Raw genomic sequence first — 115,343 nt, forward strand, 5'->3', positions numbered from 1 at the left:
CTTGGCTGGGCAAATTCAGAAAGCTTGAAATCCGCTACGACTATCACTGGCAGAATTGGGAGGCCTTCTGGCAATTGGGCTGCGCCATGCTCTGCCTTCAGAAAGTTACCGTATGAGTTCTAGCCGTGGTTGAAAAATTACAGCAGCTCTCATACTCCTCTTATCCCAGTATTTCTCAAGTTTTATATAATAAGCAATTGATGGGGTCAGGATATTCAAAAAGTGTTAAAACAAATCAGCCACTGGTAAATAAGATTTCGTCTCAAGATGTTGATAAATTAATCAAGATTTTTGAGAAGCCGTTGGATATTAATAGTGGTAAAAAGTTACTCATAAAAGCACTGGAAAATCCTGAGATTGCAAAGCTGTGTATGTGTCCTGATCTAAGTCAAATAGTAGCAGGGGGTAGACTTTCTAAGGCCATGCGGAGATATAGTTTATCTGCGCAGGATTTAGATGCAAACCCTTTAGTATTGAAAAATCTTATTGTTGTTTACCGTCAAGCTGCTGAGCTAAAGAACCAGTCAAAATTATTTAAACAGGGTCAAAAGAAAACTCTGGCAGGTGATTTGTTATTCGGTGCTGGTTACAACACGAATACCGCAGAAAGACGAAGGCAGGCTTTGGGGGTTGTTACTGCATTCTCAGCTGCTAATGGTACTGTGTGTACATTCGCTCCTCCTGTCTTAGACTTTGCAGCTATTGGGCTTGCCTCAATGGCAATGGGTGCCGCTTTGGCTGACATTTATGGAGCGAAAGGTTCTGGCTTTACTGTCACTGGGCTAACTGATATTGCTGCTGGCCTAGCAGTCCATAATGGCTCAGATTATATTATTAGTAAGACCTCAAGTTGGCTTTTGAGCCACGTTCCATTCATGCAGCCTGTGGCAATGGCCATTGAAGGAGGTGCCTCGGCAGCCTCCCAGGCTGCTATCGGCATTGCAACCATATGTATTTTTGAATCACAAATTAAGCGGGGGCAACAACCAAGATTTCCACAAGGTATGAATGCTCTTGGTATGTTTGCTACTGCAACATATTCTGCTATGTTTGGGATTGGGTTGAAAAATAGTTTAATGATGCTTGTCAATGGACGTGGTAACCAAATTCTAGATAAGGTTTTAGATAACGGTGGTGATGAGCTTATTCAAAGAGCAATAATAGCAGCTTGCGAGCATTTATAAAAACTTTTATTTAGTTCATACTGCTATTTTTGCTGAAAGTGTTGTAGGTAGGCTTCTAGATTATTTTTTCTTAGATTATAGGATTGTTGATGGCCCGTGAAAATATTTCCAAAAAGACTGAATAAGCCAATTCCAACAGTGGTTTTTAATAAATAGTCAAAAAATCTGGGTATGATGGGGAAAATTTTAGGTCTAATTCCTAAGGGTAACAATGCAGCCAAAGAAGTTAGGAGTACAATATCACTGGTATTTTCTGTTTTATAGACTTTTTTACCCAAAGATGTGATTGTCTCAGTAACTTTTTCAGCATTTGTTTTGGCTTGCGTACGAACAGGCACTACAGAGCCTGAAGATAGTTGATAATTTGGATAAGCTAAATTGTAAGACATTGTTCTAATGCTGATTTAAAGTTTCATAACTGAAAAATATAATAAAAAGCAAATCATTTTACAAGATAGATCTTTATTTTTCCATCATTCTAAATAAAGTCAATAGACATCAAAACATGATCTGAAGTTCGAAATTTTACAAATTGGCAGAACGCAATTTGTCACTATGAATGTATTGTTTTGACCCGCCCACTAAACCCCAGGTAAGCGATTAATCCCACTGCCGAAGCCAGGGCCACGGCCATGCGGGCCAAGGGCGGCACCGCCTGATTGAGGGACACCATGCCTTCGATAATGCCCGCAATCACCAGCAGGGGCACACAGCCGGCAATCAGGATAATGGCTTCTTTGGACTTGAGCCGCACCGCCTGCCATCGGGGCAACTCCCCCGGAAAGAGAAGGGCAAAGCCAATCAGCATGCCCGCCCCCCCGGCAATAAAAATGGTGGTCAGTTCAATAACCCCGTGGGCCAGCATAAAATTGAGCAATCGCCAGCCCATGCCGTGGTTAAAACACACTTGCAAGGGGCCGCCAAAGGCAAACAATCCGTTGTGAAACAAGAGCAACAGGGTGCCCACCCCAAACAACACCCCGAAGGTAAAGGCGTTAAAGGCCACCCGAATGTTATTGGTCATCAGGAAGCTGGATTCCGAGGGGTTGGCCTGCATGTTGTCCGTCCATAGTACCCCTTGATCCAGTTGATCAATGACCGGGCGGGGCAAAAAGTAGGTCTCCGTGCGGGGATCCAGATGCACAGTCAGCATGGCCAAAACTGATCCGGCGGCAAACAGGGCAAAGGCCAGGGCGATAAGCCCGGCGTTTTTGCGAAAGCACCGGGGAAACTCCCGCAGAAAAAAATGGGCCACGTCTTTGCCGCTGGCCGGGGGGCGCTCATACACTTTGCCGTGGCAGCGCTGCACCAGGTTATTCAGGTAGGGCTCCAGGTGCTGGGCTTCCGGCTGGCTCTGCGCCCGGGAGAGATCCAGAATCACCCCACGGTACAGCAGGCCCAACTCCCGGATTTCCTCCGGTGGCAGGTTGGCGGTGCTGGGCTGGGCTTTGGATAATAGAACTTCCAGCCTTTGCCAGTGCGGCTCTTGCGCTTGAATCCACCGTTTGTGAGACATAAAACTCCTGTTTTCGTTCGCTTGCCTTCCGGGGCCACATTGCCTACCATCATTATAATGCCCGGCGGAATATCAGGCGCTCGGCGGCATCTGTCATGCCCGGGCCGGGAGAATTCCCGGAAAAATTTAAGGAGGCGCTTTGGACATTCGCTCCATTCACACCATTGAAACGGCTGAAAATATCCACATCAAGGTGGAGTTGGCCGGTCTGGCTTCCCGGGTGTTCGCCTTTCTGATTGACGGGGCCTTGATGGGGTTGCTCAGCGCCCTGGTGGTGGGGCTGTTTGCTCTGTGGGCCTATGTGGCCAAGGTGCCGGAAATCGCCAAAACCGGCATTCCGCTGGGCAGTTTCGCGGTGTTTTTTGGCTACCATTTGTTTCAGGAGTGGCTGTGGAACGGGCGCACGGTGGGTAAGTTCCTGTTGCACATTCGGGTGGTGCGCAACAATGGGCAGGCCATTGGCTTTTGGGAATCACTGGGGCGCAACCTGATGCGGCTGCTGGATGTGTACGTGCTGGGGGTGGGCCTGCTGTGCATGATGTTCAATCGGGGAGAGAAGCGCTTTGGGGATTTCATCGGCGGCACTATTGTCATTAATGACGCCAAAGTGACGAAGCCCACCTACCAGTTGTCTCCGGCATCGGCCTTACTGGATGCCGGAGAATTTGCGGACGTGCGGCTGACCGCTGAAGAGGCCGAATTGCTCAAGACCTACCTAAGGCGTCGCAAGCAGTTTTTAAAGCCTGCCCGGCTGCGTCTGGTGGAACAGTTGTGCGCCTATTTCAGTCAGCGCTGGCACCGTCCCGTGAGTGGGGAGCCGGATCTGGACGCCGCCTTGGCCGCCTATCAGCAAGCGCAATCAACGTCGAGTTAATTTAAGGCAGTATGGCTCAATTTAATCTTCCAGCGTGGAGGTATCCCCTTCCGGCAGGCCCAATTCCCGGGCTTTCAGCAAACGGCGCATGATTTTGCCGCTTCGGGTTTTGGGCAATCCTCCCAGAAACTCAATCTCTCGGGGGTAGGCGTGAGCGGCCAGACGGGTGCGCACGAAATTCTTGATTTCCCGCTCCAGTTGCGGGGAGGGTTCAAAGCCCTTCTTTAGGGAGATAAAGGCCTTTACAATCTCCAGACGTTCCGGGTCGGGCTTGCCGATGACCCCGGCCTCAGCCACTGCCGGATGCTCAATGAGGGCGCTTTCCACTTCAAATGGCCCCACCAGATGCCCTGCGGTGTTGATGACATCATCGGCCCGGCCAATGAACCAGTAATAGCCGTCGGCATCCATGCGGGCCCGATCTCCGGTAATGTACCAGCCGTTTTTAAACTTGGACTGGTACATGTCCGCTTTGCCCCAGTAATTCTGGAAGATGGAGGGGGCTTGCGAGCGAATGGCCAAATGGCCCTCTTCGCCAGCGGGTAGGGGGGTGAATGCGTCATCCAGAATGCCCGCTTCCACCCCGGGGAAGGGCTTGCCCATGGAACCCGGTTTGACCGGCAGGCACGGGTAGTTGCAGATGTGCATGGCCCCGGTTTCGGTTTGCCACCAGGTGTCGTGGAACACATGCCCGAACACTTTCTGGCCCCATACCACCGCTTCCGGGTTCAGGGGTTCGCCCACGCTGCACAAGTGCCGCAGCGATGAAAAATCGTACTGGGCGGCCACGTCTTCCCCGGCTTTCATCAGCATACGAATGGCCGTGGGGGCGGTGTACCATACGCTGACCTTATAATCCTGAATGAGTTGATACCAGGTTTCGGCGTTAAAGGGCCCTTCATACACCAGCAGGGTGGCCCCCAGGGCCCAGGGGCCAAACATCCCGTAGGAAGTACCCGTAACCCAGCCGGGATCGGCGGTACACCAGTAAATGTCTTTTTCCGGCTGCAAATCCAGAATGTACTTGGCCGTGGCCGCCTGAGCAATGACGGCGGCATGGCGATGCACGGCCCCCTTGGGCTTGCCGGTGGTGCCGGAGGTGTAGTGGATGATGGAATAATCATCCGGATCGGTGTAGGGCACCTCAAACGCTTCCGATGCGTTTTGCATGACGGTTTCATACCGCACTTCGTGACTTTTGAGCGGATGATGATACTCTCCGTCGCGATCCACCAGAATCACGTGCCGAATGGCGGGAAGCTCCGGCAGCACGCTGTCCAGACGCTCCTTGAGATCGGGGCTGGTGATGACCACCACCGCGCCGCTGTCCTCCAGGCGATCCTTAATGGCCTCCGGGCCAAAGGCGGAGAACAGAGGGCCGACCACGGCCCCCACTTTCAGGGCCCCGAACAGGGTAATAAAAATTTCCGGGATGCGCTCCAGATACACAAATACCCGATCACCTTTTTGCACCCCCAACGCTTTCAGGGCATTGGCGAACTGATTGGTTTTCCGCTTCAGTTGCTCAAATGTATAGGTTTCTTTATGGCCATTGGTGGCTTGCCACAGCAGGGCGGGGCGTTGCATCACTTCCGGCGGGTGCCCATCCAGGCAGATGGACGCTTTATTCACCCCATTGGCCCGGGGCAGATTCAAGGTGTCCTTGGCAAAGGCTTCCCAACGAAAGCGCTCATACAGATGCTCGTAATTCTGCATATTCACTGTACCGGGAACCACCGATTTCTGGATGGTGGGATAGTGGGATGTTGGCTCTGTGGACTGTGACATCTGCTTTCCCCTCTACTCATCAAATTCGCTACGGGTCCCTGAAGGTATGCCCGGCACGAGCGGAACACTTGCAGGCGGATTCTATACGACGATGATTGTTCCCTGATGCAACCCGGAGTTTCTTCATTTTAGACAATTTCGCTTGATTTGTTGAGTCTTGTCCACAAAAAACTTGATTTTCGATTGGGCTTTATCGATATTGATAGAGATGATTGGCGTCACGATCTGGCGAATAGTCTGGTACTCCAACAGATTGACGTGCGTTCATGGTGATTTTGGGTATTCCGGGTTTATCTCAGTGGGTTGTCCCGGTCGTGATTGAAAAAACGGTTATCCCCCCAACAACGGGATTCGGTGAACGGGTTATGGAAATTTGGGGTGAAAGCCCACTTTAGCGGCACAAGCAGGACTTCAGCATGCAAGTGAATGATTGGTATGGTCAGCAGTTCCTAACCACAACACAGGGGCGGGTGGTCGCTTTTGCCGGACGGGCCAATAAGGGCAAAGCCCCGGTTGTTCAGCAGGTTGCTGGCTCCGACAGTTTCCAGCGCAGTGCCTCGGCGATTGGCCCCCTGACGGTTAGGACAGAACCGCCGGATTCCCCGGACAGCTCAGTGGGGTCATCAGAGCTGAATGACTTGAAGCCCTTTGCCGACGGGGTGTTGCCCGATGCGGACGCGCTGGTGGATCGGCTGGAGACGGTGTCACCGGTTTTGGCCAAATGGTTTCGTCCCCCGCACTATAAACCGGGGGGAACGGTGGCGTTTCTCTCGCTGCCCGATGCCCTGATTAAAGGAATCGAGGCCTCCACGCGGGTCAGCACGCCCCGCAAAAAAGCCGGTCGTCCCCTGTCGGGAGCGGCCTCTCCCAAGCTGGAAGCGTTTTTGCCCGGAGCGGCCACGCTGGATTTTGATCGGGCCCCGGTCATGCAGGTTTTACAGAAAGCCAGGCTGCAATTGCAGCAGTTGGTGGTGTTTGATAATCAGGACGATCCGGTGGCCGCTTCCCGGCTGAGTCGTCAGTTGCTTAGTCGGTTTTTGGACGAGCCCGGGCGTATCGATTTTTCTACGGCGGCCTTCCTGGAAAGTTTGTGTCAGCCGGAGTCAGCACCCGGTGCGGATGGGGCGACCCCACCTGCCCTGATACCCGAAATCCGTGCCGTGGTGGGTGACTTGCGGGCCGCTCTGGAAGGGCAGCGTCGTTTGGCCCTGGATCCGTTTGAAAAAGAGTGTCCCACCCTGTCCCGGTACAGCGATAATCTGATCCGTCGAGCCAAAGAGCGGCAATTACCGGATGTTCTGATGCGCGCGGAGACGGTCGAGCGCTTGTGGGCTCTGATTAACGCCGGAGGGGCGCATAATGCCCACTTAATGCTGCAAGCCCCCAACGGTGAAGGCAAAACCTATACCCTGCTGGGTCTGGCCCAGCGGTTGGCCGGACAAGAAACATCTTCGGCCGCTGAGGGGGTACACTTGTTGCAGTTGGATATACCGGCTTTACAGGCCGAGGGCTCCTGTAAGGGAGAACTGGCGGAAGAGGCCCTGTCGCAGTTGCAGCGTTATCTGCAGGGGCATCCCCGGCAAAAGGTGGTTTTGGTGATTGATGACGCGCAAGCCCTGATGCCTGTGGGGGACGGTGCCCAGAATCTGCCGTTGTTGTTGCGGCAATCGGGGCTGCTCCAGTGCCAGAATTTAACGGTGATAGGCGCCATGACCCCGGAGCATTGGGAACAAACCTCCCGATCGGAGGATCACAATTTCTGGAGGCAGTTTCAGCCCGTGGTATTGCCCCCCTTCCGGGATGCCCGGCAGTTGAGTCTGTTGGGTCAGAGTGCCCTGCCGCTAGAAAAACGCTATGGTGTGCGGATTCCGCCGGACATATTGGAAAAAGCCTTGCGTTTGTCCAGAACTGTCTGGCCGCAAGGTTCATTGGAGCGAGCCACAACGCTGTTACGGGGAGCGGTGGTTGATTTGACCCAGGGACCCGCCTTGCGTCTGGCCACCCTGAATGATGAATTGCAGGAACAGGCCTTGGCGGTGGCTACTCTGGAGCGACAGGAGCCCGGCGGGCTGGCGGATCGTTATCAAAGACAGTTGCAGGCGGCCCGGCAGCAGGTGGTCCGCCTTAAGCGGGAGATTGAATCCCGGCTGTGGCAAAAGGACAGCGCAGGCCCGACCCGGGGTGAGCCACCGATTTTGCAGGAGCAGCACCTGCAAAACGCACTGGCCACCATGACCGGGCGAGCAGCGGAGACCCTGACTCCGGCGGATTTAAAAAAGTTGCGCAATGCGGAAGCGGTCATGGCTCAGCATATCGTGGGGCAACCAGAGGCGTTGCGGTCGATTGCGCAGGGTTTACGGGAAATCGCCATTCGGCATAAAACGGGTGTGGTGGCCAATCGTCCCATCGTCAGTTTGTTGCTACCGGGCCCCACCGGAGTCGGCAAAACCGAGGCCGCCCGGGTCATTGCCCGGGAGTTTATGAACGGACATCTCATTCGTCTGGATATGTCGGATTACATGGAAAAACATGCCGCCAGCCTGCTGACGGGGGCTCCACCCGGATACGTGGGCTATGAGCAGGGTGGATTGGTGGATCAGGTGCGTCGCCATCCCAAATCGGTGGTGGTGTTTGATGAGATCGAAAAGGCTCACCCGGATGTCTTTAACCTGCTGCTTCAAATTCTGGGAGAGGGGGAGCTGAGAAATAACCGGGGCGAGGTGGTCAGCTTTCGGGACACCGTCGTCATCCTGACCAGTAATCTGAACCATGAGGCCCTGACTGAGCTGGTGACCCGGCATCGCCATGGTGCCACGGCCCGAAAAGATCCCGAATTGGCGGCCAATGAACTGGAGAAAAAGGTGCGCGCCCTTTTAACGGCCAATGGCGCTACAGGCGGTGCCGGTTTTAAGCCGGAGCATCTGGGCCGGATTGATTATGTGATTCCGTTCAACCCTCTGACTGCTGAACATGTGCGGGGCATTGTTGATATTCAGCTGCAGCAGCTCAATGCGCAGTCCTTCCTGAAGGAACGCCAGCTGAAAGTGGCCTTGTCCCAGACGGCCTTGAATCGACTGGAAACTCTGGCACGGGGGCATGAGTTGGCTGACGTCAGCGGGGCACGGGAGGGGGGCTCGGTGATTGCTGGCGGGGCCCGGGCCATTGGGGCCCAGTTTGATCGTTATGTGGCCCAGCGGGTTTTATCCGAATTGGCCATGAACCCTGACTGGGACGAACTGGAAAATGCCTGCATTACCGTGGCGTACGATGCCCAGCGTCAGGGATTTTCCTTGCGAGTTTCGTCTGGACCCGCTTTCACAGGTTGAGCCCTGGCACTAGAAAACTCGGTGGGGGACACATGCCAGCGGCGAAGAAAAGTCGCGGAGCGCTGAGAATCGGAGGGCTTTCAGCGGATTCCCTCCCGGTTTGTTTTCGGAAATCGGTTAAAATAGAGCAATGAGCGCACCATCCATTCAATCTGAGCAATCCAGCCCGTCGGTTCCCCCGCAGCCGTTTATCCGGCTTGAGAAAGTGTCCAAGCATTTTCCCATCCACAAGGGGTTTTTCAACCGCAAGGTGGGTGAAGTGCAAGCGGTGACCGAGATTGATCTGGAGATTTACGCCGGGGAAACGCTGGGCGTGGTGGGAGAGTCCGGCTGTGGCAAGTCCACGCTGGGGCGCAGTATTTTGCAGTTACTCCGACCCAGTGGGGGCCGGGTACTTCTGGATGGGATCGATCTGTGTACCCTCAGCAACCGGCAGTTGCAGCCTTTGCGCCGGGAAATGCAGATTGTCTTTCAGAACCCCTATTCCAGCCTGGATCCCCGCATGACCATTGGAGAAACCGTGGCTGAGCCCTTGCAGGTTCACCATCTTTACAAGGGGCCAGCCTTAACCCGGCGAGTGGCTGAGTTATTGGATATGGTGGGCTTGCCTCGGGATGCTTTCCGGCGGTATCCGCATGAATTTTCGGGCGGGCAGCGTCAGCGTGTGGGCATTGCCCGGGCCATTGCCCTGAATCCCCGCTTTATTGTGGCCGATGAGCCGGTCAGTGCCCTGGATGTCTCCGTGCAGGCCCAGATTTTGAATTTGATGGACGATCTGAAAAAAGAATTCAAACTGACTTACCTGTTCATTGCCCACAATCTCAGTGTGGTGGAGTATATCAGCGATCGGGTGGCGGTCATGTATCTGGGTAAAATCGTGGAAATCGCCCCGGCGGCTTCTCTGTATCATCAACCCTTGCACCCGTATACCAAGGCGTTGTTATCGGCCATTCCGGTGCCTGACCCCACCGTGGATTTGAGCAAGCGGGTGTTGCTGCAAGGGGATTTGCCCAGTCCGTCCAATCCGCCTAGTGGTTGTCGCTTCCATACCCGTTGTCCCTATGTGGTGGACAAGTGCAAGACCGAAGTTCCCGCCGGGATTGAGTATTTACCTGGGCATGTGGCTTACTGCCATCGGGTGCTGGAAATCAATGCGTTACCCCCATCTCTATAAGCACCGCTGCCCGAGATAAAGGGTGCAGGATCCCGGGGTGATTGGCTCGTTTTGGGGAAACGGGATTTTGAATTTCTGTAAAAACAAACTGAAAATCATCCATTTGGCACTCAAGTTTCTGCGGGCTTGTCCGATAGCTGGGTTACGGCAAAATTTTGTCGGTAACCATCCCACTTGAACAAGAAGGAGTTCGTGTCTTGAAATCGCAGAATGGAAAATGGGCCGAGCTTTTTAACTTTGATGATGACGTACTGGATGATTCCCTGGGTCTGGGCGATGAAGCCGAAGAGGGTATCCTGTTTTTAGAGGAAGCTCACGAAGCGTTGAACAAGCTGAGCCAAAAGGCCAACACACGGGGCAAATTAATGAGACAACCTCGCAAAGCGGAAAGCTGGCACTGAAACCGTCCATTTTATGTCTATTTCAAGGGGGAGCCGTATGGGGCTCCCTTTTTTGATTCGCCGCCAGGGCATGCAAATACCGAGACTTGGGCTAAAATAAGCGGGTACTGACCTGAAGGTAACGCTTATGCCCTCGATCCTTGGCCATGTGGATGGCGTCAAGAAAAGTCTGGTTCACCGGCTGGAAAAGCTCTATCAGCGTCGGGTGAAGGGGGGCGTCCTTCTTTCCCGCGACCTGGCAGAGGAATTGTGTGAGCTGAGTTTGTTACTCAAACGTGAAATTTCCGTGTTCATGGACTTTCAGGGACGGGTGGAGCTGGTGGTGGTGGGCCCGCTAAATGATCTGGATCAGTTGCCCATTGCCCTGCCTGCCAGTACCGATGGTCTGGCCCGTCGGTACTGTTTGCACACCCGTCTGGGCTGGCAAATCCCTGCCTTGGGAGATCAGGTGATGGTTCTGCAATTTCATCTACCGGTTTTGGGAATCCTGATGGCCGGTTTGTCGCCGCAGCATCCGGGGGGCTTTAGTCGCCAGTTTGGGGAGCAACCGCAGTTTTGCGATGGTTTTTATCTGCTGAGCCCGGCCAGTGAGGCTTTACCGGGTGGGGAGACCCGGCGTTCCTGCGAGGTGGGCGACTTAACCACCGTGGGCAAAGCCGCGGAGGAATCTCTGGAAAAGTGGATTGAGTGGACGGAGCCGGTATTCGCGCGGGGACCGCATCAATTGGCCCAGTCCGGCGAACGGGCCTTGTTAATGGGTATTCATACCGGGGGAGCGCAGGCGGAGAGTGACTTGCAAGACACCCTGGATGAGTTGAGCCAGCTGGCCAAGTCCGCCGGGGCGGTGGTGGTGGATCGGGTCACGCAGGCCCGCAAGCATCCCGATCCGGGAACCTACATCGGTTCGGGCAAAGCCGATGAATTTGCCTTCCTGATTCAGCAACTGCAAATCGATGTGGTGATTGCCGATGACGAGTTGAGTCCGGTTCAGCAGCGCAATTTGGAGCGAATTTTACGCACCAAGGTGATCGATCGCACCGAGTTGATTCTGGATATTTTTGCCCAGCGGGCCCAGTCCCGGGAAGGTAAAATTCAGGTGGAACTGGCCCAGTTGCAGTATGAAATGCCCCGCCTGAAAGGGCGAGGGCGGGCGTTCAGTCAACAGACCGCCGTGGGGGCCAAAGGGGGCATTGCCACCCGGGGGCCGGGTGAAACCCGGCTGGAGACGGATCGGCGGCTGTTGCGGGAACGGGTCACCCAGTTGGAAAAAGAGGCCCAGCAAGTGGTGCGGCATCGCCAATTTCAGCGCCAGTCCCGCAAGCAGTCTCACATGCCACTGATTGCGCTGGTGGGTTACACCAACGCCGGAAAATCAACCCTCATGCGCCGCCTGACGCTAGCCGATGTCTTGGTGGAGGATCGCCTGTTCGCCACGCTGGACCCCACCATTCGCAAGTTGTACTTACCACCCGATGCCCAGGATGTGGACACGTTGGGGCAAGAGGTGCTGCTGTCCGATACGGTCGGTTTTATTCGTAAGCTGCCCACCTTTTTGATCAAGGCCTTTCGGGCCACTTTGGAGGAGGCCGCCTCTGCGGATTTGCTGTGGCACGTGTGGGATATCAGCCACCCGGAGCGTCTCAAGCAGATGGCATCCGTGCAGGAGGTTTTGACTACTTTGTGGGAAGAGTTGGGCATTGAGCCGCCTCCCATGTGGACGGTGTGCAACAAGATGGATCGCTGGCAGGCCCTTTCCGTTGAAGAGCTGGCCATGCTGGAGGCTGCCGCCCAGACTCCCGTTTTTCCCATTTCGGCCAAAGCCGGAGATGGTATTTCGGAACTGTTGCGCGCCACTCGGCACTTTTTACAGGGCCCTGCGTCTTATGCTGATCAACGAACGGATTTTGCAGAACGTCTGGAGCGGTAGCTTAAAATCCCCTCAACGTGCTTACCGCCCCTGATGGGGTGAAAGCGGATTTTTGTGAATGGTAAAGGAGCGACCTACGTGAAACCCTCGCACCCTTCTCTGGAGCGCTTACGGCGTATCGCCAATTTGATGGATTCCGCCGTGACCATTCCGGTACTTCGCAAGAAGATAGGGTTAGACCCCTTGTTGGGTCTGTTCCCCGGGGGGGGAGACGCGCTGGGCTTGCTGTTATCCTCTTATGCGGTATGGGTGGCGTTTGAGCTGGGTTTACCCCGCATCGTGATGATGCGGATTGTGATTAACATTGTGCTGGATTGGCTGATTGGGCTGGTTCCGGTGGTTGGCGATGTGGCTGATATTTTCTGGAAAGCCAACCAGATGAATGTGCGAATTGTGGAAGCGGCTTATCGGGAAATGCTGGTTCAGGGCCATGGTGCCCAAAGCAAAACGGTCACCATTGATGTGACCGTTGAGCCTGTTTAAAACCAGTATTTATGGGAACCGAATGAGCCCCTTGTCAGGGGTTATTCGGTATGACCGATGTGGTAGATCTTCAGCATGTTGTCGGCACCCTTCATTTGGGTGTTACCAGCGCAAAAGACCACACCTTCCCCTTTTTTCAGGAGGTTTTTCTCAAAAATGGCCTTCTCGCCATTTTCCAGCATCACATCGGTCTGTTCGGACTGCGGGATGACCACGGGCACCACGCCCCACAGCAGGGCCATTTTGTTAGCCACTTCGGCCTTGGGGGTCAGGGCGATGATGGGACGAGTGGGCTTGAGCTTGGAAATGCGTTGGGCCATACTCCCCGAGTTAGAGAAAACTACTACCGCCTTGATATTGGCTTTTCGTGCGGCATAGCTGGCCGTTTGGGCAATGGCATGGTAGAAGTTGGGTGAGACCGTGCGGTTCTCTTCCATGGGGCGATCCAGGCTGTTGGCAAAAATGCTTTTTTCCGCTTCGTGGATAATCCGGCCCATCATGGTGACGGTGGCCACCGGATGCTCACCCACGGAGGTTTCGCCAGAGAGCATCAGAGCATCGGCACCATCAAAGACGGCGTTGGCGATGTCGCTGACATCTGAACGGCTGGGCTGCACGGAGCTAATCATGGATTCCAGCATTTGGGTGGCAATAATCACCGGTTTGGCGGCGGCGTTGGCTTTGGCCACCAGCATTTTCTGCGCTACGGGCACTTCTTCAGGACGTAACTCCACGCCCAAGTCGCCTCGTGCAACCATTAAGGCATCCGTTTCCTGAATAATATTGTCGATATCCTTGAGTGCCTGGGGTTTTTCGATTTTAGCCACCACCGGCGGGCAGGTATAACCCAGCGATTCCACGTACTGGCGCAATTCCACGATATCTTTGGCCTGCTGCACGAAGGACAGGGCAATGTAATCCACTTTGGCGGCCACGGCGGCGGCCACATCCTCTTTGTCTTTTTCAGTGAGAGACGGGATAGGCAGCGTTGTACCGGGGATGTTGATGCCTTTGCGGGCCTCCAGCAGTCCGCCCTGAACCACCTGACACTTCAGGGTTTCAGCGTTTACCTTTTCCAGCACTTCCAGACGGATTTTTCCGTCATCCAGCAAAATGAGGGCACCGGGCTCCAAAACCGCGATGAGTTCGCCGTATTTGGTGGCCACCACACCGGGTGAACTTTCCCGGGTGCGGCTGGTAAATTCCACCACGGAAAAATCTTCCAGAGGAATGGGCTGGTTGTCTTTCAGAAAGCCGGTACGGAGTTTGGGACCTTGCAAATCGGCCAAAATGGCCAGCGGTTGATTGAGTTCAGCGGCTACGTTTCGGAGCATTTGCACACGGGCACCCTGTTCATCGGCGTTGCCATGAGACATATTCAGGCGAAAAACACTGACACCGGCTAAAGCCAGTTGCTTGACCATTTCGGGAGAAGCCGTGGCAGGGCCCAGTGTGGCCACAATTTTGGTACGGTGTAAAAGGCTGATGTCTGCGTGTTGGAGGGCAGGGTTATTCTTCTGAGGTTGGGGGGAGGCTTGTTGTGTTGCGATGGTCATTGATGATGGTTGTCCCGGTGACGACTAACGGTGCGGAGACTTTTTCGGGCTCATGTGTAATTTGATACCCGTCAATCTTCGCATTTGAGGGTACCATAAATATAAAATATCGTTCCAGTTCCATGCGGGGGTATAAATTGACGGTGTTGTTTTCCACCAGTTTCTGTTTGAGGACTTCGCCATAGGTGGTTCCAAAGTCGTTGCCAAGCTGGATTTCTAAAGGCTGAGAATAGCGCTCCTCTTCCTTGTCCGTGATGTTTTGCAACACGAATTCCCGGGAGGCCAGCGTCAAAGTTTTATTCGCCTGATTTTTTAAATGCGCTTTTACCACCAGATACTGACCGTCCGGGATCTTTTTACCCAAAGCGTCCAGTTGATCCACTTGCAGGACTTCCATAGAGAAAGCGGTTTGTTTTTTCTCTGCGTTTTCAGTCTTTTTACCAGCGCAACCAGTTAATAGCACCGGGCTGATTGCCAATAAGCCAAAGCAGCTAAGGGCAAACAGCGATTGGGAGAGACAGTTTTTTTTCATAGGGCCCTCTAAAATAAAACATCGGACTAAAACGCGATTAGACTGACAACCTCAGTATCTAGACGTCTCAAAGTGTTCTTTTATTTTACCAATAAACTACTCGCCATGAGCGCAGCCAATCAGCTTATTCAGGCTGTCCAGATTTTCTGTGCGGCAAAATGCCTGCAAGTCCGACTGAATGGTTTTGAAAATGGTGGGTTGCCGAAAGCAAATGGTGCCCACTTGTACCAGGCTGGCCCCTGCCATCAGGAATTCCAGAACATCCTGAGCGTTGCTGATGCCTCCCACCCCGATAATGGGCGTTTCCGGGAAGTGTTTGTGCAGATTCCAGATGGCGTGCAGGGCGATGGGCTTGATGCCGGGGCCGCTGTATCCGGCGGAGACTCGGGGCATTACCGGTTTTTTCTGGTGGATGTCAATGGCCACGCCCAAGACGGTGTTGATGGCGGTCAGTCCGGCCGCTCCCCCCTCAATGGCCGCTGCTCCAATGGAGACAATATCGCTGACGTTGGGGGTCAGTTTGGCGAACACGGGTTTGGGGCAAATGCCGGTGACCGCGCTGAGGGCTTCCTTGACCGAATCGGCGGCGCTGCCAAAATGGATGCCCCCCTTGGCCACGTTCGGGCAAGACAGGTTGAGTTCTATGGCGTCAATCTGGGCGGCGTGAGGATGGCTGAGCGTGGTTTCGATCATCTGGGCAAATTCCGCGCTGCTGTTGGCGGAAATGCTGAGGATCACGGGCAGGCCCATCGCTTTGAGTTCGGGGATTTCGGTTTCCAGACTGTAGGCCAGCCCCGGATTTTGCAGCCCAATGCTGTTCAGCATGCCGATGCCGGGCAACTCGGTGGTGCGGGGTTGCAGGTTCCCGGCCTGCGGGTTTTGGGTCACCGTTTTGGTCACAATGCCGCCCATGACCGCTTTAAGCGGGAAAAGCTGGTTGAACAAGGGGGCGTTAAAGGTGCCGGAGGCGTTCAGCAAGGGGCTGTGAAACGACAGCCCGGCGGCGGAAATACTCAGAGAAGGCATTACTGTGGACATGGGGCCTCCTCACAGAACGCGCTGAGCGGGCGAGGGGGGCCGCCTTGCCAGTCGATCAGGCTGGCCTCAAACACGGGGCCTTCCAGACAGACTTTGGCGGGCAAATAGCGGTCGGTACGTGGGATGACGCAACCGGTGCAGGCGCCTGTGCCACAGGGCATACGCTCTTCCAGAGAAACTTCTACCCGAATGGCCGGATTGATGGACTTGAGCAAAGTGGCGGTGGCCGCCATCATGCGGGTAGGGCCACACACGTAGGCCTCCTGGGCTTGCGACACCAATGCGGTGTGTTGCTCCAGCAACTGGCAAACGTTGCCATGAAAGCCCGCAGAGCCGTTGTCGGTGGCAATGTGCAGATTTTTCCCGAATTGTGCTTCCAGCGCGTTTTGCAGGCCAATTTCCCCGGCGTTACGAACCCCGTAGAAGCAATGGCCTTTTTCTGGCTGGCTTTTGGCCAGAAAATAAGGCGGGGCAATGCCAATGCCGCCGCCAATGTACAAGGCCGACTCTGGCTGGGTGGGCGGGGTGAATCCTTTGCCCAGCGGCCCCAGACAGTTGATGATCTGCCCGGGCTGAAAGTCCCCCATCATGGCGGTACCCACGCCCACCTGCTTGTAATAAATATCCAGCGTTTGGGGATCAGGGGTATCCAGCACACTGAAGGGCCGCCGAAAGTAGAATTGAGAGTCTGGCAGGTCCAGCATGACAAACTGGCCGGGCAAGCACTGGAATGAACCATCCAGCAGCCGAAGGCGCAGCAATTTGAGCTGGTTTCCGCAAATCTGGTTGGAGATCACCTGACAGCGCATATCGGTGAGCAGGCTTGGAAGGGGCGTTTGCAGCGGGGTTTGCATCGAAAAATAGGCCTGTGATGGGTTTAACGAGGGACGGCAATCTTACTGAGGGTTTGCTGCACCATTTGATCGGCGGTCAGCTCATCCAATTCCGCCTCCGCGGTGAGAATCAGTCGGTGGCGGATGATAGGGCCCGCCACGGCTTTGACGTTATCCGGTGTGACAAAGCCCTGCCCCTGAATGGCCGCGTGGGCCCGGCTGGCCGCCAGCAGCGATAATGCGGAGCGAGGGCTGCAACCCAGTTCGATATTGGGGTTTTGCCGGGTGTCCTGAATAATTTGCAGCATATAATCCCGCATACTGTCTTCCACCAGAATGTGCCCCAGCAGTTTACGGCACGCCAACACTTCCTCCCGGCTGACGATGGGGGTGAGTGCTTTTTGATAGAGGTAACGGGTGCCGGCGTGTTTGGCAAATTCGCTTAGCATCTGTTTTTCAGCGGCAGGGGCCGGGTACTTCATCTGAATTTTCATCATGAAGCGATCCAGCTGGGCTTCCGGCAGGGGGAAGGTGCCCTCAAACTCCACCGGGTTGAGAGTGGCAATGACCGTAAACAGGGGAGAGAGCGCATTGCGCTGCCCGTCCATAGTGACCTGTTGCTCTTCCATGGCTTCCAACAAGGCGGATTGGGTTTTGGGCGGGGTGCGGTTAATTTCATCGGCCAGCAACAAGTCGGTGAAAACGGGCCCTTGTTTAAAGCTGAAGGAGCGGCTGTTCATATCGTAAATGCTGGTGCCGGTGATTTCGGCCGGTAACATGTCCGGGGTCAGTTGAACCCGATTGAAAGTGAGTCCCAAAAGCTGGGCCAGACTTTTGACCAGCGTGGTTTTGGCCGTGCCCGGCAGGCCTTCCAGCAACATGTGTCCCTCAGAGAGCAGGCCAATGAGCAGGAGATCAATCACTTCCCCTTGGCCAAAAATGACCGTTTCCAGCTGGTTTTTCAGGGCTTGGGCAATGCCTGAGATGGTGGTGGCGGCTTGCTGGCCGTGGTTGGGATGATGGTCTGTGTTTTTGCCTGTGTTTTTGCCTGTGTCTGTGTCCATTGGGGAGCCTCTCGGTTCTGGGGCTTTTTCAGGTTCAGAATTTCTGGGTGCCTAGAATTTCTTGATGTTGAGAATTTCTTCAATCACGGTAAGCTGTCGGGAGGTTTTGAGCAGGGTTTGCGGTGTCAGGTGCTGCTTTGTTTCCGTGGCCCTGATGGCCAGTTTAACCGCCGCCATCAGCTCATCTGGTGAGCTTGGAATATCCCCTTCTCTATGACTCTGGGTACCACTATAGTGGGCAAAACGGGAGAGAAGCAAGTCATGGACTCGGGCCTCCTCGCTCAGGTTGATGCCATGGCGTTGGTGTAAGGTGGTTTTTAGGCGTTTCAGCTGGGGTGTTAGGGCCAGTGAGGCCGATTTGCTTTTTATGTACAAACCGGCCAGAGAGTCAATATAGGGGCTGTGAGCCCCTTGGTCGGGGGGTGGGTTCTCCTCCCGCAGGGTGGCGAGCGGTTTCCAGCGCACAAAGCCCAGCCACAGCAACAGGCCGAAAAACAGCATCAACTGGGCGAAGATGCCCCCCAAGGGCGTTTTTTTCTGAAAGTAGCTCAGCAAGTCGCCACTTTCGGCGTAGCCATGCACAAACTCATTCACCACAATGGGGTGGTTGGTTTGCCGCAGCAGGTTGGTTAAAAACTGGTAGTTGTCATTGTCCGGCTGGTTCAGGTAGCGGTTTTCTCCCAAATCCGTCACCGTTCCCAGAATCAGCCGACCTTTGCGGTAGGGCAGCCACACCAGCACGGGTTGCTTCTGAACGTCCTGCAAGATGGGCTCGGCGTTCAAAATACCACTGTTTCCGGCCTGAAGTGTGGCGGTGTTTCGGCTGAGCAGGGGGGCTTTGAGGAAAGCGCCCAGGGGAATTCTGGCTTGCGGAGAGAGAGACAGTGAGCGCAGGGCTGGTTTGAGTTTGGACGGCTTGAGTTTGGCGGGCGCGGGCAGGCTGACATTCAGCTGAAAGCGCTCCAGTAAAGCGCCAGAGCCCACCCGCCGGAAATCATCCAGCAGCACCAAGGTGTTGCCTTTGGCCACCCATTGCAGCAGTTTGGCGGTTTCTTTTTGGTCGAAGGCCACACTGTCATTGGTGACCGTGTATGGCTTGACGATCAGCATGGTGGTGGGCGTGGGCAATTCATTGAGGGCGTCAAAGCCGTTTTCCCAGCTGGCAATGGCCAGTCCGCTTTTCTGGCTGGCCAAAAACCAGGCCTTGTAGCCGGAGGGGCCCGCGTTGTGGATGGAGTTTTCCACCAGCGCTTCCGCGCCGGAACGGTTTGAGGGGGGCAACAGGGCGGCCAATCCCACGAAAGTGATGATGCCGGTGATCAGGAAGGTGAGCCACAGGGCCTCTCTGGAAACCGGTTTGTTTCCGTATTTAGCCATGCGGCACCTTCAGGTGGGTCTGCAGGGCCTCAAACCGGGTATGGCTGCTTTGGAACTGCGCCGCTCCGGCGTGCTGTTTTCCGTAGCGGATGCCTTCAAAGGTCTGGGCCATGGCGTGAAAGTCCTGTTTGAGATCCTCTCGGGCCTGTGCGCTCAGTTGGCGCTGGTACTCCAGGTTAGTGCGCGCGGATTCGTAGGGCACAACGGACTTTTCATCCAGCAGGCACAGGCTTGCCATGTACAGTTCCCGGATGGCATTCTGGTAATCGCCATTTTGAGCCGCCTGAAAGGCGTTTCGGTAATGATGCTCCGAGGTGGTGAGCAAGGATTCCTCGAAAAAGCGGTCCGCTGCTTTTTGATTACTGATTTGCCTGCCCTCTTGCCAGCGAATGAGTAGGGTTAGCAGTAAGTAGACGCCGTAAAGCCCTGCCAAAACCAGTATAAAGCTGATAAAAATACTGAACAGATCCCGGATATTCTGGGGGAGATCGGGCATCCAGTGGGGTTGCGCCTTCCCCAGAAAGTTGACAATGCCCTTGAGAGCCGCTTCCAAGGCCTGCCCGGCGGCGTCATAGAGTTTTTGGAACCACGGCTGTTTCAGCAATGCGTCCAGTGGCGAGGGCGGCGGCGGCTGAAATTCGGGCAGTCGCCGGACTTCTTCCAGGGCCGGGTGGATATCCAGGTTGTTCTGGGTAAATTGGTTCAGGGGAAGCCCATGCAGGCGTTCCAGCGGGGAGGTTCCGTTGGCCGCAGGGGCGGCTGGGTGCTGTAACGCGCCAATGGTCATGGGGTAGGAAAATTCCGGGCTTGGGCTATAATGCTAGATAAGAAGGCCTCATTCCTGATTTTACACCATAACCAAGGAGATTTCCCCGAGACCATGGCCGTTTTGAAAGTCATTAACTATGGCGAGCCCGTTTTGAGACAAGAGGCGGAAAAGGTAACCAAGGTTTCCGCCAAAATTCAAAAGCTGGTGGCCGATATGTTTGACACCATGTACGCCTACAATGGCTGTGGTTTGGCGGCGCCGCAGGTGGGGGAACTCAAGCGGATTTTTGTGCTGGATTGCTCTACGGATGAAAACCCGATGCCGCAAATGGTGTTTATCAACCCGGTCATCGTGAAGCGGGACGGGGCCATTATCAGCCGGGAGGGCTGTCTGAGTTTCCCGGGGGTGTACACCGATGTGAAACGCTATGGCTCCGTGACCGTCCGGTACATGGATTTGAAGGGCAAAACCCAGACCATGACCGCTCAGGAAGGCACCCTGTTGTGCCGGGCCATTCAGCACGAGCTGGATCACCTGAATGGGGTGCTGTTTGTGGATCATGTGATCGATCGCTTTAGCACCGATCAATTGCTCTCGGAGCATCAGTTGCCCCCCATTCAGCCGGAAAAAATGATTGAAGAGCCGGAGTTGGATCAGGCTTTGCAGGGCGTGGCTTTATAGCGTTGAAGCAGTCTCACTCAGTCCGTCTGAAAAATGGGCTGAATCGCTTTGTGGGGGGGGACCTGGTTGATAGACCAGCTGGTTTGCGTTTTCAGCCTTTCCAGGGCCGGTAAGCATTCGGTCGCGGATGACTGCTCGGCTTTTGCTGGGGCTTTTTGCGGGCGCTGTTTTTTGTTGTTATGATGGCCGTAGTTTTACCCGTTCCAAGGAAGCATCACCATGACCGCAAACCCCATTCGCATTGTTTTTCTGGGCACACCTGCCTTTTCTATTCCGGCCTTACAAACCTTGAACGCTGATGCGCGTATTGAAATCGCCGCGGTGGTGACTCAGCCGGATCGTCCGGCGGGCCGGGGGCAAAAGCTGACCCCGCCGCCCATCAAGAGCCTGGCCGATGAATTGGGGCTCCCGGTGTTTCAGACCGTCTCCATTAAAAAAGATGAGGCCCTGAAAGCGCATTTGAAATCGTTGGCGCCCGATTTTCTGGTGACCGTAGCCTTTGGGCAAATCTTAACCCAGGAAGTGCTGGACATTCCCAAGGTAGGCACGGTGAACGCCCATGCCTCTCTGCTGCCCGAATTCCGGGGGGCCAACCCCATTCAACAGGCCATCCTGCAAGGAAAGTCCGAAACGGGCATTACCACCATGCTCACCGAATTGGGTGTGGACACGGGCCCCATGTTGCTCAAGCATGGGGTTGCCATCGGCCCGGAGACCACCATGGGGTCTCTGACCGAGCAGTTGTCCGTGGCGGCAGGCCCATTGCTGGTAGACACTTTGGTGGGCATGATGGCAGGCAAAGTCTATCCTGAGGTGCAACCGCACGAGCTGGCCACCCATGCCCCCAAGTGCCAGAAGGAAGACGCTATTTTGAACTGGCAGGAATCGGCCCATCAGTTACAACTGAAAGTGCGGGCCTTTAACCCGGCACCGGGGGCCGCCACATTTTTGGGCAATGAGCGTATTAAATTGCTGAAAGCCCGGGAGTATCAGCTCAACCCGGGTAATCAATCTGAAGAAATCCTTAAATCTGACCAACCGGGCCAAATTTTAGCTATTATTGATACAGGGCTTTTAGTGCGCACCGGGGACGGCATACTGGAAATCCACAGCCTTCAGCCCGCAGGCAAGAAGGAAATGGCCGCTCGCGACTGGGCTCTGGGAGCTTTCAAGGCGATCAATAGCAAACGGGAACTGGGCAGTTTTAATGCCAGTCAAGCGGCCCCGCTTCCCGCCTGAACTGGAACTTTTTGCCCCGAAACTCATCTACTATTCAAGCCGATATTCAAGGCTCAACGAGGTGACTGCACATGTTTTTTCACGACCCCTTGTACATGGTGATTATGTTGGTGGGTGGGGCCCTGGTATTCTTGCCCCAGCTTTGGGTTAAAAATACAGTGGCCCGATTTAGCGAAGTCAGAACGGCCCGTGGCAGTTCCGGGCAATCCGTGGCTCGCCGTATTCTGGATGAACACGGCTTGCGGGATGTGCCCGTGGAAATGGTGGACGGCTTTTTGAGTGATCACTACGATCCGGGCCAGCGGGTGGTGCGTCTCTCCCCGGAGGTGTATCAAGGATCTTCCGTGGCCAGTGTGGCCGTGGCCGCCCACGAATGCGGGCACGCCATTCAGCATGTCAAAGGCTTTTACCCGGTGGTGGTTCGCTCCAGTCTGGTGCCTCTGGCCAATTTGGGCAGTCAAATGGGGCCAATTCTGTTGATGTTGGCCGTGTTTTTGGGGCTGGGTTCCAAAATGGGCGGCATGGGCTTTTATGTGGCGCTGGCGGGCGTGGTCCTTTATGGCTTGGCGGTGGCCTTTCACTTTGTAACGCTTCCCGTGGAGCTGGATGCCAGCGGTCGGGCCCTGAAGGTGCTGCAGGGCAACTACTATCTCAATCAGGATGAGCTGTCCGGGGCCAAAAAAGTGCTGACGGCGGCGGCCTTTACCTACGTGGCCACGGCCCTGTATGCCCTGATGGAACTGCTGTACTGGGTGTTCCGCCTATTGGGCTCCAGGCGTGACTGAGAATAAGACCGAGCATAACAGTGTGGTGAAAACCAGGGACTTGCCCCGCAAACTGGCGTTGGATGTTTTACTCCGTTTTGAAAAGGCCGGGCTGGAAAAATTAAAGGCCGATAGCCTCCTACAGCAAGCGTTTGGCCCGCATCCGCAGTTGATCGATCAGGAGCGCGGCTTTTGTCGGGCCCTGGTCATGGGCACGTTGCGGCGCTGGCTGGTTTACGATGCGTGGATCACGCAGTTGACCGGCCGTCCTTTGAAGAATGTGGTGCCCATGGTGCGCTGTTTACTCCGTCTGGGCCTGCTTCAGCTGGAGGGTGGCGTACAGGTGCCGGACTACGCGGCCATAGACAGCGTGGTGCAACTGGCCAAAGGCTTGAAGCAGTCTCCCAATACCATCCGGTTCCTGAACGGGGTGTTGCGTTCGGCCCAGCGGCGTCTGGCGGATCAGGGATTTGAGTGTCCTCCCCTGGCGTCAGATTTACCCGGTCATTGTCAGGCCCGCTTTGGTTGGCCGTCCTCTTTTACAGAGTCGTTATCGGCGGTCTACACTGCCGGGCAGATCGAGGCGATGGCCCAGGCGGCCCAGCATCCGGCGGTCTTAAGTATCCGGGTGAACACGTTGAGGACCTCCGTAGAGGCTTATCAACAGGCGTTGACGGCGGGTCAAATCGTGTTTGAGGCACTGCCCGATCTGCCGGAAGGTTTTCTTTTGCCGGAATTTTCAGGCTCTCCCCGCCAGTTGCCGGGATACGATGAGGGCTGGTTTTACGTGCAGGATGCCGCCTCCATGTGGGTTTCCAGATTACTGAATCCGCAGCCGGGTCAGCAGGTGCTGGATTTGTGTGCCGCGCCCGGTTCTAAAACCACCCATATGGCGGCCTTAATGGACAATCAGGGTGCTATTGTGGCCGTGGAGCCCAAGGAGGCTCGCATCCACTTGTTAAACGAGAACCTGCAAAGGCTGGGCGTGACATGTGTGACGGTGCAGCAAGGCGATGGCCTCCAGCTCGATTTGGCGGATTCCCCGCGTTTTGATGCCGTGCTGGTGGACGCCCCCTGCTCTGGTTCGGGCACCTTGCGCCGTCATCCGGAGCAGTTGCTGCAGTGGAAGCGGGTGGATTTAGGGGCCTTGAACGAGATTCAGTTGGCCTTACTCAAGCAGGGCTTTGCGGCTTTAAAGCCCGGCGGCAGACTGGTGTATAGCACTTGTAGTCTCTTGCCCCAGGAAAATGTTCAGCTGGTTCAGCGCTTTTTGGCGGAAACGCCTGAAGCTGAACTGGCGCAGGACTCTCAACGTTTGATAGACAAAAAAACGGACGGTTTTTACGCCGCCCGCTTTTTGAAAAAATAGTTGGGATTTAGAAATCAGACCCGGTTGGCCTTGATGTCCACCACCTGGCTGGAAGGCTTGCTGGGGTTCTGCGCGGCCTTGCGGTCTTCGCTGAAGTTCACCCACAGGGTTTGAATGAGCATCAGGGCGGTGGTGACCACCAGATAAATCAGCGCCCCGGCGGGAATGGGGAAGAAGAACATGATCACCACAAACATCAGGGGCATGAACTTCATGATCGGAGACTGCATGGCCGCAGCGGCAGGGTCATTTTTATCCGCTTTGGGCTGTTTGGCCGTCATGATTTGCTGATAGAGCAGGGTCAGTACGCCGTAAATGATGATCAGGGCCAGCACATCCAGATTCATTTTGCTTTCGCCGGGCAGGGTGGGCACTTCCTTGGTCAATACGCCGTTCACATTGGTAAAAGTAACTTTTTCCAGTTCCCGGCTTTTTTCATTGACCACCAGCACATCGGCGGATTTGACCAGGGTTTTGTAATCGTCGCTCAGGCCCATTTGCTTGAAGTCCAGCACCATGGTGATGGGCGAGCCGGGCAAAAGCGGCTTGGGGGAGATGGTAATCAGCTTGTGCTGATCGGTTACTTCCTGCTCCTGGGTTTTGCCGCTCAGCATGTGCAGGGTGACGGTCTTGTCGCTGGAAAAGGCGTCGCTTTTTTCCACGTTGAAGGTGCCATCCAACGATTGACCGGCATGACTTTGCAGGGTGTGAGACAGGTTTTTGAGGAACAGGAACTTCTCATGGACGGTATCTACCAGGAAGTGGGGACTGCTGAGGGCCCCGTACAGGCCGATGAAAATAGGCAATTGCACCAGCATGGGCAAGCATCCGGCCAGCGGGTTGAAGGAGTTCTCGCTGTAGAACTTCATCATGGCTTCCTGCATTTTCTGAGGCTCGTTTTTGTACTTCTCTTGCAGGGCTTTGAGCTTGGGTTGCAGTTCTTGCATTTTGCGCATGGAGCGGGTCTGGGCTGAGTTCAAGGGCCATAAAACCAAGCGGATGGCCACGGTCAGCAGCACAATGGCCAGGCCATAGTTGCCGACCCACTCATGAAGCTGATGCAAGAGGTAAAACATGGCCTGGGTGATAATGTTCACAGGGGAGTCTCCTGATTAACTAGTTTGGCATATTGGGGGTTGGCACGGGGTCCAAGCCACCGGGGTGCAATGGATGACATTTGAGTAAGCGTTTGAGGCCCAGCCACAGTCCTGATTTGACGCCGTATGTTTCAACCGCTTCCTGCGTATACAAGGAACAAGTGGGGTGGAATCGGCAGACCGGGGGTAAAATCCAACGCCGAAACCGGGCTGTCATTCTATAGCCCTTTATTAAACCAAGAACAAAGGATTTCAGCATTGTTTTCTAGGGACTGCCATCAACAGGGGGTAGCGAATGGACGGGAGGAACCCGCTTACCCAAAGGACGCACACCTTGCAGGCAGCGTTCCATCTTATCTTGTAAGTCAGTAAAACTGGCGCTAAGGGCATCCGGACGGGCGATGAAAACCATAGCCCGATATGGAGAAACCCCAGACAGGGTCCCTTGCTTCAGGGAAAGTCGAACCAGCTCTCGCAGTCGTCTTCGGATGCGATTGCGCTTGGTGGCCCGCTTGTGGATTTTTTTGCTCACAATAAAGCCAAAGCGCGTGGGATGAACAACGCTTTGAGTCGCGGCTGGCACTGAGCTTACCGGGTTGCGCTCCAGCCCATAAAGCACGAAAAAAGGGCAACCAAACAAACGCTTGCCTGACAAAGTTCGCTTAAACTCACCCTTGGCTTTCAGGCGGTTTGATTTTGGTAACACAAAAATCGGCTTCGCTTAACGCAAAAACTAGATGGCGATTTTGTGGCGGCCTTTGGCACGACGACGGTTCAGGGTTTTTTGTCCACCGGGGGTGGCCATCCGGGCACGGAAGCCGCTAACCCGCAATCTTTTACGCTTTGTTCCTTCCAGAGTGCGTTTCATGAGGAGATCTCCTTAAAAATTAGAGCGCTTTCATACTTGAGTGAGATGTATTATCCATGAAAAATCACAGATTGCACGGCCAATTTCCACAAAAAAGAAGGAGCCGCTGGTACACTTGTGCAGTGAGGCGGTTTGGGGCTTTCCCAGCGTCTCGGCAACAGCACGACACGGCGTTAAAACCTGCAAACGGGATCTGATCATAGCGCAAAAAATCTTTATGTAAACGCTTTGATACGCAGGGCCAATCCGGCTGATGACTATGCTAGACTAACGATCTCAAGTCAGGGTTTTCTCGTGAGAGAGTCGAGAGGCCCCCACTCACTGGAAAGATAAGAGGCTTGCGCCAATTTCGGTGCTGGTTTTTGCTTTTTCGTTGCTTGAGTTCGACCTGGCTGGGGGTACCGGCCCGAAGCCACTCACAGTCAATGGTCTGCTCTCTGGTTTACTTTAGAAAGAAGGGTTAGGGTTCCGCGATTATGGCTCCATCGGTTCTGACCTCTGGCTCCAATGAAAGTGCCCTGCACGCAGACCTTGATCTGGCGGTGCTGTGGCAAAAAGTACAAGCCGATCTCAAGGGCAAAATGAGCCAGCCCAGCTTTGAGACCTGGATTTCTCCTCTGGAGATTGAAAAACTGACTGACAAGTCCGTCACTTTAAAGGCGGAAAGCGAGTTTAACCGGGAATTGATCCTGAAGCGATATCGTACTGAACTCAAGGCGGCTTTCAGCGAGGTGATTGGCACCCCTATGGAGGTAGCTGTGGTGGTGGCCGAACCCAAGGAAGAGGAGCCCCTCAGCGAGGAGGCATTTGCCGCCCGGGAGTTGCCCAATCGTCCCTGGACGCCCCGGGTGACCCGCAGTAACCTGAATCCCCGTTACACCTTTGAATCGTTCGTGGTGGGCCAGCACAACCGCTTTTGTCACGCGGCGGCCTTAGCCGTAGCCGAAACCCCGGCTCAAAGTTACAATCCCTTCTTTATTTACGGTGGGGTGGGTCTGGGAAAAACCCACCTGATGCAGGCCATTGGGCACTTTGCCTTGCAGCATCACACCGATCTGAAGGTGCGCTACGTCACGGCGGAGCAATTTACCAATGACATGATCAACGCCCTGGGGCAGAAGGATATGAAGGGCTTTCAGGATCGTTACCGTCGCAATGACATCCTGATTATTGACGATGTGCAGTTTCTGGAAGGGAAGACCCGCACCCAGGAAGAGGTGTTCCATACCTTTAACGCCCTGCACGAATCGGGCAAGCAAATTATTCTCTCCAGCGATCGTTCGCCCAAGAATTTGTCCCGTCTGGAAGATCGTCTGCGCAGCCGCTTCGAATGGGGGCTGATTGCCGATGTGCAGGTTCCTGATCTGGAAACCCGTGTGGCCATTTTGCAGAAAAAGGCCGAGCGGGAGCATTTTCAGGTGGGCATGGATGTGCTGAACTTTATTGCCGAAAGCTACCCCAATAACATTCGGGAATTAGAAGGCGCACTGAACAAAGTGGCCGCTTACGGCATGCTGACCCGAACCAGCATTGACCTGGTGGTGGCCCAAACGGTGCTGGGCACCCCGGTGGACAATCGGCGGGTTTCTCTGGAAGACATTCTGGAGACGGTGGCCGGATATTACCATATGCGCTCCTCAGACTTAAAAAGCCCTTCCCGTGCCAAAGACTTGTCTCACGCCCGTCAGGTGGCCATTTACGTGATTCGGGAGATGACCGAGGCCAGTTTTCCTAAAATCGGGGAATTGATTGGTGGTCGCAAGCACACCACCATTTTGTACGCCTACGAAAAAATCAAGGAAGAGCTGGAAAGCCACCCGGTGCTAAAGCAGCAAATCGAGGAAATCCGGGGTCGGGTGAAACCCCGATAAAGATACCGGTAGAGGCCTTGGTAAACGGGGCAGGGTAGTTAGTCTTTTGATTCTCAACCCGTGGTCGTTCTATGGGGTTGGTCCGTTAAAACCAGCACTGGAGAGCCCCGCTCGTCGTAGTTTGTGGGCCTGTTTTTGCTAGAAGCAATTGTGGGTACGGGTCAGTCCGCACTAAAATGCTAGTCCAGCCGCTCCAGAATAGACTGAAGGGCCAGCCGGGTATGGGCGTAGGTCAGTCCCCCTTGCAGGTACACGGCATAGGGCGGGCGCAGGGGGCCATCGGCGGAAAGCTCAATGGTGGAACCATCAATAAACGTGCCGCCGGCCATCACCACTTCATCGGCGTAACCGGGCGGATTGGCCGGAATGGGCAGGATATGGCTGTTAACGGGGCTGAGGCTTTGCAGCACCTGACAGAATTTGACCAGTTTATCCGCTTCCCGCAGGGTCAAAATCTGGATGATATCGCTACGGCTGTCCTGCCAATGGGGGGCCGTGTCATAGCCTGCCTGCTCAAACAGTTTGGCCGCCAGACTCATGCCTTTCAGAGCCTCTTTCACCACGCCGGGGGCCAGGTACAAACCTTGTAGCAGCAGGCGTGTGAGATTAAAGGTATAGCCACCATCGGCACCCACGCCGGGACAGGTTAAAAAGTCGGCGCAGGCTTCCACCAAATCGGCCCGTCCGGCTATGTAGCCACCGGCGGGCACAATGCCGCCCCCGGCGTTTTTAATCAGGGAACCCGCAATCAGGTCAGCACCCACGGCAGTGGGCTCCTGGGTCTGGGTGAATTCCCCGTAACAGTTGTCCACCATCACAATGACTTGCGGATGGATGGCTTTGACGGCCTGAATCAGCGCTGACAGTTGCGGAATGGTGAGGGAGGGGCGCAAACTGTACCCTCGAGAACGTTGGATGAACACCAGCTTGGCCGCTTTGATTTGCTCCGCTTCCGCTTCGGTAAAGGTGGTCCGCACGCTATAGCCCACAGCGGTTTCCGCTCCCGTTTCCGTTTGGGGGGGCGGGTTGAAGATGGAGAGTTCGTGATATTGCACCTGCTTGGCGGCCAGAGAGTGCTTGCTGTGGCCGCGCAAGCCGATCACCTCTTCCAGCGTATCGTAGGGGCGTCCGGTGATGGACAACAGGGTATCGCCCGGTTGCAGGCAGCCGTTGAGTCCCACGGACAGGGCATGGGTGCCGGATACGATTTGCACCCGTACCAGGGCCGCTTCCGCTTGCAAGGCGTGGGCAAACACGGCATCCGTGACTTCCCGCCCCAAGTCATCGTGGCCGTAGCCGCTGACCGATAAAAAATGCTCTTCGCCCACCTTGTTCTGGACAAAACCGGTTAAAACCCGCTGGAAGGTTTCATGGTAAACGGCCTCTTGCTGGGGCCAAATGCTTGCCTGAAGCTCGGCTTCAGCGGATAGAAGCTGTGAGTGGATGGCAGAGGGGGAGGAAAGGCAGTGCGTGTTCATCATGCCATCACCTTAGCAGAAAAGTGGATGATTTCTAATTTGTTTTTGGTTTTGGTCTTTAACTTGAAGGTTGAATGGGAGGCCCCAAGATCGCTCAAACCCCTTCGATCCGAAAGAACGAAGGGGTCGTAAACGGTTTAAAAATCAGGGGGCTTACTTGACGCTGACCAGGTGTGGGGTAACCCCCAGCTCGTTTTGAAGGATCTTGGCTTTGGCGTAGGCCATGGTGCGACGTTTTTCAGCACCCTTGATGATAAAATGCACTGAAAAAGCGGTATTTTTTTGCGGTTTGCGAGGTTGTGGGGTCATCAGCGTCGTAGCCTCCACCGTAGCGAATCTATAGTGATTCCTATCGGCGCATTGCCATAAACCTTTAGGATTTTTGGGAATCCCGTCCAAATGGTTTAACATTTTGTAATATATAAAGGTGACAGTACCAGGGTTGATCGCTTGTAAAAAGTGTAGGAAACCTATCATATATAATGGTAAGGGCCGTTAAAAGGGTATGGCGTATATCTGCCCCAAATTGGTTCCCCAAAGTTTGATTTCTACTTGCCCGAGGTAAAATGCAGGAATTTTTTCAAAAAAGTGCCCGTTGGATCGCATTGCTGATGTTGGTATCCTTGCTGGTGACCAGCTACGTATTCTTGTTTTGATAGTCACTATGCGCTTTCAGCATTGCTTCTCCCGTTTTAAAGCCCTGTTTTCAGCACTGTTACTGGGCTGCATTCTGCTGTCTGGTTTTTCTACCGATGTTTTTGCGGATAATCGCCAGAAAATCCAGGAACTCCAGGGGCAAACCAGTTCTTTAAAATCGCAGGCTGCTTTAATGCGCAAAAAAAAGCTGGAGAAAATGCGGGCGGCTCAGGTGCTGACCCAAAACCTGGCTGCCAATCAACGTCGTCTGGAGTTGGAACGTCGCTCACTGGAGTTTCATCAGCAGCGCTTGAATGAGACTCGGGATAAGCTGGTTTATTTGAATGGCCGTCTGGATGCGGTCATGGGAGAGGCGGTTCGGCTGGGACAAAACGCGGGGCGTCGCCTGAGAAACCTGTATATGGGCGAACGCCTGAGCATGATTCAGATGATTCTGGAGGCCAACGATCTTTCCACCTTGCTGGACCGTATTTACTACAAGAAAAAAATCATGGCCCAGGATAAAAAACTGCTGGAGGATTTTCGGGTCAAAATTTCGGAACTGAACTCTTTGAAGGCGGAGTTTGCCCAGCAAAAAACGGTGATCGGCCAGGCCATCGCTACCATTCGGGTGAAAAACGTGGAAATCCAGCGCTCCATCGAGATTGATCGGAACTTGCGAGAGCGTTACCGTAACGATGCCGCCTTTTACCAGCGGGCTGAGCAGGAACTGTTAGCGGAATCCAACAGCATTACCGCGCAAATCCGCTCTTTAATGTCGGCGCGCCGGAAAACCTTTACCGTGGTGCGCAATAGCACGGGCAGCTTTATGTGGCCCATCAGCGGGCGGGTCAGCTCCGGCTTTGGCTCCCGATTCCACCCCATTCATCGCCGGGTCATCACCCACACCGGGCTGGACATTGCCGGGCCCAACGGCGGGGCCATTCACGCCGCCGATGGGGGTGAGGTTATTTTTGCCGGCTGGAAAGGCGGCTACGGCAAGGCCATCATGATCAACCATGGCAACCGCAACGGCCAGAACCTGGTGACCCTGTACGGGCACTTGTCCGCCATTTCGGTTTCGACCGGGCAGTCTGTGTCCAAGGGGCAGGTCATTGGGGCGGAAGGTTCTACCGGTTATTCCACCGGGCCCCACTTGCATTTTGAAGTGCGGGTGAATGGGGCGCCGGTCAACCCACTGGGTTATTTGTAGTTTCTTTGAGGCAATTTGAATTCGGCACGACACTTTATCCAATTACCTCAAACTCTGGTAAAATGTTGGGGCAATGTTAAGAAAATATTAAAGGTTAAGAAAATACTAAAGGCTCAGAAAGTATTAAAGCGCTGGAAAGTCGTGAGAACAATTTTGTATTCAGCACTTCATTATGGGTTCGACCCGCCGGGTTGCTCAGGTGAGTCGCCCAAATACTGAACAGTAGCCCTTACAGCTTTTTTTTGTCCATTGGGCAGGCCAGGCCCCTCCACAGAAGGAATTTCATTTATGACTCAACCGGTAGACGGTTTGCGGATTTCACTCACCACCCAAAGGACTTGCTCCAAAGCAGGCGCGGCGTGTCTGGCCAAATCTGTGTTGATTGGGTTGGGACTGCTGGCCTGTGCGTCTGACTTCGGGGTGACCCCGGTTCAGGCCCAGATGATTAACGATCCGGCGGCCAGTGTGTTGATGATGAGTGCCAACTCCCGTTTTCAGCCGGTGAAAGAGGGTGAGTCAGAGGCGACTAAGCCCGAAGGAACGAAAAAGAGGCAGAAAGCATCCGATGTGACTTCCTCGGCAACGCAGCCGGCGCCTGTGGCGGATGCTAATGCAAAAAACACGGATGTGACGGCTCTTCCCGCCATTTTGGAGTCGGACGCCCCAGAAGGAAAGGCAGATGCGGATAGTGACGCCGGGAGTGTGGGCGCTTCCGGAGAGCCCATTAAGGCCCGTGCGGTCATGGTGGATATCAACAGCAACAACCTCAATTATGACCGGGATCATGACGTCTATGTGGCCACGGGCTCGGTCCACATGGTTATTTCGGATCAAAACTCCGAGTTGTACGCCGATAAGCTGATCTACGACCAGAATCAGGAGCTGGCTATCGCCGAAGGCAACGTGGTCATTGTTAAAGACGGTCAGCGGACGGAAGGCACTTACGCCAAGATTGACCTGACCCGTCGTTCCGCCCTGATTAACGACCCGGTAACCACGATTTCCGCCGTGCGGGTCAAGGCCAAGGAAGCCATGGTGAACAAGAACGAGATCATCATGGAGCATGGCCGCTTCATCATCAGCGGTATTGTTTATCAGCAGCTGGCCTCCCAGGGGGGGATTGGCAGTTTGGGGCAAAATACGGGTAAAGGCTCCCAGCAGGCCAAGTTGCGCCGGGAATTTTCTAAAAAAGCCTATGAAAACCGCATTATGCGAACCAACACCCTCACCTATGATCAGCAAAAGCAATACGAGGATTTGGAGAACCTGAAACAGGGCAAGCAAAACTTTGATGACTCGCCCAACAAGGTTTCCCGCTTCAGCATTAAGGCTAAGGAAATTGAGGTGGTTCGTCACGAGGACGGGTATGACGATGTCATGCTGAAGCGTCCCAGCCTGTATATGGGTAAGTACAAGCTGTTCACCTTCCCCAATACTGACTTGTCCTACGATGGTCCCACCAAAAACATTCAGTATCTGGGCCCTGATGTTGGCTCTTACCGGGCGTACGGTGGCGCTTACGCCGGGCCCGGCTGGGATTTCCACGTGGGGAAAGGCTCCCTGCGGGTGTCGCCCTTTGTGAGTTACGGCTCACCCGGTTTCTGGTCTTCCGATGGAAAATCCGGCAAGCAGATCGACGCGGGCTTTGGTTTGGGCGGACTGGTTCACTATCGGGACGCCAGCACCACCGTGGATTTGGGCTACAACAGCCGGGTGGGCTCTCCGGTTATGTTCGCCGATCGGCGCATTACCGACAATACGCACTTTATGGCCGCTTACAACGATGGCTACGTCAACGGGTTGCTGGGACAAACGGAACGTCCCAACTATATTGCCCAATTGACGGACTACCGGGTGTTAAAAGATTTCAAGAAGTTCCAGCTGACCTCGTTTGAAAGTATCGGGTACGCCCGGGATAACTTCTATCCCAACTTCCGGGAAACCTACTTCGTGGAGGCGGATAAAGGAAAATCGCCGCAAATGCTGGGCCGGGCCCAGTTACAGTTGCAACTGCAAAACACGGCGCCCCTACTGACCCTGGGTAAGTATGCCTCCATGGGCATGCGGGCCCAGCTGATCACCTCAGCTTATTCCTCTGCGGATTTTGTGGCCCTGGGCCGGGTTGGCCCCACCTTGAACCTGAACCTGTTTGACAGCCGCTTGCAGACCAGTATGGGTTATACGGTCAGCCAGTCCATCGGCAAATCGCCGTTTGTGTTCGACAGTTACTACGGCGGGGCTCAAAACGTGTCCATGAACAACCTGGTTCGCATCAACAAGTTTTTGAGTCTGGGAAACAGCGGCAGCTTCAGTTTGAACCGGGATAACGCCCGGAACGCTCTGGCTGTGGGCAATACGTTTTACATGATGGTAGGGCCCACCGATGTGAAGGCCACCATTGGCTACGATTTCATCAACCGTCGCTCTTACTTTGGCTTCAATTACTTCCCCGGTGCCAATAACTCGGTGGTCAACTTCGATAAAATGCGCATTATGCAGCCCGCCAATTTTACCCAACAGGCTTCCACTGCCAGATTTTAACCGATTTGTCTGACTGGAAACACTTGGGGCACGTGAGCTAGGCAGCAACCATCCCTGACTCTCATGGGATTCTTTTGGAAGCTGACCCAAATTATGCTACACTCTGAACCATTCGCTATCAGAATAAAGCATTGCTCTTCTGCCCTTGCTCATGGGTACAGAGCCTGAGTTGATCCCGTTTCAAGTACTTGCAGGAAAGCGCGTATGTCTCTCAGAGATTGGTTTGCCTCCAAACGAGATAAGTCCACCCGGCTGGATGTGGCCGCTATGAACAATCGCCTCACCGATGAGGAAATTTGCAAGTTGTGGACGCAGTGCTTCAACTGCCAAGAAAATTTACCCACCAAGGAACTGGAAAAGAATTTAAACGTTTGTACCCAATGTGGCTATCACTTCCGAATTGGCGCTTATGCTCGCATTGAGCAACTGTGCGAAGCGTTTGAGGAGCTGGATGCCGACCTCTCTCCCGCCGATCCCCTGAGCTTTACCGATACCGAGCCTTACTTAAAGCGCCAAAAGGATGCCCACAAAAAAACCGGCCTGAATGACGCCGTCATTACCGGCGTCGGTCAGATTGAGGGCGAGTCGGTGGCCCTGGCGGTGATGGATTTCACGTATCTGGGCGGTAGTATGGGCAGCGTGGTGGGCGAAAAGATTACCCGGGTCATTGAACGGGCTTTGGCTGACTGTTTGCCGGTGGTGATTTTCTCCTCGTCCGGTGGGGCCCGCATGCAGGAGGGGACCTTCTCCCTGATGCAGATGGTGAAAACCGGGGCGGCTCTGGCCCGCTTACACGAAGCTGGCCTGCTGTACGTATCCGTGTTGACCGAGCCTACCTTTGGGGGCGTGACGGCCAGTTTCGGTACCCTGGGCGATATTAACATCGCCGAAGAAGGGGCCCGGATCGGCTTTGCCGGTCGCCGGGTCATTGAGCAAACCATTCGTCAAAAGCTGCCCGCCGACTTCCAGACGGCCAACTACCTGTTGAATTACGGTCAGGTGGATATGGTGCTGCCGCGTCGGGAGCTGGGACCCATGTTGGCCAATCTTATTCGTTTGCACCGGCAATCCTCCGGTTTGAATCCAGCGGCCCAAACGTTCGCCAGCTCGGCGTCCGGGGCAGTTTGATAAGGAAACGCAAGCCATGTCCGACAAGATCCTTCCCCTGGAGTTTGAAAAGCCCATAATGGCAATGGAAGAAAAGATTGAGGAACTGATGCGGTTAAGCCAGGACAGTAAGATCGACTTCTCTGAAGAGATTGATAAACTTCGCGCACAGGCCGATGAGGTCAAAAGTAAGCTGTATCAAAAGCTGACCCCCGCCCAGAAGCTGCAAATCGCCCGTCATCCCCAGCGGCCCAACTTGCTGGAGACGGTCAAGATGCTTTCTCCCAATATGTGGATTGAAATGCGGGGCGACCGGGCCGGGACTGATGATCGGGCCATTATTGGTGGCATTATCGAGCTTTCCTCCGGACCAGTGATGGTGGTAGGCACCCAAAAGGGCCGAGGCATGAAGGAAAACCTGACCCACAATTTTGGCATGGCCAACCCGGAAGGCTATCGCAAAGCCCTGCGTCTGTTCGCTCACGCCGAGAAGTTCAAGATGCCCGTTCTGACAATCATTGATACCCCTGGTGCTTATCCGGGCATTGATGGGGAGCAGCACGGCATTGGTCAGGCCATTGCCTACAACATTCGGGAAATGGCTCGCCTGAGAACCCCCATTATTTCTGTGGTCAGCGGAGAGGGTGCCTCTGGGGGCGCGTTGGGGATTGGGGTGGCCAACCGCATTTATATGCTGGAGCATGCCCTGTACACCGTCATTTCCCCGGAAGGCTGCGCTTCCATTTTGTGGCGCAGCGCCGAGTACGCTTCCAAAGCCGCTGAAGCCCTGAAAATTACCGCTCAGGATCTGCTGGCCTTCGATATTGTGGATGGCATTATTCCAGAGCCCCAAGGGGGTGCCCATCAGGAGCCTGCTACTATGGCCCAGCGCATTCTGGAAACCGTGGAATCCGCCATTGCCGAGCTGAAGGGCTATGACGCCGAGAAGCTGCTGGTGGATCGCTACGATCGTTTCCGTAAAATCGGGGCTTTCTGTGAGGCCAAATCCCCGGCCCTGAAGTCCTAAAGCACGCTCCAATACAGGGCGCGCTGAGGACTTATTCTATTGGCGTTCTTCGTGCTGTTTGAGGCTACATTGCGCTGCCTTACTTAAAATTATTAACTTTTGTTACGGTTTGGGCGTTTTATTTTCTCTGACTAGCATCACTTTCCATTGACTTCGTTCATATAGACAACCCGAATGCAATGAAAGCCACCGACCGGCTGGGACCGACCGCCGGAAGGAGATGATGAGGAAGTTGATTCTTTATGTCCACCGTTTACGACACCATGAACACGCAGTTTGATGTGTTGGCTATGCCGGATTATGAGGCGGTGAGTCGACGATTTTTACAAGGGTTTCAGCCGTTTGTGACCGCGAAAAAATATCAGGCCGTGCGGGCGGTATTGCGGGAAGATGTGCGCCACGAGACTCTGGTGAAAAATCCTGACTTTATTGACGCCATTGTGAAGCAGATGGATGATGAAGCGGTTCTGGAGAAACGCTATATTTTTCTGTCGGTGAAGCCTCAGTCTGCGGTTTAATTTTTTTCAGCCAACTATCAACGTAGAATGATCCATCCTTCGTGTTTTAGTGAACTTTTGTTTTTGAAAAGGGTTTCAACCAAACATTTTAATCACGCATAAACGATGTACGCCTTGCTTTTCTCCGAAAGCGCGCTGTGGTCAGTCTTTCGTAATGAAATCAACCAGACCGGGTTGCCAAATTTGGGCAGCCCGGTTTTTTAATGATGTAAAAAATTGTGAATTTTGCATATCTCCAGGATGTGATCGGACTGAAGTTTAAGACGAGTCTGCCGAGGGTACTGTACAGATGGTGTTAATTGTACGGTGCGACCGATGAGCAGTCTTCCGCCTCTCATTTTTTATCCCCTGTACCCGGGAGGTCCCCAGGTCAGGGCTACCAACGCCTGGCTGAATGCCAACAGTTCTTTTCGCACCCAGGCCAACCAGTTTGTACCGGCTTACGGGGTCAATTTACCCACCGATTTAAGGGCTGATGAGGCTGATACTTACTATACGCTGAGCGGTAACCGAACCATTTCTCGCCGTCCGGTCAGTCAGGCCAGTCCATTGAGTGCGCCCCTCGGGTTTGACGCCACCGTGGTGGGCGGCTTAAAACGGGCTGCCGTTCCGGCGGTGGCCCCGGTAATTCCCAATGTGTTCAAGGCCGCTGAGCGGTTGCTGGCGGTCAGTGAGTTAAACATGACGGAATTGCTTGCCTTACCGGAGTTTCGCCTGCCCAATATTGGGCTGGGTTTAAAGGTGACCACCGATGGGCAAGGCGGTGTGGATACCGTGGGCATTTCTCCCGGTGTGTATGGCAGCCGTCTTCCGCTGGATGCCACCAATCCGGATTTCGGCGGGCTGAATCGGGCGGAAATTACCACGGGCGCTACTTTCAAGGTGACCGATCTTTCCATTGACCCCGGCCCGGCCATGGCGAGCCCCATGAATGCCAGTAAGCCCAGCCCGGCACCGAACTTGCCCATCGGGGCTGAGGCCTTGAATGTCAATCCCCGGGAGCGCACTGCCGGTATTTTCAAGCTGCAAGAACAGGCCTTACAGGCCTTACAGTCCCTTGACCCGGAGGCCGCCAACCTGAACGCCCTGTTGCAGCGTTTGGAGCAGCTGGACCAATTGGCCTCCGTGGACCCTTTGCCGAAGCAAACGGAACAAGCTCTGGGTAGCGCCACGGAAGGTCAGCAACTGGCCGCCAACCGGGCCGGCTTGGGGGTGAAGCCCAGTCAGGACTTTCAATCAACCGTGGCGGGACTGATTAACGCTAATAAACAGTCGGAAAGCTATGCCAGCGCTTTTGCCCCCCGTATGGATCAGGTTATGAACGGAAAAATAGCGGGTTCCCCCTGGATGGGCGGGCAATCGGCCAATGCCGGAAGCGGTGGTCTGGGCAATGCCGGTGGTTTTGAAATGGGCGCTGCCGTGGCAGATGCCATGAGCCGCAAGGGCAAGGGCGGCAGTTACGTTCCGTTTCAGCGCTCTAGTGGCGGAGAATCGGGCTTTGCCAACGCTAACCCCTTCATGGGCTCCGGCGGAGGTCTTGGAGCGGGCTCGGGCTTTAGCGCCTTTGGGGGACAAGCCGATCCCAACGCCTATCGTCCCCGCAAGCCCTTGGCTTTTACGGCCTAGAGAGCGTTAGCATCCACACGCTACAGGACGTTCAGCATTTTATGGGTTTGAGGAATGACCCGCACGTCATCGAAGTACTGGGTCAGGTAGTTTTCGGCGGCAAACACCTGACTGGGCAGGATGGACACGGTGCGGTCGGTCAGGCTGGTTTCCGGTTGCAGAATAATGGGGGTTTGCCGGTTGGTGACAATTCCCCGAACCTCGGCCAGCTCTGCTAAGGTGGTGTGCTGGTTGAAGACCAGCTTGATGAAGCATTCCGCGGCTGGGTTGCCTTGGGCTTGGGCGTAAAACTGGGCATGATTGTCAAATTGGGGGGCTTCCCCGGTGGCCGAGGGCAGCTTGATGTCCATGGCGATGATGTCCGTCCAGGGCAGCACGCTCTCCAGAAAATCGGCCTGGGTGCCGCTGGTTTCCAGGTAGGTTTTGCAGCGTTTCTGGATTTCAGGGAACACCCGTTGCAAAAACTGGTGATAGAGCAGGGGCTCCCCGCCGGTAAAGCTGACGCTGTGGTGCTTCGCGGTTATCAGCAAAGACTGGATAATTTCCACCAGCGTTTCTGGGGGCAAAGGGTTGTTATGATATTCAATGTTGCCGCTGCCCGGCGGGGTTTCCACATGGCATTGTCCGGTGGGTGAGGTCATGGGGGTGTCGCAGTAGGCGCATTTTAAGTGGCAATGGGCAAACCGCACGAACACCTGCCGCTTGCCCACGTAAACGCCTTCGCCCTGAATGGAGGAAAAAACTTCCTGCACTGGGGCGGTTTTCAGGCTTTCCGGGGTGAGTATGGGATCGGTTGGGGAGTGAAGGGCCATGGCGATTATTCTGGATTGCGACAGTGTTCGTAGATATTGTAATACGGTCGCCCTGATTCTGGGAGATCGGAAACGCAAATGAACATTTCAGGGCGGTCGATTGGCTGCCGGATGAATTGCGCTTTCCGCTGAAACAAGTCGTCAGGAAACGCGTCAGTCTGGTATAGTCAAAGTATGGATAGACTTTAGTGGTTTAAAGGAGACTGTGGTGCAGCGCTGGAAAAAAATGCAGGTCTTTGCCTTGGCGTCCGTGGGAATTCTGGGTAGTTTATGGCTGACGTCCGCCTGGGCCCAGCGTGCTTTGCAAGTGATTGGCCCGGATGGGCAGCCGCAGGATATTACGGCCCGGAACGCCGCCAGAGAAGCGGACTCCCTGATTCTCTACGATCCGGCCTTTGGCCCTTCCACCCGCACCAATGGCTTTGGGGTGGAAGTGATTGCCAAGCCCCTGTCCGTCAATCGGGTTCAGGGACAAGAGGTCAAAACCTATCAGGTGTCCGATGTGATTAGCGTGTGGGATTGCCAGTCCAACCCCTCGCTCAGTTGCGGCAATGCCGCCATTCCTCAAAACGGGGTGGTGCTATCGGCCATTGGTAGCAAGCGGGACTGGCTGAAAAATCTGAAACCCGGTGATCTGCTCAAGATTGAAGAGGCCTGGTTCCAGCAGCGGCAAACCCGGCTGGATGTGGTCAACCCGTCGGCCTCTAACAACCCCAATGGCTCAGGTTTTCCGGGCTTTCGGGCCTCTAACCAGATTGTGCTGTACGATGCCCGCTATCCCAAGCCCAACACTGGCACCAACGAATTTGGCTTTGAGGTGACCGTGCGCAACGGGATCGTGGTGGCTCAGGAAGGCTCTGATTCAACCATTCCGGCGGACGGCTATGTCCTGAGCGGTCATGGCAAAGGGCGTAGCTGGTTAATCGCCAACGCCCCGCTGGGTGCCCACGTGGAAGTAGACCCGGTCGCCGGCACTGTGAGAGCCTACACCGACTTCAACACCTACGTGTACCAGTTTGATCAGGAGTGGGCCAAGAGTCCTTGCGCCGATCAGGCCTGGAGCGCTACCGGGAAACTGGACGCCGCCTGCAAGGCCATTCGAGATCAAAAAGAGGAGGCCCTGCGCCTGAATGCGGAAGGCAAAACCGAGCAGGCCGCCCAGAATATCGCTCAGGCTCTGGAAAGCACCCACCGACGCTTGTGGGCCAGCTACAAGGCCTTTCCCGCCGATACCATCCGGGGGGCCTGGCATCGTCCCATTGAAAAGACCCCGGCTGCCATTGGTGAAACGCTGGACCGTCTGAAAGCCGCCGGGATCAATGCCGTCTTTCTGGAAACCTTTTTCCACGGCTACACCATTTTTCCCTCCCAAACCTATCAGGCTTATGGGCTTCCCGCTGAAAACCCCAAGTTTCAGGGGGTGGATTTGCTGCAGAACTGGGTGCAGCAGGCCCATCAGCGCAACATGAAAGTACATGTATGGTTCCAGACCTTTTACGGGGGAACCAACGCCTACCTGCCACCGGGGCCCATCCTCAGCCGTTATCCTTCATGGGCCAACGTGCAGTTCGCGGCGCTCAGTCCGCAGAAACTCCCCGGAACCACCCCGGTGGTGGGGCAACCTGCGGTGAACGGGGTGAGTCGGGTTTACAGCGCCCCCGCTGGTTCCAGCGCTTCACCTGTCCCCGCTTCAGCGGTTACACCCACCCCCACCGTGATTTTGAAAACCCCGGAAAAGCCGGTGGCTTCCAATCTGGAGCTGGGCGCTTATTTCCTGGATCCGGCCAACCCGGAGGTGCAAGGGTTTTTGCTGAAACTGGTGGATGAAATCGTCACGCGTTACGATGTGGACGGTTTCCAGCTGGATTATATCCGCTATCCGGCCAGCTTCCCCTCGGACCGCTTCAGCTACCGCAAGACCACCTGGGGTTACTCGGAAGTGGCCCGGAAGGCCTTCAAGGCCCAGTATGGCATTGATCCAGCAGAGATTGACCCTAAAAATCCTGAGTTTGAGAATTTGTGGAAGGCCTGGAATGCCTATAAAGTCGCTCAGGTCAACCAGTTTGTGCAAAAAGCCACTGAGTTGGTTCACCAGAAGAAGCCTGCCGTGAAGATTTCAGCGGCGGTATTCCCCGACGCGGACAGCGCTTTGGCGGTGAAGCATCAGGATTGGGCCGCCTGGGCCCAGAACGGCTGGATTGACTTTTTTGCTCCCATGACCCTGACTAGTGCCACCAAGGTGGTGGAACGGGATACCCGCACCATGATTGGCCGCACGGCAGGCAAAGTGCCCGTGTACTCCGGGATTTTTGGACCGTTTAACAACAACGCCGCCGAGCTGGTGCTGAGCCAGATTGACACGGCCAAGCAGGCGGGTGCCAGTGGTTATGTGCTGTTTGATACGGCTCATTTAACCAGTCGCATGCTGGAGGCGTTGACGGCGGTGCAGGTGCCCCAGCAAACCGTGGTGCCCACCACGCCGACGGTTACTCCCGTTACGGAAGAAGTTCCTGCCAAGCCCAAAAAGCGGCGCTTTTTATGGTGGCGGAAATAGAGGCTTCTTTTCAGGCGTGACGATGAAGGTGGCTTGCGAGGCAGGTCGCCTTCCGAGTCTTCAAAATTCCGCACTGACCACGATTTGTTTTTTAATACTATACAAACGTGGATGGAGTTGCGTATAATACGCAAATGCGTTAGCTCTTGTGTTTGCGTACTAAATGCTGGTTCAAAGGATAGAGAGATTGTGAGTTATCAGCCTTGCCGATGGTATGACCCGTATCCACGGTTGGCCTTTGCCCTGAAATTGCTATATCTGGCCCCCGGCGCCATGCGCTTGACCGTGGCCCGTCAGATTCAGCGGTTTTTGGTAGAGCAGTGGGACACCCCTCAGGTGCGCAAGGTGTTGCAGGAGATTCGGGTAAAGGCCAACGGCAATCGTTGGTACGATCAGGATCAGGAAACGGCTCAAACCGTGGAGCTGCTCAAAAACAGCCCGGACTTTTTAAAAAGCCGAGTGGCGGAAAACATGCTGCAGCTCTTAATGGTGGAGTCGGCCTGATAGGCGGTACTCTTTGGCAAGTGGGATGCTGGGATGAGTGCTTAAGAGGCTAGGCCCCAAGTGCTATGAATGTAAAATTTTCTTCAAGCATGCCTGTTTTCGCATGACATTTTCCAGTCTGCGATCATAGAATAATCCAAACTCTAACTCTCTATCCTTTGTGCCTTTGCATGTTTCGACTTGCACAGGCTTTTTTTTCGCCGTAAAACAGCCCTGAAAACGAGGTCAAAGCAGAACCCGCCATCACCTTTTTCGGTGCTTTTTGGCCTAGTGCTTGGGTTTCAGGGTGGGGAAGGCAATCACATCCCGAATATTGGGCGAATTGGTCAGGATCATAATCAGGCGATCAATGCCAATGCCCAAGCCGCCACAGGGTGGCATCCCGTATTCCAGGGCCGTAATGTAGTCTTCATCCATCTGGTGGGCTTCATCGTTGCCGGAATCTCGTTGGGCCATCTGGCTTTCAAACCGCTGGCGCTGATCCAGTGGATCACTGAGTTCTGAAAAGGCGTTGGCGATCTCCCAGCCATACACACGGGTTTCAAAGCGCTCCACCAGCCGTGGGTTATCCCGGTGTTCCTTGGCCAGGGGAGAGATTTCACGGGGGTAATCAGTAATGTGGATGGGCTGAATCAGTTTATGCTCAACCTTATCTTCAAATACCTTTTCCAGTGCGTAGCCCCAGGTGTCGTATTCTTCCACGAATACCCCTAGCCCTTTGGCGGCGGTGCGAGCGGCCTCATCGGTATCGATGGCAGCGAAGTCCACGCCGGTTTCTTCTTTCACGCAGTCAATCATGGACTTGCGGGGCCACGGGCCAGAGAGATCAATTTCTGTGCCCTGAAATTCGATTTTGGTGGTGCCCAGCACGTTTTGGGCCACGGTGGTCACAATTTCCTCGGTCAGATCCATCATGTCGTTGTAGTCGGCGTAGGCTTGATACAGCTCGATCATGGTGAATTCCGGGTTGTGCTTGGGGGAAATCCCTTCGTTGCGGAAGTTCCGGTTCAGCTCAAACACCTTTTCGGAGATGCCACCCACGATCAGCCGCTTCAGAAATAGTTCCGGGGCGATCCGCAGGTACATGTCAATTTCCAGCGTGTTATGGTGCGTCACAAAGGGACGGGCCGCTGCTCCCCCGGCCAGCGTTTGCAGCATGGGGGTTTCTACTTCCAAAAAGTCTTTGTCCAACAGCAGTTTACGAATTTCAGCGATGATTTTGCTGCGCTTGACCAGCGTGTCCCGGCTCTCCGGGTTCATAATGAGATCCAGATAGCGCTGCCGGTAGCGGGTTTCCACATCGGTCAGCCCATGATATTTTTCGGGCAGGGGCAGCAGGGATTTGCCCAGAATTTGCAACTGCCGGGTTTTGACACTCAGCTCGCCCCGGGGGGTGCGCCGAATGGTGCCGGTGGCCCCGATGACATCGCCTACATCCACCAGTTTCAGGGCGTCCATCATCTCGGGCGATAAATTTTCTTTATGGCAAAACACCTGAATTTTGCCGCTGGGGTCTTGCAGGTCAATAAACAGGCCGCTATTGCGCAAGGCCATAACCCGACCGGCCACGCAGACCACATCTTCGGTTTCCACGCCATTTTCCAGAGCGGCGTATTTGGCTTGCAGGGTGGCGTTGTCGCTGGTTTTTTCAAAGTGGTAGGGAAAAGGATTCTGCCCCAGTTTGCGCCAGCTTTCCAGCTTATCAATACGGCCCTGACGGATTTGGGCGGCATGTTCACTGGTGTGCGGGGTGTTCTCCGTTGGGGTGGTGGATTGGGCGGCTGGCGTTTTGCTCATGGGGCTTGATCTCTTTGAATCACAATTCGTTTTGAGTTTTTTGATTTTGGAGACTCTATAATAACCGAAAAGGTTTGTCCGTCGTGGGGTCAATTATGTCAAAACCCATTTTACAAGAGAGTGACATCGATCTTCAGCCGATTCTGGATCGGCGGGTGGTCATTGTGGGCTATGGAAATCAGGGGCGGCCTCACGCCTTGAATCTACGAGATTCTGGGGTGTCCGTGAAAATCGGGGTTCGCCCGGAGAGCCAGAAACGAACCGTGGCCCTGGAAGATGGCTTTGAAGTCTTGCCCTTGCCGGAAGCGCTGGCTTGGGCCGATGTGGTGATGCTGGCCCTGCCGGATGAGGTGATGGGCTCCGTCTATCCCCAAAGCATAGCGCCGCACCTGTCCGCCGGAAAAGCGCTGGGCTTTGTGCATGGGCTGGTCATTCACGAAGGCTGGGTAAAGCCCCAATCGGATTTAGACGTGTTCATGGTGGCCCCTAAAGCTCAGGGGCTGGGGGTGCGAAACAAGTTTTTGGCGGGTGGCGGTGTGCCCGGTTTGTACGCCGTGCATCAAAACGCCACCGGGAATGCTGAAAAAATAGCCCTGGCTTACGCCAAAGCCATTGGTTGTGCCCGGGTGGGGGTGATGGAAACTACCTTTGCTGAAGAGGCCATTTGCGATTTGTTTTCGGAGCAAGCCGTGCTGTGTGGCGGGCTGACCGGCCTGATTAAAGCGGCCTTTGATACCTTGGTGGAGCGCGGCTTTTCTCCGGAAGTGGCCTATTTTGAGTGCTTGTATGAAGTGAAGCTCATTGCCGACCTGCTGCACGAGCGGGGCATCACCGGGATGCGCCAGGGCATCAGCTCCACGGCCCTGTATGGGGATATCAGCCAAGGCGAGCGGGTCATTGACGCGCATGTGCGAGAAACCATGCGGCAGGTGCTGGATGAGATTGTGACTGGCCGCTTCAGTCAGGCCATGCAGGCTGAATTTGCGGAAGGCAAGCCCCGTATTCAGCAGGCGGTGCTTCAGGATGAGCAGCATTTGATTGAAAGAACCCATCGGGACCTGCGGGCCCGTCTGAAGTTTTAGGCAGGTTCAAAATAAAAAAGAACGCACTCTACTTTTCCGTAGACTCCCCACAACGGGGCGCTCTCGGTTATGATGAGTAGGTGAGTTTTCAAATGTAAAGCTGCACTGTTTGAGGAACCGCAATTTTTTGGATGGATTGTCTTTAATAGAGAGTGAACCGGAAAGTTTTAAAAACCGTGAGTTAGGGAATTATAGTCAGGAGTCATTGTTCTATGAGCTATCTGTCCATCCTTGAAAGGAAATCTGCCTGCATGAAACGGACTGAGAATGACGAGATTTTGCAAATTTTAGACCGATTGGAAAAGCTGAGTGTCCGTCCGGAAAATCCGGGTCTGGGCTATCGCAACCTGGAAACCATCAACGCGTTGGTCAACACCCTGCGTGAAAAGCTGGAATCCAAAGCCCACACAGGCACTTAGTACCTTCCTGCTCGAAGCGCTTTATCAAATAAGCCCCGGCCATTAGACACGGGGCTTATTCATTTGATTGGCGTTGTAAAAGCTAGGCGGGAACCAGTGCTTTTAAAGAATCCACCAGCTCTTGCACGGCGTTGGCGGACTTGCGCAGCTCTTGCAATTCGGCTTCGCTGAGTTTCAGCTCGACGACTTGCTCAATGCCGTTTTTGCCCAATTTGACCGGCACACCCACGTACAGGTCTTTAATGCCGTATTGACCGGTTAAATACACGGCGCAAGGCAGAATTTTCTTTTTATCCTTGGCGATGGACTCGATCATTTCCAGCACCGAGGCGCTGGGGGCGTAGAAGGCGGAACCGGTCTTCAGGTAGCCCACGATCTCGGCGCCACCGTTGCGAGCCCGATCCACGATTTTATCGATGGTAGCGGCGTCCAGGAAATCCGACAGCGGAATGCCAGCCACGGTGGTATAGCGGGGCAGGGGCACCATGGTGTCGCCGTGGCCACCCAGTACAAAGCCTTGCACATCTTCCACGGACACATCCAGCGCTTCGGCAATAAAGGTTTTGTAGCGGGCGGAATCCAGAACGCCAGCCATACCGAAGACCCGGTTGGAGGGGAAGCCGCAGGCTTGCAGGGCCACGTGGCACATCACATCCAAGGGGTTGGACACCACGATGACCAAAGCATTGGGAGCGAATTTTTTGATGTTGTTGCACACATCGGTGACGATTTTGGCGTTGGTGGCCAGCAAATCATCCCGACTCATGCCCGGTTTGCGGGCGATACCGGCGGTAACCACCACGATATCGGAATCAGAGATGATATCGTACGTGTTGCTGCCCACCACGCGGGTGTCGTAGCCATAAATGGGGGAAGATTCCAGAATGTCCAGGGCTTTGCCTTGGGGGATGCCTTCCAGAATGTCCACCACGGCCACGTGCTTGGACAATTCGGCCTCGGCCAGACGCTGAACCAGCGTAGCGCCTACGTTACCGGCCCCAATGACGGAGATTTTATGAAGCATGCGATCTCTCCTTGAAAAAACGAAACAGCCTCGATGCTGGTATGCTAACACAACCGCCGCAGGAACCACAAAAGCCCTGTGCCGCTTAACCTGCGCCGCTTAAATTGGGGACAAGTGGGGCCATTTTTGCTAAGATGCGTTCCATGAGTACGGTGCGAGTTGATAGTGAGCGGCTGCTTCAAACCTTTTTGGAGATGGTTCGCATTGATAGCCCCAGCGGGGATGAGGCCGCTTTTCGGGCTTATCTGGTTGACCGGTTGGCCGCTGAAGGGATTAGCGGAGTGATCGATGCCGGGGGAAACCTGATTGTCGATCTGCCCGCCCAGCAGTGTAGCCATGATCGTATCTTGGTGTTGTCCGGGCACATGGACGTGGTGCCGCCCTGTCATAACATTCAGCCCATCGTGCAGGACGTGGACGGCGATCGCATTATTACCTCCGATAACACCACCGTGCTAGGGGCCGATGACAAAGCCGGGCTGGCTCCCATGCTGGAAACCGTCTTTTTGTGTCGGAAACACCAGTTACCCATGCCTCAGCTGCGCCTGATCTTCACCACCCGTGAGGAGACGTCGCTGGGTGGGGCCAAGGATTTATCCGATGAGAGCTTGGGGGCTGATTTTGCCATCACCCTGGATCACACCGGGCGGCAGGGGGTCATTATCAATCAGGCCCCCACTTACATCCAGTTTGAGATCACTTGCCGGGGCAAAAGTGTGCATGCGGGTATTATGCCGGAGCAAGGGGTGAACGCCATTGTGTTTGCCAGCAAAGTCATTGAGCGCCTGCCTCTGGGGCGGGTGGATGAGCAGACCACTTGCAACATCGGCTTTTTGAACGGTGGCAAGGCCACCAACATCGTGCCGGACTTGGCCACCCTTAAAGGAGAACTGCGGGGCCACAATCCCCAGACCTTAGAAGCGGCGTTGGCCCACCTTGAACAGACTTTGGCTGAGGTCTCGGCGGGGATGCCCGGCACCAGCTATGCGTTTACTCACTTCACCCAGTTTGAAGGGTATCATGTGGATGAGCAGCATCCCGGGGTGAAAAATCTCTTAAGCGCTGCCCGCAACACCGGGCTGGAGCCCCACTTTATCCGCACCAACGGGGGCAGCGATAACAATATCTTCGTCCAGCGGGGCTTGCCCGGCGTGGTGCTGAGCGCAGGCTATATCGAGCCGCATTCCCTGAAGGAGCGGGTGCGCCTGAGCGAGATGACCCTGTGCTGCCAGTTTTTACAAAACATATTGGAAACCTTTGCCCATGAGCCTTTCTGAATTTTCCAAGCCGGACTCCTCGCAACCGGTGACACTTGAGGAGAAAACCCTCAGTTCCCGGGTCATCCACACCGGTCGGGTGGCCAAGTTGCGCATCGATCAGGCCTTACACCCCAGCGGAGCCACCGTGGAGCGGGAAGTGGTGGAGCATCCGGGTGGGGTGGTGGTCTGTCCCATCCTGGATGATGGTCGTCTGGTGTTTGTGGAGCAATGGCGTTACCCCTTGGGACGCACCTTGCTGGAATTGCCCGCCGGTAAGCTGGATTGGCACGATGGTATCCCTGAGGACCCGGCGGAGGCCATTCAACGGGAACTGTGGGAAGAGACGGGGTATCAGGCCCATCAATGGGAAGAACTGACCTATTTGTTTACCGCCCCCGGTTTTTGCGACGAAAAACTTTGGCTGTACAAAGCCACCGGCTTGTACAACGGGCACAAGGCCCATCAGCCCAGCGAGCATGAGTGGCTGGATGTAATTCTGCTGACCCCCGAGGAGGCCATGCGGAAAATCCGCGCTCGGGAAATCGTGGACGCCAAGACGGTCTCTCTACTTTGCCTGTGCTTTCCCGGTTTGTTGTGAGGGCGTTTGTGAGGGCTTGAATCCCTTCCCCGGATTCTCGTAGCCTTCAATGGCTTGCGTTATTCCTCCCCAGGCGGCAAAGGTGCAAAACAGGCTGGGGATCAGAAGCAATTGAGAACCGGGCAGCCAGCAAGTGGCCAGACAGAGACCGCCGCTGAGTAATGCCTTGAATTGAAAGTTATCGCGAAATCCGGATATGATTCCTTGCTTCAGCCCTTTCCAGGCGGCGTTGCGCCTGTCTTTACTGCGCCACTGCTTTTGTTTGGGTGTTTGGGTAGCAGGTTTTTTTGGGGCGTTGGCAGCCGGCTTTTCTGGAAAGTCCTGATAATGTTGGTGCCCCCGCATGGCGGAGAATAGAACATCCATGCCCAGCCACAGGGGAATGGTAAACAGTTGAGAGCCCGGTAGCCAACAGGTGGCCAGCGTGACCGCAGTGGCGATGGCCCCGTTTTTGAGCCACCAGTCCTTGCTGGTTAAATCGTGTTTCACGGAGCGCCAGGCCCCGGTCAAGCGCTCCTTGCTGAAAAAGCCCGCTTCGGGGGAGGGCTTGGCCCCAGATGTTTTCTGTGCTGCTGTCATGGTATGTCGAATGGCGTCGCTAGTTGACTGGGAGCGCCGGAGTTCAGTTGTCCGAGCGTTAGTGCCCAAGCGGACGCGCGAGCCGGTGCTTGGGGTGCGGGCTGGGTTGTGCGTTGCAATACTCATAATGACAAGCAGCGTTCAAGTTTGAAGGCGTAGTAAAAGTAGGCCAAGACCATGGGATTAAACAATACGGCATTAAATAATACCGAACTATGGGAGAAAACCCGCTGCGCCGATTTTGTTGCGCCTGTTTCTGGTGGGCAATCTGCTTGGCAATGCGTGCGGAATATGCCTGCACCATTGGACGGGGTAAAATAGAATGTGACTTTTTATTATCCAGCGATGGCCCAGCGACTGTTTGGTGTTTTGGGCCGGCGAATGGCTGGGGAGGGTTGTTGCAGGTGTTCAGTCGGAGGGCTTATGTATGTCCAGTTTGCCAAAAACAATATCAACAATATCAAAAGGGACGCAGACCCCCTTATCCGTGGAGGAACGGCTGTTTGTGGCCCTCGATTACCCCGACGCGGCCAGCGCCTTGGCCATGGCGGAGCAGTTGGCCCCGCTGGGCGTCAGCTATAAAATTGGCTTGCAACTGTTTTACGCCGAAGGGATGGCCGTGGTGCGTCAATTGCGGCAGTTTGGCAAAACGGTGTTTGTGGATCTCAAGCTGCACGATATCCCTAATACAGTGGCCGGGGCGGTGGATTCTCTAGTGAGCCAGGGGGTGGACTTTTTAAACCTGCACACTCAGGGCGGCCCAGAGATGATGCGGGCTGCGGTCGCTTCCGCCCAGCAAGCGGCCACCCGGTTGGGGCAAATGCCGCCCAAGCTGATTGGAGTGACCCTCTTGACCAGTCTTTCCGAGCAGGCCCTGAATGAATTCCTCTTTGTGGCAGGGGTGTCCCTCGGCGAATATGTTCAGCATCTGGCCTTGCAGGCCCAAAAGGCGGGTCTGGATGGCGTGGTTTGCTCGGCGCAGGAAGCCCCCCTGATTCGGGCGGCTTGCGGCTCCGACTTTTTACTGGTGACCCCCGGCATTCGTCCGGCTGGGGCAGGCGATCAGGATCAGGCCCGGGTTATTACCCCCGCTCAGGCGTTCAAAAACGGCACGGATTATCTGGTGATTGGCCGTCCCATTACCGGGGCCAGCGATCCGGTAGTCGCCACTCAGGCCATTCTGGATGAAATGCGTGGGGCCTTGGCGTGACTTCCAGATCCGCCACCGCCACCCAGATTCAGGTGGTCTACCCCCACCCGGAGCATGTGGTGTTCGAGGACAGCACCTTCCTGATGGGCTCGGTGCGGTCTGCGCCTGCTGGGGCCAAGCTGTACTTTAACGGGCAGCCGGTGCCCCTGTCTCCCAAAGGCTTTTTCGCCTGGAAAATTCCCATTCACGCCGGGATGAATCCCATTCAGCTGGAAGTGCGTGTTAATACGGCCACGCCGCCCCTGGCGCAGGCCATTTTTGCCTTAAGGGGGGAGCCGTCGCTGCCGGTTTTGCCCAAGTCCCCTTTGGCCGTGAATGCGGAAACCTTGCAACCGGCCAATGATCTCTGGCTGATGCCCACGGATACTCTCACGGTGGCTTGTCTGGCCAGCGAAGGGGCTCAGGTGAGCTTTACCATCCCCGGCTGGGTGGATACCCCCGTTTCGGTACCGCCCTATCTCCACCATGCGCTGTATCTGGATACCCGAGAAGTTATCTTCTCCCAAAAACACTGGACGGCCCCCCGCATTCCCACCCGTGGCTATTATCAGGCCCGGGTGCCGGTGAAGACTTTGCTGCCAAGCCATCCCGAGAGTTTTCCGCAACAGGCGGCCATCGTGCTTCAGGTTCAATCCGGGACGCAGAGCCTGAAAAAGACGGTGCCGGGTCGCCTGACGGTGTTGACCTCTGCTAAAGCCGCTGTACTGAAAACGGATCGGGTGGTCACTCGCAAGGTTCCCCCCAACGGCGATCGCTTGACCCCCCAGCGGGCCAACACCGCAGTGTGGGTGGATGGCTTGCAATCGGCGTGGGCTCGAGTGGTTTTGAGTCCAGAAGAGTACTGTTACGTTCCGCTGGACTCCCTGACTTTTACACCAGCAACCACTGTGCCGGAGCCGATGGCACTGGATAGTATCCAAATCGACTCCCTGAGTCCTGTCGACTCCCGGGTGCGGTTACAGTTTCAGCAAAAACCGGCGCAGGCTTGCCCCATTCAGCTGGAAAGCATCCCCTCCGAGCGCATGGATCGCTTGCAGGTAAGGCTGTACGGGGTATGCGGGCCGTGCGATTTTATCCAGTCTCCGCCGGATGATGCGGTGGTGCGGCAAATTCACTGGCGCGCGGTGGCCGACACGGTTCTGGAACTGTGGATTGACTTGAAGCGGCCCTTGATTGGCTACGATTACACTTGGCAGGCTGGGGAATGGCGCATTCAGGTGCGCACGCTGCCCAGTCGCATTGCGGAAGTGCAAATCCTGATCGACCCCGGCCATGGCGGGGCGGAATGGGGTTCTACCGGACTGAATGGTCTGCCGGAGAAACAGTTGAACCTGACCGTGAGTCGTTTGTTGCGGGATGCCTTGTTGCAGGCAGGTTTTCAGGCCTCACTCACCCGCAATAGCGATCAGGCCCTCTCCTTGCAAGAGCGTGGGGATCAAGTGATCCACATGCAGCCGCATATGGTGCTGAGCCTCCATCACAACGCCCTGCCCGATGGACGGGATCCCTTAAAGGCGGAAGGGGCCTGCTGCTTTTACTACCACGCTTTTTCCAGACCTCTGGCCGAAAAATTACTGCAAGGCCTCACCGAGCCGGTGACTGGCTATCAGGCCATTCCCAATTACGGGTTGTTTGATGACAGCCTGTACATGACCCGTATTCATCAGGCGCTGGCCGTGCTGATTGAAGTGGGCTTTTTTACCAATCCCACCGAATTTGAACGCTTGATCGATCCGGCTTTCCACAAGCAGGTGGTGGCTCGGCTGGTTTCGGCGCTGAGAGCTTACTGTTTACCGGCTTAGGGCCATGGCGGGTTCTGCGGCGATGTCCCGGCGGTAGTATTTGCCTTCAAAGCGGATTTTTCCGGCGATTTCATAGGCTTTACGCCGGGCTTCCTCTAGGTTTTCAGCGATTCCAGTCACGTTCAGCACCCGTCCCCCTGCGGTGACCTTGCTTTGATCCGGTAGCACCCTGGTACCGGCGTGGAAGATATGCACATCGTTGTTCAGGTACTGGGGAAAGAAAATAGGGGTGCCGGTGGGGTAGTCTCCGGGGTAGCCACCTGCGGTCAACACCACAGTCATAGCCCATTGACCGGGCTTAAAGCGAATGCCGGTAGGAGCGTAGCGGTGTAATTCGCCGTTTACGGTGGCCAGCATCAACTCCACCAGATCATCTGCCAGCAGGGGAAGCACCACCTGGGTTTCCGGGTCGCCAAAGCGGGCGTTGAATTCAACGACCTTGGCTGCTCCGTCCGGGGTAATCATCAGTCCGGCGTATAGGATGCCCTTGTAATCAATGCCTTCCGCTTTCAGGGCCTTCAGGGCCGGTTCCAGCACGGTTTGCTGAACCGTGGCGATCAGCGCAGGGGTGGCTAGCGGCACCGGAGCGTAGGCGCCCATGCCCCCGGTGTTGGGGCCGGTGTTGTTTTCGCCCACTTTTTTATAATCCTGCGCGGCGATGCAGGGCAAAATGGTTTGCCCATCGCAAAAAGCCAGAATCGAGAGTTCCTGCCCCTGCATGAACTCCTCAATGACCACCGGCATTTCCTTTTGGAAGGCCTGCGCAATGGCCTGCTCCGCCTCGGCCCGGGCTTGGGCGATAGTCACCCCTTTACCCGCCGCCAAGCCGTCTTCTTTAATCACATACGGGGCGGTAAACTCTTGCAGGGCTTGCAGCGCTTCGGGCTGGGTCTGGCAAAAGCGATATCCGGCAGTGGGGATGTTGGCTTTGGCCATCAGCGCTTTGGCAAAGGCCTTGCTGGATTCTAGTTGGGCCCCGGCCTGGGTGGGCCCAAAAATGGCCAGTCCTTTTTCCTGAAAGCGATCCACGATGCCCAGAGAAAGCGGCAATTCGGGGCCCACAATGGTGAGATCGATGCCTTCCCGTTCGGCGAAAATCAGCAGGCCCTGAATGTCGGTGGGCTCAATGTCCAGTCGTTGCCCCAGTTCCTGCATGCCGGGGTTGCCCTGGGCAAAATACAGTTGGGGTTGGTGTGGGCTTTGGGACAGGGTCCAGGCGATGGCGTGTTCTCGTCCGCCGTTGCCGATGAGGAGAATTTTCATGGGCGCTTGCACCTTGTGGATTAATAGGGCTATGCCCCCAATAATAGGGCAAACACGGGGGATGCGACAGTTTGACTCTGCAGGCCAGCTTGAACGATTGCACTTGAATGTCTTGGGGCGTGGAATCGTTCGATAGTTCTGATCTATTGTGCCCAGTGATCGCGCTGTTTCCGATATCGAATGATGGCCATCCCGTATTTTTTGTTTTTTTGAACAACTGTGTTAATGCTTCTAAATATTCGGGGGTTGCTGGCAATTTTGCGGGTTCAGGTCATTAAATATTAGTTAGGTATCAAGAGCATTGATGCGGACATGACCTCGAATATACCGTTTTCGACTTTTTGCATCGCTTAACCCTCCCGAATAAACCTCCCGAAGCCCCCTTGTCCAGGAGTTTTACCCAATATGTCTATTTTGAGAGTTTTCAGACCTGGTAATTTATTTCGTAATATAAATACACCTGCCAGCCGTGAGGCCGTGGCTGCGGCAGCCACACCGGTAACCCCAACGGTAGAGAAAGTCTCAAAAAGGGCGTTTGGTCATATTCATTTGACCGGCTCGTCTGTTCGGAAGTTGAGGCTGGATAAATACGAGGGCTACACTCAGGCCGCCCGGGAATTAACCGATTCCGGGAAGTTGCAAGGCCTTGAGAACGTGGAAATCAAGCTGAAAGCTGGCCTGAAACGCGAATACGCACAAATTGCCATTCAGATTCAAAATCAATTTGAAAAAGTGCAATTTCGCCGTCGGAACAAGGACGAAGGCTTTAAAGAGTATCTGGAGCAGGCGATTGAGACGGCTAGAGAGGAGCTTGCCAAAGCCAGCAGTAGAAAAGCATACCTGGACGCCCGACCTGGCGCTCAGGGCCTGGCCGGTTCGGAGGGCTCCCTGCTTCACAAGAGTGTGAAGAACAGCAGAAATGACACCATTGGCGCTTACCATGAATTAATGGGTAGAACTCAAGAACGTGTAACGCTTCCAGAGGGGGCAAAGATTCAGTTAAAACGGGCCTTAACCGGCCAGAAAGCCATTCAATTTGACTTGCCCGCTTTGCAGCCAGGTCGCACACACTATCAATTGACGATCACTAAAAACGCCGGTGAAGAGAGAGAGGCGTTTGTGAACAGGGCTTTCAGGCAGGCTCAGGCTGTGGGTCGGAATGATGCGCGTCAGTTCAGTGACATTGCCACCGTTCCTGCCGCCACTCGTGAAGCAGAAGTCACTGCCGCTCAGCTTCCCGCTGCTGCTCGTCGTGAAGGAACTGCCCCTGCCGCTCAGGCTTCCGTTGCTCAGCCTGCCGCACCTGCTGTTGTTGAAACTGTGGCCGCTGATGGTTTAGAAGGCTTGATGCCCAGGCGGCCCGTTCCGCCTCCGCCTGTTGCTTCCACTGGCGCATCTTCAGCCGCTGGTACGAATGCAGCGATGCCCGCTGCCGCTCAACCTGCCACTGCCGCTCAGCCTGCCACTGTCGCTCAGCCTGCCACTGTCGCTCAACCTGCCGCTGCCGGTATCATTCCTGGTGTCGCGCGTGGTGCTTTCCCGCTTGCTGCGGCAGGCGGACTGGGTGCTTTTGGTCTCTCAGGTCGCTAGGAAGCCTTCAAGACCTTTATTCAAAGCCCGGTGGAACCCGCCGGGCTTTTGCCTTTTGGGCGTTCCGGATGTCTTCCTTACGGCCTTAGCCGCTCTTGTAGGGCTTGTTCCAAGCCGGCTACCGAGCCATTGTTGACCAGTATCCAGTCCCAGTCCGTAATGCCGTCCAGTTCATTTTCCGTAGGGTCATCCTCACTCACAATCTGCCCCCGCTGGGCACGGACATCTCGGCTGGCCTCTAATCGAATCAAAAAGGCTCCGTAGGCTTTCAGCAACTCATACTCTCGCTTCAAGCGAACATCGGAAATCAACTTTTTGCCCGGCTGGTTCAAGACCTGCTTTAGCCAGTAATCGGCGTCCTGGGCCCGGCCCCAGTTGCCCAGTTCAATCAGCCCCGGACGGTACTGGGCTTTGTTCGCTTCCACTTCTTCCACCGTTAACCCATGCTGTTGGGCAAAGGCCATTTTAATGGCCTGAGCGATGGGCACTTGCCGAAAGGCGGGCAGGCGAGCCAGCAGCAACTTGGCCAAGGTGTCCTTGCCGGAATATTGCTTTCCGGCGATGGCGATAATGTCGCATTGCCCCAAGTCTTGGGGGGGATGTCCAGTTTTAGGCATCTTTCCATTATCATAGAGAAGTCGTTTGTTTTACCAGCCAATCTGTTGGGGAGTGGAAGTGTTTATGTTTCTGTCGGATGAGCAACTCAGCATTCGGGACTTGGCCCGGGACTTTGTGGAGCGGGAATTAAAACCGGTGGTCAAGCAGCTGGAAACCGGCGATCTGCAAATTTTAAAGGCCTTATGGGCCAAAATGGCCGAAACCGGTCTGACCAGCCTGCCCTTTGCCGAGGAATTTGGCGGGGCGGCTGTGGATAGCCTTTCCTACTTTTTGGTGCTGGAAGAAATCGCCAAGGTCTCCGCAGCGCTGGCTACGTCTTTATCCGTGCATGTCTCTTTGGCTGGGCTGCCCATTCAGTATTACGGTACGACGACCCAAAAAGAGCAGTACTTGCCGGATCTCGTCAGTGGGCGGAAAATCGGGGCCTTTGCCCTGACCGAGCCGAACGCCGGCAGCGATGCCGGAGCGGGATTGACCACGGCTGATAAAGATGGGGAATCATATATCCTCAACGGTTCCAAGTTGTTTATTACCAACGCCCTGATTGGGCATGTGTTTATCGCCACGGCCCGTACCGATGCCAAAACCCCCGGTCCTAAGGGTTTGTCGGCCTTTATTATCGATCGGGACACGCCGGGCCTGACCATCACCAAGGGCGATGAGAAAATGGGCCTATTGGGCGGCGATTGGGGTGAATTGCACTTTGATAATTGCCGGATTGCCGCCTCGCAACGCTTATCCGATGAGGGGCAGGGCTTTAAATTGTTTATGCGCAGCCTGAACATCGGGCGCATCAGCATTGGGGCTATTTCGCTGGGGCTGGCTCAGGCCTGTCTGGAGGCCTCCCTGCAATACGCCAGGGAGCGCCAGCAGTTTGGCAAGCCCATTGCCGACTTTCAGGCCATCCAGTTCAAGCTGGCCGACATGGCCCTCAAGATTGAAGCGGCCCGAAATCTGGTGTACAATGCCGCTCGGCTGAAGGAAGCTGGGAAGGACTTTGCCCTGGAGGCTTCCATGGCCAAGCTGTATGCTTCTGAAATTTGTAACCAGTGCGCCAGTGAAGCGGTTCAGATTTTCGGCGGGTATGGCTACACCAAGGATTTTCCGGTGGAGCGCTATTTCCGGGATGCTCGGGTGATGTCGCTGTTTGAAGGCACCAGCGAGATTCAGCGCACCATTATCGCCAAACAGTTACTGGCCTAGCCGCTTTTTGGTTGCTTCTATCACTCATTCCTCAACTTGAAACGAACACTGCATAACCCAACGCAAGGATTTTAGACGTGGAAACCACTCAGAGTCATCTCCGGCAAGAACTGGAAACGGTTCGTCAAGAGGCCCAGGCTGCTTTGGAAGCCGCCAACACCAAGGATGCCCTTGAGGCGGTTCGGGTGGAGTATTTGGGGCGTAAGGGCCGCATTACCGGCATGATGCGGGGATTGAAGGATGTTTCCCCGGAAGAGCGCCCCTTGGTAGGCGCCTTGGCCAACGAGATTCAGGAAGTGCTGGGGCAGGCGCTGGATGCCAAGCTGAACACCTACCTGCAAGCTGAAATCGCCGAGAAGCTGAAGGCCGAAACCATTGATGTGACCATGCCGGGGGCTTATCGTCCGTCCGGTAGCCAGCATCCCCTGACCCGCACCATTGAAGAGATTTGCCAGATTTTTGCGGGCATGGGCTTTGAAACCATTGACGACGACTTTTGCCCGGAGATTGAGACCGATTTTTACAATTTTGACGCCCTGAACTTCCCGGAAAACCACCCGGCCCGGGATATGCAGGACACCTATTACACCGATGTGGCCAATCATGTGCTGCTGCGCTCCCAAACCTCCAACGCCCAGATTCGTTATATGGAAAACCATCCCTTGCCGATTCGGGTGGTCTCTCCGGGGCGGGTGTACCGGAATGAAGAGGTTAACAGCCGTAAATTCGTGCTGTTTCATCAGTTGGAAGGCTTGTTGGTGGATGATAACGTGCGCTTTTCTGATCTAAAAGGCATTTTGCACGAATTTACCCGCCAGTTCTTCGGGGCAGAGCGTCCCACTCGCTTTCGGGCCAGCTTTTTCCCCTTCACCGAGCCCAGCGCCGAGGTGGATGTGCAGTGCATCTTCTGCGAAGGCCATGGCTGCCACGTGTGCAGTCAGGCCGGTTGGCTTGAAATTCTGGGGGCGGGCATGGTAGACCCCAACGTATTGCGTAACGTGAATATCGATCCCGAAAAATACAACGGCTTCGCCTTTGGTATGGGCATCGAGCGGTTGGCCATGCTCAAGTATTCCATCAACGATATCCGCTTGTTCTTCAACAACGACCTGCGGTTTCTGAACCAGTTTAAAGGGCTTTAATCATGCGTATTTCTCTGGAATGGTTGAAAGATTATGTGGATATCAGCGGGCTGGCCCCGGAAGCAATCGCCAGCGCCCTCACCAATTCTGGTCTGGAAGTGGAAGGCATTGAATACAGCGGCCCCAAGTTCAACGGAGTCGTTGTGGGTAAAGTGCTGGCCCTGGCTCCACACCCCAACGCCGATAAATTGCGTCTGGTGACCGTGGATTTGGGAGCGTCTCAAACCCAGGTGGTCTGCGGGGCTCCCAACGTGCGGGAAGGCATTTTGATTGCCTTCGCTCAAGAAGGGGCCACTGTCCTCAGCCGCAAGGATAACACCCTGTTTACACTGGGACGGGCTAAAATTCGGGGCGTGGAATCCGCCGGGATGGTCTGCTCTCTGGATGAGTTGGGCTTAGAGACCCAGTACACCAAGAGCGAAGACGGTATTTGGCCTTTAGACGGTATTGCCACCGAGGCCCAGTTGGGTCAGGATCTCAAGCAGGTCTTGGGCTTGCAAGGCGATGTGATTCTGGAGATTGCCCCTACGGCCAACCGGGGCGATCAACTGTCCATGCTGGGGGTGGCCCGCGAAGTGGCTGCCCTGTTCGATCGGGCCTTGTGCTTCCCCTCGGTGAGTGGGTTGCAACCCAGTGGGCAAACCGAACTCTTGGTTCAATTGAGCGATCCGTCGGTTTGTCGGTACTATGCCGGTGCTGTCTTGGCCAATGTCAAAGTGGGCCCCTCCCCCGACTGGATGGCCCGTCGCTTGCTGGCCGCTGGGGTACGCTCCATCAGCAACGTGGTGGATATTACCAACTACGTCATGCTGGAAATGGGCCAGCCCTTGCACGCCTTTGATCAGCAGAAACTGGGCACTCAGGGCACCGTGGATGTGCGTCGGGCCAAGGCGGGGGAAACCCTGACCACGCTGGATGACGTCTCTCGCCCCTTGACCACGGAGTCTCTGGTGATTGCTCTGAACGATCAGCCGGTGGCCATGGCGGGCTTAATGGGCGGTGCCAGCACGGAAATGGATGATCAGTCCATCCGTATTTTCCTGGAATCCGCCTGGTTTGAGCCTGCGGCGGTGCGTAAAAGCGCAAAATCGGTGGGCTTACGCTCGGAGGCCTCGGCTCGTTTTGAGCGAGGCGTGGATATTGAAAACTGCCGAAACGCCATGTTGCGGGCCATTGAGTTATTGCAGCAGCATGCCGGGGCCGAGTGGGTGGCTGTTACTGAATCGCCCCTGCCCGTGCCGCAAGAGCAGAAGATTTCGCTGGATTACGAGCGTATTGAAAAAGTGCTGGGCCTGACTATTCCCTTAGAAGCAATTCACAGCATCCTTGGAAACCTGGGCTTTATGGTTGTATCCCATGAAAAATCTTCCAGTACCATTGTTTCCGTTCCCTCTTTCCGTCAGACCGATGTGACCCGTGAAATTGACCTGATTGAGGAAATCGTGCGGATTTACGGCTACGATAAAGTGCCGTACACCTTGCCGCAAAAAACCGGGACGGCCACGCCCACCTTCCGGGCTCGTACGCTGAAGCAGATTGCCGACTCTCTGCGTGGGCAGGGCTTGCAGGAGGTCATGACCACCTCCCTGATTGGTCAAAGCCTGCTGGATAAAACCGGTTTCAGCGTGAATACCGATCAACTGGTGTCGGTGCTGAATTCGCACTCCTCTGATCACACCATGATGCGACAGTCTCTGTTGCCCAACATTCTGGAAGTGGCCAAGTTCAATCAGGCCCAAGGCAATGAGGATGTGTGGATTTACGAGCTGGGTCGTACCTACTTTAAGCTGGGCAAAGCCAATCAGAAAAATTCGGGCGTGGCTGAGCGCTTGTGTCTGGGCGGGCTGGTGACCGGTTCCGCCGCGGTGGGTGAATGGCACCGCAAGGAGCCCGCTGATTTCTACTTGCTGAAAGGCATTTTGGAGAATCTGTTTGGTACCTTGAGTTTGAGCCCCTTGCTCAGTTTTGCCCCCGCTCAGGAGGTGCGCTATCTGCATCCGGGTAAGGCTGCCAGTATTTTATTGGGCGAAAAACCCAAGGAAATTGGCCTGATTGGGGAGTTGCACCCGGAAGTCCGCAAAACGCTGAAGTTCCGCCACCCGGTGTACGTGTTTGAACTGAATGTGGAAGCCATTTACAAGGTTCTCAAACAAACCCGGCAAGTGACCAAGGCCACCGAAATTTCCCATTTCCCGGCCATGCGTCGGGATATGGCCTTCCTGGCTCCCAACACGCTTAGCCATCAGCAGATTTTATCGGTATTGCGCGGGGCTCAAGAACCCTTGCTGCGTCAGGTGGAGCTGTTTGATGAGTACCGTTCCGAGCAATTGGGGGCGGAAAATCGCAGTTTGGCCTATCGCCTGACCTTCCAGTCGAATGAGGCTACTATGACCGATGCCGAGATTGATCAGCGCCTGAATCAGCTGAAAGAACGGCTCAGTCAGCAGTTGCCCGTCCAGTTCCGTTAAGCGAAACCGCGCTTTTAAAAAGCCTGTTCAGAGGATTGAACCGGGACGGGCACGGCCTGAAATTGGAAGGCCTGCTGCAGGTTAAAGCCTGCCGCCTTGGAGACCAGTTCTTTGACACTGCGAAAATCCGCTGCTGCTTCCGAGCAACGGAGTTGATCCTGCAAAAAATACCGGCTGGTGCGATAGCGTCGGTCACTGGGCAGGGTAATCTTTTCGGTGAGATGTTCAGATGATTCGCTCATGGCGGTCGCAGCCCCCTCCGTTTCGCAAAAGTATGGATATTTATATAAAGGGGCTCGGCGGGCCGCTTGGCGCTAGTTTGTAAGGAAATTGTAATAAATCGGCCCGCATTCTCCCAATGCGCAGTTGCCGCCGTCTTTTTGCTAAGATTGTCGAATGAGTACGTTTTTTTCCTATCAAGTACACGCCACCCAGAATAACGCCCGGGCCGGTTTGCTGCAAACCCCGCACGGGCCGGTACATACCCCCGTGTTTATGCCGGTGGGCACTCATTCAGCCGTGCGCACCCTGACCTGGCCGCAAGTGGCCGACACCGGGGCGGAAATCGTGCTGTCCAACTCTTACCACCTGTACCTGCGCCCGGGGCACGAGCTGGTGGAAAAAGCAGGCGGCCTGCACCACTGGATGAATTGGCATAAGCCTATCTTGACCGATTCCGGCGGCTTTCAGGTGTTCAGTCTGGCCAAGCACCGGGATATTACCCCGGAGGGCGTCTATTTTAAAGACGTGGTGGACGGCAAGAAGCATTTTATGGGCCCCAAGGAGTCCATGCGCATTCAAAACGCCCTGGGTGCCGATATTATTATGGCCTTTGACGAGTGTCCGCCCGGGGCTGCGGATTACGACTACGCCAAAAAATCTCTGGAGATGACCAACCGTTGGCTGGAAATCTGTTTCGAGCATCATGCCCGGCCCGATCAGGCGCTTTTCCCCATCGTACAAGGCTCCATTTACGAGGATTTACGGATTCAAAGTCTGGACTTTGTCTCTCAATTCAATGCGGTGGGCTATGCCATTGGCGGGGTCAGCGTGGGCGAAACCAAAATGCAGATGAATCAGGTGGTTTCCTTCACGGCGCCCAAGATGCCCGCGGACAAACCCCGATACCTGATGGGGGTGGGGACTCCAGAGGATTTGTTGGAGGGTATTCGCCACGGCATTGATATGTTTGACTGCGTGATGCCTACCCGGGTGGCCCGCCATGGGTCTTACTTTACGCCCACCGGAAAAAAAATTATCCGCAACGCCGAGCATCAAGAGGCCTTCAGTCCCCTGGTGGAAGGCTGTGCCTGCTACGCCTGCCAGAATCATACCCGGGCCTACCTGCGCCATATCTTCCGCATGGGGGAAACCACGGCAGCCACTTTGCTCAGTATTCATAATATTTACACGCTGGTGCAACTGGCCAAAGAGGCCCGAGCGCACATTGTGGCTGGCACCTTCGAGGACTTTTACCAGCAGCGCATGGCCTTGATGGGCTTGACACCCAGCCTGCTCTCGGCCCATTGATATAATAGAATTACCCGAAGGAGTCAGCCGGATTACAGCCATGCGGGACCAAGACCCAGTGGAACTCAACCCGTTAATCGCCCCCTTTTGCGAATTGCCCCCCATTGCCGGGGATCGTCGCCGGGAGCAGGATCGACGCTCTGCGGAGCGTCAGGGGAAGTTCGATCGGCGGCGCAACCGCTGCATGCACTGCCTGCATTTTCAGGAACCTTCGGAGGGGGATAAGGGCTTATGCTTATTGCATCAGGCTGCCGTGGCTTCTGACGCTTTTGCCTGCCCCAATTTCGATCCGCATTTATCCGGGGAGGCCCGCAAGCCGATCCGTTCCTGATTTCCTGGCTGGTGGATTCCATCGCAGACAGTCCACTTTTGTTGAGGCCTTGACTGCGATACAACTACAAGCAACAGGTTGATAGATAGTAACAACAGAAATGGGGGAACCGTGACAGACGTTTTTATCGTGGACAGTGCCCGTACGCCCATCGGCAGTTTTTTGGGCAGTTTGTCTTCTGTATCCGCGCCGGACTTGGGCGCTGTGGCTCTGCAAGCCGCGCTCAAGCGTAGCGGGGTGCCTGCGGAAGCCATTGAGGAAGTGATTTTGGGGTGTGTCTTGGCCGCTGGGGTGGGTCAGGCGCCAGCTCGACAAGCCCTGCGAAAAGCGGGCTTGTCCGATTCCGTGGGGGCTTTGACCATCAACAAAGTGTGCGGTTCCGGGATGAAAGCGGTCATGTTGGCCGCCAGCGCTATTAAAGCGGCGGAAGCCCAGTTGGTGCTGGCCGGTGGTATGGAATCCATGTCCAACGCCCCTCACTACCTGAACGGTCTGCGTAACGGGGTCAAAATGGGCCATCAGCAGATGATTGACGGCATGATCCACGATGGCTTGTGGGACCCTTACAACAATTTGCACATGGGCAATTGCGCCGAGCAATGCGTCAGCAAATACCAGCTCACTCGGCAGGCTCAGGACGAGTTTGCCAGGCAGAGCTATCTGAAGGCCCAGCAGGCGGTGCAAAGCGGGGCTTTCAAGGCGGAAATCGAGCCGGTCAGTATTCCCCAGCGCAAAGGTGATCCCAAAGTGGTGGATGCCGATGAGGAACCCTTCAAGGGCGATCCCGAGAAGCTGGCGGGCTTGCGTCCGGCGTTTGATAAGAGTGGGGCCATTACCGCAGGCAACGCCTCCACCCTGAATGACGGGGCGGCTGCCTTGTTATTGGCTTCTGCGGAAGCTGTCAAAACGCATGGGCTCAAGCCGGTAGCAAAAATTGTGGCCTCGGCCACCCACAGTCAGGAGCCGGTCTGGTTTACCACCGCTCCGGTGGGGGCCATGCAAAAGGCCCTGAACAAGGCCAGCTTGTTGGTGGGCGATATTGATTTGTTCGAGGTGAATGAGGCCTTTGCCGCCGTGGCCATGGTGGCCCAGCAGGAATTAGCCATTCCGGCGGATCGCCTGAATATTCACGGCGGGGCGGTGGCCTTGGGGCATCCCATTGGGGCCAGCGGAGCCCGCATTCTGGTCACACTGCTGCATGCCTTGCAGCAGCAGGGCAAAAAGCGGGGCATGGCTTCCCTGTGTATTGGCGGCGGCGAAGCCACGGCCATGATTGTGGAATTGGTTTAGGAGAGGCTTTGTGATGCTAGATACATGCCAAGTGACGGAATCGGCCACTGTAGCCGGAAAATCGGCTTCCCTGCAAACCGTTGGCGTGGTGGGCGCCGGACAAATGGGCAACGGCATCGCCCAGGTCATGGCCCATCATGCCGGGCTTTCGGTGGTGGTGCAGGATGTCAACACCGCAGCGCTGGAAAAGGCCTTGGCGATCATTGAAAAAAGCCTGTCCAAGTTCGTGGAGAAGGCGCAAATTAGTGGCGAGCAAAAAGCGGAGATTCTGGGCCGGATTCGCTTTGAAACCGCTTTAGAGGCGTTGAAAGACGCCGACTTGGTGGTGGAAGCCATCGTGGAGAAGGAGGCCATCAAGCGGGAGATTTTCCTAACGCTGGACAGCCTCACCAAACCGACCGCCATTCTGGCCAGTAACACATCCAGCATTTCCATTACCCGCTTGGCGGCGGCCACCCAGCGCCCTGCACAGGTCATTGGCATGCACTTTATGAACCCGGTGCCGCTGATGAAGCTGGTGGAAATCATTCGGGGGGCCCAAACCAGCGATGCTACCTATGCCGTGGTGGCCGATTTAACCGCTCGACTGAACAAAACCGGGGTGGTTAGCCGGGATTTTCCGGGCTTCATCTCCAACCGGGTGCTGATGCCGCTGATTAATGAGGCCATTTTTACCTTATACGAGGGTATTGCCTCCGCTGAGGACATTGATACGGTGCTGAAATTGGGGATGAATCACCCCATGGGACCGCTGACCCTTGCCGATTTCATTGGGCTGGATACCTGTCTGGCCATTATGAATGTACTGCATGATGGCTTTCAAGACCCCCGCTTCCGCCCCTGTCCCCTGCTGAAACAGTATGTGGATGCCGGGTATCTGGGACGCAAGAGTGGCCGTGGCTTTTTTAGCTACAGTTGATTGAGACGAGGCGGTCGGGTATGCGGTTTCGCTTCCGGGTGAATGAAAAATGGCTGGGCATTGGCTTGACCGTGTTGGGCGTGGCTGGTTTGGCTCTGGGCTTATGGTTGCCCCGCAGGCCCGAAGGGCCTGCTGGATGGTCGCGGTCCGCAGTGCCAGTGGCCGCCGCTTTAGCCGGTGCCCCTGCCTCAGTTGCTGCTGCCACTTCCTCGTCGGGCCATCGCTTGCCCTGTCGGGTGCTGACCGTGTTTGATGGAGACACGCTGGGCTGTGATTTGAACGGTGACGGGCGTTTGCAAAAGCCACGGGAACAGGTGCGTTTGCTGGGCATTGATTCCCCGGAAATGCACTACTCCCGCAAAAACGCTACGTACGGTAGCGAGCATCCAGAAGATGAGCCATTCGCCACCGAGGCCAGCCACTGGTTGACGAAGCAGGCCAGCGGAAAAACGGTGTATCTGGAGTTCGACGCCAGACGGCAAGACAAGTACGAGCGCACCCTGGCCTACGTCTTCGCCACGGCCAAGGCCCAGCAATCGCTGAATCAAAAACTGTTGGAACAAGGCTATGCCACGGTGCTGTTTTTGGGTAAAAACCGGCGCTATCAAGCGGAATTTGAAGCGACAGAGGCGCAAGCCCGCACTGCGCAACGGGGCTTGTGGGCCACGTCCCGCTAGCTCTATAGCTTGCCAACCTTGCCGCAAGCGCTTTCTATTGGTTTGAGCGGCACGCAGTTTTAGAAACGCGTGGGAAGGGCATGCCTCACCTGATTTTAAGGCAGGAGTAGCGATTGCCCCAATTGACCAAACAGCCGGTCTAACAGGTAGAGGGAAAGGCCCACCACGTTGAAGTAGCAGCCGTCCACCCGTTCAATCAGGGTGCTGCCGTAGCCTTGAATGGCGTAGGCCCCGGCTTTGTCCATGGGCTCTCCGGTTTCAATGTAGGCGTGGATTTCCGCATCACTCAGCGGGCGCATGCACACGGTGGTGGTCAGGGCCTCACAAACCATGGGAGGGAGTGTTTCGGCGGGCGGGGTGTTTACTGGCTGGGTATCGGGGCTAAAGATGGCAATGCCGGTATGCACCTGATGGGCGTTGCCTTGTAGGGCTTTCAGCATGCGGAAGGCGTCTTCCTTACTTTTGGGCTTGCCAAAAATTTCACCCTGAATGGCCACCAGCGTATCAGAGCCAATGACATACGACTGATTGTGGTGCTTATACACTTCCTGAGCTTTGGTTCGGGCCAAAAACTTGACCACCTCCGCTGGGGAAAGGTGATCCAGATGAAAGCCCTCTTCATCCACGTTGGGCACGATGACTTCAAAGGCCAGCCCCAACGATTCCAGTAGCTCGCGTCGTCGGGGGGAGCCGGAGGCCAGAATGACCGGGTGGCTGAGGGTAATGCGGTTGTTGGGGGTGGTTTGGGTTTCCAGCATGAGGGGTTTATCCTATGGGCGGGTGCGTCGCGTGGTATCCGGGAATTTCAGGAATCTACCGAAGTTTGGCTGCGGGCCTTCCCCACCCGTTGACCCGGCTGGGGTGTGACATACCGTTTTTCAGCCAATTCTGCCGGCAAAAATACTTGTGGGGTCTCGGGATGATCGTGGGTATACACATACCCCACCCCATGCCCGTAGGCTTGCGCTCCGCTGTAATGGGGGTCCCGAAGGTGGGTGGGCACGGGGTAATTGTGCCCATGGCGGGTGATATCGGCCATGGCGGCGTCAATGGCGCTAATGGCCGCATTGCTTTTGGGTGCGTTGGCCGTGTAAATGGTGGCCATTGCCAAGGGAATGCGCCCTTCCGGCAAGCCCAGCCTTTCCACGGCCTGGGCGGCGGCCACGGCCAACTGGAACGCTTTGGGGTCGGCCAAGCCCACATCCTCACTGGCGGTAATCATTAACCTGCGGGCGATAAAACGGGGATCTTCCCCGCCGGCCAGCATTTTACCCAGCCAGTAAATGGCCGCGTCGGCGTCCCCGCCCCGCATGCTTTTCTGGTAGGCGGAAGCGTGATCGAAATGTTCATCGCCTTGTCGGTCGTAGTTGAGCCGGTTTTGCTGGGCCAGTTGCTCCAGCAGGGTCATTTCAATCAGGCGGGTGTCATCGCCTTTTTCGTCTTTCCAAATGGGAGCGCACTTAAAGGCCGTTTCCAGCAAATTCAGGGCGCTACGGCCGTCGCCGTTGGCATAATCGGCAATAAAGCCCATGGCCTCCAGTGAAATGGTCAGTTTTTGGCGGGTTTTCCCCAGAAAGACCACCCCCCGCTTGATGAGCGTCTTCATATGCTCCCGGTTTAAGGCGTTCAGGCGCACAATCAACACTCGGGATAAAAGGGCCGGAATCACCTGAAAGGAGGGATTCTCCGTGGTGGCCCCCATTAAAATAATGGTGCCGTTTTCCACAAAGGGCAAAATGGCGTCTTGCTGGGTCTTGCTGTAGCGGTGAATTTCATCGATGAATACCACGGTCGCCGCCCCAGAGAGCTTCAGGGTCTCTTCAGCCTGAGCCACCGCTTCCCGCAACTCCTTAATGCCGGAGTTTACCGCGCTGAGTTCGATAAATTCCGCCCCGGAGCCTTTGGCGATGATGCGGGCCAGGGTGGTTTTACCCACACCGGGCAAGCCCCAGAAAATGAGCGAGATAAGCTGCCGGGTTTCAATCAGGTTGCGCAACGGTGTGCCCGTGCCCAGAACCTCTTCCTGCCCCAGGTAGTCATCCAGCGTTTTGGGACGCATCAGTTCGGGTAGGGGCGTCTGCCGATTCTGCTCCGCCAGTATATTCAGGAGGTTATTGCTTTGCATGGTCGCCGCTCAAAAGGGTGTTTGTTGCGTGTTGTGTAGCGAATGGCTTCATTTTAAGCCAAAGACAGGTAAAATAAGAAACATAGAATGAGAAGCAGTCGCTTTTGGTTCCTGAGTTCAGAGCGATTTCAATATATGGAAGAGGCTGGGGCGTTTTTGTCCATTCAGATTTTTCCTTACAAGCTGACACAAGGCGCTTTAGAGGCCCGATTGGCAACCGGCGAGACCGTTTTGCCGGGTCAGTTGTTGCGCTTTGATGAATTGCCCTTTACCTTTGGCGAAGTCAGTGAGGTGCAGGCCCTGCCCGATAGCGTGGCTGGCTTGCCAGAGGGGCACAATGTCAAAATCACGCTCCTGAGAGGGACGCCCTCCTTAAAGCCCACCCGGGTGACGCCTCTGAACTCTCAAGAGATGGTGGCAGAAGTCGTGCAGCTCTTGCCTGCGCCGGAATATCCGGTGGATTTTGGCACCTTTCGCTCCGATTATTTGCGGCTGGGGCCTTTTACGCTGGTGGAGGGGCCTAATTTTCTGTTGAAATACCAGGCCCTGCTGGCCATGATGGAGGCGGTGCGGCCTTATCAAAAAATGCTGATTCTGGACCCGCTGGGGGTATTTGAGTCGGTGGGTGATATTGCCTGCTATCAGGCTGGGGAAACGGTTCGGCTGAGCTTGCAGGAGGTCAGCATCCGGCGCTTTCTGGATGCCTTTGGCTCCATGTTTCCTGAAGGGGTGCGCAAGCCGGTCACCGAGGCGGTGGCCTCCCACTGGCCTGCCAGTGGCGCATTCAGCGGCTTTAGCCCGTTATTGGTCAGCGGCATGATTACCGAATCGTTGCTGAAAAATATTATTTTGCAGAACTGCGCCCATGTCATTCGCAACAAGTTATTCGCCGAGGCGCCGACGCAGGTGCTTGACCTCCGGGTGTTGGCGAAAAATCCTGTGTCCGTGCTGGATTTGTCGTTGCTACAGGAGCCCTGGAAAAGTTTCTTCTATCAGGAGGTTCTGGCGCAGGTGTTTTCAGCGCCGGAACTGGGTCTGACACCGGTTTTGATTTACCCTGAGAATTATCTGCCCGATTTGCCCGACTGGATTCAGCGGGCTGATGAAACCGATCGGCATATGCTGGCCGTGGCCTCCAATTACGGCCCTCCGGCGGCCCGGCAATGGGCCAGCAATCTGGTTAGTGTTCGACCCTCCCAGTTGCCCGCCATTCGGGGGGAGTTGACCTTGGGCTTGCCTGTGGCTTTTGGGGAGGCCAAAGACTGGCTGGAGCCCCTGCCCGTGCCGCAACCGGTATCCGAATCGTCGCCAGTGGCTCCAGTAATAGCCCCGCCCCCTGAGGCTGAAATGGTTCTTGAAGCGCCCCTGGAATCCAGTCTTGAGCGCCTTTCTGAGGCCCCGCCAGTTAGTCTGCCTGAGGTGGAACTCGGTCTGGAGTCGCCTGTGGAGGTGCCCTTGGATTTGCCTTACAAGGGGTCTGCTGCTACGGTGTCTACTCTTGTAACCCCTGACGCCGAGCCGCCATACCCGCCACCGGTGGCGTCGTCTCCATCCAGTCCTTTGCCGATGGTTTCCCCGCCAGAGTTGGCTGAAGTGGTTCCGGTTTCCCCGTTGGCGGCTGAAGCTCACGCTGATTTCCTCGTTGAGCCCCAAGTAGAGGCCTCTTTGGGGCTTTCTCCCGAGGTCTTTTCTGTGGCCTCCCCTGAGTCTCTTCCTGAGTCCTTTCCTGCGCCTGCGATGGAGTCCCTTGAACCGGCCAGTCAGACGACGGCAGGGTTTTCAGAAACCATTGTTTTTTCCACGGAGCTTTCTGGAGAGCCCCCAGAGCCGCTGGTGGGTGGCCTGTTTAATTCCTGGCAACAGGAAGGCCTGTTTGCCCCAGAGTCTCAGCCCATGGAGACCCCGTTTCCATCCAGTCAGTCTCCAGACAGCCCGTTTCCGGTTGAGGGGCACATCCCGGTGGATGCCTCTCCTGCTGACGCTCCAGCGATTCTCTCCAGTGCGTCCGTGCCTCCGCCAGTGACTTCCCCCCCGGCTATGCCAGTGGTCGATTTGTCCGGAACGGTATTGGAGGAAACTCCCGGATTCTTGAGTCTGGAGCAGTTGAATGAGCTGCTGAACGCAACACCGGAGCCAGAGGGTGCGTCCGGGCAGTATTCCCTCGCTGAATCTCCTGAAGACCCGCTGGATTATCCGGATGCGGAGGAGGGGGCGATCCCGGATGCAATGGGAGACGCCTCCAACTTCCCACAGCCGACGCTTGCGATGCAGGCCGATCGCACGGCACAGGCCTCAGTGACGGTTCCTGCGCCCATGGTTCGGGATACGGTTCCCCCGGCCTTCCCGGAGCCGGAGGCCTATGCCCCGGATGAGTTTGATTTTGATCTGAACCTGGACCAGAAAGTGGACCAGTTGCCCGAGTCGGTTTTACCGGTTCAGCCAAGCGCTTCCGGGTCAAGTCTGGGTTCCCGTATCGCTCGAAGCCTGGATCGGTTTGAGGAATCGCCCCCACCTCTGGCGTCGGGCCCGTCCGTTTCGATGACGGAAGCCATTCATCGTCCGCAAGCGCCGGTTGCAGAAGTGGCTCCCGAATCGGCCAGCTTGCCCGTACCAATACCCGAGGCGCAACCCGAGGCGCAAAGTGCTTATCAGCAAGCGATGCAGCAGCAAGCCTTACAAGAGAATCTGGATCTGCTCTATCCCCCTGTGACACCCGCTGAGGTTCAAGCTGAGGCTCAGGTTGAGATTCAAGGCACAGAGACGCTGGCGTTCAGTGCTGAAGCCGACAGGTTCATGGAAAGCAGGGAATTCATTGATGGCTCTGGTGATGGTTCTGGGACAGTGCCGGTTTTGCCGGTGACGCCCAAGGCGGCTGCTTCAGGTGCCGAGCAGGCGCCGGTTGCCGTAACCCCGGTTGAGGCTTCCTCGATGGCAGCCCGCCCCTTTCAGGTGGGGGACAAGGTGCGTCACGCCCAATATGGGTTGGGGATTGTGCAAAAGGTCATTCCGGTGGAGCAGTCCCTGATTTTAAATATTACCTTTGAAGCCGTGGGCAAGCGTTTGCTGGACCCGGCGTTGACCCAGCTGACCCTGGCCTCCAACGCCTAGGGACGCCGCAAACTCGCTGAATGGAACGGGGGCTTGGGATTCTGGATTAAACCGCACGATTGGTGTGTGTCCTGAGCAGAGGGTTTTACGGTGGGTTGGGGCGGCCAAAGGCCCTTGGGACTGTGTTAGAATCTAGAGTTCAGGCCTAAAATTCATGTTTGAATCAGCAGACAGGGTTGCAGTTTAAAAGGCCCGTTCTGGAAACTTGAGTCTCCCTGGCTTTTCCAGCACCCGCCCTGTCCATCGTTATCACCCCTTCAGCCCAATGAAAGGTTCGCCCCCATGCAGGAACCGTCCGTGCAGGAAGCCAGCGCTATCAACTATAAAGAGACTTTAAACTTGCCCCAGACCGCTTTCAAGATGAAAGCCGGTGCCGCCACTCGTGAAGTGGAGATAGAGACGCACTGGGAAGAGGCTAAAGTTTATGAAACCCTGATGGCTAGCCGGAACAAGGCGAACAAGTTTGTGCTGCACGATGGCCCGCCTTACCTCAGCTCCGATAAAATCCACATTGGCACGGCCCTGAACAAGATTTTGAAGGACATTGTGACCCGTTACAAGTCCCAGCAAGGCTTTTATACTCCCTATGTGCCCGGGTACGACGGTCATGGCTTGCCCATTGAAAACGCCGTGGTCAAAAACATCAAGGGCGGCCGTCATGCCATTTCGGAAGTGGAATTGCGCAAGCGCTGCCGGGAATTTGCCCTGGCCAACCTCAAGGGGCAGGAAACCAACTTCAAGCGCTTGGGCGTGTGGGGCCACTGGGAAAAGCCGTACATCACCATCAATGCCGAGTTTGAGGCCACCCAGATCAAGGTGTTCGGCAACCTTTATGAAAAAGGTTTTGTCTACAAAGGCTTAAAGCCGGTCTACTGGTGTCCCACCTGCGAAACCGCCTTGGCGGACGCGGAAGTGGAGTACGGCGATCATGTCAGCCACAGCATTTACGTGAAGTTCCCCGTGAAAAACGTGGAAAATACTCCGCTAGAGGCTCAGTTCAAAACCCTGCTAGCCGATGCCGCTTTGGTCATCTGGACCACTACCCCCTGGACCTTGCCTGCCAACCTGGCTTTGGCCGTTAATCCCGAATTTACTTACCATTTGGTGAAAAGCCGCTGGGGTAAGCTGCTGGTGGCGGAAAAACTGCTGCCCGCCTTTGCCAAAGTCATCATGACCCCGGAAGCGCTGGCTGAGTATGAGTTGATCGGCTCCACCGATGATTTTGAGGCCATTGCCGAGTTTGAAGGCCGGGAGCTGGAAGGCCTGATCACCCGCCATCCCTTTATCGATCGGGAAAGCCCGGTCCTGATGGGCGAGCATGTGACCCTGGATGCCGGTACCGGTATTGTGCATACCGCCCCGGGTCACGGGATGGAAGACTATCTGGTGGTGCAGCAGTACAACCGGGAACAGTTCAAGGATAAGCCCCTGCCCATTTTGTCGCCCCTGGATAACAGCGGTAAATTTACCGAAGAGGCCCTGGTACCGGAGTTGTTGGGCGTGCCCTATCACTTGGGGAATCCCATTGTGCTGGAGATTTTACGGGCGCAGCAGGCCCTGTTGCACGACAGCAAGTTTACCCACAGCTACCCGCATTGCTGGCGTTGCCACAAGCCGGTCATTTACCGGGCCAACGAGCAGTGGTTTATTGATATTGAAAAATTCCGGCCCGACTCGCTGAAGGCCATCGATACCGTTCAGTGGCTGCCGGAACGGGGCCGTAACCGTATTTTTAACATGGTGGAAGGTCGGGGCGATTGGTGTCTCAGTCGTCAACGGGTGTGGGGCGTGCCCATTCCGATTTTCTACTATGAAGACAACCGGGAAGTGTTGATCACCCCGGAAATCATTGCGCATTTGTATGAGCTGTTTAAAGTCCACAGCTCCGATATCTGGTGGGCCCAATCCGCCGAGGAATTGCTGGCCGGTTTCCCAGAGAATCTCAAGGCCCAATACGGCCTGGGTCACCGCAAGCTGGTGAAAGAAATGGACATTATGGACGTGTGGTTTGACAGCGGCATTACCCACACCGCCGTGGTGGATGCCCGCAAGGACGAACTGGGCGAACTGCCGGTGGAATTGTATCTGGAAGGTTCTGATCAGCACCGGGGCTGGTTCCAGTCCTCTTTGCTGACCAGCGTGATGCTGTACGACAAAGCGCCATACAAAAGCGTCCTCACTCACGGCTTTGTGCTGGATGAGGCCGGGCGCAAGATGAGTAAGTCTCTGGGTAACGTGGTGGACCCCAACTCGGTGATTAAAGAGTACGGCGCTGACGTGTTGCGTCTGTGGGTGGCCAGCGTGGACTACACCAACGACGTGCGCATTGGCAAAAACACCTTGCACCAGATGGCGGAAGTCTACAAAAAAGTGCGCAACACGCTGCGCTTTATTCTGGGCAACCTGTACGACTTTGATCCGGCCCAGCACAGCGTGCCTTACGCCCAGTTGTCCATGCTGGATCGCTATACCCTGCACCGATTGCAGCACATTTTGGGTAACATCACCGAAGCCTTTGAGCAGTGGGAGTTCAACCGTTACTGTCACGAGATTCAGTACCTGTGCATGGCCGATTTATCGGCGCTGTACTTCGATGTGACCAAGGACATTTTGTACTGCGACGCCGCCAATGCCCACCGTCGTCGGGCCGTACAAACGGTGTTGTATGCCTTGTTGCAAACCATTCTGCCGGTGCTGGTGCCGGTGACCCCCCACTTGGCCGAGGACATTTGGCTCAGCCTGCCAGATAGCCAGAAAACCAAAGTGGATGGCGTGGCCCCGGTCAGTGCCACTTTGCTGCCCTGGCCGCAGGCTAATGCGCAGTATCTCAATGCCGAACTGGCCCAACAGTTTGAGCAGTTGTTGAGCGTCAAAGAGGCCGTCAATCAGGTATTGGAAGGCCCTCGTTCCGAAGGGCGGATTGGCAAATCGCTGGAGGCCCAGGTGATTTTACTCCCTGAAGCCGAAGCTGTTTCTGGCCTGCTCGGTCAGTTGACGGCCAGTGAGCAGGAAGTGCTATTCAATGTGTCTGCGGTTTCAGTGGCCACAGCCCCGCCGGATGTAACCGTCTTTGACTGGCACACCCAGGTGGCCGCAAATGGGGTGGTCGTTTACGCCATGCCCGCCACCCATGCCAAATGTGTGCGTTGCTGGAAGTCCGATGCGGCAGTGGGCAAGATGCCCGGCCACCCGAACATTTGCGAACGCTGTCATCAGGCAGTTGGCTAGCCTTCTCTTCATTTTTTGGATCAATTTGTTTCAAACATGCGATTCGTGAGGAACATAATTCACGGAACGCATTCCTGTGTAATATGGAAGAGATCCCGTTTTAGGCGTTGGTATTGTTTTTCCATAAAAAAATCGATTTGAAAATGAAGGAGTTTCGATGAATTACAAGAAAATCGTCCCCGCCGTGGCCCTGACGGTGGGCGTTGCCGCCTCTATTACCGCTGCTCAGGCAGAATCCCTGTTTCAGCTTAGCGAAGTTTCCAGCAAGGGGACTTTGATTGCCGAAGCGGAGCATCATTGTGGCGCCAAGGGCGAGAATCACAAAGCCTGTGAACACAAGGATGGCGACAAGCATAAAGACGCTGAGCATCACAAAGATGGCAAGCATCAATGTGGCGCCCACAAAAAGCAGAGCAAAAATTCGGATCGTAAATGCGGGGCCAATAAAAAGCAGGCTAAAGAGGCCGCTCCCCAAAGCGCCAGTGAAAAAAGTCAGGCTGAAAATAGCCAGACCAAGGACGCGGATCATAAATGCGCCGCCGGTGCTTGCGGTTCTGATAAGTAATTAGCAGTCGCTCTTTATGCAAGTGTTGAATTCAGGAGAGGGTAGCGCAGTGCCCAACACGCTGGAGCCAATTGGGGCTTTGACGGGTTTTCAGCAATGCCCCGTGCTGGGCGTTGGCTTGGGATTGCGCAGGCCTCTCCTGGAATCAACCCTGACCGCCACGGATTTGATCGACTGGCTGGAATTTACCCCGGAGAATTACATGGGCCGGGGGGGCAAGGCCATTCGGATGTTACAGCGGGCCCAGGCGCAATTTCGGCTGGTGAGTCACGGGGTCAGTCTTTCCGTGGGTACTGTGGATCCTCTCTCGGAGGGCTATCTGCGTGATCTGGCGGCCCTGTTTGACTGGACCCAACCGGCCTGGTTCAGCGATCATCTGTGCTTTAGCAGCGTGGACGGTCTTTACTTTAACGACCTGATGCCCTTGCCCCGCACCCGGGAAACGGTGCGGCAGGTGGTGTCCCGCATTCATCAGGTGCAGGATGGCATTCAGCGGGTGTTCCTGCTTGAAAATATCTCTCAGTATTTAAATACCCCCTTTGATGAGCTGGCGGACTCCGATTTTATCAGCGATATTGTGACCCGGGCGGGTTGTGGCCTGCTGCTGGATGTGAACAATGTCTATGTCAATTCGGTGAATCACGGTTTTGACCCGCTGACCTTTCTGGAAAATATTCCGCTGGAGCGGGTGGTACAGATTCACGTGGCCGGGCATCATCAGTTTCCGGAAGGCTTGGTGGATACCCACGGCGCGCCGGTCATCGGCCCGGTGTGGGATTTGCTGGAATGGGTCTTGCAACGCAGCCGCCCCTGCGGGGTGATGCTGGAGCGGGACACCCACTTACCCCCGTTTGCGGAACTGGTGCCTGAGTTGAAAAAAATTAGGCAGTTGTGGGAGCAAACTGGTCAGCCTGTCATACGGTCTGGCTCTCAGCTCCCGGCTCAGGCTTCGGCTGAGCCCTCTGTTTCTCTGTCGGCGCCTTCTGCATCGGCGGTTCCTTTTCAGGAGGCGCTGGCGCATGTCCCTGCGTGAGTGGCAAGCGCAGTTGGGAACCGTACTCTTGCGGCCCAATCCAGAAAAGGCGCTCTCCAGTGCCAAGGTGCCCCATACCGGTGCGCTGGCTTTGTATCAGGAACTGCTGTTTAACACGGTGTGCGGCACCGTGGAAAGCATTTACCCTTTCACCCATCAGGTTCTCACTTACAATCAACCGGATGATAGCCAGTGGCAGGGCTGGGTGGACGCTTACCGGCGGGCTTACCCCAACCGTTCCTATAGCCTGATCGGGGCCATCTGCGATTTCCCGGAGTTTCTGGAGAGACAACCGGCCTTGATGGTCGAGTTTCCCTTTATAGCAGATTTGGCCCGTTACGAATGGCTGGAAATGGCCGTATTGAATGACCCTGAACCGGATTTTTCCGCTGACTTAGAGCCGATGGTGCCTGAAATCGCTTTATTTGGTCAGTATCAGCCCGTTTGGAATCCGATCCGGCGCTTGCAGACCTTTTCTTACCAGATACCGACCCTGCTGGATGCCTGGAAGGCCTCGCCCCAATCCGTGCTGGAATCCCCGGCCTTGTTTCAGGGTGAATTGGATGTCCTCATTTACCGAGACTTTCGCACTTTGGACGCCCGATTTTTTGTGGTCAATGCCCTGACTGCCACCCTGCTGCGCCTGAGTGCCAGCGGTGCTTCTTACGAGGCGGGCTTAACGGCCCTGCAAGCGGGAATTCCGGCCCTGTCCCAACTTCCCACGGATGTTTTGAAGGAGCATGCCCGGGGCTTGTTGGAAAATTGCCTGGATCAAGGCATTCTGTGGGGCTCTGTGCCTGTTTCATCCCCAGTTTGATATCGTTAAACCCAGTAAAGCAACAGTAGAAAATCAGTGTTCAGTAATCGTGTTTAGTGTTATGGGAGTGTCAATTCATGTTCAATCGTTTCGGAGTCCGGCTGGTGTCCGCCTTGATGACGGTCGGACTCTGTACCTCGGTCAGTCTGGCCAAGCCGCTACATTTCAAGGTGCATGGCGATAATAAGGATCAGATTTCTTTTAATTCGGATGCCCCGGTGGAGGTCATTACCGGCAATACGCAGGCGGTTCAAGGGGATATCAAGCTGGATGACAGTTTTAAACTGGATGCCAAGCACCCTTTTGCCATTGCCTTTACTGTGGATTTGGCCAGCATTGATACGGGGATTCCTCTGCGGAACGAGCATATGCGGGATAATTTTCTGGAGACCAAGCAGTATCCGCAGGCCAAGTTTGTGACCCAGCGGGTACAATTCCGCCAGAAGCCGGATCTGTCCAAGGCGCAAAGCATTAAGCTGGATGCCATTGGGGATTTAACCGTTCACGGGGTTACCGTGCGCAAGACCATTCCGCTAACGGTGGACTATACCCCGGGTAAGTCAAAACAACCGGCTACGGTGCGGGTACGGGGCAAATTCCCGGTCACGTTGGCCCAACATAAAATCAAGCGACCCGAGGCTATTTTTGTGAAATTGGCTGAAACCGTCTACGTGTCGGTGGATGTTACGGGCAAGGCCATCACTCAGTAAAAATACGTCAGCGATTGGCGCAACAGACTATCTTTGGATTCAACAGGTTCTGTTAATTGGCAGAGCCTGTTGGTTGTCCGATAGCCTCTAAGCGGCTACTTGTGTTCAAGTCAGGGCTCAATCTGTCATTCCCGCGCAGGCGGGAATCCAGGACAAAATTGCACGGTTTTAGCTGGATTAACAGTCAAAAAAATCGACTAGAAGCCGAAGTAGTGACCCAACACAAAGGACACCACGTAGAAAACGCCAGCTGTGTATGCGGTAATCTTGTTCAGGGCCGCTTCAGCGCCTTTTTGGCTGGAGAAAATCTGGGCGGTTCCGCCCATGCCGCCAATGCCATCCCCCTTGGGAGAGTGAATCAGGACCAGCACAATCAGCAATACCGCGGAAATGATTTGGCAGCCTTGTAAAAATATACGAATAAAGGGAATTAAGCTTTCCATGGCCTGAATACTCGTTTCCAATTCATTGGTTATGGATTTCAGTCATTGAACCATATCCCTTTGCGGATGTGAAGGCTTTCTGTACAATACAGGTAACCGAAACGAGGAATCCCCCCGATGCGCAGCCTGGTTTTACGTTTAACCGCCACTGTTACCTTTTTATCGCTGAGTCTGTTGTTTGCCATGGGGCCTGCCTTGCAGTCCGCCTGCGCGGAACCGTATAAAAGCCGCTTAAACAGCTTGCTGCTGCGCAAGAATGAGGTGTACCTGCCCACCCGCTTGCTGTTAGGGCAGGAGGCCCGCTTTGTGGTTAAGGCCCAGTCGGGCAGTTTGATTAAGGTTTTCATTTCCCCTGCCTCCGAAGGCAAGGTCTTATCCAACGATGTGGCGCTGCGGGTGGGCACTGACGCCCAGGAGTTGAGCGGTACGGTGCCCGATACCGGTGTGCTGGAGCTGAAGATGGCAGTGCCTGCCGATCCGGAGCTGGATGGACATCTGGTGTACGTGGACGCTGTGGCTGGCTCGTCGGAAGAGACGCTGGTGCCCATTGACCTGGTAGACCCCACCGGGCGACGCACCGATCAGAACGCCATTCCCATCATGAAGCAGGTGGATGGCGGCAATGGGGCCATGATCATGCCCTCCATGCCGGGTTTATCGCCCCAAGTATTCAACCAGTTGACCACCATGGGCGGTATTTATTCCGGCGGGGACAGCGAAAAGAAAAAACTGCTGGATGATGGCACCATCAACCGGGATCGGGAGATCGACCGGAATCCCTTCATCAACCGTGGCATGCAGCAAGGCATTGGGCGTTAAACCCAGATCTGCGGAGGCTTGAGCTCCTTCGCCCGAGTGTTCCAGGTGAGCCCGCCTACCAAATAGGGTTGTCCCTTTTTTTAAGCTGCCAGTTTTTAAGCGGCCGGTGCCACCCGCAGTCCGGGTAGAGTGCCCTGAATCTGCTGAAAGGGATTGGGGTAGTTGGGATTGAAGGCTTGTGCCGGGAAGGGCGCTGGCTGAATTGGCTGAAATGGGTTGATGGGGGCACTGACCGGTGGCGTCTCGGTGGGCTCCAGAGGCATGGGACCGGTTTCCCGGGCCAGCAGCTTGAAGTTCATTTGATCCCGCTGATCGGGCACCAGGTAGCCAGCGTTGGTCTGTATTTCCCGGTTGATTTGGCGAGCCAGGGCGACGGGCAGCCCGGCGTGGTGAATGGTGGGAATCAGTTCCCGGGCGTTTTTGATGACCGGGCCCGCCACATCATCGTCGCTATCGGCCACCACAAACTTGAGCTGGCTATCTTTGGGGTCGGTATAGGCGCCGGTAATGGTGATCTCGTGTCCCGCCACAATGGCCCCGGTCTCATCGGTATCGGTGGTGCCGATAATCACCGGTTCGTTCATTTGTAAGGCCTGCAAAATGTCCTGAATGGTTTTTTCAAAGGGGCGGTTGTAGCCGAACAGGTAGGAATTGTTTTCTTCCCCCGGCGCCGGGTTGGCCTTGCTGCCAACGGCCTGATAGGTAACCGATTGGAAGCTGCCGTTGTCTTTGACGATGGCTTCCATCAGGGTTTTTTCCGCTTCGGTCAGGCCTTTGCTGGTTTCGCCGGGCACATCAGAGTCTCTGAGATCGGTAGCCGGGTTGTAGGAGTGTGTGGCCAGATAGGTCAGGGCGGACTGGTAGGCGGCCCCAATGGCGTTTCGATAATTTTTGGAGCCCGGATTCCCCTGGCTGGTAATGGCCCGCACCACGCCGGTGGGAGGATTTTCCACCTTGACCAGCACTTCTCCCGGGCCAGAGAGGCTGTAGCTGATTTGGTGGCTATTTAAGAGATTCAGAGCGTCTGCCGGGTTGTCCGGGGAAATTTCCTCGAAGCGGGCTTTTTCGAAAAAGGCGTTCAGGGGGCTGGTCAACTCGTTGATGTGTCGGGCCAGATCCGCCGGTTCCTTGTCCGCCATGTAGTACATAACGCTGGAGGCCACGCAGGTGGCGCTGTTTTCCACGTGTAAATCCTGTGGATTAATCGCGGGGGAAAGCGTGCCGCCGTACAGCGCGGAGGAGTGATGAGCGCCGAGCAAGGCCTGAGCCGCTTGGGGCGTGGTGGGGGCAAAGCGTTGGGAAATGCTGTAGGGCTTGGCCAGCACCTGAAGGGTTTCTTGCAGAATGGCCCGGTTATCGTAGCCCGGGGCGCGGGGAGTGGTTAAAATGCCGTACAACTGGTACAGGGCGGAGTGACCGTCATCGGCTTTCTGTTGGGTTAGCACGCCTTGTTGCAGCAACGTGTGTAAGTGTTGCTGGCTGGTTGGGCCCATGTTTTTGCTGATTTGGGTGAACATTTTTACCCCTAGAACGGGCCCTTCTGGAATTTGTAGTTGGGCAAATCGCTGGTACAGGCTGGGATTCAGGGTGAGGGCGTTGAGGCGATCCTGCTGGGTTTCAACCAGTTGTGGCTTGCAGGGCAAACCGAGTAAGCGGCTGGGGGGGGGGCTCTGGCTTTGGAAGACATCCTGAGACGGTGGCAGGACAGGGAACATCGGTAAGGGATTCGGGGGCAAGGGGTTCGGCCTGGCCATGGTAATGGGTGCATACGGAGGTTGCCCGATGGTTCGGGGTTGAAAGGTGCCGTATGCAAATGGGTAAGAGGGGATTGGAATGCTCATTGCCAGTGGAGTGCCTGCGGGTGAAAAGTGCGGTAACCGTGTCGGAAATTGCTTTGTATCGCCGACGTGTTGACCTATTAAAACCACTCAACCCGGAATGTTGTTAGCAGAGCCCATCCGTTTGGGGCAGGGGCTCAGGGTTCGGTTTTGGCCAGTTCCACCAGCTCGGCAATGGCTTTCTCGGTTTTCTGGGCCATGCTGTCCATATCCCCGTCACAGGGAATCATTTTGCCAACCCGAACTTCCATGTGTTTTTTGCCGTTGCGTTCTACTTGGGCAATGCCGATTGGTAAAATAGGCACTTTGGCCTGACAGGCAAAGAAGGCCACCCCGCGCTTGGCCTGCTTTTCCTCGCCCTCTTTGGCCCGGGTGCCTTCCGGAAAAATACCCAACGCCCAGGTGCCGGTTTTGAGGATTTTAAGGGCGGATTTGACCGTGGATAAGTCCATTTTGGCCCGGTTCACGGCGATGGAGGACATGCCCCAGTTGTACAGGCGCATCCAGAAGTGTTCATAAAGCTCTATTTTGGCCAAAAAGGAAATGGGCTGGTAGTTCAGGGCCAGTGAAACCAGTGGGGGGTCTAGCGATGAAATGTGATTGCAGGCCACCACATAGCTATGGAAGCCTTTGGGCTTGTTTTCTTTGCCCTTAATGCGTAGTTTGTATTTGGTTAAAATGTACAGCTCAATCAGGTGGATGCAAAGCCACTGATACAGCATGTGAGGCCATTTTAACTGGCTATCCTGAAGTTGGGTGTAATTCCACTGGGGGTCAAACTTGAACATGCAACGACTCTCAAAAGCCTAATTCAAACAAGGGGACAGGCCTGTACCAGCATTCTCTGGCGGTCAGGGCAGTTTGGTGAAAGGCCAACGTTATCAACGGGATGATACCACGGACAAAGGGGGTTTTTTTCCCCAGGACAAACGGTATGATAATGGAACGATGTCCAACTTTTTCAGACACGCTCCCCCGCTAGATACCGAGCAGCGGCGATTTTTAGAGGCTATGACCCAGCGCCGCAATGTGATTGCCACGTTTCCGCTTGGCTATTCGCCGGTTTCCCTTTATGCCCTGGCCAGCATGATGGGCAGTGGTCTGGTGGTGGCCGTTTGCCCCGGAAGTCGACAAATTCGGCGGAATCTGGAGCATTTCAAGCAGGCCGAGTTGCGTTTTCCGGACGTGGCCTTTCTGGATGGCACCCAAATGCCCCACGAGGAACGAGCGGTTCATGCGGAGATCAACCGAAACCGGGTTAAATTGCTGTATATTACCCCGGAACGCTTTGCCAGCCTGACTTTTCTGGAAGTGCTGGTGCATGCCACGGTCAATTTTATGGTGGTGGAGGAAGGTGATCGGCTGCTTCCCCAAATTACGGGCCATGCGGCCTACCAGCGATTTTTTGAAGGGGGCTTGCAGCAGTTGGCCCAACTCCCCCCGCTGGCCTTGATGGTACCGCCCTTGCCCAAACCACGCCTGAAAGAGTTGGCAGACCGTTTGGGCTGGGCGGATTATGAAGTGATTCAGGGGCCGCCGGTTTTGGAAGCGGCCACCGTGCAAGTGGCCCCCTTGTTTACTGAGTATCAGAAATTTACCCATCTGGTGAATCAGTTGTCGGGTTCGCCGGGCAGGGGCAGGCTGGGTCGATTGCACCAACCCGGCGTCAGCTGGATTCAGACGGCCTACCCGGCGCAGGCGGAGAAACTGGGCGCTTCGTTGCTGGATTATGGCTTTGAATCGGTGGGCATTACCCACTACAAAAAAACACCCCGAGAACAGGCCCGTGTTCTGGAGCGGGCCAACACAGACCCCAATACCGTTGTGGTCAGTGCCGGATCGGATTTGCGCTACTGGACGCCGGATTCGGCATTGAAACCCCGGCTGGTGTTCTGGACACCGCCGGTGAGTGTGGATGAAATCCTGGCGCAGGTGTTTCGGTACCCGGTGTGGGGGCGTACGGACAGTGCCCGGCAGGGACAGTCCACCATGCACGGTTTGGTCTACCATACCAAGGAGGATTATCTGGCCGGGTTGAAGCGTTTACAGTACAGTCACAGCCTGTCGGCGGAAGAAGTTTACGCCAAGACGCAGTCGCTGAAGCAGTATCGCCGATGGGTGCTTTCCAAAGGGTGCCGGTTGTTGAGCCTGATTGCCTATCTTCAGGGTGCCAGCCGGGTTCAGGGAGCGCCCTGCGGTCGGTGCGATCAGTGTCTGGCCAGCACCCGAGGATGGCAGGGTGGCTGGCATCGATTGCCCCGCTGGATTCAGCAGTGGATTTTCTAGGCCCTTGTTAGGTCGAACCTGCTTTGGGGCGCTTGTTTTGTTCAACAGGTCTTGTTGAGCATGGGCTCGAACCGGCAGCGGGGAACGGGCTTAAAATCTCCTACAGGCACATGATATTGCGGCTTATTATTTGTTTATAGATATTCAAAAAACATATAATGGCCTGGTAGTGCAATAAATTATCGGTGGTTCAGCGACTGTGGAAATCACATCGATTATTGGATTAGCCCTGGGCTTGGCCGCTGTTTTCGGCGGTGCCATCCTGGAAGGTTTGCCTCTTTCCGCTATTGTGCAGCCCACTGCTTTTATTATCGTGTTTGGGGGCATGTTGGGCGCTATTTTGCTGCAATCGCCCCAGGTGGACTTGATCAACGCGGTGAAAGATTTACCCATTATTTTTTTAGGGGTGAAGGAAAAACCGGGAGAAGTTGCTGAACTGATTGTGAACATGGCTCTTAAGGCCCGTAAAGAGGGGATTTTGGCCCTGCAAAACGAGATCGCTTCCATTGAAGATCCGTTTTTGAAAAAAGGCCTGGAGCTGATGACCGATGGTACCGACCCCCAGCTCTTGCGGGAGTTATTGGAAACCGAATTGCACCATTATGAGGAATCGGTGGGGCACGCCTCCAAGGTGTGGGAAGGCTGCGGGGCTTACGCGCCCACGGTAGGGATTATCGGGGCGGTGTTGGGCCTGATTCACGTCATGCAGAACCTGAACGATCCCAGCAAGTTGGGCGGTGGGATTGCCGTGGCTTTCGTGGCCACCGTGTACGGGGTAGCGGGGGCCAACCTGCTGTTTATTCCGTTGGGTGGCAAATTAAAGGGCAACCGCCGACAAACCATTATGACCCGGGCCATGATGCTGGAAGGTATTTTGTCCATTCAGGCCGGGGAAAGTCCCAGTTTTATCTCCGAAAAGCTCAAGGTCTTTATGCACGGGCATGAGGGAAGCCACAAAGACGCTGCCGGTCATGACGGCTAGGCGATTTTCGGCTGCGCAAAGATAGGTTTTTAATTTGGCATGGCAAAAAAGCACAAGCATCCTGAGCATGAAAACCTGGAGCGGTGGCTGGTTTCCTACGCCGATTTTATGACCCTGCTGTTCGCCACGTTTACCGCCTTGTACGCCATGGCGCAGACGGACGCGGCCAAGCTCAAGGACATCAGCGCGGCCATTCGGGAAGGGTTTGAGGAGCAAAGCATCATGAGTGGGATTAAAAGCGTGTTGCAGGGGCAAAGCCCCCCCAGCAAAAATCCGGATCCGCTTAGTCAGGAAAAGGGCGCGGGGCCGGGGGTCATCGGCAAGTTTGACAGCATGACCTACCAGCCGGGCGAGGTGCGCTCCACCCAAAAGCTGGTGGACGATTTGACCAGCGATTTGAAGGACGCCAACCACGAGATTAAAAGCCTGACCGTGGGGGCCGGTGGTAACCAGAATGAGCCCGGTGGGCAAGGACAGAATGGCGCAGGCGGGCCGGGTCAGGCATCCAAACCCATGGAGGCAGGGCCACCGGGCACGGAAGAGGGGCAGGTGCCCATGCGCCAGATTGAGGTTTCCGTGCAGGAGCGGGGCATTCGTATCAGTTTTGACAGCCGCTTGCTGTTTGGGCCGGGAGAGTCCAGCCTGCGTCCCTTTGCCTACAAATTTCTGGACAAGGTGGCCGCTCGGCTCAAAAAATTTGATAGCCATCGCATCCACATCGAAGGGCATACGGATAAGCAGCCCATTGCCAGTTCCCAGTTCCCCTCCAACTGGGAGTTATCCTGTGCCCGCTCCAGCAGCGTGGTTCGCTTTTTTATTGGCAGGCATCAATTTAACCCTTCCTCTCTGGTGGCGGTGGGTTACGGCGATACGCAACCCATCTCTAACAACGCTACGGCGGAAGGTCGGGCCCGTAACCGGCGGGTGGATATTATTGTGTACAACGAGAAAATGAGCAGCGTTCTGAATCCCCGAACGCAATTCATGGGCGAGCAACAGATTGTCAAAAGTGTGTCCGATGGCCCGGAAAACCCCCAGGCGGTGCTGCCGGTTCTGCCTGCGCCCGATGCTGGCGGCACCACGTCTGGGCCGGTGAAAATTATTATCAAGGAAGCGGATGGGACCGAAAAAATTCTGGTGCCTAAAACCAGGCCCGCTAAAGCGGAGTCAAAACCGGTGCCGGTTCTGGTGGATGTTCAGTCCGCGCCGGGGAAGGCTGGGACGCCCAAAGCGGTGAAAGCGGACTAAAGCCACCCGGTGTAAAAATCTGCTATGGACAAAAAGCCCCTGAAGGTCACAAGGACTGCATCAGAGGCTTTTCGTTTTGTAATCAGGACGATTTAATTTAAATCAGTCTTCTTTCGCTCCTCCGTTCAATTTGCGCTTGCTAATCTGTGACCTCTGTCTTGTCTCTATCTCTACCCGACTCTCCTTTCTCTGATTGCTTGATGACCGACGGAGGACACACCGAAGGTTATGGCGGCGATCATCGCTCGGGCCGAAACACCACCCATACGGGGACAGTGTTTGATGCTGTTGAAGCTCCTCTCTTCATTGGTACCGGCAATCGATCGTTACGCCCGTAGTGATTATAAGAAAATAAAAACAAATAAATGGCGGCGATTGTCTTTCCGTATGGTAAAAATGATTTTACAAAGGGAAAAGGCCCACCTGGAGTGCGTTTTACGTCAAGGCAATCGTTTATAAATGGAAATATATGCCGATGGAAGTAAGGGCGCTATGTACGGCCTATCGCGCTTTTCGCTATTGTGGAAGGCAGGGGCTAGCGAGCTTTTTTCTCAATGCGGGCGTAGTTTTTGGCAAAACCCTGAGAACTCATCAGGCCCGGACTGAGCTGAGTGGCTTTGTCATAGGCGGCTTTGGCCTCCGGCCATTTTTTCAGTTTCTCGTATGTGTCGCCCAGTTTCAGGTAAATATTGTCCCATTGCTGATAGATGCGGGCGGCCTCCTGGTACTTCAAACTGGCCTCTTCATAGTTTTTTTCATTAAAGGCCAAAGTGCCTTCATCGGCTTTTTGGGCCGCCAAGGACTGTTTGCTCTGGATGCGCTTGAGGGCCATTTGATAGCCCGCCGCCGAATTCAGTTGGCTGGCTCGTTGGTAAAACACTTTGGAAAATTGCAACTCCTGCACTAGCAACAGGCGATCGGCCAGCCGGGCGTATTCGGCTTCGGATAAGCCATCCACCCCCTCCAGCCGTTCATGGGCCGTTTTCAACTCGCCCACCAAAAAGGCGGCCTCTCCGGCCACGGCGTCGTCATTAACCTTGCTCATCACCAGCAGATCCTGGCGACGATCCTCACTCAGCGTTCCTTGTCGGGCGATGAGCAACTTCAGCCGATCCAGTTGCCGGTTGGGCTGGTCCGGATTCTGTGCCAGGGCCTCTTCCACCCGCCGGAGATCGTTTTCGGTGTCGGCATCCGGTTGATTGGGCCGGTAAAAGTAATTCAGGTAATGCAAACTGGCCAGCGCACTCAGTCCCTCTTCCACGGTGGCTGGGTCGCTGCCCCTGATATTGAGTAGGCGTCGCCATTGTTTGCAGGCCACCTCGATTTTTTCCAGACGGGTATTTTGTCGGGCCTCCTCATACAAGCTGCTGAGAATATCCGGTTTGAGGGTCAGGGCCTTCTGGAAAGCAGTCAGGCTTTGCTGATTTTGTTGGGTGAGTTCATACAGTTCCCCCAGCTTGAGCCACACCTGCGCGTCACGGGGCGTGTAGCGGGTCAGGGTTTCGTAATACTGTAGGGCGTTGGGCGTTTCTCCCAGTTTTTCATACTGGGTGGCCAGTAAATAATCCCGTGCTGGCAGGCGCCCGTAGTCCAGCTGCTCCGATTTGGCGGCGTATTTCACGGCTTCCGCCGGGCGGTTGGCGGTGGCGAGTAATTGGGCGGTCAGAAAGTAGTTCATGGCGTCCAGCGGGTCCAGTTCAGTGGCGTGCAGAATGGTATCCCGGGCTCTGGGAATGTCTCGCACTTTCATGTAAAACCGGGCCAGCCCTTGAAAGGCCGGGATAAACGTGGGGCGAATCCGCAAGGCCTTTTGCAAATTCTGCTCCGCAGTGATGAGATCGTTTTTCTGCAGACTCCATTCCGCCGCGTAGCTCAGCACCAGGGGGCTTTCCGGGTTCAGGCCCAGGGCCTGTTTAAAATGCTCCTCGGCCAGGGCCTGATAATCTCGGGTATTGTCGGCCAGTTTTCCGTTGGGAGCGTTTTGCCAAAGCTGAAATAAATGGCCCAGCGTGGCTGCCGTTTCCGCCGAATCGGGGTGTTGGGCCAGGGCTTGCTCCAGAACGGACTTGGCCTTGGGGTAATCGAATTGACGAATGGCGATGTTGGCCATGGCAAGCTGGGCGTTCAGGTCTTTGGGGTGAACTTTCAGATATTCCTTGTAAATGGCCGCCGCCGATGTGGCGCGTCCGTCTTGTAAAAGCTGCGCCGCTTTGTCCAGAGCGCTCTCGCCGTAGGCTGGCAAGAGCGTCAGTGCGCTCAGGCCCACTCCGGAAATGAGCAAGGTTGCGCTAGATGTGGCAAAGATTGCGGGAATTATAGAAAATCGGCCTCCCCGCTTGGCGAAAAATGGTGGTATCATCAAGATGTCCAAAATCTGTCATTAAACTTTGACTTGTTCCACAGTTTATTTTTAAATGATACTGGTTTATGGATTGTAAATCAGCCGGGTGAGCCAAATTCCTTATCAGTCATTGTCTGAGTCAAGCCCCACCCCCTCTCACTGAGCGCTTTGCCCATAGTTTGGACCGTATTTATATAGAAGAGACGAACGAGACAAGGCCATGCATTTAACCGGTTACTCCATGTTGCTCTTGCTGCTGTTGCTGGCGGCTATCACTCCTTTTCTGATGATGGGAATTTCCCAGATCGTTCAGGTGAAATACCCCACCCGCCTGAAGTACACCACGTACGAGTCCGGGATGACGCCGTTTGGCGATTCGCATATTCAGTTCGACGTCAAATTTTATATGTACGCCCTGCTGTTCATCCTGTTTGATATTGAAACGGTCTTTTTGTTCCCCTGGGCGGTCGCTTTTGAACGCTTGACGCAGAGTCTGGGCTTGTTCCCCATTGTTGAAATGTTTATTTTTATCGGAATCCTGATGCTGGGCCTGGTTTACGCCTGGAAGCGTGACGCCCTCAGGTGGCAGTAAGAAGGACGGAGGTTATTTCTGTATGTCTTTAACAGAAACCGTTGTAACTGGACTTCAGGACCTGCTGGAAAGCTCTGGCATTATGGTGACAACCATTGACACGGTCTACAACTGGGCCCGTTCCAACTCGGTCTGGCCCATGACGTTTGCCACTTCCTGCTGTGGTATCGAAATGATGACCGTCGGGGCCTCCAAGCACGATATTTCTCGCTTCGGGTCTGAAGTGTTCCGGGCCACCCCCCGGCAGTCCGACCTGATTATTACCGCGGGCACCATTACCCACAAAATGGCACCCGCCCTGGTGCGTTTGTATGAGCAAATGCCAGAGCCCAAGTATGTGATTGCTATGGGTGCTTGCACCGTTACCGGCGGGATGTATGAGAACGACTCTTATTCGGTGGTGCGTGGCGTGGATCGTCTGATTCCGGTGAATGTGTATGTGCCGGGCTGTCCTCCTCGTCCGGAAGCCCTGCTGGACGCCCTGATTCAGCTGCAAAAGCAAATTCGCACCGAGTCCATCGTGGATCGTAAAAAGCGGGCCGCCGAGCATGTGCCTCGGGTGGAAATTGGCCCGGGTGAAGTCTTATTGCCCAAGGCTGGCCAACCCAATGTGAAATGGGGTGTCCAGAAGTACGCTTATCCGGTGGATGAGCTGCAAGCCGAAGGCAAAATACCGTTAGTCAGAGGAAATGTGAAGTACCGCCATGAGCGAAGAGCAGAAAGAGAACAGCAAAGAGCCGGTCGCTAAGGTTACCGCTCCCGCAGAAGCAGAGCCTGCACCCGTTCCTGCGGGTAAGATTGGTCAGCTCCTCGAAAAATTAAACATTCCGGTTAAGCACCTGGGCAACGACGCCATGGGCACTGAAATGATTGACGTGTCTTGCGCGAATTTGCTGAAGGCCGCCGAAATCATTCGTGATCACGGGCAGTTTGATTTGCTTCTTTCCTGTGCCGGTGTGGATTGGAAGGATCGGCTGGAATCTGTTTATCACCTCTACTCCACCAAAACGTTTGAATATCTGTGCCTGAAAGTCACTGCCGAGAATGAGCATTCTCCCAGCTTGATGCCGATCTGGCATGCCGCTGACTGGCATGAGCGGGAGTCCTATGATTTGTTGGGGATTCATTACGACGGGCACACCAACCTGACCCGTATTTTAATGCCCAATGACTGGTTGGGGCACCCGCTCCGCAAGGATTATAAAGTGAACGACCCTCGTCTGGTCTGGAATGAACGGTAAGGACAGCTGACGATATGACAATTTCAGAAATTCCAGGGGTGCATACCGAGCAGGGTCTGAAGACTGAAGACCTTGTGATCAATATTGGCCCCCAGCACCCTAGTACTCACGGTGTATTGCGGTTGGTCACCACACTGAACGGCGAAGTGGTGAAGGATATGGAGCCCATCATTGGCTACCTGCACCGCAGCAAAGAGAAAATGGCCGAATCGCGTTCCTACTTTCAGTATCAGCCCACTTTAGACCGGGTAGAGTATCTTTCTTCTTTCTACGATCACTTTGTGTTTGTGACTGCCATTGAGCGCATTGCCAACCTCAAAGTACCCAAGCGGGTTCACTACATCCGCATGATCACCATGGAGTTGAACCGCATTACCTCGCACTTGTTGTGGTTTGGTACGTTCCTGCTGGATTTGGGGGCGACCAGTCCGCTGTTTTACGCTTTTCGGGAGCGTGAAGAAGTCTTCAAGCTGTTTGAAGACCTGACGGGCGCTCGTATGATGTACAACTACTACCGCTTTGGCGGGGTCAATGCCGATCTGCCGCCCGGCTGGATTGCTCACTGCCGTGATTTCGTGCGGAAAATGCCTGCCATCATTGATGAGTATGAATCCATCGTCACCCAAAACCCCATCATTCTGGATAGAACCGTGGGCATTGGCAAAATGGATATGGAAACCTGCCTGAAGTACGGCGTGACTGGTCCCAGTATGCGGGCTGCCGGTGTTTCGCAGGATTTGCGGAAAACCAATCCATACGCTTGCTACGACGAAGTGGAATTTGATGTGCCGTTGGGCAAGCATGGGGACGTTTATGATCGTTACTTGGTGCGTATGGCCGAGATGCGTGAATCCTGCCGAATTATCGAGCAGTGTCTGGATAAAATCCCCGGCGGCGACACCCAGAACATCCTGAATAAGCAGGCCGAGATCGAAGCGGCCCGTCAAGCGGCCAAAGAGAAGGGTGAAGATCCCAAAGCCATCCCTGACATTGATTTTGACTGGCAGACCCAGGGCCAGAAGATCAACTTGATGACTTACAAGCCACCGGCTGGAGAAGCCTTTGTGGCCTGTGAATCTCCCCGTGGCATGCTGGGATGTTATATCATCAGTGATGGTACGCCCAAGGCTTACCGGATGAAGTGGCGTGGGGCCTCTTTTTCCAACTTGTCTGTCCTGCCGGAGCTGATGATTGGTAATTTGTACCCAGATTTGATGGCTATCTTTGGTAGCCTGGATGTTATTTTGCCGGAGGTTGATCGCTAAATGTTCCAGACTCCCCCCGATTATCCAGCCTGGCTGCCCCAGTTTCTGAATGAGCTGACCCGGTTATTGGGTCTGAAAATGAACTGGAATGACTTTGGCCCGGTGCTATTAATTTTGTGGACAGTGGTTATTTTCACCCTGATCGCCACTGCTGCCATCACTTCTGTGACCTTCCTGGTCTTGATGGAACGTAAGGTTCTGGCCTGGATGACCCAGCGGAAAGGCCCCAACCGGGTCGGCCCCTGGGGGACCCTGCAAACCTTCGCCGACGCGTTCAAGCTGCTGTTTAAAGAAGACATCATGGTGGATGGACAGGACAAGTTTCTGTTTACCATTGCCCCTGCCATTTTCTTTTTACCGGCCTTTGTGTTCTTCGGCCTGATTCCGTTCACGGATCAGTTGCTGGCGGTGGCGCTGCCCGCGGGTGCCCTGTTTGTCTTTGCCATCTCTTCCATCTCGGTGGTGGGGATTGTTCTGGCCGGTTGGGCCTCCAACAACAAGTATTCCCTGTTGGGCGGCATGCGGAGTGCCGCGCAGGCCATCAGCTATGAAATTCCTCTGGTGATGGCCGTGTTGGCGGTGGTTCTGTTTACCGGAACCATGAACATCGGCCAAATTGTTCAGGCCCAGCAAGGTGGATTCTGGAACTGGTACGGTATCTTGCTAACGCCGCTCAGTCTGGTGATTTTCTTTGTGGCCGCTCTGGCGGAAGTGAACCGGATTCCCTTTGACTTGCCGGAAGCCGAAAGCGAGTTGGTCAGCGGTTACAACACCGAATATTCCGGGATGAAGTTCGCCCTGTTCTTTCTGGCCGAGTACGCCTCACTGTTTGCCATGAGCGCCTTTACCGCGGCCTTCTTTATGGGTGGCTACTACAGTCCTTTTGGCCCTTTTGTGATGTCTCTCATTTCTGGTCAGGAGCCTGCCCAAATGACCGGGCTGCTCCAGTTGGCGTTGCAAATCGAGATGCTGTTCTGGTTCATTCTGAAAACCTATGCCTTCATCTTCCTGGCCATGTGGATTCGGGGTACCCTGCCTCGCCTGAAGCCGGATCAGTTGATGGGCTTTAGCTGGAAGTTCCTGATTCCGCTCTCTCTGATCAACATTTTTGCCATCGCCATTGAAAAATACGTGATGCTGCCGCCCGCCAACGGTAAAACCGTTCTGCAAAGCCTGCCCATCCTCAATGCCCAGACCGTGATGCCTTGGGCCGGTTGGCTGGTGGCTGTCAGTGTCGTTTTCTGGCTCTTCTTTGTGCTGATGAGCCGTCTCCTGAGTGAAAAATTAGAAGCGAGGTTAGCCCGCCGATGAGTGCCAAACACAATGATATTCAACAAAATCGGGTCATCGATGGTCTAAAAGCCATTGGCCAAGGGATGGCAACGGTGTTCAGCCACTATTTCCGCCCGCCCATTACCCTGGAATACCCTGAAGTGATGCCGGATCTCAGTACCCGCTTTCACGGGCGGCTCTGTCTGCTCAGTAAATCCGACGGGACCGATTTGTGTGTGGGCTGTCAGGCTTGTGCCCGGGTTTGCCCCTGCACCGACTTGATTCAGATTGAAATGCATCGGGACGTCAACAAGAAGCCAGTCATTGATATGTTCACCATTGACATGGGACGTTGCATTTTCTGTGGCAATTGCACGGAAGTCTGTCCGGTGGATTGCATCAAAATGTTGCCGGACTTTGAATTGGCCGACTACTCCCGTGAGGCCTTGGTGCTGGATAAGAAGGATCTGACCTTGTCGGGTGAAGATTCCGATCACTGGCGCTTGGTTCATGGCATGGAGCCATTGGTGCAATAGCCCCGGTTTTTACCTGGAGCCTCTTTTCCTTTAAGATTGTGTAAAGCCGTTTGAGTATCGTAGTTAGTGCAAGAATCAGCAGCCCAACCAGCCGTTGGGCAGGGTAGAAGGAATCAATGATCAATGCTAGATAGCGCCATCTTCTGGATATTTGCCGTTGTTTCGGTGGTTGCCGCATTGGGTGCCGTCTTGAATCGCAGTAATATTTACGCCGCCTTGTGCCTGATTGCTGTATTCATGTCCATTGCCGGCTTTTATTTGCTCAATAACGCCGACTTTTTGGCCATCGCCCAGATTATTATTTACGCGGTGGGCCTGACCATTATTATGCTGTTTGCCATCATGTTCACCGGTGATAAGCCCCTGCAGGCCAAAAAGGCCAGTCAAGCGGGCAAAGTGGCTTACGGAATCATCATCGCCTACGTGTTTGCCCTGTTGTTGCGAGGCTCCCTGATTGGGCCGGGGGCCAACTTAAGTACAGTGAACCCTGCCCTGGCTGCCGCCTTCACCATCGAGGGCAGTACCAGCATGCTGGGTGCGTTGCTCTTCAGCAAATATGCCTTGCCCTTCGAGTTGGCCTCCATCTTGTTGTTGGCCGCCATGATTGGGGCTATTGTCATTGCCAAGAAGCGCTTCTACGAGTCGGATGAAACGCTGCTGGGCGATGTCCGCCTGCCAGTGGATACCAATAGCGCCCCACCGGAGATCGCCATTGAGGCTCTGCGGCAGAAACGAGAGGCCGAGCTGGCTGAGCGCCAAGCGGCCTTGAAGAACGCCGAATCCGGCACAAGCGGTCTATCCCAACAGTAAGTTTTGGAGTTAATTTGAGCTATGCCTGATTTTATAACCCACATCGGATTAACCCACTATGTAGTGATTGCCACTATCCTCTTCACCATTGGTCTGGCCGGTGTGCTGACCGGACGTAACGTGGTCCGTGTCTTGATGGCCGTTGAGTTGATGCTCAGCGCGGTGAATATCAACCTGGTGGCTTTCAATAATTTTTCCCCCTTTGGGGATGCCCTGTTGGGTCAGGTTTTCGCAATTTTTGTACTGACCGTATCCGCTGCTGAAGCGAGCGTGGGCCTGGCCATTGTGATTGCCTTGTATCGGGCTCGGGCCACGGCGGATATGGAAGATTTTAACCTGTTGAAATGGTAAGAGTTTGGAGCTGACAACAATGGATTGGTTTGCAAACGTTGAGAATATATGGGCGGTTCCCCTCTACCCGCTGGCTGCTTTTATTTTGATTGTGCTGCTTCGCACTTTTGCCCCGAACACTCGCAAAGAGCTTTGTTCGGGTTTGACCATTTTCGCCACTTTTTTGGGGCTGCTGCACACGGCTGGCGCCTTGCAGTGGTTGTTTCACCAGCCCGCTGATGCGGTGAAGGCCCTGGAGCGTAATATGACCTGGCTACAGGCCGGAGACTTCAAACTCTCTCTTGGCTATTTGGTGGACTCCATGTCGGTCATGATGCTGTTTGTGGTTACGTTTATCAGCATCCTCATTCAATGCTATACGCACGGTTACATGAATCACGACAAAGGGTACGCCAAGTTTTTTGGCTATTTGGCCTTGTTTAACTTTTCCATGCTGGGTCTGGTACTGAGTACCAACCTGTTCCAGATTTACATTTTCTGGGAATTGGTGGGGGTTAGCAGCTACTTGCTGATTGGTTTCTGGTTCCACAAGCCTTCCGCCGCCGCCGCCTGTATGAAGGCCTTTTTAATGAACCGGGTGGGAGACTTTGGTTTCTTGTTCGGCATTTTGGGGCTGCTGTATTTCAGCTTCCCCCTGTGGAACAGCTACCTGCTGGCGCATCCTGATGCGGCGTTCCTGTCTTTCAGTGCCCTGCCTGCCTTTGTGGGTCAAATCGCTACTTTTGCTGGGCCTACTACGTTTACGGTTATTGCCATTTTGCTCTTTATGGGGCCTATGGCCAAAAGCGCCCAGTTGCCCTTGCATACCTGGCTGCCCGACGCTATGGAGGGTCCTACGCCCATTAGCGCCCTGATCCACGCCGCGACCATGGTGGCTGCCGGTGTGTATCTGGTGGGTCGTGCCTATCCTGTTTTTCAGGCCTCAGACACCGCCATGTTGTTCATCACCTTGATTGGCACTACCTCTGCGGTGGTGGCGGCCACAATCGCCCTGACCCAGTACGACATCAAGAAAGCCCTGGCCTATTCCACCATGTCCCAGTTGGGTTTCATGATGGCGGGGATGGGCGTGGGCGCTTTTACCGCCGGATTGTTCCACCTGTTTACCCACGCATTCTTCAAGGCCATGCTGTTCTTGTGTTCCGGTAGCGTGATTCACGCCTGCGAGGACGAGCAGGATATGCGCAAGATGGGTGGCTTGGCCAAAAAATTGCCCATCACTCACATTGCTTATCTCATTGGCACGTTGGCGATTTCCGGTTTGTTCTGGACCAGTGGTTTCTGGTCTAAAGATGAAATCCTGTTGGGGGCCAAGGAATACGCACCGGGCATTTACTGGAACTTGGCCATTACCGCCGGTCTGACTTCCTTTTACATGTTCCGGACTTACTTCCTGACCTTCTGGGGCAAGTACCGGGGCGAAGCCCATGTGCATCACGAAGATACCGCTATGAAGTGGCCGCTGGCGGTTTTGGCGGTTCCTTCCGCCCTGATTGGTATCGCTATGGCTGGTTTGAAAGACGTGAACTGGCTGCCTGCCTTTGGCGCTTACATTCACTCCGGGGCGCACCACGCCGTCGAACACGCCCATACTTTCGCTCAGGCGGCCTTTTCCGAAGTCGGTATCATGTCCTTGGTGATTGGACTCGTTGGCGCAGGCTTGGCTTTCATCTTCTACGTGGTGGCCCCTGCTATCCCTGAGGCCGTCAAGAAGGCACCCTTGGCCGCCACTGCCTTTAGTCTGTTCTCGAACAAGTGGTACTTCGACGACATTTACCAGGCTTTCGTTGACCGCATTTACCTTGCTTTCGCCCGCGGATCCTCTACCTTTGACAAGGGCGGCATTGATGGCGCGGTCAACGTTACCGGCCGTAGCGTGATGGGGGCGGGTTTCGCCCTGCGTCAGTTGCAGTCCGGTAAGGTGCAAACATACATTGCCGTGATGTTCTTTGCGGTGGTTTGTCTTTCCCTGTTGTTGTTCTACTGGTTGATGTAGGACGCTTTGAAGGAGCTTATGGCTGTGAATTTTTTAACAGAGCATTATTTTTCGATTCTGATCTTTCTCCCCATCCTTTTGATTGCGCCCATTTTGATCCTGCCGGAGGGTAAAGAGGGGCGGACCACTCATACTTTGGGTATTGCGGGCGCCGCTCTGGTCTTTCTGTTTTCCTCGCTGTCCTGGCTGGGCTGGGTGAAGCCCGTGGCGGAGAGCGTCCCCTGGATTTCCAGTCTGGGCATTACTTATGCCCTGGGTACGGATGGTTTGACCATGACGCTGGTGTATCTGACCACCTTTTTGCTGTTGATGGCCGCTATTGCCAGTTTTTCCTCCATCCATAAGCGTTTGAAACTCTATTACGCCATGTTGTTTGTCCTGACCACCTCGGTGATGGGCGTGTTTTTGGCCCGGGACATGTTCCTGTACTTCCTGTTCTGGGAGCTGGAACTCATTCCCATGTACTTGCTGATCGCCATCTGGGGTGGCCCACGGCGGGATTACGCTTCCATAAAGTTTGTGTTGTACACCTTGTTTGGTTCGGTGTTTCTGGTGGCCGGTACATTGGCCCTTTACTTCCACGCTCGCTCCTTGCCGGGCGCGGACATGGCTGTTTTGTTCCAGTACCAGACCATTCAGCACGCCATTGGTCAAAACCTGCCCTTGGCTTCCCAAATCCTTATTTTTATTGCTTTGTTTATTACCTTTGCCGTCAAGCTCCCTGTGGTTCCGGTACACACCTGGTTGCCGGACGCTCACGTTGAAGCACCCACGCCCATCAGTATGATGCTGGCTGGTATCCTTCTCAAGATGGGGGCCTACGGGATGCTGCGCTTCTGTTTTGAGTTCCTGCCCGATGCGGCCCGTGTGTTGGCTCCCTACATCGCGGTTCTGGCCGTTATCAACATTGTCTATACGGCTGGGGTGGCCTTGGTGCAGTCGGATCTCAAAAAGTTGATCGCCTACAGCAGTGTTAGTCACATGGGCTTTGTCTTGCTGGGCTTGTCCGCGCTGAATGCCATTGGCTTCAACGGTGCCGTGTTTGTGATGTTCGCCCATGGTTTGGTCAGTGCCGCCCTGTTTATGTGCGTGGGCACGCTTTACAACCGTACCCATACCCGGGCCATTGCTGATTACGGCGGATTTGCCACCCAAACCCCCATTATTTTCTACTTTTTTCTCTTTATGTCCATGGCAAGTCTGGGCTTGCCGCTTTTGGTCAGTTTCGCCAGTGAGACCCTGGTTTTCTATGGGGCCTTTGTTTCAAAAGCGTTTCAAACCATTCCCTTCTTTGGCAGCCAGATTAATCTCTCCATTCAGGGACTTACCTTTGTGGCAGGCCTTGGGGTGATCATCGGGGCGGCCTACCTGCTGTGGATGCTGAAACGGGTGTTTTTCGGCCCCATTCAGCAACGCTGGACGCAATTGCCAGATGCCACCTCCAGCGAGGTCTTTGTGCTGGCCACCCTGACCTTACTTGTCATCGCCTTCGGGGTTTATCCCAAGCTGATCACCATTGAGTTTGAGCCCGATGTCAGCGCCATTGCTACCAAACATTACGCTGATCTGGATGCGCAACATGTTGCGGCGCAGAAACCGGCGCTGAAGTCCCTGTTGACCGCCCGTAGTGCAGGAGCCAATTAGAACCATGCTATTCAACAATGATTTGATGCGATTTATGCAAGAAAACAACATGCCTTTAATCGCTCCTGAAATTATTTTGGTACTCTTTATTCTGGTTTCTGTGTACCGGTTGGCTGTCAGCAAGACGCTGGCCGAACGACAGGAGATCTGGGGGTATGCCTTGCTGGGTCTGGTGATGACCCTGGTGATGCTGGGCATCCATTGGAATCTGGGCTACGTGACTGACCCCCGTTATCTCAGCTTTGATGTGTTCGGAGGTCTGTTTTCCGGGGATCTGTTCAGCTTGCTGATTCGGACCCTGCTGGTGGTGGGCACCTTGATGGTGCTTTTGTTCACCCGCACCTATGTGGACAAAAAGGCGGAAGTCCCCGGTGAGTATTATGTTTTGCTGTTGTCTGCCCTTCTGGGAGGCATGATGCTCAGTGGGGCCAAGGATCTGATCATGGTCTTTGTCTCTCTGGAAACACTGAGTATTTCTTCTTATATCCTGGTGGGTTATCTGCGGGGTAACGTACTCAGTGCGGAAGCCGGTCTCAAGTATCTGCTTTACGGTGGTATGGCCACTGCGATTCTTTTGTTTGGCTTTTCCATGCTCTACGGTTTGACCGGCAGTCTGGATTTCTCCGTGATGGCCAGCCATTTTGGGGCAGCGGCCAGTCAGGTGAATCCGATTGTCATTGCCATCATGCTGGCCACCATTGTGGGTGGCATCAGTTTCAAGTTGTCCGCCGCGCCTTTCCACATGTGGGCGCCTGATACCTACGAAGGTGCGCCCACCCCGGTTGTGGCTTTTCTCTCGGTGGTATCCAAAATTGCCGCATTCGCCTTTGCCATGCGGCTTTTTTCGACCGTGTTTGCCCACTTGCCCGCCTTGTCCGGCCTGATGATTGTCTTATCGGTGGTGTCCATGGTGATTGGTAACGTGGTTGCCTTGACCCAGAAAGACATCAAGCGCCTGCTCGCCTACAGTACAGTGGCTCACGTCGGTTACCTGCTGCTGGGCTTTGTGGTAATGAGTCCCGCCGGTTTATCCAGTATCGTTTACTACCTGATTACCTACTTGTTCATGAATCTGGGTGCCTTTGCCGTGGTTACCCATTTTGAGAACGAAACGGGTCGGGTGGACATTGGCGCTTACGCTGGTCTGGTTCGCAAGCGCCCGGCAATGACCTTTATTCTCAGCATTATGCTGTTATCGCTGGCGGGTATTCCCATTACCGCCGGATTTTTTGGCAAATTCTTCCTCTTTCAGGCCGTGGCCAACGCGGGTAGTCAGTACCTGTGGCTGGTGGTGGTGGCCCTGTTAACCAGTACGATCTCCCTGTACTACTACCTGAACGTGATTCGCCTGATGGTCATTGCCGAGCCCTCCGACGCGGTGGAGGCCTTGCCTGCCGAGGAGGCGGACAAGCGTTCCTTCAGTCAGGTGTCTTTTGTTTTCGCCCTCTGTCTGGCGGCTACCTTGGGTCTGGGTGTCTTTGCTGAGCCCATGATGGCATTCTCCGGGATGGCCATTCAGGCCATGACCGAAAATTCCGCATTGAACGCCAATGCCAGCGCTCAGCCGGTGAAAGTCATGATGATTCGTCCCGGCGGTCGTTAAGAAGATCTCTTGGATTGAAATGCTCAATGGAAAGAAGTCGGTGGTTCAGCCGACTTCTTTTTTTGATGCAACCGTTTGAGGCAACCGTAAGTGGTGCTGGCTGTCGTTTTTTCTAGTCCAGCGCTTCCTGCCGCCAGTTTTGAACTGCTGCCATGCTGCGCTGAACATAGAGCTGGTTTCTGGCTTTTTTGTTTTTCCGGGGAAAGGAACCCTCTGGTAATTCCGGGAGGATGCCCCAGTTGCTGTTAATGGGTTGAAAGTTCTGGTGAATGGCTTCCGGACGGGTGATATAGCGCAGCAATGCGCCCAGCATAGTCTCCGCGGGGGGAATAACGGCTTGCTGTCCCTGGTGCAGGCGGGCAATGTTTATTGCGGCAAACATGCCTGTGGCCACGGATTCCGTGTATCCTTCCGTGCCTGTGAGCTGGCCGGCAAATAAAATGTGCGGATGTTCCCTGAGCTGGAGCGTGGGCAGCAGCACTTCGGGGCTGTGGATGTAGGTATTACGGTGCATTACACCGTAGCGCACCACGTTGGCTTCGGCCAACCCGGGGATCATCTGTATCATTTGCTTTTGGGTGCCCCATTTCAAATTGGTCTGGAAACCCACCATGTTGTACAAGGTGCCCTCGGCGTTGTCCTGTCGCAGTTGCACCACGGCATAAGGCCAGCGTCCGGTGCGGGGATTGGTGATACCCACGGGTTTCATGGGCCCGTAGCGGAGTGTTTGCGGACCACGGGCGGCCATGATCTCTACCGGCATACAGCTTTCAAAAAAGCAGGCGGATTCTTTCTCAAAGGTTTTCAGTTCTGTTTTCTCACCGTTCAGCAAAATATCTACCAGGGCTTCATAATCCGCTTTCTCCAGGGGACAGTTGATGTAGCTGCCCGGGTCCTCGGTTTTGCCTTCCGCACCGGCGTTGTATCGGTCCTGAAAGAAGGCGATGTCAAAGTCGATAGAGTCCTTGGTGAGAATGGGCGCGGCGGCATCAAAGAAGTACAGTTGGTCTCGTTTGAGCCGCTTGGCAACGGCTTCCGCCAGTTCCGGTGAGGTCATGGGGCCGGTGGCAATCAGTACCCAGCCCTCATCCGGAATTTCCGTAACGTTCTGGCAGATGAAGTGAATCCGGGGATGGGCTTTGACGGTCTCGGTCACTTTCTGGGTAAAGGCTTCCCGATCCACGGCCAGGGCCTTGCCCGCCGGTACCGCCACAGCACGGGCGATTTTTAGCAATTCGCAATCCAGGGCGCTCATTTCATCTTTTAACAGGCCGCTCGCTGAGGCGCTTTCCTCATTATTGACCGAGCCAAAGCTGTTACTGCATACGATTTCCGCCAACGTTTTGCTGTGATGAGCGGGGGAACAATGTTCGGGCTTTTGGTCGTATAAAAAGACCTCGAATCCACGTTTGGCCAGTTGCAGAGCGGCTTCGCAACCTGCCAGTCCGGCGCCGATGATGTGTATGGGTTTTGTGGATGACACGGTGGCACTTTCTTTCTAGAGGATGTTAAAAAACGTTACTGTCATTGCGATAAAGATTTGTGAGAAGGCTGTGTCCTAATTATTTCAGTCATCAATATCGGTTATATGTTGAAGCTATTTTTTGGAACTCATTTTGGGAGGGGACGGGGTGAAGGGCGGTTTCACGGCTAAAACGCCGAGCAATCAGCATTAAAAGATTGTTTTTATTATTTTAGTGAATGTTTTGTTTTTGGATGTGGCTAACGATTCCTAGGAGAGAGATAAAAATGTTCACTGACAGTTTAGCAAAGGCGTGCCTGAGCTAGATACCCACTATTCTACTGGTAACAGGAGGAGAGAAAATCAATGGGGTTTGCAGCAAGTCAAGCAAGATATATGATGCTCACCGCTCGAAAGAGCGATCTGGAGCTTCAGGGCCAATTTATCAACCAGGCCAGAATGCAGCTGGCCAACGTGACGGGTGCTTTGTTTACCATCAGTTCCAATCTGGAGCCGGAGGGACCCGAGGCTCAGCAGATCCAGGCTCGTGTGGCGGCCATTCAGGCGATTGACAAGTCCCTGGAATTGCAGCTGCGTCGGGTGGATACCCAGCGGGAAGCCGTGCAGACGGAGATTGACGCGGTTCGTAAGGTGATCGGGAAAAACATCGAATCGACCTTCAAAACCTTCGGTTAAGACCCGTATTCTAAAGTCGGTTTACTTTTTTGGACGGCTGATAATCAGGCTGGAACAGATTTTCTACTGTCGCGTTTTACGCAAACATTATGCGTAAGGCCTCTAGTAATCACGATCAATTACGACCTTGCGATTAGCCGGGGCGGATAACACAGTTTGCAGTGCAGCAGGGTGCTTTTAACCCTGATTATGCTCGTTTGTGCGGATGCTGGCTGGTGGATTGCAATCCCATCATTTGCGGCCAGGCTTACCGGATGACGCACCGGGCGCCACTGGCGTGGGTTTTACGATTGATAATACGCTGGGCGCCGAGAATACCATTTTTGCCACCCGCTGTATGTCTTGCGGGGTCACCTGTTCAATAAGCGCTGGATAGGTTTTATCGAATTCATACCCGGCACCGACCACCTCGTAAAAGCCCAGATAATAGGCCTGGTTGATGTTGGTGTTGTGGGCCAGAGAGAAGCTGCCTCTTAGTTTGCTTTTGGCTTCGGCCAGTTCCTTGTCCGGCACCAGTTCGTTTTGCAGACGTGTAATCTCGTGGTTAAAGCCGTTTTGCACCCTGCTCAAATTGGCCGGATCGGTGCCAATGTAGGCCACAAATCGGCTTTTCTCTTCCCGGGATGGCAACATACTGCCCACCACGTAGGCCAGCCCCTGTTTTTCCCGTAAATCCACGAACAGGCGGGAACTCATCCCGGTGCCCAGCAGAGAGTTCAGCACCTTGAGGGCCACGTAGTCCTTTTGGGCCCGAATGGGAGGCACTAACCAGCTCTGGGCCAGCCAGGTGGCGGAGAGTTGCGGTTTTTCCTCAGTCACCGTCCGGCTTTCCGTAAGGGCTGGAACCGGCGCGGTACTGACCAGGCTGCGCTGGCAGCTGGTGCAGCTCTCATATAAAGAGGTCAGATAATTCTGCAGGGTGGCCTGATCAAAATTCCCCACCACGGAGGCCACCATGTTCTGCGGCACAAAGTACAAGTGGTAATAGTCCAGCAAATCCTGCCGGGAGATGGCATCCAGACTATCCTCCACCCGCTTGCCCTCGTTACCGTAGGGGTGATGAGGGTAGAGGGTCGTGGTCAGGTTTTCAAAGGCCAATGAGGAAGGGGTGTCCCGGCTGGCCGCCAGAGCCTGATGAATTTGCTCTTTCTTTTTGCTGATTTCATCCTGAGCAAACAAGGGGTTGCGCAGCACGTCTTTCAGCACGGCGAACAACTCGCCCAGATCCTCCCGGATGGCGCTGCCGGTAATTTCAATAAAATCGTCATCGGCGGATACGGTCAAGCTCATGCCCTTGCTCTCCAGTTCCCGGCTAATGGCCTCGGCGGTGCGAGAAGGGGTTCCCTGCATCATCAGGGCGCTGACCAGACTGGCGGTGCCGGGAGTGGTTTCGACCCCCTGTCCTCCTTTAATGAACAGTTTAATGGCCACCGTGGCGGAGCTTTTGCGGGGTTTGCTAATCAGGGTCATGCCGTTGGGCAGGGTTTTCTTTTCGATGGCGCTGTCGGCTTCAGCGGTTTCAATGGTTTCCGTCGCCTTGGGGGTCAATGCGCTGGGCACAATGGGGAAGCTCTCGGCGGTTTGCAACAAGGCCACATCCGCGCTGCTTTCCGCCTTTAAATTGGCTTTCAGGCTACTGGGCAGGAGTTCCACCATCACCGCCTGATTGAAATTCAGATAGCGGTTCAGGGCATCCTTCACCTGATCCAGGGTTACTTTTTCCACATTGCTGACGTGATCCAGATAATCCTGCAGGCTGCCAATGGTCACGTTGTAGCCAATGCTGGAGGCGGTGCCGTCGGTGCTTTCATTCTCGAATACAAAGTCCTTTATATACTGGTTTTTGGCCTTGGCCAGCTCTGCCTGAGTAATGCCGTTGGCTTTCAGTTGCTTGAGCTGTTTGAGGATCTCCTGTTTGACCACGGTTCGGTTTTCCGGCTTGGCCTCCGCGTTGATGACGATGAGGCCCGAATACTTTTGCGTGTAATTACCCGCGGAAACGCTGTTGGCCAGTGGCTTGCTCTCTCTTAACGCCTGGTACAGGCGGGAACTCTTGCCATTTCCCAGAGCCAGCAGGGCGATATCCAGGGCGTACACATCGTCCGGCTTTTGTTGGGCGGGGCCTAAAAAGCCTAGGGCAAAATAGGTTTGGGTGATACTGGGGTTTTCCAGCACCTTGGCCTGAGGGGCGCTGGGCGGCTGAACCAGACCAATCTGCGGGGCCTGATAATTTTTGGGGGCCAGAAAGGGCGGCTTGGGGAAGGCCTCCGTGACCAGTTTTTTGGCCTCTTCCGGGTTCACATCGCCCACAATAATGGTGTTAAAGTTTTGGGGCTGGTACCAGTAGTGGTAATACTCCAGAATGTTCTCCCGAGGGATAGTGGCGATGTTTTCCTTGGGGCCCAGGGTATCGTAGGCGTAGCCGTGCTGGCCGTACATGAGTTTGGCCAACTCGGTGTAGAGCTGGCGATCCGGGTTATCGTTGGCCCGGTTGATCTCTTCCTGTACCACCTTGCGCTCCTGCGGCAGCTCACTGGCCGGAATGGCCGCGTTCAGCAGCATATCCGCGTGTAGTTTCAGGGTTTCCTGAAAGTAAGGGGTGGCCGTGGTGATGTAATAATGGGTAAAGTCGTCGCTGGTGGCGGCGTTAAACTGGGAGCCCCGGGACTCCAGCATGCGATCGATGACGCCCGGCTTGTATTGCGCGGTGCCCTTGAAGAGCAGGTGTTCCAAAAAGTGGGACACCCCGTTGATTTTGTCATTTTCATTGACCGAACCGGTTTTCACCCAGGTGTCGATGGTGACGATGGGCTGACTGTGATCTTCCTTGATATACAGGGTTTGCCCGGTGGGCAGGGTGTAGGTTTCCACTTTGGGAATGACGCTATTGGCCAGGGCCGGGTTGAGCCACCAGCCACCGGATGCTGAAATAAGCAGGGTACAGGCCAGGGCCTTGATTTGTTGGCTGGAAAAGTGACGGGGGTGGATAGGGCCAAAAGAAATGGGGCTCATAAGTATTGATATTCCCTTTCCGCAACTGGTTGTATAACCACGCTGTATGTAAAAACTGGGCTCTCTTGAAATCTCGATATATGCTGCTGACGCTGAACTGATAAAAATGCTCCGGGCCTCAGCAAAACCTGTCCTGCCTGCGATTATAATACGGTGCCCCGCTTTCAGCGAGAGGGCAGCGGCACGGCGCGCCTTGACGTTTCAAGTCAAAACCCCGGCACTGGTTGATGGCCGGGGCTTTGTCAGTCTTTTAAGGCTGGATTTCAGGCGGGAAAGGGTGGATTAAACCCTTAAGTAGGCCTTAATCCCCTGAAACATGGCGTTCAGCAAGCCGATATTGGACATGGCGTCAATGCCGCCAGTGGTCAGGTGTTGTTGCAGGCGGGCTTGCCAGTAGGGGTAAATGTCCTCTTTGCCCAATTCCAGCACGTTGGCAATGGCAAACAGTTTGGCCCAATCCAAAGGCATGGGTAAAGCGCCCCGCCACATATCCACAATCTCCAGGCGCTGGCTGCGCGGGAACCGTTTGAGGAACTGCACGTTGCTCAGGCCTTGCTGGCGCTGGACGGACTTTAAAAACTCAATGCCCGCATCCACCAGACGGGGCTCTTCCGGGCGCTTGTATTCCGGGTAGGTTTCCGGTTCGGTTTCCATCACCACGGCAATCCGCTCCAGGGTGGTGGTGCGGGTGGAGAAGGCGATGTTTTCATCAATCAGGCTGTACACGTAAGACAGTGTCACCCCGATCATCTCGGCGAAATCTTTTTTATGCAGGTTGGTTTTTTCCAGAAAGGCCACCAGCCGCTGACTGCTGTTATTGGCATTGACGGTGGGCTGCTTGGGCTCCTGAAGCTCCAGTGTGGTGGTTACCATGTGTTGTTCCCCTCTTGCTCTGCTGATTCAACTCTAACCAAACCGTGAAACCGGGAATCACTTGTTGCTGGATGTTTTATTACCGGGTGCTTGCCAATCGGGCTTGTCGGATGCGAGGACATGCTTCAACTCATTCGGCTTCATCACAAAAAATTTTTATCTATTCTAGCAAAAACTTTTAATAGTCATATCAAAGTTGAAAGATTTTTATACAAAGCATTTTGTAAAAGATTGCTTTGAGACGGGGAAATAGTTGTCTATAGTTGCAAATAAATGTAAAGATTGTGCTGGTGGAGGAGAGCGTTTTTTCAGGCCATGGGCTAAACTGAAGATCGTTTTGAGGTGAAAACCTTGGACAGTAGCAACTGAAGGTTTTATTCATGACGGAAACCGAAGTCACACTAAACCAGCTTCAGAAAAATATCGCCCATCTGGCCGAATTTTCTGATGATGGGTGGGTCCTGAAGTGGGGGGATTCTCCCCAGACCGCTTTTGAGATTGTCTGTCGCAAGGCCAGCGCCCTGCAGGTTCAAAAACTGGAATCGACGCTGGATAGTGGCTACCAAAAAGCGGCCCACTTGTTCAACTCAGCCTTGTAGTACCAGCGACTTTGCCCATTCAAACGGCAATCAGGCTTCTGTTCTGAAGTCTCAGTCGGTGTGTTCTGGGCGTTGGGGTTGGGTTGCTGTAAAATAGCGACAGTCCAAACCATCGTTTGAAGGAAAACGCATGCGACTGTTGGCCTTGCCTTCGGGCATCCAGACCGGCATTTATAATATGGCCCTGGACGAGGCCTTGCTGGAATGGGTTCGGGTTCAGCCAAAGCCGGTTTTGTGGGTGCGCACCTATCGCTGGGACGTGCCCACCTTGTCCCTGGGGGTGAACCAAAAGGTGCGTGATCTCGATTTTCTGTTGCGCTACTATGGCCAAGGGCAGAATGTCGGGGCCATCGTACGCCGCCCCACTGGGGGACGGGCCATTTTACACGGGCAGGATATTTCTTTTTCATTCATCACCAATCACCCCCCCATTTTGCAACAAAGCCTGAAGGAGGCGTATGCCATTCTTTCGGGGATAGTGCGTCAGGCGCTGGAAACATTAGGGCTGCAAACCCGGTTGGCTGCGGATGCGGGCACCCGGGATTATCTACGTTCCCCGGTCTGCTTTCAGACTCACACCCCTTCGGACTTGCTGGCCCGGGATGGGAAAAAGCTCTCTGGCAGCGCCCAGTTGCGTCGCTCTGGCGGGTTGTTGCAGCATGGGGCCGCCTTTTTAGCGCCCTGGGAGATTCAGGAAAAAGCCTTTTTTGAGGCCTTGTGTCAGGTTGGCGCATCCACCTTTGGCGAGCCGTGCAAGGTTTTGTCCTCGCTACAGGCCGAAGCCCTCATCGCCGATTGGCCCCAGTGGCTGGAGGTTTACGCCAGAGCTTCCAACGAAATTTTGGACAAGGTGTCCACCACCAGCGGATCCCATTTACTGCCCGCTTCCCGCTGAAGGGTTTGCAGGGCTTCATCGTGCGACAGTGGTTCTCCCCGGTAGGGGCGTTCCTGGGTCATGGCGTAATAGGCGTTGGCTACGGCCAGAATGCGACTACCCAGCGGAATACTTCTGCCTTTCAGCTTTTCCGGGCCGCCAGAGCCGTCCCAGCGCTCATTCTGGGAGTGCAGGAAGGGTACCACTTCCGAGAGAAAGTTGATTTTGACCAGCAAACTGACGCCCACGTTGGGGTGATCCCGCAGGTGTTCCCACTCTTGGGGGGTCAGGCTCTCTTTTTTGTGCAGAATTTCATCCGGTATGTGTACCTTGCCCACCGAGCCCAGGAGGCCCGCCATATAGGTCAGGTCTACGGTCTTTTCATTCAGGCTTAAGCCTTCGGCAATGGCCCTGGCCAGCAGCCCTACCTGCTTGGAGTGGCCTTTGGTGAAATTCTGACGGGCGTCTACCGCTTTGGACAGGGCTTCCACAAACTCCTGCTGATGGATGCCCAAATCGGCAATGCTTTCTGTGATTTGGGCTCGCATATTCAACAGTTTGTTGAGGTTTTTGGCCGCTTGTGGGCCGGACTGAGCGATACATTCCTGCGCTTCGGCCACCAGTTGCTGTAAGCGCATGCCGGTGACAAACACTTCGGCGGCCACCTCGGCCAGCGCCACCATCTCTTCAGAGAATTCGGCGGGCTGGTAACTTTCAAACAACAGCAGACCCATGGATTTGCCGCCTTCCCGCAGGGGCGTGATCATCAGGCTTTGGGTTTTGCCCTGGGCCAGCCGGTCATTGGGCAGCCAGTTGGGCACGGTGTCCAGCCGGGCAAAGGTCTGGGTTTTGTGGTTCTGGTACACATCGCTGAGCAGGTTATTGCTTCTGGCCGGGATGGTTACCTCCCAGCGTTGCTGGCGATCCAGTTCCAGTGAGGTGCCGGTCAGGCTGAGGTACTGTTCGCTGGTATCCTTGGTGGCGGTCTGGAACAAGTGGCAGGCGTCCACCTGAAACATCTGGGCCAGGGTGGCGGCAATGGAGTCGTAAATCAAAAAGCCGGATTGGGCGTCCAGTCCCAGCACGCCCAGGGTTTTATCGATGGAGTAAATCTGGATCAGCTCTTCCAGCTGCGCCTTGAGCTTGGCCGGGTTATCGGCCAGACGCTCGTTAATTTTGGTCAGCAGATCATCGGAAATAAAGTTTTCCGTCACGAAGTCGCCGATGTTGAGGGCATAAATGGCTTCCAGAGGATCGCGCCCGGACTCATCCAGCGGGGAATGAGGAAGATTTGGCTGTGTTTTGGCAGTCTGTTTGTCCAAGGGGCTCGCTCTCCTGGCGGGTTTAACGGCTCAGGCCAAACCGGGAAGGGGTGGTTTTGCGGCCTGTTTCTTTCTTATCGGCGGTTTCTCTCAACTCTTTAGAAAATTTTATGAGTCGGTTACAACATTTTACCCATTTTTTGAGGGGATGGGCATTCGGACGGCGCGGCGCGCCTTGGCAAGCTCCTCAAAAGAAAAAGCCCAGCCATTGGCCGGGCCTTGTTAATTTTACCCCTCAAGTAAAAAACAGAATGTCTCGCATCCAATCAACAGACTCCATCAAGGGCTGTTTCTCTGACAAACGCAATATTTTTTGTATCAGCTCTAACCGTTCTTCTCTTCTTTTGTATCAGACTGTATAAGACCAGGTTTTAATCCGATGCTTCCCCTAACCGTTTTTTGGACTCGCAGGTCCAATCACGATCGTGGTTTTAATGTGTGTGTGCGATTGTGGTTCCCCGCCTTGTTCCTAACGATTGTCCCAAGCTAAAAATTGGTTTTGGCGCTTTGCTTGTTGGCATAAACGCAGCCGTTTGAGGGTTTGTGCTAGTGGTTTTTGGATTGTTTATAAAATGAATGCTCTGAATCATGAGGCGTTTGGGTTTTTGAGTGTTAAGAAATTGCAATGTTTGAATTCGGAGGAGCAGCAACCGGGAGGTCAGGACTTGTCAGCGGGCCAGAGAGTGGATACCCTAGTGCTAGAGAGAACGGCGCAAGCCAGTAATAAGAGAGAGTATTCAATCGTGGACAGTCCCCCAGACACCCAGTCGGTTGCCTCCACTTCGGAATCCTCTGGTTCCGGGGCGGCGGTGGCCATTCGGGTGGATCACCTGACCAAGCGCTTTCACAGTCCGCAAGGAATGGTAAATGCCCTGAAGGGAGTCACGTTTGAGGTTCCCCGGGACAAGGTTTTCGCCATACTGGGCCCCAATGGGGCTGGTAAAACCACCTTGTTGCGCATTTTAACTTCTATTATGCGGCCCAGCAGTGGAACCGCCCTGATTGAGGGCTTTGAGCTGGGGCGGCAAAACACCGATATTCGACAACTGATTGGCATTGTGGCCCAGGACAACCACTTCGATCGCTATCTGACCGTATGGCAGAATTTGACCCTGCATGCCCGCTTGCACGGTATGGAAAAGCCGGTTTATGAAAAGCGCATACAGGCCCTGTTGGAGCAAGTGGGTCTGTATGAGCGGCGGAACGATTACCTGGATCACTTTTCTGGAGGGATGCAGCGGCGGGTGGCTCTCATTCGGGCCCTGATTCATCGCCCCCGGCTGTTGTTTCTGGATGAACCATCCACCGGGCTGGATCCGGCGGCCCGGCTGGAGATTTGGGAGACTATTCAGGTCCTGAAGCAGGAAACCACCGTGATCCTGACTACGCACTACATGGAAGAGGCCGATCGCCTGAGTGATCTGGTCATGATTTTGAACTACGGGGAGGTCATGATGATTGGCACCCCGCAAGAGCTGAAGGCCCGCATTTCCCCGCCCAATATGTACGAACTGACCCTGACGGAGCCGTTGGCCGAGCGGTATCAAGAGCAATTGGCCCCCTGGATTTCTCAGGTCACCGTGCTGGACCGGGATGCCTTGCACTTCCGTTTAAATCACCGAGAAGATTTGAGCGCCTTAATGGCCCGCATTGAACCGGCCCATTTAAAGTCGCTGGGCTTGGCTCAGGCGGACATGGAAACGGTGTATCTGACCGTGGCCGGAAAGTCCATGGCCACTTTCAAGGCGGGATCGGGAGACTGGAAAGACAGTGAGGCCGCAGCCGGATGAAGTTGATTTATTTTCGTCGGGGGGTGTGGCCCATTGCCCATAAGGTGCTGTTGCAGGAGGCTCAGGGCTGGCTGAATGAATCCATCAACACCATTGCCATTCCCTTTACCTTCTTTTTGGCCTTTGGATTGGGCCTGAAGGGCTATATCGCCGAGGTGGAGGGCGTTTCCTACATGGCCTTCCTCACCCCGGGGCTGATCACCATGACCATCCTGCTGGAAGCCTATCGCACCGGGGCCTGGGGCCTGTGGATGGATCGCTGGCATCAGAAAATGCTGGATGAATATCGCATCAAGCCCATCCACACCACCGACATTATTATGGGCGAAATTCTGGGTGGCTTTATGGTGGCCCTGATCAAAGGGGCCATCGTGGCGGCCATCTTGCTGCTGTTCTCCCCGGTGGTCATCCGCTGGGATGCCTTGCCCCTGTACTTCTTACTGGTCTTTCCGGGCTGTATATTTTTCACCTGCGTGGGTAGCATGGTGGGCACCTCCTTTCCCAAGCCGGATCATATCGCCCAGTCTCAAACCATTTTCATCACCCCGCTTTTGTATTTGGGCGGTCTGTTTTTTCCCATTACCGCCCTGCCGGGCTGGATAGGCCCTGTCATTCAGTGGCTCCCCACCACGGCGGCCTTCGAGGGCGGTCGGGATATTCTGCTCAATCATCATATCGAGTGGCGCTACCTTCTGGTGATTTGGGCCTTCGCCCTGTTTAGCTTTGTGGGCGCCACCTGGTTTTTCCGGGAGAAGCTCTCGGAATAGCCCGCCTGCCTTGCCTTCAGCGCACAGGGCTTTCGGGCAGTTCTTTTAAAAACTGGCGAATGGCGGGCACTGAATGTCCGGTATCGATGTTGTGCCCCTGATCCCGAAAGGTAATCAGCTTCTTGAGGGGGAGTGGGGTTCCAGCCCGCTCCCAGAGCTGATGGGCGAAATGCCGGGGCATGAGGGTGTCTTTGTCTCCGTGCAAGACCAGCAACGGGGCTTTGATGGTGGGCATTTTTTCAATGGACTGCATTTGGCTGAAGGTCAGCTTGTGCAGCGGGGCCAGCCAGGCGGGCGCATAGTTTTCCACCTTGCGCTTGGCCACATCCGGGAAGCTGGTCATGGTGGATTCCAGTATTACCGCCTTGTTCCGCCCCACCCGGTGGGCCAATTCGGCGGTGACTGCCCCGCCCAGCGAAATGCCATGGAACACCTGCTCTTCGGCAGGAATGTGCTTATCCTGTTGTAAAAACTCGCTGGCCATAAAGGCGGATTGATACAGCCCCAATTCACTGGGCTTGCCGGGGGTGCTTCCGTAGCCAGGGTATTCATAGGCCATAAAGCCATACCCATCCTCAATTAGGGGATGGTAGCGCAAAATACTGACCAAGGAGGATTTGTTGCCCATGGCATGCAGGATGGTGGGCTTGCCCGCCCTGGGCGGAATAAACCATCCGTAGTTGCGGATATCCGGGTAATGAGAGGACTGAAAGGACACCTCTTCAATCTGGTTCAGCATCTCCTTTAAATGCGGATGCTGCTTTTTGACTTCAGGCAGCGATACTTTCAGATCCGGCATGTAGTGCCCGGCAAACAGATTTTTGTGTTCCAGGGCATGCAGGGCACGGGGCGGCAGGAGGCCAATCAGGCTGGTCATCAGGGTCTGGATCTGGCCAAGTACGGTTTGTGGGCCCTGATTCCCGTTTTTTTCCGGTTTTCCATCGTCGGGCGCCTCAGCCGGTTCTTCCTCTCGCCAGTTTAGCAAGCGACCCTGAAATCTGGGTGAAGTGGCGGCCAGTGCTTGCAGGCCGGGTTGATGACGCAGGGCGCTTTTGCTGGTGGATGCGTAAAGTACGGGCTTTAAGCCCGGCTGAATGGCAGGCATTGGTTTTCCTCCCCTAATGAAATGATTTGACGGCTTTCCCGGTGGGAAAAGCCATATTGACCCCAATCAATTAGAAACCCCTGAAATGGATATGACAATATCTGATTTTGATAGGTATTATTCAGCGGATTATAGCGCTTTTGTATCCGCTTGTCATAAAAAAAATTGGATTTTAAGAAAAAAGCGGAAATTAAAGTAAAGTTTTGTAACCGACTGCCGAATCCCTATCTATGGACGCTCTATGGACAGAGCCAGTGGCATACGGACTGCCTGCCAGGTAATGGGTGAGGAGGATATTTCTCCGCAACCCATGCCCCAACCACTCCCTCGTGGCCTGCAGGCCGAGTGGGACCGTTGTTCTGATCGTAGTTAGCGAGAAGGTGCAGAGTGAAGTTATGAGTCAACCGCATCCCGAGTCCAAGTGGCAGTCGTTTTCCTTGTCCCGTTTGCCGGAACTCAGTTCAACCCGGCAAGTGTCCGCGGAGCATTTTTTATCGCTCGGGAACCGACACTATAACGATTATTTAACGCGCAGTGCCAAACGCGATCTGGATGTGGCCATTACCAATTATCGGCAGGCCCTGGATATGAACCCGGCCCTGCCGGAAGCGCATGTGAAGCTGGCGGCGGCCCTGTGGGACCGGGGGGGCATTTCTCTGGAGTTGGCCATGGAATATTGCGACACCGGTTTGGCCCTGAATCCCGATTTTAGTGAAGCCCACCTGTTTAAAGGCTACTTCTTGCGGCAATCGGGTCGGTTGGAAGAGGCCATTTATCACTTCCGTCAGGCGGCCACCAAGGCGCAAAAGGGCCAAAGCCCGGCTCGGGCTCATCTGGCTCTGGGCAAAACCCTGATTCAAAAATCACAGTTCGCTTATGAAATGCCGCTCATCAGCCGAGCGATGCTTTGGGCTCAGGGATTTCAGCGGATGACCGTGGGGGCGCTCCAGTTACCTACCGATCAGGCTGCTTGCAGGGTCATACTGAAAGCCTTTACTGCCGATTTCCAGATTTTCGGGTTACTGGGCGGGGCCCGGCTCCTGAAAACCCTGGGTCTGGCGCCGCTGGCCGGCAGCCTCTACCAGTGGGCGACCCGCACCATGCCGCAGGAAGGCATCTTCTATCACCTGCTGGGGGATTTTCATGCCGAACGGGACAATCGGGATGGGGCCCTGTATTACTACACCCGGGCTCAGGAGCTGGAGCCGGACAATCTTGTCCTGCATAAAAAGCTGGGCCATGTGTACAACGCCTGCAACGACCGGGATAATGCCGTGCGTAGTCTGGAAAAAGTGGTGGAGGCCGAGGCTGCGGATTTTGATACCTATTACACCCTGGCCCAGGTCTACTGTGATCAGGCCCAGTACATGCGCTCTCTCTACTATTATAAAGAGTTGCTCAACCAGCAGCCGGACAACGCCTACGTGCATAGCAACATGGCCTATGTGCTGTTCAAGCTGAACGACTTTGACGGGGCCATTCAGGAGTATCAAACGGCCATCAAGCTGGGTAAGGATGCGGTTTGGACGGCCACGGTGGCCCAAACGCTGGGAACCATTCAGTATCAGGTCCGAGGCGATCTGGAAGCGGCGGTCAGTATGTTTCAGTTGGCCTCCCAGTTGGACCCCGCTGATCTGGAGTGCCTGAGCATGCTGGGTGATATCTACACGGAGCAAGGCAATTTTGAGGCCGCCATTGAGACTTATCGCTATATTTTGAGCGTGGCCCCGGACAATGCCGAATGCCACAACTACATGGGTTACCTGCTATGGCAAATGGATAAGAATGATGAGGCCATTGTGGCTTATAAGCAGGCCTTGGCCCTGAATCCGGACAACCCCATTGCCTATAACAATCTGGGGGTTATTTATCTGGATGAAAAATGTCAGTTGCCAATGGCATTGGAAATGTTCCAGACCGCCTTTGAGCAAAAGCCGGATTACACGCTGGCCTGCTTCAATGTGGCCCGGGTGTACGAGGCCATGGGCGAAACGGCTCTGGCGGCCAAGGGCTATGCCCAGGCACTGACCCTGAACGCCGACAATCAGGAAATGCAGTCTGCTGAAATTCAGGAGCGGCTGGACAACCTGTTTATGACCTAATTGAAAGCGTTTTGGACGAAAACTCGGTGACTGGCTGCTTGTCCAGGGTCAGACCCAACCGCATGGCTTGCAGCACCCCCGCCGCTTCCTCATAGGAGTGTACGGACCGGAGCAGCTGTCTACGAGCGGGTGGTAGGGCCTCAAACAGATTGGCAGTCATGGATAACACGCTTTGATTGCTTTCCACGGCCAACACGGGAACGCCTTGGCTGAGGGCGGCCAACACGGGCTGTCCGCCCAGGGCGTTGGCCGGTACCACCAGCGCCGAAAGGTCGTTGAGCGTCAAGTCCCCCGCTTGGGCTTGCGCAATGGGCCGCAGAGCGGGGGCTTGGGTCAGTCCGGTCAGCACACAGGGCAAAAAGGTGGGAGCAATAAATTCTGCGGCCGTGCGAGGGTCCAGCACTTCATCCAGCACGGGCTTGGCCTTTTCCCACACAAAAACGGGGGCATTGGCGCAGGGGATGCCCAGTTCGGCAACCACCAGATGCGACAGGATGCCTTCAATTCCCCCGATGGGGTCCACACCGCCGCCCTGGCGGTAGGTGCTTTCCAGCAATGCCTCATCCTCTTCCAGTTCCGGCAGTAGCATGCACAAGGCAATGGCGGTGGCCCCTTGCGCTTGCAGGCGTTGGCAAGCGTTCAGCAGTACGTCCGGGTTCCTTAAATAGCCGGAGGAACAGCCAGAAGCGGTCATCTCGCAGCCGGTGTGTATGGGCTCATCGGTCAGGATAAAACCCATAATGTCCACCCCGTAAACGCTTTTAACGGCGTTGATGGTGTTAATGTGCAATACACGCATGTCTTCGGGCATCCCCGCATCCAGCACCACCCCGATGCGCTGATGTTGTGCGGCTCGCAAGGCCCATTGCCCTCTCAGGAATTGATCCAGTCCGTAGCCCTCCACGTACAGGGCATTGGCTGGCAGTTTCTGAAAAACAGCGGCATTGGCCACGTTGGGATGGGTAAGCAGCACATCGCACACGCTGGCCAGCAGGTTTAAATAGGGGGTGGCGTCTCCGGCAAAGCCCCCTTGGGACGCGCCGATGCCTGTGGGGATAATCATCCCGGCCACAAAGGGCCGCTGTCGCATCGGGAGCATGTTAGCCTTCAGTGAATTGGCCTGCGTCCCGAACCACTCCGATGTAGGGCAGGTTTCGGTAGTAGCCCGCGTAATCCAGCCCATAGCCCACTAAAAACTGGTTGCCCACGGTAAAGCCGGAAAAATCGACCTGAACTTCATTCTGGCGGGCCTCTTTTTTGTCCAGCAACACGGCCAGCCGCAGGGATTGGGTGTGGTGTAAGGATTTCACGTAATCCATAAAGAAGTGCAGGGTCAGGCCGGTATCAATGATATCTTCCACAATCAAAACGTTTTCCCCGGAGAGAGAAGGCAGGGACAAATCCACGGGCTTTACGCTGCCGGAAGAGACCTGTCCGTTCCCGTAGCTGGCCAATCGCACAAACTCAATCTGGCAAGGGATTTTGATATGGCGGATGAGATCGGCCACAAACATAAAGGAGCCCTTCAGCACGGCCACGATGATCAACTTGTCGCAGCCTGCGTAGGTCTCGTTGATCTGCCCCGCCATCTCCTGAATCCGCTGCTGAATTTGCGCTTCACTGAAGTGGATATCCAGTTGTTCCGGCTTGTAAACGGTGGGCGAGGCGGCTTGGCTCATTCGGTGTCGGCTCCTGTGACTAATTCCTCAGTAAAAAACGATGGCTCCGGCAATAGGGCTTCCCGATCCGGGGCCTCTTCAATGACCCGCCACTCTTCGGGCGGCAGTAACCCTTTTTTCAGCTTGAGCAGGTGGGTGGGGGGGGTTTTATCCTTGATTTTCAGTTTTTGACTGATGCCCAATCCGGGCACCCAAAGCACTTCGTTGCCCAGGGCCAGCACTTTCAGCCCATTGCGGGTAAAGCGGGGCACGCTCCGGTTGATGAGAAACTTTTTCAGCTTGATGGGCGCTTCCATACCCATGGGGTGAAACTTGTCACCGGGCTTACGAGTGCGCAGCTCCAGTGGTTTGTCGGCAAATTCCGCCAGATTGACATACACTTGCTGGTTATCGTTGGGCCGGATGGGCGAAATACGAACCTTTTCAGGCTCCTGCCAGGGCTGGGCGTAAAACGTGCTGTCCAGTTCCGGCACTTGCAGGTGGCCGGGGATGGGTACCGCCACGGAGACATTGACCGGCTCTCGCTCCGGGTCGGCAATAATGCGCAAGCGATTCTTGTACAGGGCCATAAACCGGCTGCGACCACCTTCGGTATTTTCCAGTGATTTTAAGGCGGAATCCAGATTTTTGCGGCCATCGCCGCGGATAAAGGCCAAAATGTCCTCGATGCTTTCAAAATCAGCGTATAAATCCTGTTCTGCCAGAAAGCGTTTTAAAATGCGCCGCTGATAGGGCAGGCCCAGCTGATTGAAACGCAGGGTGGACAGATAGGGGCCAGCGTCATCTTGTCCGTACACTTCGCTCCAAACCGCCTGAATGCTGTCCTCGATGATCTGTAAATCCCCCTCGGTCACCAGACTGAGGCGGAACAGGGAGTTTTTGACTTGCGGAAACTGCTGCACGAGTTGAGGCAGCACTTGATTGCGAATTTTGTTGCGCTGAAACCGATTTTCCTGATTGGTGGGGTCGTTGAAGTAGGCCAGCTGCTTTTCCTGAGCGTACTCCAGCACTTTTTTACGGGCGGTATCCAGCAAGGGGCGTAAAACGGGAATGCTGCCAAGGCCCGGTGCGCTGTAGGTCAGGCGCTTGTGGATACCCGCCAGCCCATCAATGCCGGTGCCTCGCATAATGCGGAAGAGCAGGGTTTCGATCTGATCATCGGCGTGGTGGGCGGTTAAAACGGCATCGGCCTGTAAGTCTTTGGCCAACCGGGTCAGTTGCTCATAGCGGGCTTCCCGGGCCGCTTTTTCCGTTTTGGGAAGCGTTTTATCGGCCTGAATAATCACCAGCGGAATGCCGCATTTGAGACAATTTTGATGCACCAGAGGCAGTTCTTCCGGTGGGGTGCCTCGCCAGCCATGATTGAAATAGGCGGCGGTCACCTCTAGTGGGTATTTTTGCTGGAGTTCCGCCAGTAAAAACAGTAAGGCCGTGGAATCTGCCCCGCCGGAATAGGCCAGCACCACATGGGTACGTGGGGTGGATTGTAAAAACCCTTCCGCCTTCAGGTTATCAATAACGGAATCGAGAATTAAACTCATATCAGCGGTTTATGGGTACCTGTCGAACTCAAATATAAACGGGGACGGTCGGGTGTGGTGTCCCTGACGATTGGGCCTTTAATGGGGCCGTTAAAATGGCGCTTCGGGGCTTGGGGTGGG

General features: G+C 54.9%; 99 protein-coding genes. 62 read left to right on the forward strand and 37 right to left on the reverse strand.

The genetic code is table 11. The annotated features are described in order from the left end of the window. Positions 1-125: 125 nt before the first annotated feature. Complete coding sequence (locus DF283_RS06165) at positions 126-1,184, forward strand: hypothetical protein (protein ID WP_303673858.1); 1,059 nt, start codon at positions 126-128, stop codon at positions 1,182-1,184. Between the two features lie 23 nt (positions 1,185-1,207). Here the strand turns inward: DF283_RS06165 and DF283_RS06170 are convergent, their stop codons facing one another. Together DF283_RS06170 and DF283_RS06175 are read right to left on the reverse strand one after the other, a co-directional pair. Continuing rightward, positions 1,208-1,573 (reverse strand): hypothetical protein, encoded by a 366-nt coding sequence (locus tag DF283_RS06170; RefSeq protein ID WP_303673859.1) that lies wholly within the window; start codon positions 1,571-1,573, stop codon positions 1,208-1,210. 164 nt (positions 1,574-1,737) lie between these two features. Continuing rightward, positions 1,738-2,700: a stage II sporulation protein M gene (locus DF283_RS06175; RefSeq protein ID WP_303673860.1), complete on the reverse strand. Its 963-nt coding sequence runs from the start codon at positions 2,698-2,700 to the stop codon at positions 1,738-1,740. A gap of 139 nt (positions 2,701-2,839) precedes the next feature. On the opposite strand from DF283_RS06175, the gene DF283_RS06180 reads away from it, so the two are divergent. Further along, positions 2,840-3,574 (forward strand): RDD family protein, encoded by a 735-nt coding sequence (locus DF283_RS06180; protein WP_303673861.1) that lies wholly within the window; start codon positions 2,840-2,842, stop codon positions 3,572-3,574. Between the two features lie 21 nt (positions 3,575-3,595). Here DF283_RS06180 and acsA read toward each other — a convergent pair whose 3' ends face one another. Next, a complete protein-coding gene (acsA, locus tag DF283_RS06185) occupies positions 3,596-5,362 on the reverse strand; it encodes an acetate--CoA ligase (RefSeq protein ID WP_303673862.1) in 1,767 nt (588 codons plus the stop codon). Between the two features lie 416 nt (positions 5,363-5,778). Between acsA and DF283_RS06190 the strand changes: the two genes are divergently transcribed. The 5 genes from DF283_RS06190 to DF283_RS06210 all read left to right on the forward strand — a co-directional run bounded on the left by DF283_RS06190 (position 5,779) and on the right by DF283_RS06210 (position 12,673). Further along, positions 5,779-8,688: an AAA family ATPase gene (locus DF283_RS06190; RefSeq protein WP_303673863.1), complete on the forward strand. Its 2,910-nt coding sequence runs from the start codon at positions 5,779-5,781 to the stop codon at positions 8,686-8,688. A gap of 130 nt (positions 8,689-8,818) precedes the next feature. Then, positions 8,819-9,862, forward strand: coding sequence for an ABC transporter ATP-binding protein (locus DF283_RS06195; RefSeq protein ID WP_303673864.1), 1,044 nt, complete (start codon positions 8,819-8,821; stop codon positions 9,860-9,862). Positions 9,863-10,059: 197 nt separating this feature from the next. Continuing rightward, positions 10,060-10,263 carry a hypothetical protein gene (locus tag DF283_RS06200; protein ID WP_303673865.1) on the forward strand — a complete coding sequence of 68 codons (204 nt, stop codon included), beginning with the start codon at positions 10,060-10,062 and terminating at the stop codon, positions 10,261-10,263. A gap of 127 nt (positions 10,264-10,390) precedes the next feature. Further along, positions 10,391-12,190: a GTPase HflX gene (gene hflX / locus DF283_RS06205; RefSeq protein WP_303673866.1), complete on the forward strand. Its 1,800-nt coding sequence runs from the start codon at positions 10,391-10,393 to the stop codon at positions 12,188-12,190. Positions 12,191-12,268: 78 nt separating this feature from the next. Continuing rightward, entirely contained in the window at positions 12,269-12,673 is a 405-nt protein-coding gene (locus DF283_RS06210) for a DUF4112 domain-containing protein (protein WP_303673867.1), read from the forward strand. Positions 12,674-12,714: 41 nt separating this feature from the next. Here DF283_RS06210 and pyk read toward each other — a convergent pair whose 3' ends face one another. The 7 genes from pyk to DF283_RS06245 all read right to left on the reverse strand — a co-directional run bounded on the left by pyk (position 12,715) and on the right by DF283_RS06245 (position 19,860). Further along, positions 12,715-14,229 carry a pyruvate kinase gene (gene pyk / locus DF283_RS06215; protein ID WP_303673868.1) on the reverse strand — a complete coding sequence of 505 codons (1,515 nt, stop codon included), beginning with the start codon at positions 14,227-14,229 and terminating at the stop codon, positions 12,715-12,717. After that, positions 14,183-14,611, reverse strand: coding sequence for a hypothetical protein (locus tag DF283_RS06220; RefSeq protein WP_303673869.1), 429 nt, complete (start codon positions 14,609-14,611; stop codon positions 14,183-14,185). The genes pyk and DF283_RS06220 overlap by 47 nt, the downstream gene beginning before the upstream one ends. A gap of 246 nt (positions 14,612-14,857) precedes the next feature. After that, a complete protein-coding gene (locus tag DF283_RS06225) occupies positions 14,858-15,799 on the reverse strand; it encodes a dihydroorotate dehydrogenase (RefSeq protein WP_303673870.1) in 942 nt (313 codons plus the stop codon). Then, a complete protein-coding gene (locus tag DF283_RS06230; RefSeq protein WP_303673871.1) occupies positions 15,787-16,653 on the reverse strand; it encodes an iron-sulfur cluster-binding protein in 867 nt (288 codons plus the stop codon). The genes DF283_RS06225 and DF283_RS06230 overlap by 13 nt, the downstream gene beginning before the upstream one ends. Positions 16,654-16,676: 23 nt before the next feature. Then, positions 16,677-17,696, reverse strand: a complete 1,020-nt coding sequence (locus tag DF283_RS06235; protein WP_303673872.1) for an AAA family ATPase — start codon at positions 17,694-17,696, stop codon at positions 16,677-16,679. A 51-nt stretch (positions 17,697-17,747) separates the two neighbouring features. Then, on the reverse strand, positions 17,748-19,073 hold the full coding sequence (locus DF283_RS06240) for a DUF4350 domain-containing protein (RefSeq protein WP_303673873.1): 1,326 nt from the start codon (positions 19,071-19,073) through the stop codon (positions 17,748-17,750). Next, a complete protein-coding gene (locus tag DF283_RS06245; protein WP_303673874.1) occupies positions 19,066-19,860 on the reverse strand; it encodes a DUF4129 domain-containing protein in 795 nt (264 codons plus the stop codon). The genes DF283_RS06240 and DF283_RS06245 overlap by 8 nt, the downstream gene beginning before the upstream one ends. A 93-nt stretch (positions 19,861-19,953) precedes the next feature. Here DF283_RS06245 and def point away from each other — a divergent pair, with 93 nt between their 5' ends. The 4 genes from def (at position 19,954) to rsmB (ending at position 23,895) form a co-directional block, all read left to right on the forward strand. Then, positions 19,954-20,523: a peptide deformylase gene (gene def, locus DF283_RS06250; protein ID WP_303673875.1), complete on the forward strand. Its 570-nt coding sequence runs from the start codon at positions 19,954-19,956 to the stop codon at positions 20,521-20,523. A 219-nt stretch (positions 20,524-20,742) separates the two neighbouring features. Then, positions 20,743-21,762 (forward strand): methionyl-tRNA formyltransferase, encoded by a 1,020-nt coding sequence (gene fmt / locus DF283_RS06255; RefSeq protein ID WP_303673876.1) that lies wholly within the window; start codon positions 20,743-20,745, stop codon positions 21,760-21,762. Between the two features lie 71 nt (positions 21,763-21,833). Then, positions 21,834-22,547, forward strand: coding sequence for a zinc metallopeptidase (locus DF283_RS06260; protein ID WP_303673877.1), 714 nt, complete (start codon positions 21,834-21,836; stop codon positions 22,545-22,547). Continuing rightward, a complete protein-coding gene (rsmB, locus tag DF283_RS06265) occupies positions 22,540-23,895 on the forward strand; it encodes a 16S rRNA (cytosine(967)-C(5))-methyltransferase RsmB (RefSeq protein WP_303673878.1) in 1,356 nt (451 codons plus the stop codon). Before DF283_RS06260 ends, rsmB begins: the two co-directional genes overlap by 8 nt. Before the next feature lie 14 nt (positions 23,896-23,909). On the opposite strand, the gene DF283_RS06270 is transcribed toward rsmB, so the two are convergent. The 4 genes from DF283_RS06270 to rpmH are packed head-to-tail and all read right to left on the reverse strand — an operon-like array spanning position 23,910 to position 25,860. Further along, positions 23,910-24,992 (reverse strand): YidC/Oxa1 family membrane protein insertase, encoded by a 1,083-nt coding sequence (locus DF283_RS06270; protein ID WP_303673879.1) that lies wholly within the window; start codon positions 24,990-24,992, stop codon positions 23,910-23,912. A gap of 19 nt (positions 24,993-25,011) precedes the next feature. Beyond that, on the reverse strand, positions 25,012-25,251 hold the full coding sequence (gene yidD, locus DF283_RS06275; RefSeq protein ID WP_303673880.1) for a membrane protein insertion efficiency factor YidD: 240 nt from the start codon (positions 25,249-25,251) through the stop codon (positions 25,012-25,014). 6 nt (positions 25,252-25,257) lie between these two features. Beyond that, complete coding sequence (gene rnpA / locus DF283_RS06280; protein WP_303673881.1) at positions 25,258-25,698, reverse strand: ribonuclease P protein component; 441 nt, start codon at positions 25,696-25,698, stop codon at positions 25,258-25,260. A 27-nt stretch (positions 25,699-25,725) separates the two neighbouring features. Beyond that, positions 25,726-25,860 carry a 50S ribosomal protein L34 gene (gene rpmH, locus DF283_RS06285; RefSeq protein ID WP_303673882.1) on the reverse strand — a complete coding sequence of 45 codons (135 nt, stop codon included), beginning with the start codon at positions 25,858-25,860 and terminating at the stop codon, positions 25,726-25,728. A 476-nt stretch (positions 25,861-26,336) separates the two neighbouring features. On the opposite strand from rpmH, the gene dnaA reads away from it, so the two are divergent. Further along, positions 26,337-27,731, forward strand: coding sequence for a chromosomal replication initiator protein DnaA (dnaA, locus tag DF283_RS06290; protein WP_303673883.1), 1,395 nt, complete (start codon positions 26,337-26,339; stop codon positions 27,729-27,731). Between the two features lie 179 nt (positions 27,732-27,910). On the opposite strand, the gene DF283_RS06295 is transcribed toward dnaA, so the two are convergent. Then, positions 27,911-29,212, reverse strand: a complete 1,302-nt coding sequence (locus tag DF283_RS06295) for a methionine gamma-lyase family protein (RefSeq protein ID WP_303673884.1) — start codon at positions 29,210-29,212, stop codon at positions 27,911-27,913. Between the two features lie 150 nt (positions 29,213-29,362). Next, the gene (locus DF283_RS06300) at positions 29,363-29,518 is read right to left on the reverse strand and encodes a hypothetical protein (RefSeq protein ID WP_303673885.1); all 156 of its coding nucleotides are present in this window, start codon (positions 29,516-29,518) and stop codon (positions 29,363-29,365) included. 355 nt (positions 29,519-29,873) lie between these two features. On the opposite strand from DF283_RS06300, the gene DF283_RS06305 reads away from it, so the two are divergent. From DF283_RS06305 to DF283_RS06330, 6 genes are all read left to right on the forward strand, one after another. Then, positions 29,874-31,058 (forward strand): murein hydrolase activator EnvC family protein, encoded by a 1,185-nt coding sequence (locus DF283_RS06305; RefSeq protein WP_303673886.1) that lies wholly within the window; start codon positions 29,874-29,876, stop codon positions 31,056-31,058. A gap of 288 nt (positions 31,059-31,346) precedes the next feature. Continuing rightward, entirely contained in the window at positions 31,347-33,599 is a 2,253-nt protein-coding gene (locus DF283_RS06310) for a hypothetical protein (protein ID WP_303673887.1), read from the forward strand. A gap of 204 nt (positions 33,600-33,803) precedes the next feature. Then, positions 33,804-34,727, forward strand: a complete 924-nt coding sequence (gene accD / locus DF283_RS06315; RefSeq protein WP_303673888.1) for an acetyl-CoA carboxylase, carboxyltransferase subunit beta — start codon at positions 33,804-33,806, stop codon at positions 34,725-34,727. Between the two features lie 16 nt (positions 34,728-34,743). Continuing rightward, positions 34,744-35,733, forward strand: coding sequence for an acetyl-CoA carboxylase carboxyltransferase subunit alpha (locus DF283_RS06320; RefSeq protein ID WP_303673889.1), 990 nt, complete (start codon positions 34,744-34,746; stop codon positions 35,731-35,733). 242 nt (positions 35,734-35,975) lie between these two features. Further along, positions 35,976-36,251, forward strand: coding sequence for a hypothetical protein (locus DF283_RS06325; protein WP_303673890.1), 276 nt, complete (start codon positions 35,976-35,978; stop codon positions 36,249-36,251). 315 nt (positions 36,252-36,566) lie between these two features. Then, positions 36,567-37,877 carry a hypothetical protein gene (locus DF283_RS06330; RefSeq protein ID WP_303673891.1) on the forward strand — a complete coding sequence of 437 codons (1,311 nt, stop codon included), beginning with the start codon at positions 36,567-36,569 and terminating at the stop codon, positions 37,875-37,877. 20 nt (positions 37,878-37,897) lie between these two features. On the opposite strand, the gene DF283_RS06335 is transcribed toward DF283_RS06330, so the two are convergent. Continuing rightward, positions 37,898-38,689, reverse strand: a complete 792-nt coding sequence (locus DF283_RS06335) for a 7-carboxy-7-deazaguanine synthase QueE (protein ID WP_303673892.1) — start codon at positions 38,687-38,689, stop codon at positions 37,898-37,900. A 208-nt stretch (positions 38,690-38,897) separates the two neighbouring features. Between DF283_RS06335 and DF283_RS06340 the strand changes: the two genes are divergently transcribed. Both DF283_RS06340 and DF283_RS06345 read left to right on the forward strand, forming a co-directional pair. After that, positions 38,898-41,243 carry a glycoside hydrolase family 10-like protein gene (locus DF283_RS06340; RefSeq protein ID WP_303673893.1) on the forward strand — a complete coding sequence of 782 codons (2,346 nt, stop codon included), beginning with the start codon at positions 38,898-38,900 and terminating at the stop codon, positions 41,241-41,243. Between the two features lie 189 nt (positions 41,244-41,432). Continuing rightward, positions 41,433-41,747 carry a hypothetical protein gene (locus DF283_RS06345; protein WP_303673894.1) on the forward strand — a complete coding sequence of 105 codons (315 nt, stop codon included), beginning with the start codon at positions 41,433-41,435 and terminating at the stop codon, positions 41,745-41,747. Positions 41,748-42,014: 267 nt separating this feature from the next. Here the strand turns inward: DF283_RS06345 and lysS are convergent, their stop codons facing one another. Then, on the reverse strand, positions 42,015-43,544 hold the full coding sequence (lysS, locus tag DF283_RS06350; protein ID WP_303673895.1) for a lysine--tRNA ligase: 1,530 nt from the start codon (positions 43,542-43,544) through the stop codon (positions 42,015-42,017). Positions 43,545-43,639: 95 nt separating this feature from the next. On the opposite strand from lysS, the gene ilvC reads away from it, so the two are divergent. Together ilvC and DF283_RS06360 are read left to right on the forward strand one after the other, a co-directional pair. After that, entirely contained in the window at positions 43,640-44,626 is a 987-nt protein-coding gene (gene ilvC / locus DF283_RS06355; RefSeq protein ID WP_303673896.1) for a ketol-acid reductoisomerase, read from the forward strand. A gap of 251 nt (positions 44,627-44,877) precedes the next feature. Further along, on the forward strand, positions 44,878-45,045 hold the full coding sequence (locus DF283_RS06360; protein WP_303673897.1) for a hypothetical protein: 168 nt from the start codon (positions 44,878-44,880) through the stop codon (positions 45,043-45,045). Positions 45,046-45,127: 82 nt separating this feature from the next. Here the strand turns inward: DF283_RS06360 and mdh are convergent, their stop codons facing one another. Further along, positions 45,128-46,069, reverse strand: a complete 942-nt coding sequence (gene mdh, locus DF283_RS06365; RefSeq protein ID WP_303673898.1) for a malate dehydrogenase — start codon at positions 46,067-46,069, stop codon at positions 45,128-45,130. 143 nt (positions 46,070-46,212) lie between these two features. Between mdh and DF283_RS06370 the strand changes: the two genes are divergently transcribed. After that, complete coding sequence (locus DF283_RS06370; RefSeq protein WP_303673899.1) at positions 46,213-47,346, forward strand: M20/M25/M40 family metallo-hydrolase; 1,134 nt, start codon at positions 46,213-46,215, stop codon at positions 47,344-47,346. Then, entirely contained in the window at positions 47,333-47,926 is a 594-nt protein-coding gene (locus tag DF283_RS06375; protein ID WP_303673900.1) for an NUDIX domain-containing protein, read from the forward strand. The genes DF283_RS06370 and DF283_RS06375 overlap by 14 nt, the downstream gene beginning before the upstream one ends. On the opposite strand, the gene DF283_RS06380 is transcribed toward DF283_RS06375, so the two are convergent. Continuing rightward, a complete protein-coding gene (locus DF283_RS06380) occupies positions 47,894-48,505 on the reverse strand; it encodes a hypothetical protein (protein ID WP_303673901.1) in 612 nt (203 codons plus the stop codon). The genes DF283_RS06375 and DF283_RS06380 overlap by 33 nt on opposite strands. A 427-nt stretch (positions 48,506-48,932) precedes the next feature. Between DF283_RS06380 and pyrF the strand changes: the two genes are divergently transcribed. After that, a complete protein-coding gene (gene pyrF, locus DF283_RS06385; protein WP_303673902.1) occupies positions 48,933-49,715 on the forward strand; it encodes an orotidine-5'-phosphate decarboxylase in 783 nt (260 codons plus the stop codon). Continuing rightward, the gene (locus DF283_RS06390; RefSeq protein WP_303673903.1) at positions 49,712-51,517 is read left to right on the forward strand and encodes an N-acetylmuramoyl-L-alanine amidase family protein; all 1,806 of its coding nucleotides are present in this window, start codon (positions 49,712-49,714) and stop codon (positions 51,515-51,517) included. Before pyrF ends, DF283_RS06390 begins: the two co-directional genes overlap by 4 nt. Here the strand turns inward: DF283_RS06390 and purD are convergent. Further along, a complete protein-coding gene (purD, locus tag DF283_RS06395; protein ID WP_303673904.1) occupies positions 51,506-52,780 on the reverse strand; it encodes a phosphoribosylamine--glycine ligase in 1,275 nt (424 codons plus the stop codon). The genes DF283_RS06390 and purD overlap by 12 nt on opposite strands. Positions 52,781-53,185: 405 nt before the next feature. Here purD and DF283_RS06400 point away from each other — a divergent pair, with 405 nt between their 5' ends. After that, a complete protein-coding gene (locus DF283_RS06400; protein ID WP_303673905.1) occupies positions 53,186-54,370 on the forward strand; it encodes a hypothetical protein in 1,185 nt (394 codons plus the stop codon). Between the two features lie 77 nt (positions 54,371-54,447). On the opposite strand, the gene DF283_RS06405 is transcribed toward DF283_RS06400, so the two are convergent. Then, positions 54,448-54,987, reverse strand: coding sequence for a hypothetical protein (locus tag DF283_RS06405; RefSeq protein WP_303673906.1), 540 nt, complete (start codon positions 54,985-54,987; stop codon positions 54,448-54,450). A 64-nt stretch (positions 54,988-55,051) separates the two neighbouring features. Here DF283_RS06405 and DF283_RS06410 point away from each other — a divergent pair, with 64 nt between their 5' ends. From DF283_RS06410 to pheT, 3 genes are all read left to right on the forward strand, one after another. Beyond that, the gene (locus DF283_RS06410; RefSeq protein WP_303673907.1) at positions 55,052-56,191 is read left to right on the forward strand and encodes an acyl-CoA dehydrogenase family protein; all 1,140 of its coding nucleotides are present in this window, start codon (positions 55,052-55,054) and stop codon (positions 56,189-56,191) included. A 77-nt stretch (positions 56,192-56,268) separates the two neighbouring features. Next, on the forward strand, positions 56,269-57,333 hold the full coding sequence (gene pheS, locus DF283_RS06415) for a phenylalanine--tRNA ligase subunit alpha (RefSeq protein WP_303673908.1): 1,065 nt from the start codon (positions 56,269-56,271) through the stop codon (positions 57,331-57,333). Between the two features lie 2 nt (positions 57,334-57,335). Then, positions 57,336-59,801: a phenylalanine--tRNA ligase subunit beta gene (pheT, locus tag DF283_RS06420; protein ID WP_303673909.1), complete on the forward strand. Its 2,466-nt coding sequence runs from the start codon at positions 57,336-57,338 to the stop codon at positions 59,799-59,801. Positions 59,802-59,815: 14 nt separating this feature from the next. On the opposite strand, the gene DF283_RS06425 is transcribed toward pheT, so the two are convergent. Further along, complete coding sequence (locus DF283_RS06425) at positions 59,816-60,043, reverse strand: hypothetical protein (RefSeq protein WP_303673910.1); 228 nt, start codon at positions 60,041-60,043, stop codon at positions 59,816-59,818. 154 nt (positions 60,044-60,197) lie between these two features. Here DF283_RS06425 and tgt point away from each other — a divergent pair, with 154 nt between their 5' ends. From tgt to DF283_RS06450, 5 genes are all read left to right on the forward strand, one after another. Beyond that, positions 60,198-61,331, forward strand: a complete 1,134-nt coding sequence (tgt, locus tag DF283_RS06430; protein WP_303673911.1) for a tRNA guanosine(34) transglycosylase Tgt — start codon at positions 60,198-60,200, stop codon at positions 61,329-61,331. Between the two features lie 40 nt (positions 61,332-61,371). Next, positions 61,372-61,662: a hypothetical protein gene (locus DF283_RS06435; protein ID WP_303673912.1), complete on the forward strand. Its 291-nt coding sequence runs from the start codon at positions 61,372-61,374 to the stop codon at positions 61,660-61,662. Positions 61,663-61,773: 111 nt separating this feature from the next. Continuing rightward, positions 61,774-62,952 carry a thiolase family protein gene (locus DF283_RS06440; protein ID WP_303673913.1) on the forward strand — a complete coding sequence of 393 codons (1,179 nt, stop codon included), beginning with the start codon at positions 61,774-61,776 and terminating at the stop codon, positions 62,950-62,952. Between the two features lie 13 nt (positions 62,953-62,965). Beyond that, positions 62,966-63,871, forward strand: coding sequence for a 3-hydroxybutyryl-CoA dehydrogenase (locus DF283_RS06445; RefSeq protein ID WP_303673914.1), 906 nt, complete (start codon positions 62,966-62,968; stop codon positions 63,869-63,871). 20 nt (positions 63,872-63,891) lie between these two features. After that, entirely contained in the window at positions 63,892-64,548 is a 657-nt protein-coding gene (locus tag DF283_RS06450; protein ID WP_303673915.1) for a thermonuclease family protein, read from the forward strand. A gap of 95 nt (positions 64,549-64,643) precedes the next feature. On the opposite strand, the gene DF283_RS06455 is transcribed toward DF283_RS06450, so the two are convergent. Next, the gene (locus DF283_RS06455) at positions 64,644-65,306 is read right to left on the reverse strand and encodes a Maf family protein (protein ID WP_303673916.1); all 663 of its coding nucleotides are present in this window, start codon (positions 65,304-65,306) and stop codon (positions 64,644-64,646) included. A 47-nt stretch (positions 65,307-65,353) separates the two neighbouring features. Next, the gene (locus tag DF283_RS06460; protein WP_303673917.1) at positions 65,354-66,673 is read right to left on the reverse strand and encodes a replication-associated recombination protein A; all 1,320 of its coding nucleotides are present in this window, start codon (positions 66,671-66,673) and stop codon (positions 65,354-65,356) included. 87 nt (positions 66,674-66,760) lie between these two features. Between DF283_RS06460 and DF283_RS06465 the strand changes: the two genes are divergently transcribed. The 6 genes from DF283_RS06465 to DF283_RS06490 all read left to right on the forward strand — a co-directional run bounded on the left by DF283_RS06465 (position 66,761) and on the right by DF283_RS06490 (position 76,134). Then, on the forward strand, positions 66,761-69,781 hold the full coding sequence (locus DF283_RS06465; protein WP_303673918.1) for a hypothetical protein: 3,021 nt from the start codon (positions 66,761-66,763) through the stop codon (positions 69,779-69,781). Between the two features lie 282 nt (positions 69,782-70,063). Beyond that, on the forward strand, positions 70,064-73,009 hold the full coding sequence (gene ileS / locus DF283_RS06470) for an isoleucine--tRNA ligase (protein ID WP_303673919.1): 2,946 nt from the start codon (positions 70,064-70,066) through the stop codon (positions 73,007-73,009). A gap of 157 nt (positions 73,010-73,166) precedes the next feature. Further along, positions 73,167-73,574 (forward strand): hypothetical protein, encoded by a 408-nt coding sequence (locus tag DF283_RS06475; protein WP_303673920.1) that lies wholly within the window; start codon positions 73,167-73,169, stop codon positions 73,572-73,574. Between the two features lie 16 nt (positions 73,575-73,590). Then, positions 73,591-74,607 (forward strand): MbnB/TglH/ChrH family RiPP precursor modification enzyme, encoded by a 1,017-nt coding sequence (locus tag DF283_RS06480; RefSeq protein ID WP_303673921.1) that lies wholly within the window; start codon positions 73,591-73,593, stop codon positions 74,605-74,607. After that, entirely contained in the window at positions 74,594-75,424 is an 831-nt protein-coding gene (locus DF283_RS06485) for an HvfC/BufC family peptide modification chaperone (RefSeq protein ID WP_303673922.1), read from the forward strand. The genes DF283_RS06480 and DF283_RS06485 overlap by 14 nt, the downstream gene beginning before the upstream one ends. A 77-nt stretch (positions 75,425-75,501) precedes the next feature. Beyond that, positions 75,502-76,134, forward strand: a complete 633-nt coding sequence (locus DF283_RS06490) for a YceI family protein (RefSeq protein ID WP_303673923.1) — start codon at positions 75,502-75,504, stop codon at positions 76,132-76,134. A gap of 197 nt (positions 76,135-76,331) precedes the next feature. Here DF283_RS06490 and secG read toward each other — a convergent pair whose 3' ends face one another. Then, positions 76,332-76,577 (reverse strand): preprotein translocase subunit SecG, encoded by a 246-nt coding sequence (secG, locus tag DF283_RS06495; protein WP_303673924.1) that lies wholly within the window; start codon positions 76,575-76,577, stop codon positions 76,332-76,334. Between the two features lie 117 nt (positions 76,578-76,694). On the opposite strand from secG, the gene DF283_RS06500 reads away from it, so the two are divergent. Next, a complete protein-coding gene (locus tag DF283_RS06500) occupies positions 76,695-77,396 on the forward strand; it encodes a hypothetical protein (RefSeq protein ID WP_303673925.1) in 702 nt (233 codons plus the stop codon). 95 nt (positions 77,397-77,491) lie between these two features. Here DF283_RS06500 and DF283_RS06505 read toward each other — a convergent pair whose 3' ends face one another. Beyond that, positions 77,492-79,237, reverse strand: a complete 1,746-nt coding sequence (locus DF283_RS06505; protein WP_303673926.1) for a hypothetical protein — start codon at positions 79,235-79,237, stop codon at positions 77,492-77,494. A 134-nt stretch (positions 79,238-79,371) separates the two neighbouring features. After that, on the reverse strand, positions 79,372-80,022 hold the full coding sequence (locus tag DF283_RS06510) for a lysophospholipid acyltransferase family protein (protein ID WP_303673927.1): 651 nt from the start codon (positions 80,020-80,022) through the stop codon (positions 79,372-79,374). Positions 80,023-80,182: 160 nt separating this feature from the next. Between DF283_RS06510 and DF283_RS06515 the strand changes: the two genes are divergently transcribed. From DF283_RS06515 to DF283_RS06525, 3 genes are all read left to right on the forward strand, one after another. Beyond that, on the forward strand, positions 80,183-81,520 hold the full coding sequence (locus tag DF283_RS06515; protein ID WP_303673928.1) for a RecQ family ATP-dependent DNA helicase: 1,338 nt from the start codon (positions 80,183-80,185) through the stop codon (positions 81,518-81,520). Between the two features lie 199 nt (positions 81,521-81,719). Further along, the gene (locus tag DF283_RS06520) at positions 81,720-82,502 is read left to right on the forward strand and encodes a flagellar motor protein (RefSeq protein WP_303673929.1); all 783 of its coding nucleotides are present in this window, start codon (positions 81,720-81,722) and stop codon (positions 82,500-82,502) included. Between the two features lie 39 nt (positions 82,503-82,541). Continuing rightward, on the forward strand, positions 82,542-83,750 hold the full coding sequence (locus tag DF283_RS06525; protein ID WP_303673930.1) for an OmpA family protein: 1,209 nt from the start codon (positions 82,542-82,544) through the stop codon (positions 83,748-83,750). 535 nt (positions 83,751-84,285) lie between these two features. Here DF283_RS06525 and DF283_RS06530 read toward each other — a convergent pair. Then, entirely contained in the window at positions 84,286-86,031 is a 1,746-nt protein-coding gene (locus DF283_RS06530; RefSeq protein ID WP_303673931.1) for a tetratricopeptide repeat protein, read from the reverse strand. Positions 86,032-86,311: 280 nt separating this feature from the next. Here DF283_RS06530 and DF283_RS06535 point away from each other — a divergent pair, with 280 nt between their 5' ends. From DF283_RS06535 to DF283_RS06585, 11 genes are all read left to right on the forward strand, one after another. Beyond that, a complete protein-coding gene (locus DF283_RS06535; RefSeq protein ID WP_303673932.1) occupies positions 86,312-86,683 on the forward strand; it encodes an NADH-quinone oxidoreductase subunit A in 372 nt (123 codons plus the stop codon). 22 nt (positions 86,684-86,705) lie between these two features. Beyond that, a complete protein-coding gene (locus tag DF283_RS06540; RefSeq protein WP_333782279.1) occupies positions 86,706-87,431 on the forward strand; it encodes an NADH-quinone oxidoreductase subunit B in 726 nt (241 codons plus the stop codon). After that, positions 87,388-87,924, forward strand: coding sequence for an NADH-quinone oxidoreductase subunit C (locus DF283_RS06545; RefSeq protein WP_303673933.1), 537 nt, complete (start codon positions 87,388-87,390; stop codon positions 87,922-87,924). The genes DF283_RS06540 and DF283_RS06545 overlap by 44 nt, the downstream gene beginning before the upstream one ends. 14 nt (positions 87,925-87,938) lie before the next feature. Then, a complete protein-coding gene (locus tag DF283_RS06550) occupies positions 87,939-89,189 on the forward strand; it encodes an NADH-quinone oxidoreductase subunit D (RefSeq protein WP_303673934.1) in 1,251 nt (416 codons plus the stop codon). Continuing rightward, positions 89,190-90,500, forward strand: coding sequence for an NADH-quinone oxidoreductase subunit NuoH (gene nuoH / locus DF283_RS06555; protein WP_303673935.1), 1,311 nt, complete (start codon positions 89,190-89,192; stop codon positions 90,498-90,500). Further along, on the forward strand, positions 90,497-90,997 hold the full coding sequence (locus DF283_RS06560; protein ID WP_303673936.1) for a NuoI/complex I 23 kDa subunit family protein: 501 nt from the start codon (positions 90,497-90,499) through the stop codon (positions 90,995-90,997). The genes nuoH and DF283_RS06560 overlap by 4 nt, the downstream gene beginning before the upstream one ends. 123 nt (positions 90,998-91,120) lie before the next feature. Beyond that, entirely contained in the window at positions 91,121-91,807 is a 687-nt protein-coding gene (locus DF283_RS06565) for an NADH-quinone oxidoreductase subunit J (RefSeq protein ID WP_303673937.1), read from the forward strand. A 21-nt stretch (positions 91,808-91,828) separates the two neighbouring features. After that, on the forward strand, positions 91,829-92,158 hold the full coding sequence (gene nuoK / locus DF283_RS06570) for an NADH-quinone oxidoreductase subunit NuoK (RefSeq protein ID WP_303673938.1): 330 nt from the start codon (positions 91,829-91,831) through the stop codon (positions 92,156-92,158). Positions 92,159-92,177: 19 nt separating this feature from the next. Continuing rightward, complete coding sequence (gene nuoL / locus DF283_RS06575; RefSeq protein WP_303673939.1) at positions 92,178-94,154, forward strand: NADH-quinone oxidoreductase subunit L; 1,977 nt, start codon at positions 92,178-92,180, stop codon at positions 94,152-94,154. Between the two features lie 24 nt (positions 94,155-94,178). Beyond that, a complete protein-coding gene (locus DF283_RS06580; RefSeq protein WP_303673940.1) occupies positions 94,179-95,798 on the forward strand; it encodes a complex I subunit 4 family protein in 1,620 nt (539 codons plus the stop codon). Positions 95,799-95,802: 4 nt separating this feature from the next. After that, positions 95,803-97,401 carry an NADH-quinone oxidoreductase subunit N gene (locus DF283_RS06585; protein ID WP_303673941.1) on the forward strand — a complete coding sequence of 533 codons (1,599 nt, stop codon included), beginning with the start codon at positions 95,803-95,805 and terminating at the stop codon, positions 97,399-97,401. A 112-nt stretch (positions 97,402-97,513) separates the two neighbouring features. Here DF283_RS06585 and trmFO read toward each other — a convergent pair whose 3' ends face one another. After that, positions 97,514-98,884, reverse strand: coding sequence for a methylenetetrahydrofolate--tRNA-(uracil(54)-C(5))-methyltransferase (FADH(2)-oxidizing) TrmFO (trmFO, locus tag DF283_RS06590; protein WP_303673942.1), 1,371 nt, complete (start codon positions 98,882-98,884; stop codon positions 97,514-97,516). 345 nt (positions 98,885-99,229) lie between these two features. On the opposite strand from trmFO, the gene DF283_RS06595 reads away from it, so the two are divergent. Continuing rightward, complete coding sequence (locus DF283_RS06595; protein ID WP_303673943.1) at positions 99,230-99,559, forward strand: hypothetical protein; 330 nt, start codon at positions 99,230-99,232, stop codon at positions 99,557-99,559. Between the two features lie 231 nt (positions 99,560-99,790). On the opposite strand, the gene DF283_RS06600 is transcribed toward DF283_RS06595, so the two are convergent. Continuing rightward, entirely contained in the window at positions 99,791-102,571 is a 2,781-nt protein-coding gene (locus DF283_RS06600) for a M16 family metallopeptidase (RefSeq protein WP_303673944.1), read from the reverse strand. Between the two features lie 282 nt (positions 102,572-102,853). Next, positions 102,854-103,444, reverse strand: a complete 591-nt coding sequence (locus DF283_RS06605; protein ID WP_303673945.1) for a hypothetical protein — start codon at positions 103,442-103,444, stop codon at positions 102,854-102,856. Positions 103,445-103,824: 380 nt separating this feature from the next. Here DF283_RS06605 and DF283_RS06610 point away from each other — a divergent pair, with 380 nt between their 5' ends. Together DF283_RS06610 and DF283_RS06615 are read left to right on the forward strand one after the other, a co-directional pair. Continuing rightward, positions 103,825-104,043: a hypothetical protein gene (locus tag DF283_RS06610; RefSeq protein ID WP_303673946.1), complete on the forward strand. Its 219-nt coding sequence runs from the start codon at positions 103,825-103,827 to the stop codon at positions 104,041-104,043. A 130-nt stretch (positions 104,044-104,173) separates the two neighbouring features. Further along, on the forward strand, positions 104,174-104,938 hold the full coding sequence (locus DF283_RS06615; RefSeq protein WP_303673947.1) for a lipoate--protein ligase family protein: 765 nt from the start codon (positions 104,174-104,176) through the stop codon (positions 104,936-104,938). On the opposite strand, the gene DF283_RS06620 is transcribed toward DF283_RS06615, so the two are convergent. Then, on the reverse strand, positions 104,860-106,239 hold the full coding sequence (locus tag DF283_RS06620; RefSeq protein WP_303673948.1) for a GAF and HD-GYP domain-containing protein: 1,380 nt from the start codon (positions 106,237-106,239) through the stop codon (positions 104,860-104,862). The genes DF283_RS06615 and DF283_RS06620 overlap by 79 nt on opposite strands. 743 nt (positions 106,240-106,982) lie before the next feature. Here DF283_RS06620 and DF283_RS06625 point away from each other — a divergent pair. Together DF283_RS06625 and DF283_RS06630 are read left to right on the forward strand one after the other, a co-directional pair. Beyond that, positions 106,983-108,029 carry an ABC transporter ATP-binding protein gene (locus DF283_RS06625; RefSeq protein WP_303673949.1) on the forward strand — a complete coding sequence of 349 codons (1,047 nt, stop codon included), beginning with the start codon at positions 106,983-106,985 and terminating at the stop codon, positions 108,027-108,029. Next, positions 108,026-108,796, forward strand: coding sequence for an ABC transporter permease (locus DF283_RS06630; protein ID WP_303673950.1), 771 nt, complete (start codon positions 108,026-108,028; stop codon positions 108,794-108,796). Before DF283_RS06625 ends, DF283_RS06630 begins: the two co-directional genes overlap by 4 nt. A gap of 16 nt (positions 108,797-108,812) precedes the next feature. Here the strand turns inward: DF283_RS06630 and DF283_RS06635 are convergent, their stop codons facing one another. Continuing rightward, complete coding sequence (locus DF283_RS06635; protein ID WP_303673951.1) at positions 108,813-109,901, reverse strand: alpha/beta hydrolase; 1,089 nt, start codon at positions 109,899-109,901, stop codon at positions 108,813-108,815. A 395-nt stretch (positions 109,902-110,296) separates the two neighbouring features. Between DF283_RS06635 and DF283_RS06640 the strand changes: the two genes are divergently transcribed. Further along, positions 110,297-112,003 carry a tetratricopeptide repeat protein gene (locus DF283_RS06640; protein ID WP_303673952.1) on the forward strand — a complete coding sequence of 569 codons (1,707 nt, stop codon included), beginning with the start codon at positions 110,297-110,299 and terminating at the stop codon, positions 112,001-112,003. On the opposite strand, the gene DF283_RS06645 is transcribed toward DF283_RS06640, so the two are convergent. Genes DF283_RS06645 through tilS form a run of 3 tightly spaced genes read right to left on the reverse strand, consistent with a single transcriptional unit; the run spans position 111,993 to position 115,223 of the window. Continuing rightward, a complete protein-coding gene (locus DF283_RS06645; RefSeq protein ID WP_303673953.1) occupies positions 111,993-113,093 on the reverse strand; it encodes a DUF3326 domain-containing protein in 1,101 nt (366 codons plus the stop codon). The genes DF283_RS06640 and DF283_RS06645 overlap by 11 nt on opposite strands. Before the next feature lie 10 nt (positions 113,094-113,103). Next, positions 113,104-113,682, reverse strand: coding sequence for a hypoxanthine phosphoribosyltransferase (gene hpt, locus DF283_RS06650; RefSeq protein ID WP_303673954.1), 579 nt, complete (start codon positions 113,680-113,682; stop codon positions 113,104-113,106). Further along, positions 113,679-115,223, reverse strand: coding sequence for a tRNA lysidine(34) synthetase TilS (tilS, locus tag DF283_RS06655; RefSeq protein ID WP_303673955.1), 1,545 nt, complete (start codon positions 115,221-115,223; stop codon positions 113,679-113,681). Before tilS ends, hpt begins: the two co-directional genes overlap by 4 nt. Positions 115,224-115,343 lie beyond the last annotated feature (120 nt).

The sequence above is a fragment of the Vampirovibrio chlorellavorus genome (assembly GCF_003149375.1).
Lineage (GTDB): Bacteria > Cyanobacteriota > Vampirovibrionia > Vampirovibrionales > Vampirovibrionaceae > Vampirovibrio > Vampirovibrio chlorellavorus_B.

What these genes read in the sequence shown, in the direction of transcription:
- DF283_RS06170 (WP_303673859.1), bottom strand. Translation starts at nt 1,573, where the DNA reads ATGTCTTACAATTTAGCTTATCCAAATTATCAACTATCTTCAGGCTCT.
- DF283_RS06175 (WP_303673860.1), bottom strand. Translation starts at nt 2,700, where the DNA reads ATGTCTCACAAACGGTGGATTCAAGCGCAAGAGCCGCACTGGCAAAGG.
- acsA (WP_303673862.1), bottom strand. Translation starts at nt 5,362, where the DNA reads ATGTCACAGTCCACAGAGCCAACATCCCACTATCCCACCATCCAGAAA.
- DF283_RS06190 (WP_303673863.1), top strand. Translation starts at nt 5,779, where the DNA reads ATGCAAGTGAATGATTGGTATGGTCAGCAGTTCCTAACCACAACACAG.
- DF283_RS06195 (WP_303673864.1), top strand. Translation starts at nt 8,819, where the DNA reads ATGAGCGCACCATCCATTCAATCTGAGCAATCCAGCCCGTCGGTTCCC.
- hflX (WP_303673866.1), top strand. Translation starts at nt 10,391, where the DNA reads ATGCCCTCGATCCTTGGCCATGTGGATGGCGTCAAGAAAAGTCTGGTT.
- pyk (WP_303673868.1), bottom strand. Translation starts at nt 14,229, where the DNA reads ATGACCATCGCAACACAACAAGCCTCCCCCCAACCTCAGAAGAATAAC.
- DF283_RS06225 (WP_303673870.1), bottom strand. Translation starts at nt 15,799, where the DNA reads ATGTCCACAGTAATGCCTTCTCTGAGTATTTCCGCCGCCGGGCTGTCG.
- DF283_RS06230 (WP_303673871.1), bottom strand. Translation starts at nt 16,653, where the DNA reads ATGCAAACCCCGCTGCAAACGCCCCTTCCAAGCCTGCTCACCGATATG.
- DF283_RS06235 (WP_303673872.1), bottom strand. Translation starts at nt 17,696, where the DNA reads ATGGACACAGACACAGGCAAAAACACAGGCAAAAACACAGACCATCAT.
- DF283_RS06240 (WP_303673873.1), bottom strand. Translation starts at nt 19,073, where the DNA reads ATGGCTAAATACGGAAACAAACCGGTTTCCAGAGAGGCCCTGTGGCTC.
- DF283_RS06245 (WP_303673874.1), bottom strand. Translation starts at nt 19,860, where the DNA reads ATGACCATTGGCGCGTTACAGCACCCAGCCGCCCCTGCGGCCAACGGA.
- def (WP_303673875.1), top strand. Translation starts at nt 19,954, where the DNA reads ATGGCCGTTTTGAAAGTCATTAACTATGGCGAGCCCGTTTTGAGACAA.
- fmt (WP_303673876.1), top strand. Translation starts at nt 20,743, where the DNA reads ATGACCGCAAACCCCATTCGCATTGTTTTTCTGGGCACACCTGCCTTT.
- DF283_RS06260 (WP_303673877.1), top strand. Translation starts at nt 21,834, where the DNA reads ATGTTTTTTCACGACCCCTTGTACATGGTGATTATGTTGGTGGGTGGG.
- yidD (WP_303673880.1), bottom strand. Translation starts at nt 25,251, where the DNA reads ATGCTGAAATCCTTTGTTCTTGGTTTAATAAAGGGCTATAGAATGACA.
- rpmH (WP_303673882.1), bottom strand. Translation starts at nt 25,860, where the DNA reads ATGAAACGCACTCTGGAAGGAACAAAGCGTAAAAGATTGCGGGTTAGC.
- dnaA (WP_303673883.1), top strand. Translation starts at nt 26,337, where the DNA reads ATGGCTCCATCGGTTCTGACCTCTGGCTCCAATGAAAGTGCCCTGCAC.
- DF283_RS06295 (WP_303673884.1), bottom strand. Translation starts at nt 29,212, where the DNA reads ATGATGAACACGCACTGCCTTTCCTCCCCCTCTGCCATCCACTCACAG.
- DF283_RS06300 (WP_303673885.1), bottom strand. Translation starts at nt 29,518, where the DNA reads ATGACCCCACAACCTCGCAAACCGCAAAAAAATACCGCTTTTTCAGTG.
- DF283_RS06305 (WP_303673886.1), top strand. Translation starts at nt 29,874, where the DNA reads ATGCGCTTTCAGCATTGCTTCTCCCGTTTTAAAGCCCTGTTTTCAGCA.
- DF283_RS06310 (WP_303673887.1), top strand. Translation starts at nt 31,347, where the DNA reads ATGACTCAACCGGTAGACGGTTTGCGGATTTCACTCACCACCCAAAGG.
- accD (WP_303673888.1), top strand. Translation starts at nt 33,804, where the DNA reads ATGTCTCTCAGAGATTGGTTTGCCTCCAAACGAGATAAGTCCACCCGG.
- DF283_RS06320 (WP_303673889.1), top strand. Translation starts at nt 34,744, where the DNA reads ATGTCCGACAAGATCCTTCCCCTGGAGTTTGAAAAGCCCATAATGGCA.
- DF283_RS06325 (WP_303673890.1), top strand. Translation starts at nt 35,976, where the DNA reads ATGTCCACCGTTTACGACACCATGAACACGCAGTTTGATGTGTTGGCT.
- DF283_RS06330 (WP_303673891.1), top strand. Translation starts at nt 36,567, where the DNA reads ATGAGCAGTCTTCCGCCTCTCATTTTTTATCCCCTGTACCCGGGAGGT.
- DF283_RS06335 (WP_303673892.1), bottom strand. Translation starts at nt 38,689, where the DNA reads ATGGCCCTTCACTCCCCAACCGATCCCATACTCACCCCGGAAAGCCTG.
- lysS (WP_303673895.1), bottom strand. Translation starts at nt 43,544, where the DNA reads ATGAGCAAAACGCCAGCCGCCCAATCCACCACCCCAACGGAGAACACC.
- ilvC (WP_303673896.1), top strand. Translation starts at nt 43,640, where the DNA reads ATGTCAAAACCCATTTTACAAGAGAGTGACATCGATCTTCAGCCGATT.
- DF283_RS06360 (WP_303673897.1), top strand. Translation starts at nt 44,878, where the DNA reads ATGAAACGGACTGAGAATGACGAGATTTTGCAAATTTTAGACCGATTG.
- mdh (WP_303673898.1), bottom strand. Translation starts at nt 46,069, where the DNA reads ATGCTTCATAAAATCTCCGTCATTGGGGCCGGTAACGTAGGCGCTACG.
- DF283_RS06370 (WP_303673899.1), top strand. Translation starts at nt 46,213, where the DNA reads ATGAGTACGGTGCGAGTTGATAGTGAGCGGCTGCTTCAAACCTTTTTG.
- DF283_RS06375 (WP_303673900.1), top strand. Translation starts at nt 47,333, where the DNA reads ATGAGCCTTTCTGAATTTTCCAAGCCGGACTCCTCGCAACCGGTGACA.
- DF283_RS06380 (WP_303673901.1), bottom strand. Translation starts at nt 48,505, where the DNA reads ATGACAGCAGCACAGAAAACATCTGGGGCCAAGCCCTCCCCCGAAGCG.
- pyrF (WP_303673902.1), top strand. Translation starts at nt 48,933, where the DNA reads ATGTCCAGTTTGCCAAAAACAATATCAACAATATCAAAAGGGACGCAG.
- purD (WP_303673904.1), bottom strand. Translation starts at nt 52,780, where the DNA reads ATGAAAATTCTCCTCATCGGCAACGGCGGACGAGAACACGCCATCGCC.
- DF283_RS06400 (WP_303673905.1), top strand. Translation starts at nt 53,186, where the DNA reads ATGTCTATTTTGAGAGTTTTCAGACCTGGTAATTTATTTCGTAATATA.
- DF283_RS06405 (WP_303673906.1), bottom strand. Translation starts at nt 54,987, where the DNA reads ATGCCTAAAACTGGACATCCCCCCCAAGACTTGGGGCAATGCGACATT.
- DF283_RS06410 (WP_303673907.1), top strand. Translation starts at nt 55,052, where the DNA reads ATGTTTCTGTCGGATGAGCAACTCAGCATTCGGGACTTGGCCCGGGAC.
- pheT (WP_303673909.1), top strand. Translation starts at nt 57,336, where the DNA reads ATGCGTATTTCTCTGGAATGGTTGAAAGATTATGTGGATATCAGCGGG.
- DF283_RS06425 (WP_303673910.1), bottom strand. Translation starts at nt 60,043, where the DNA reads ATGAGCGAATCATCTGAACATCTCACCGAAAAGATTACCCTGCCCAGT.
- tgt (WP_303673911.1), top strand. Translation starts at nt 60,198, where the DNA reads ATGAGTACGTTTTTTTCCTATCAAGTACACGCCACCCAGAATAACGCC.
- DF283_RS06435 (WP_303673912.1), top strand. Translation starts at nt 61,372, where the DNA reads ATGCGGGACCAAGACCCAGTGGAACTCAACCCGTTAATCGCCCCCTTT.
- DF283_RS06445 (WP_303673914.1), top strand. Translation starts at nt 62,966, where the DNA reads ATGCTAGATACATGCCAAGTGACGGAATCGGCCACTGTAGCCGGAAAA.
- DF283_RS06450 (WP_303673915.1), top strand. Translation starts at nt 63,892, where the DNA reads ATGCGGTTTCGCTTCCGGGTGAATGAAAAATGGCTGGGCATTGGCTTG.
- DF283_RS06455 (WP_303673916.1), bottom strand. Translation starts at nt 65,306, where the DNA reads ATGCTGGAAACCCAAACCACCCCCAACAACCGCATTACCCTCAGCCAC.
- DF283_RS06460 (WP_303673917.1), bottom strand. Translation starts at nt 66,673, where the DNA reads ATGCAAAGCAATAACCTCCTGAATATACTGGCGGAGCAGAATCGGCAG.
- DF283_RS06465 (WP_303673918.1), top strand. Translation starts at nt 66,761, where the DNA reads ATGAGAAGCAGTCGCTTTTGGTTCCTGAGTTCAGAGCGATTTCAATAT.
- ileS (WP_303673919.1), top strand. Translation starts at nt 70,064, where the DNA reads ATGCAGGAACCGTCCGTGCAGGAAGCCAGCGCTATCAACTATAAAGAG.
- DF283_RS06475 (WP_303673920.1), top strand. Translation starts at nt 73,167, where the DNA reads ATGAATTACAAGAAAATCGTCCCCGCCGTGGCCCTGACGGTGGGCGTT.
- DF283_RS06480 (WP_303673921.1), top strand. Translation starts at nt 73,591, where the DNA reads ATGCAAGTGTTGAATTCAGGAGAGGGTAGCGCAGTGCCCAACACGCTG.
- DF283_RS06485 (WP_303673922.1), top strand. Translation starts at nt 74,594, where the DNA reads ATGTCCCTGCGTGAGTGGCAAGCGCAGTTGGGAACCGTACTCTTGCGG.
- DF283_RS06490 (WP_303673923.1), top strand. Translation starts at nt 75,502, where the DNA reads ATGTTCAATCGTTTCGGAGTCCGGCTGGTGTCCGCCTTGATGACGGTC.
- secG (WP_303673924.1), bottom strand. Translation starts at nt 76,577, where the DNA reads ATGGAAAGCTTAATTCCCTTTATTCGTATATTTTTACAAGGCTGCCAA.
- DF283_RS06500 (WP_303673925.1), top strand. Translation starts at nt 76,695, where the DNA reads ATGCGCAGCCTGGTTTTACGTTTAACCGCCACTGTTACCTTTTTATCG.
- DF283_RS06505 (WP_303673926.1), bottom strand. Translation starts at nt 79,237, where the DNA reads ATGAGCATTCCAATCCCCTCTTACCCATTTGCATACGGCACCTTTCAA.
- DF283_RS06510 (WP_303673927.1), bottom strand. Translation starts at nt 80,022, where the DNA reads ATGTTCAAGTTTGACCCCCAGTGGAATTACACCCAACTTCAGGATAGC.
- DF283_RS06515 (WP_303673928.1), top strand. Translation starts at nt 80,183, where the DNA reads ATGTCCAACTTTTTCAGACACGCTCCCCCGCTAGATACCGAGCAGCGG.
- DF283_RS06525 (WP_303673930.1), top strand. Translation starts at nt 82,542, where the DNA reads ATGGCAAAAAAGCACAAGCATCCTGAGCATGAAAACCTGGAGCGGTGG.
- DF283_RS06535 (WP_303673932.1), top strand. Translation starts at nt 86,312, where the DNA reads ATGCATTTAACCGGTTACTCCATGTTGCTCTTGCTGCTGTTGCTGGCG.
- DF283_RS06540 (WP_333782279.1), top strand. Translation starts at nt 86,706, where the DNA reads ATGTCTTTAACAGAAACCGTTGTAACTGGACTTCAGGACCTGCTGGAA.
- DF283_RS06545 (WP_303673933.1), top strand. Translation starts at nt 87,388, where the DNA reads ATGAGCGAAGAGCAGAAAGAGAACAGCAAAGAGCCGGTCGCTAAGGTT.
- DF283_RS06550 (WP_303673934.1), top strand. Translation starts at nt 87,939, where the DNA reads ATGACAATTTCAGAAATTCCAGGGGTGCATACCGAGCAGGGTCTGAAG.
- nuoH (WP_303673935.1), top strand. Translation starts at nt 89,190, where the DNA reads ATGTTCCAGACTCCCCCCGATTATCCAGCCTGGCTGCCCCAGTTTCTG.
- DF283_RS06560 (WP_303673936.1), top strand. Translation starts at nt 90,497, where the DNA reads ATGAGTGCCAAACACAATGATATTCAACAAAATCGGGTCATCGATGGT.
- DF283_RS06565 (WP_303673937.1), top strand. Translation starts at nt 91,121, where the DNA reads ATGCTAGATAGCGCCATCTTCTGGATATTTGCCGTTGTTTCGGTGGTT.
- nuoK (WP_303673938.1), top strand. Translation starts at nt 91,829, where the DNA reads ATGCCTGATTTTATAACCCACATCGGATTAACCCACTATGTAGTGATT.
- nuoL (WP_303673939.1), top strand. Translation starts at nt 92,178, where the DNA reads ATGGATTGGTTTGCAAACGTTGAGAATATATGGGCGGTTCCCCTCTAC.
- DF283_RS06585 (WP_303673941.1), top strand. Translation starts at nt 95,803, where the DNA reads ATGCTATTCAACAATGATTTGATGCGATTTATGCAAGAAAACAACATG.
- DF283_RS06595 (WP_303673943.1), top strand. Translation starts at nt 99,230, where the DNA reads ATGGGGTTTGCAGCAAGTCAAGCAAGATATATGATGCTCACCGCTCGA.
- DF283_RS06600 (WP_303673944.1), bottom strand. Translation starts at nt 102,571, where the DNA reads ATGAGCCCCATTTCTTTTGGCCCTATCCACCCCCGTCACTTTTCCAGC.
- DF283_RS06605 (WP_303673945.1), bottom strand. Translation starts at nt 103,444, where the DNA reads ATGGTAACCACCACACTGGAGCTTCAGGAGCCCAAGCAGCCCACCGTC.
- DF283_RS06610 (WP_303673946.1), top strand. Translation starts at nt 103,825, where the DNA reads ATGACGGAAACCGAAGTCACACTAAACCAGCTTCAGAAAAATATCGCC.
- DF283_RS06615 (WP_303673947.1), top strand. Translation starts at nt 104,174, where the DNA reads ATGCGACTGTTGGCCTTGCCTTCGGGCATCCAGACCGGCATTTATAAT.
- DF283_RS06630 (WP_303673950.1), top strand. Translation starts at nt 108,026, where the DNA reads ATGAAGTTGATTTATTTTCGTCGGGGGGTGTGGCCCATTGCCCATAAG.
- DF283_RS06635 (WP_303673951.1), bottom strand. Translation starts at nt 109,901, where the DNA reads ATGCCTGCCATTCAGCCGGGCTTAAAGCCCGTACTTTACGCATCCACC.
- DF283_RS06640 (WP_303673952.1), top strand. Translation starts at nt 110,297, where the DNA reads ATGAGTCAACCGCATCCCGAGTCCAAGTGGCAGTCGTTTTCCTTGTCC.
- DF283_RS06645 (WP_303673953.1), bottom strand. Translation starts at nt 113,093, where the DNA reads ATGCGACAGCGGCCCTTTGTGGCCGGGATGATTATCCCCACAGGCATC.
- hpt (WP_303673954.1), bottom strand. Translation starts at nt 113,682, where the DNA reads ATGAGCCAAGCCGCCTCGCCCACCGTTTACAAGCCGGAACAACTGGAT.
- tilS (WP_303673955.1), bottom strand. Translation starts at nt 115,223, where the DNA reads ATGAGTTTAATTCTCGATTCCGTTATTGATAACCTGAAGGCGGAAGGG.